General features: G+C 50.5%; 105 protein-coding genes, 1 tRNA gene and 1 other RNA gene (1 of these 107 running past the window's edge). 67 read left to right on the top strand and 40 right to left on the bottom strand.

Going from position 1 to position 115,343, the window contains the following annotated elements:
• A protein-coding gene (locus D9597_RS14560) for an MFS transporter (protein WP_130216177.1) crosses the window boundary here: on the top strand, positions 1-80 show its final stretch. It extends 1,186 nt beyond the left edge of the window; 80 of the gene's 1,266 nt are visible here — the last part of the coding sequence; its start codon lies beyond the left edge, outside the window; it ends in the stop codon at positions 78-80.
• Between the two features lie 110 nt (positions 81-190).
• Here the strand turns inward: D9597_RS14560 and D9597_RS14555 are convergent, their stop codons facing one another.
• Positions 191-979 carry a DeoR/GlpR family DNA-binding transcription regulator gene (locus tag D9597_RS14555; RefSeq protein ID WP_000022286.1) on the bottom strand — a complete coding sequence of 263 codons (789 nt, stop codon included), beginning with the start codon at positions 977-979 and terminating at the stop codon, positions 191-193.
• Positions 980-1,018: 39 nt separating this feature from the next.
• Positions 1,019-1,915, bottom strand: a complete 897-nt coding sequence (locus D9597_RS14550; protein WP_130223066.1) for a sugar kinase — start codon at positions 1,913-1,915, stop codon at positions 1,019-1,021.
• Positions 1,916-2,087: 172 nt separating this feature from the next.
• On the opposite strand from D9597_RS14550, the gene yihU reads away from it, so the two are divergent.
• The 10 genes from yihU to fabY all read left to right on the top strand — a co-directional run bounded on the left by yihU (position 2,088) and on the right by fabY (position 11,778).
• Positions 2,088-2,966, top strand: coding sequence for a sulfolactaldehyde 3-reductase (yihU, locus tag D9597_RS14545; protein ID WP_130223064.1), 879 nt, complete (start codon positions 2,088-2,090; stop codon positions 2,964-2,966).
• A 24-nt stretch (positions 2,967-2,990) separates the two neighbouring features.
• Positions 2,991-3,878, top strand: coding sequence for an aldolase (locus D9597_RS14540; protein ID WP_130223062.1), 888 nt, complete (start codon positions 2,991-2,993; stop codon positions 3,876-3,878).
• A 32-nt stretch (positions 3,879-3,910) separates the two neighbouring features.
• Positions 3,911-4,921 carry an alcohol dehydrogenase catalytic domain-containing protein gene (locus tag D9597_RS14535; protein ID WP_000357967.1) on the top strand — a complete coding sequence of 337 codons (1,011 nt, stop codon included), beginning with the start codon at positions 3,911-3,913 and terminating at the stop codon, positions 4,919-4,921.
• 69 nt (positions 4,922-4,990) lie between these two features.
• Positions 4,991-6,424, top strand: coding sequence for an MFS transporter (locus tag D9597_RS14530; RefSeq protein WP_130223060.1), 1,434 nt, complete (start codon positions 4,991-4,993; stop codon positions 6,422-6,424).
• Between the two features lie 101 nt (positions 6,425-6,525).
• The gene (locus D9597_RS14525; protein ID WP_105283807.1) at positions 6,526-7,875 is read left to right on the top strand and encodes an MFS transporter; all 1,350 of its coding nucleotides are present in this window, start codon (positions 6,526-6,528) and stop codon (positions 7,873-7,875) included.
• A complete protein-coding gene (locus tag D9597_RS14520) occupies positions 7,865-8,752 on the top strand; it encodes an aldose 1-epimerase (RefSeq protein WP_130223058.1) in 888 nt (295 codons plus the stop codon). Before D9597_RS14525 ends, D9597_RS14520 begins: the two co-directional genes overlap by 11 nt.
• Positions 8,753-8,892: 140 nt before the next feature.
• Positions 8,893-9,492 carry a glucose-1-phosphatase gene (yihX, locus tag D9597_RS14515; protein WP_130223056.1) on the top strand — a complete coding sequence of 200 codons (600 nt, stop codon included), beginning with the start codon at positions 8,893-8,895 and terminating at the stop codon, positions 9,490-9,492.
• On the top strand, positions 9,486-10,358 hold the full coding sequence (locus tag D9597_RS14510; protein WP_000920721.1) for a virulence factor BrkB family protein: 873 nt from the start codon (positions 9,486-9,488) through the stop codon (positions 10,356-10,358). Before yihX ends, D9597_RS14510 begins: the two co-directional genes overlap by 7 nt.
• On the top strand, positions 10,355-10,792 hold the full coding sequence (gene dtd / locus D9597_RS14505; RefSeq protein ID WP_000560983.1) for a D-aminoacyl-tRNA deacylase: 438 nt from the start codon (positions 10,355-10,357) through the stop codon (positions 10,790-10,792). Before D9597_RS14510 ends, dtd begins: the two co-directional genes overlap by 4 nt.
• Positions 10,793-10,836: 44 nt before the next feature.
• Positions 10,837-11,778: a fatty acid biosynthesis protein FabY gene (fabY, locus tag D9597_RS14500; RefSeq protein WP_001297068.1), complete on the top strand. Its 942-nt coding sequence runs from the start codon at positions 10,837-10,839 to the stop codon at positions 11,776-11,778.
• A gap of 10 nt (positions 11,779-11,788) precedes the next feature.
• Here fabY and D9597_RS14495 read toward each other — a convergent pair whose 3' ends face one another.
• A complete protein-coding gene (locus D9597_RS14495; RefSeq protein WP_130216184.1) occupies positions 11,789-12,244 on the bottom strand; it encodes a helix-turn-helix domain-containing protein in 456 nt (151 codons plus the stop codon).
• Positions 12,201-12,551, bottom strand: a complete 351-nt coding sequence (locus tag D9597_RS14490) for a type II toxin-antitoxin system HigB family toxin (RefSeq protein WP_130223082.1) — start codon at positions 12,549-12,551, stop codon at positions 12,201-12,203. Before D9597_RS14490 ends, D9597_RS14495 begins: the two co-directional genes overlap by 44 nt.
• Positions 12,552-12,975: 424 nt before the next feature.
• Between D9597_RS14490 and D9597_RS14480 the strand changes: the two genes are divergently transcribed.
• The 6 genes from D9597_RS14480 to D9597_RS14445 all read left to right on the top strand — a co-directional run bounded on the left by D9597_RS14480 (position 12,976) and on the right by D9597_RS14445 (position 15,705).
• Positions 12,976-13,287 (top strand): hypothetical protein, encoded by a 312-nt coding sequence (locus D9597_RS14480; RefSeq protein ID WP_000897302.1) that lies wholly within the window; start codon positions 12,976-12,978, stop codon positions 13,285-13,287.
• Positions 13,288-13,578, top strand: a complete 291-nt coding sequence (nadS, locus tag D9597_RS14475; RefSeq protein ID WP_000356397.1) for a NadS family protein — start codon at positions 13,288-13,290, stop codon at positions 13,576-13,578. It begins immediately after the preceding gene.
• A 358-nt stretch (positions 13,579-13,936) separates the two neighbouring features.
• Entirely contained in the window at positions 13,937-14,215 is a 279-nt protein-coding gene (locus D9597_RS14465) for a hypothetical protein (protein ID WP_130223052.1), read from the top strand.
• A 427-nt stretch (positions 14,216-14,642) separates the two neighbouring features.
• Positions 14,643-14,861, top strand: a complete 219-nt coding sequence (locus D9597_RS14455; RefSeq protein WP_130223048.1) for a CopG family transcriptional regulator — start codon at positions 14,643-14,645, stop codon at positions 14,859-14,861.
• Between the two features lie 227 nt (positions 14,862-15,088).
• Positions 15,089-15,331 (top strand): CopG family transcriptional regulator, encoded by a 243-nt coding sequence (locus tag D9597_RS14450; protein ID WP_130216196.1) that lies wholly within the window; start codon positions 15,089-15,091, stop codon positions 15,329-15,331.
• On the top strand, positions 15,331-15,705 hold the full coding sequence (locus tag D9597_RS14445; protein ID WP_001129490.1) for a type II toxin-antitoxin system VapC family toxin: 375 nt from the start codon (positions 15,331-15,333) through the stop codon (positions 15,703-15,705). Before D9597_RS14450 ends, D9597_RS14445 begins: the two co-directional genes overlap by 1 nt.
• A gap of 36 nt (positions 15,706-15,741) precedes the next feature.
• Here D9597_RS14445 and fdhE read toward each other — a convergent pair whose 3' ends face one another.
• Genes fdhE through fdnG form a run of 4 tightly spaced genes read right to left on the bottom strand, consistent with a single transcriptional unit; the run spans position 15,742 to position 21,265 of the window.
• Positions 15,742-16,671 (bottom strand): formate dehydrogenase accessory protein FdhE, encoded by a 930-nt coding sequence (gene fdhE / locus D9597_RS14440; RefSeq protein ID WP_130216198.1) that lies wholly within the window; start codon positions 16,669-16,671, stop codon positions 15,742-15,744.
• Positions 16,668-17,303 (bottom strand): formate dehydrogenase cytochrome b556 subunit, encoded by a 636-nt coding sequence (fdoI, locus tag D9597_RS14435; protein ID WP_000829013.1) that lies wholly within the window; start codon positions 17,301-17,303, stop codon positions 16,668-16,670. The genes fdhE and fdoI overlap by 4 nt, the downstream gene beginning before the upstream one ends.
• Positions 17,300-18,202, bottom strand: coding sequence for a formate dehydrogenase O subunit beta (fdoH, locus tag D9597_RS14430; RefSeq protein WP_000331381.1), 903 nt, complete (start codon positions 18,200-18,202; stop codon positions 17,300-17,302). Before fdoH ends, fdoI begins: the two co-directional genes overlap by 4 nt.
• A 12-nt stretch (positions 18,203-18,214) precedes the next feature.
• On the bottom strand, positions 18,215-21,265 hold the full coding sequence (gene fdnG, locus D9597_RS14425; protein ID WP_130209998.1) for a formate dehydrogenase-N subunit alpha: 3,051 nt from the start codon (positions 21,263-21,265) through the stop codon (positions 18,215-18,217).
• Positions 21,266-21,458: 193 nt separating this feature from the next.
• Between fdnG and fdhD the strand changes: the two genes are divergently transcribed.
• The 4 genes from fdhD (at position 21,459) to D9597_RS14400 (ending at position 28,016) form a co-directional block, all read left to right on the top strand.
• Positions 21,459-22,295 (top strand): formate dehydrogenase accessory sulfurtransferase FdhD, encoded by an 837-nt coding sequence (gene fdhD, locus D9597_RS14415; RefSeq protein ID WP_130223044.1) that lies wholly within the window; start codon positions 21,459-21,461, stop codon positions 22,293-22,295.
• Positions 22,296-22,605: 310 nt separating this feature from the next.
• A complete protein-coding gene (locus tag D9597_RS14410) occupies positions 22,606-24,441 on the top strand; it encodes an ATP-binding protein (RefSeq protein ID WP_130223042.1) in 1,836 nt (611 codons plus the stop codon).
• A 1-nt stretch (position 24,442) separates the two neighbouring features.
• Complete coding sequence (locus D9597_RS14405; protein ID WP_130223040.1) at positions 24,443-26,749, top strand: hypothetical protein; 2,307 nt, start codon at positions 24,443-24,445, stop codon at positions 26,747-26,749.
• A 211-nt stretch (positions 26,750-26,960) separates the two neighbouring features.
• A complete protein-coding gene (locus D9597_RS14400; RefSeq protein ID WP_130223038.1) occupies positions 26,961-28,016 on the top strand; it encodes a YiiG family protein in 1,056 nt (351 codons plus the stop codon).
• 164 nt (positions 28,017-28,180) lie between these two features.
• On the opposite strand, the gene araD is transcribed toward D9597_RS14400, so the two are convergent.
• From araD to yiaK, 10 genes are all read right to left on the bottom strand, one after another.
• A complete protein-coding gene (araD, locus tag D9597_RS14395; RefSeq protein ID WP_130223036.1) occupies positions 28,181-28,876 on the bottom strand; it encodes an L-ribulose-5-phosphate 4-epimerase in 696 nt (231 codons plus the stop codon).
• Complete coding sequence (locus D9597_RS14390; RefSeq protein WP_130223034.1) at positions 28,870-29,730, bottom strand: L-ribulose-5-phosphate 3-epimerase; 861 nt, start codon at positions 29,728-29,730, stop codon at positions 28,870-28,872. Before D9597_RS14390 ends, araD begins: the two co-directional genes overlap by 7 nt.
• A complete protein-coding gene (gene ulaD / locus D9597_RS14385) occupies positions 29,723-30,385 on the bottom strand; it encodes a 3-keto-L-gulonate-6-phosphate decarboxylase UlaD (RefSeq protein ID WP_130223032.1) in 663 nt (220 codons plus the stop codon). Before ulaD ends, D9597_RS14390 begins: the two co-directional genes overlap by 8 nt.
• Positions 30,382-31,878, bottom strand: coding sequence for an L-xylulokinase (gene lyxK, locus D9597_RS14380; RefSeq protein ID WP_130223030.1), 1,497 nt, complete (start codon positions 31,876-31,878; stop codon positions 30,382-30,384). Before lyxK ends, ulaD begins: the two co-directional genes overlap by 4 nt.
• 3 nt (positions 31,879-31,881) lie before the next feature.
• Positions 31,882-32,868: a 2,3-diketo-L-gulonate TRAP transporter substrate-binding protein YiaO gene (yiaO, locus tag D9597_RS14375; RefSeq protein ID WP_130223028.1), complete on the bottom strand. Its 987-nt coding sequence runs from the start codon at positions 32,866-32,868 to the stop codon at positions 31,882-31,884.
• A gap of 12 nt (positions 32,869-32,880) precedes the next feature.
• Positions 32,881-34,158: a 2,3-diketo-L-gulonate TRAP transporter large permease YiaN gene (gene yiaN / locus D9597_RS14370; RefSeq protein WP_167851620.1), complete on the bottom strand. Its 1,278-nt coding sequence runs from the start codon at positions 34,156-34,158 to the stop codon at positions 32,881-32,883.
• A gap of 2 nt (positions 34,159-34,160) precedes the next feature.
• Positions 34,161-34,628 carry a 2,3-diketo-L-gulonate TRAP transporter small permease YiaM gene (gene yiaM, locus D9597_RS14365; RefSeq protein WP_130223023.1) on the bottom strand — a complete coding sequence of 156 codons (468 nt, stop codon included), beginning with the start codon at positions 34,626-34,628 and terminating at the stop codon, positions 34,161-34,163.
• A 114-nt stretch (positions 34,629-34,742) separates the two neighbouring features.
• On the bottom strand, positions 34,743-35,663 hold the full coding sequence (locus tag D9597_RS14360; protein WP_130223021.1) for a DUF4862 family protein: 921 nt from the start codon (positions 35,661-35,663) through the stop codon (positions 34,743-34,745).
• Positions 35,664-35,686: 23 nt separating this feature from the next.
• Positions 35,687-36,151 carry a YhcH/YjgK/YiaL family protein gene (locus tag D9597_RS14355; RefSeq protein ID WP_130223019.1) on the bottom strand — a complete coding sequence of 155 codons (465 nt, stop codon included), beginning with the start codon at positions 36,149-36,151 and terminating at the stop codon, positions 35,687-35,689.
• 11 nt (positions 36,152-36,162) lie between these two features.
• The gene (gene yiaK, locus D9597_RS14350) at positions 36,163-37,161 is read right to left on the bottom strand and encodes a 3-dehydro-L-gulonate 2-dehydrogenase (RefSeq protein WP_130216228.1); all 999 of its coding nucleotides are present in this window, start codon (positions 37,159-37,161) and stop codon (positions 36,163-36,165) included.
• A gap of 214 nt (positions 37,162-37,375) precedes the next feature.
• Between yiaK and yiaJ the strand changes: the two genes are divergently transcribed.
• Both yiaJ and D9597_RS14340 read left to right on the top strand, forming a co-directional pair.
• Entirely contained in the window at positions 37,376-38,209 is an 834-nt protein-coding gene (gene yiaJ, locus D9597_RS14345) for an IclR family transcriptional regulator YiaJ (RefSeq protein WP_130223017.1), read from the top strand.
• 101 nt (positions 38,210-38,310) lie between these two features.
• Entirely contained in the window at positions 38,311-38,784 is a 474-nt protein-coding gene (locus tag D9597_RS14340) for a 4Fe-4S binding protein (protein WP_130223015.1), read from the top strand.
• A gap of 141 nt (positions 38,785-38,925) precedes the next feature.
• Here the strand turns inward: D9597_RS14340 and avtA are convergent, their stop codons facing one another.
• Complete coding sequence (gene avtA, locus D9597_RS14335) at positions 38,926-40,179, bottom strand: valine--pyruvate transaminase (protein WP_130216234.1); 1,254 nt, start codon at positions 40,177-40,179, stop codon at positions 38,926-38,928.
• 174 nt (positions 40,180-40,353) lie between these two features.
• Complete coding sequence (gene malS, locus D9597_RS14330; RefSeq protein WP_130223013.1) at positions 40,354-42,384, bottom strand: alpha-amylase; 2,031 nt, start codon at positions 42,382-42,384, stop codon at positions 40,354-40,356.
• A 320-nt stretch (positions 42,385-42,704) separates the two neighbouring features.
• Here malS and D9597_RS14325 point away from each other — a divergent pair, with 320 nt between their 5' ends.
• Positions 42,705-43,529 (top strand): protein bax, encoded by an 825-nt coding sequence (locus tag D9597_RS14325; protein ID WP_130216238.1) that lies wholly within the window; start codon positions 42,705-42,707, stop codon positions 43,527-43,529.
• A gap of 128 nt (positions 43,530-43,657) precedes the next feature.
• On the opposite strand, the gene xylR is transcribed toward D9597_RS14325, so the two are convergent.
• The 4 genes from xylR to xylF form a co-directional block, all read right to left on the bottom strand.
• Positions 43,658-44,836: a D-xylose utilization transcriptional activator XylR gene (gene xylR / locus D9597_RS14320; RefSeq protein WP_130210034.1), complete on the bottom strand. Its 1,179-nt coding sequence runs from the start codon at positions 44,834-44,836 to the stop codon at positions 43,658-43,660.
• 77 nt (positions 44,837-44,913) lie between these two features.
• Positions 44,914-46,095, bottom strand: a complete 1,182-nt coding sequence (gene xylH / locus D9597_RS14315; RefSeq protein WP_130210036.1) for a xylose ABC transporter permease XylH — start codon at positions 46,093-46,095, stop codon at positions 44,914-44,916.
• A complete protein-coding gene (locus tag D9597_RS14310) occupies positions 46,073-47,614 on the bottom strand; it encodes a xylose ABC transporter ATP-binding protein (RefSeq protein WP_130216240.1) in 1,542 nt (513 codons plus the stop codon). Before D9597_RS14310 ends, xylH begins: the two co-directional genes overlap by 23 nt.
• A gap of 77 nt (positions 47,615-47,691) precedes the next feature.
• Positions 47,692-48,684 (bottom strand): D-xylose ABC transporter substrate-binding protein, encoded by a 993-nt coding sequence (xylF, locus tag D9597_RS14305; protein WP_130210040.1) that lies wholly within the window; start codon positions 48,682-48,684, stop codon positions 47,692-47,694.
• Positions 48,685-49,049: 365 nt separating this feature from the next.
• On the opposite strand from xylF, the gene xylA reads away from it, so the two are divergent.
• The 4 genes from xylA (at position 49,050) to yiaA (ending at position 52,889) form a co-directional block, all read left to right on the top strand.
• The gene (gene xylA, locus D9597_RS14300) at positions 49,050-50,372 is read left to right on the top strand and encodes a xylose isomerase (protein ID WP_064527882.1); all 1,323 of its coding nucleotides are present in this window, start codon (positions 49,050-49,052) and stop codon (positions 50,370-50,372) included.
• A 70-nt stretch (positions 50,373-50,442) separates the two neighbouring features.
• Positions 50,443-51,897, top strand: coding sequence for a xylulokinase (xylB, locus tag D9597_RS14295; protein ID WP_130223011.1), 1,455 nt, complete (start codon positions 50,443-50,445; stop codon positions 51,895-51,897).
• A gap of 167 nt (positions 51,898-52,064) precedes the next feature.
• Positions 52,065-52,406, top strand: a complete 342-nt coding sequence (gene yiaB / locus D9597_RS14290; RefSeq protein WP_130223009.1) for an inner membrane protein YiaB — start codon at positions 52,065-52,067, stop codon at positions 52,404-52,406.
• A 45-nt stretch (positions 52,407-52,451) separates the two neighbouring features.
• Positions 52,452-52,889 carry an inner membrane protein YiaA gene (yiaA, locus tag D9597_RS14285; RefSeq protein ID WP_130216246.1) on the top strand — a complete coding sequence of 146 codons (438 nt, stop codon included), beginning with the start codon at positions 52,452-52,454 and terminating at the stop codon, positions 52,887-52,889.
• 36 nt (positions 52,890-52,925) lie between these two features.
• Here the strand turns inward: yiaA and D9597_RS14280 are convergent, their stop codons facing one another.
• Positions 52,926-53,921: an acyltransferase gene (locus D9597_RS14280; protein WP_130216249.1), complete on the bottom strand. Its 996-nt coding sequence runs from the start codon at positions 53,919-53,921 to the stop codon at positions 52,926-52,928.
• Between the two features lie 173 nt (positions 53,922-54,094).
• On the opposite strand from D9597_RS14280, the gene D9597_RS14275 reads away from it, so the two are divergent.
• From D9597_RS14275 to yidD, 5 genes are all read left to right on the top strand, one after another.
• Positions 54,095-54,394, top strand: coding sequence for a YsaB family lipoprotein (locus D9597_RS14275; protein ID WP_130216250.1), 300 nt, complete (start codon positions 54,095-54,097; stop codon positions 54,392-54,394).
• Positions 54,395-54,488: 94 nt separating this feature from the next.
• On the top strand, positions 54,489-55,400 hold the full coding sequence (gene glyQ, locus D9597_RS14270) for a glycine--tRNA ligase subunit alpha (protein ID WP_001168544.1): 912 nt from the start codon (positions 54,489-54,491) through the stop codon (positions 55,398-55,400).
• Positions 55,401-55,409: 9 nt separating this feature from the next.
• On the top strand, positions 55,410-57,479 hold the full coding sequence (gene glyS / locus D9597_RS14265; protein ID WP_130216252.1) for a glycine--tRNA ligase subunit beta: 2,070 nt from the start codon (positions 55,410-55,412) through the stop codon (positions 57,477-57,479).
• Between the two features lie 320 nt (positions 57,480-57,799).
• On the top strand, positions 57,800-57,952 hold the full coding sequence (gene hokA / locus D9597_RS14260) for a type I toxin-antitoxin system toxin HokA (RefSeq protein WP_130223007.1): 153 nt from the start codon (positions 57,800-57,802) through the stop codon (positions 57,950-57,952).
• A 157-nt stretch (positions 57,953-58,109) separates the two neighbouring features.
• Positions 58,110-58,490, top strand: a complete 381-nt coding sequence (gene yidD, locus D9597_RS14255) for a membrane protein insertion efficiency factor YidD (RefSeq protein ID WP_130223005.1) — start codon at positions 58,110-58,112, stop codon at positions 58,488-58,490.
• 53 nt (positions 58,491-58,543) lie between these two features.
• On the opposite strand, the gene cspA is transcribed toward yidD, so the two are convergent.
• Entirely contained in the window at positions 58,544-58,756 is a 213-nt protein-coding gene (gene cspA / locus D9597_RS14250; RefSeq protein WP_000014594.1) for an RNA chaperone/antiterminator CspA, read from the bottom strand.
• A gap of 281 nt (positions 58,757-59,037) precedes the next feature.
• A complete protein-coding gene (locus D9597_RS14245) occupies positions 59,038-59,328 on the bottom strand; it encodes an HTH-type transcriptional regulator (protein WP_130216258.1) in 291 nt (96 codons plus the stop codon).
• A gap of 419 nt (positions 59,329-59,747) precedes the next feature.
• Between D9597_RS14245 and D9597_RS14240 the strand changes: the two genes are divergently transcribed.
• Positions 59,748-60,458: a DUF3053 domain-containing protein gene (locus D9597_RS14240; protein ID WP_130216260.1), complete on the top strand. Its 711-nt coding sequence runs from the start codon at positions 59,748-59,750 to the stop codon at positions 60,456-60,458.
• 48 nt (positions 60,459-60,506) lie between these two features.
• Here D9597_RS14240 and ghrB read toward each other — a convergent pair whose 3' ends face one another.
• Positions 60,507-61,481, bottom strand: a complete 975-nt coding sequence (ghrB, locus tag D9597_RS14235; protein WP_130223003.1) for a glyoxylate/hydroxypyruvate reductase GhrB — start codon at positions 61,479-61,481, stop codon at positions 60,507-60,509.
• A gap of 103 nt (positions 61,482-61,584) precedes the next feature.
• On the bottom strand, positions 61,585-62,244 hold the full coding sequence (locus D9597_RS14230; RefSeq protein WP_000747625.1) for an OmpA family lipoprotein: 660 nt from the start codon (positions 62,242-62,244) through the stop codon (positions 61,585-61,587).
• A 152-nt stretch (positions 62,245-62,396) separates the two neighbouring features.
• Here D9597_RS14230 and bisC point away from each other — a divergent pair, with 152 nt between their 5' ends.
• The gene (gene bisC / locus D9597_RS14225; protein ID WP_130223001.1) at positions 62,397-64,730 is read left to right on the top strand and encodes a biotin sulfoxide reductase; all 2,334 of its coding nucleotides are present in this window, start codon (positions 62,397-62,399) and stop codon (positions 64,728-64,730) included.
• On the opposite strand, the gene D9597_RS14220 is transcribed toward bisC, so the two are convergent.
• Together D9597_RS14220 and tag are read right to left on the bottom strand one after the other, a co-directional pair.
• A complete protein-coding gene (locus D9597_RS14220) occupies positions 64,699-65,139 on the bottom strand; it encodes an N-acetyltransferase (RefSeq protein WP_130222999.1) in 441 nt (146 codons plus the stop codon). The genes bisC and D9597_RS14220 overlap by 32 nt on opposite strands.
• On the bottom strand, positions 65,139-65,699 hold the full coding sequence (gene tag / locus D9597_RS14215; RefSeq protein ID WP_130216268.1) for a DNA-3-methyladenine glycosylase I: 561 nt from the start codon (positions 65,697-65,699) through the stop codon (positions 65,139-65,141). Before tag ends, D9597_RS14220 begins: the two co-directional genes overlap by 1 nt.
• A gap of 157 nt (positions 65,700-65,856) precedes the next feature.
• On the opposite strand from tag, the gene D9597_RS14210 reads away from it, so the two are divergent.
• The 13 genes from D9597_RS14210 (at position 65,857) to D9597_RS14145 (ending at position 78,699) form a co-directional block, all read left to right on the top strand.
• Positions 65,857-66,555, top strand: a complete 699-nt coding sequence (locus D9597_RS14210; RefSeq protein ID WP_130216270.1) for an autotransporter outer membrane beta-barrel domain-containing protein — start codon at positions 65,857-65,859, stop codon at positions 66,553-66,555.
• A 228-nt stretch (positions 66,556-66,783) separates the two neighbouring features.
• Complete coding sequence (locus D9597_RS14205; RefSeq protein ID WP_130216272.1) at positions 66,784-67,986, top strand: MFS transporter; 1,203 nt, start codon at positions 66,784-66,786, stop codon at positions 67,984-67,986.
• A gap of 276 nt (positions 67,987-68,262) precedes the next feature.
• Positions 68,263-69,954, top strand: coding sequence for a kdo(2)-lipid A phosphoethanolamine 7''-transferase (gene eptB / locus D9597_RS14200; RefSeq protein WP_130222997.1), 1,692 nt, complete (start codon positions 68,263-68,265; stop codon positions 69,952-69,954).
• Between the two features lie 91 nt (positions 69,955-70,045).
• Positions 70,046-70,122, top strand: a tRNA-Pro gene (locus D9597_RS14195).
• A gap of 32 nt (positions 70,123-70,154) precedes the next feature.
• A non-coding RNA gene (locus tag D9597_RS14190) (RtT sRNA) lies at positions 70,155-70,290 on the top strand.
• A gap of 708 nt (positions 70,291-70,998) precedes the next feature.
• Positions 70,999-72,606 (top strand): dipeptide ABC transporter substrate-binding protein DppA, encoded by a 1,608-nt coding sequence (gene dppA / locus D9597_RS14185; protein ID WP_016262652.1) that lies wholly within the window; start codon positions 70,999-71,001, stop codon positions 72,604-72,606.
• Between the two features lie 307 nt (positions 72,607-72,913).
• On the top strand, positions 72,914-73,933 hold the full coding sequence (gene dppB, locus D9597_RS14175; RefSeq protein WP_021550012.1) for a dipeptide ABC transporter permease DppB: 1,020 nt from the start codon (positions 72,914-72,916) through the stop codon (positions 73,931-73,933).
• Positions 73,934-73,942: 9 nt separating this feature from the next.
• Complete coding sequence (gene dppC / locus D9597_RS14170; RefSeq protein WP_000084683.1) at positions 73,943-74,845, top strand: dipeptide ABC transporter permease DppC; 903 nt, start codon at positions 73,943-73,945, stop codon at positions 74,843-74,845.
• A 10-nt stretch (positions 74,846-74,855) separates the two neighbouring features.
• On the top strand, positions 74,856-75,839 hold the full coding sequence (gene dppD, locus D9597_RS14165; RefSeq protein ID WP_130222993.1) for a dipeptide ABC transporter ATP-binding protein: 984 nt from the start codon (positions 74,856-74,858) through the stop codon (positions 75,837-75,839).
• Positions 75,836-76,849 (top strand): dipeptide ABC transporter ATP-binding subunit DppF, encoded by a 1,014-nt coding sequence (gene dppF / locus D9597_RS14160; RefSeq protein ID WP_130222991.1) that lies wholly within the window; start codon positions 75,836-75,838, stop codon positions 76,847-76,849. Before dppD ends, dppF begins: the two co-directional genes overlap by 4 nt.
• Before the next feature lie 223 nt (positions 76,850-77,072).
• Positions 77,073-77,396 (top strand): helix-turn-helix transcriptional regulator, encoded by a 324-nt coding sequence (locus D9597_RS14155; RefSeq protein WP_130222989.1) that lies wholly within the window; start codon positions 77,073-77,075, stop codon positions 77,394-77,396.
• Positions 77,381-77,692, top strand: coding sequence for a HipA N-terminal domain-containing protein (locus D9597_RS14150; protein WP_130222987.1), 312 nt, complete (start codon positions 77,381-77,383; stop codon positions 77,690-77,692). The genes D9597_RS14155 and D9597_RS14150 overlap by 16 nt, the downstream gene beginning before the upstream one ends.
• On the top strand, positions 77,692-78,699 hold the full coding sequence (locus tag D9597_RS14145) for a HipA domain-containing protein (protein ID WP_130222985.1): 1,008 nt from the start codon (positions 77,692-77,694) through the stop codon (positions 78,697-78,699). The genes D9597_RS14150 and D9597_RS14145 overlap by 1 nt, the downstream gene beginning before the upstream one ends.
• Positions 78,700-78,715: 16 nt before the next feature.
• Here the strand turns inward: D9597_RS14145 and D9597_RS14140 are convergent, their stop codons facing one another.
• Positions 78,716-79,987, bottom strand: coding sequence for an amino acid permease (locus tag D9597_RS14140; protein WP_130222983.1), 1,272 nt, complete (start codon positions 79,985-79,987; stop codon positions 78,716-78,718).
• A 475-nt stretch (positions 79,988-80,462) separates the two neighbouring features.
• On the opposite strand from D9597_RS14140, the gene D9597_RS14130 reads away from it, so the two are divergent.
• The 3 genes from D9597_RS14130 to D9597_RS14115 all read left to right on the top strand — a co-directional run bounded on the left by D9597_RS14130 (position 80,463) and on the right by D9597_RS14115 (position 81,535).
• On the top strand, positions 80,463-80,570 hold the full coding sequence (locus D9597_RS14130) for a type I toxin-antitoxin system toxin Ldr family protein (protein WP_074399497.1): 108 nt from the start codon (positions 80,463-80,465) through the stop codon (positions 80,568-80,570).
• A 374-nt stretch (positions 80,571-80,944) separates the two neighbouring features.
• The gene (locus D9597_RS14125) at positions 80,945-81,052 is read left to right on the top strand and encodes a type I toxin-antitoxin system toxin Ldr family protein (protein WP_074399497.1); all 108 of its coding nucleotides are present in this window, start codon (positions 80,945-80,947) and stop codon (positions 81,050-81,052) included.
• Positions 81,053-81,427: 375 nt separating this feature from the next.
• Positions 81,428-81,535 (top strand): type I toxin-antitoxin system toxin Ldr family protein, encoded by a 108-nt coding sequence (locus D9597_RS14115; RefSeq protein WP_074399497.1) that lies wholly within the window; start codon positions 81,428-81,430, stop codon positions 81,533-81,535.
• Between the two features lie 85 nt (positions 81,536-81,620).
• Here D9597_RS14115 and bcsG read toward each other — a convergent pair whose 3' ends face one another.
• Genes bcsG through bcsE form a run of 3 tightly spaced genes read right to left on the bottom strand, consistent with a single transcriptional unit; the run spans position 81,621 to position 85,056 of the window.
• Positions 81,621-83,300 carry a cellulose biosynthesis protein BcsG gene (gene bcsG, locus D9597_RS14110; RefSeq protein WP_130222979.1) on the bottom strand — a complete coding sequence of 560 codons (1,680 nt, stop codon included), beginning with the start codon at positions 83,298-83,300 and terminating at the stop codon, positions 81,621-81,623.
• On the bottom strand, positions 83,297-83,488 hold the full coding sequence (gene bcsF, locus D9597_RS14105; protein WP_130216286.1) for a cellulose biosynthesis protein BcsF: 192 nt from the start codon (positions 83,486-83,488) through the stop codon (positions 83,297-83,299). Before bcsF ends, bcsG begins: the two co-directional genes overlap by 4 nt.
• Positions 83,485-85,056: a cellulose biosynthesis c-di-GMP-binding protein BcsE gene (bcsE, locus tag D9597_RS14100; protein WP_130210104.1), complete on the bottom strand. Its 1,572-nt coding sequence runs from the start codon at positions 85,054-85,056 to the stop codon at positions 83,485-83,487. Before bcsE ends, bcsF begins: the two co-directional genes overlap by 4 nt.
• 273 nt (positions 85,057-85,329) lie before the next feature.
• On the opposite strand from bcsE, the gene bcsR reads away from it, so the two are divergent.
• The 12 genes from bcsR (at position 85,330) to D9597_RS14030 (ending at position 103,446) form a co-directional block, all read left to right on the top strand.
• Entirely contained in the window at positions 85,330-85,518 is a 189-nt protein-coding gene (bcsR, locus tag D9597_RS14095; RefSeq protein ID WP_064527810.1) for a cellulose biosynthesis protein BcsR, read from the top strand.
• An 11-nt stretch (positions 85,519-85,529) separates the two neighbouring features.
• Complete coding sequence (gene bcsQ / locus D9597_RS14090) at positions 85,530-86,282, top strand: cellulose biosynthesis protein BcsQ (protein WP_130222977.1); 753 nt, start codon at positions 85,530-85,532, stop codon at positions 86,280-86,282.
• The gene (bcsA, locus tag D9597_RS14085; RefSeq protein ID WP_130210108.1) at positions 86,279-88,897 is read left to right on the top strand and encodes a UDP-forming cellulose synthase catalytic subunit; all 2,619 of its coding nucleotides are present in this window, start codon (positions 86,279-86,281) and stop codon (positions 88,895-88,897) included. Before bcsQ ends, bcsA begins: the two co-directional genes overlap by 4 nt.
• A 10-nt stretch (positions 88,898-88,907) precedes the next feature.
• Positions 88,908-91,247, top strand: coding sequence for a cellulose biosynthesis cyclic di-GMP-binding regulatory protein BcsB (gene bcsB, locus D9597_RS14080; protein ID WP_130222975.1), 2,340 nt, complete (start codon positions 88,908-88,910; stop codon positions 91,245-91,247).
• A gap of 6 nt (positions 91,248-91,253) precedes the next feature.
• Positions 91,254-92,360, top strand: coding sequence for a cellulose synthase complex periplasmic endoglucanase BcsZ (gene bcsZ, locus D9597_RS14075; protein WP_130223080.1), 1,107 nt, complete (start codon positions 91,254-91,256; stop codon positions 92,358-92,360).
• Entirely contained in the window at positions 92,342-95,815 is a 3,474-nt protein-coding gene (gene bcsC / locus D9597_RS14070) for a cellulose synthase complex outer membrane protein BcsC (RefSeq protein WP_130222973.1), read from the top strand. Before bcsZ ends, bcsC begins: the two co-directional genes overlap by 19 nt.
• 82 nt (positions 95,816-95,897) lie before the next feature.
• On the top strand, positions 95,898-97,886 hold the full coding sequence (hmsP, locus tag D9597_RS14065; protein ID WP_130222971.1) for a biofilm formation regulator HmsP: 1,989 nt from the start codon (positions 95,898-95,900) through the stop codon (positions 97,884-97,886).
• A gap of 182 nt (positions 97,887-98,068) precedes the next feature.
• Positions 98,069-99,355: a C4-dicarboxylate transporter DctC gene (dctA, locus tag D9597_RS14060; protein ID WP_130216296.1), complete on the top strand. Its 1,287-nt coding sequence runs from the start codon at positions 98,069-98,071 to the stop codon at positions 99,353-99,355.
• Between the two features lie 219 nt (positions 99,356-99,574).
• On the top strand, positions 99,575-101,071 hold the full coding sequence (locus D9597_RS14055) for a pitrilysin family protein (RefSeq protein ID WP_130222969.1): 1,497 nt from the start codon (positions 99,575-99,577) through the stop codon (positions 101,069-101,071).
• Positions 101,072-101,274: 203 nt separating this feature from the next.
• Positions 101,275-101,700: a hypothetical protein gene (locus D9597_RS14050; RefSeq protein ID WP_130222967.1), complete on the top strand. Its 426-nt coding sequence runs from the start codon at positions 101,275-101,277 to the stop codon at positions 101,698-101,700.
• 595 nt (positions 101,701-102,295) lie between these two features.
• The gene (locus D9597_RS14035) at positions 102,296-102,787 is read left to right on the top strand and encodes a hypothetical protein (protein WP_130222965.1); all 492 of its coding nucleotides are present in this window, start codon (positions 102,296-102,298) and stop codon (positions 102,785-102,787) included.
• A gap of 74 nt (positions 102,788-102,861) precedes the next feature.
• The gene (locus tag D9597_RS14030; protein WP_130222963.1) at positions 102,862-103,446 is read left to right on the top strand and encodes a hypothetical protein; all 585 of its coding nucleotides are present in this window, start codon (positions 102,862-102,864) and stop codon (positions 103,444-103,446) included.
• Here D9597_RS14030 and kdgK read toward each other — a convergent pair.
• Positions 103,418-104,347, bottom strand: a complete 930-nt coding sequence (gene kdgK, locus D9597_RS14025) for a 2-dehydro-3-deoxygluconokinase (protein ID WP_130222961.1) — start codon at positions 104,345-104,347, stop codon at positions 103,418-103,420. The genes D9597_RS14030 and kdgK overlap by 29 nt on opposite strands.
• 231 nt (positions 104,348-104,578) lie before the next feature.
• Here kdgK and pdeH point away from each other — a divergent pair, with 231 nt between their 5' ends.
• A complete protein-coding gene (gene pdeH / locus D9597_RS14020) occupies positions 104,579-105,346 on the top strand; it encodes a cyclic-guanylate-specific phosphodiesterase (RefSeq protein ID WP_130222959.1) in 768 nt (255 codons plus the stop codon).
• Between the two features lie 68 nt (positions 105,347-105,414).
• Entirely contained in the window at positions 105,415-107,475 is a 2,061-nt protein-coding gene (locus tag D9597_RS14015; RefSeq protein ID WP_130222957.1) for an AsmA family protein, read from the top strand.
• 170 nt (positions 107,476-107,645) lie between these two features.
• Here D9597_RS14015 and D9597_RS14010 read toward each other — a convergent pair whose 3' ends face one another.
• From D9597_RS14010 to D9597_RS14000, 3 genes are all read right to left on the bottom strand, one after another.
• Positions 107,646-108,968, bottom strand: coding sequence for an MFS transporter (locus tag D9597_RS14010; RefSeq protein WP_130222955.1), 1,323 nt, complete (start codon positions 108,966-108,968; stop codon positions 107,646-107,648).
• 410 nt (positions 108,969-109,378) lie between these two features.
• On the bottom strand, positions 109,379-110,392 hold the full coding sequence (yhjD, locus tag D9597_RS14005) for an inner membrane protein YhjD (protein ID WP_130222953.1): 1,014 nt from the start codon (positions 110,390-110,392) through the stop codon (positions 109,379-109,381).
• 48 nt (positions 110,393-110,440) lie between these two features.
• Positions 110,441-111,340 carry a LysR family transcriptional regulator gene (locus D9597_RS14000; RefSeq protein ID WP_205712912.1) on the bottom strand — a complete coding sequence of 300 codons (900 nt, stop codon included), beginning with the start codon at positions 111,338-111,340 and terminating at the stop codon, positions 110,441-110,443.
• A gap of 515 nt (positions 111,341-111,855) precedes the next feature.
• Between D9597_RS14000 and D9597_RS13995 the strand changes: the two genes are divergently transcribed.
• Positions 111,856-112,458, top strand: coding sequence for a response regulator transcription factor (locus D9597_RS13995; protein ID WP_064527789.1), 603 nt, complete (start codon positions 111,856-111,858; stop codon positions 112,456-112,458).
• Between the two features lie 50 nt (positions 112,459-112,508).
• Here the strand turns inward: D9597_RS13995 and D9597_RS13990 are convergent, their stop codons facing one another.
• Complete coding sequence (locus D9597_RS13990; RefSeq protein ID WP_130222949.1) at positions 112,509-114,158, bottom strand: alpha,alpha-trehalase; 1,650 nt, start codon at positions 114,156-114,158, stop codon at positions 112,509-112,511.
• A 498-nt stretch (positions 114,159-114,656) separates the two neighbouring features.
• Between D9597_RS13990 and D9597_RS13985 the strand changes: the two genes are divergently transcribed.
• A partial coding sequence (locus D9597_RS13985) for a pyridoxal-dependent decarboxylase (RefSeq protein ID WP_130222947.1) occupies positions 114,657-115,343 on the top strand: 687 nt, incomplete at its 3' end.

Here is a 115,343-nt window from a genome sequence, read left to right as displayed (position 1 = left end):
TCTGTGGTGCGGTGGTTTCCGTAATGCTGGTTAAGCGAATTAGTCAACGTAAGAAAGAGATGCTGGCGGCTGAAGCTTGATTAATGGCCGGATGTGCTTAATCCGGCCAACGAAAACCGTATCAACCGTAGGCCGCATCCGGCAAAATAAAATCCGCTGAATCCCCAGCGGATTTTTCGAAGTTTCAGTTTCAGGATACTTCCTGCTCGGCAACCACCAGTTCAACATTCTCTTCACTTAACAACTGGCAGAAAGAATTGGGAGGCGGGGCATCAGTAAAAAAAGCCCTGACATTCCGCGCATTGCCAATTGAAACCGCAGCCGAAGCGGCAAACTTAGTATGATCTGCCACTAGCAATGTATTCCGCGCATGTTTAATCATCGTTCTCGCGACTAACGCTTCATTGACATCAAATTCCAGCAGGGTACCGTCATGCTCAATGGCACCAATACTGGTGATTAAATAGTCTGCGCGAAAACCTTCAATAAAATCCACGGCTCCAGGGCCGATAATCCCACCGTTATGGGCGCGTAAAGTGCCTCCCGGCACCATCACTTCAATATCCTGATTCTTATAAAGAATCTGTGCCACACGCAGGCTGTTAGTGATAATGCGTAAATCACGACGGTTGAGTAATGCCCTGGCAACGGCTTCTACGGTTGTACCGATGGTGATGAAGACAGTACAGCGTTCGGGAAGGTAATCGGCGACCGCCTCAGCGATCGCCCGTTTCTCGGCGGTGAGCGAAAGTTCCCGTTGCTCAAAAGCGGTATTCATGACGCTGGAGACGCGCCCGGCTCCTCCATGATGACGGGTGATCAACCCCTGCTCACTGAGTTTTCGGATATCCCGGCGCACGGTTTGCGTTGAAACATCCAGCAGTTGTGCCAGTTCTTCAATATTCATATAACCGCGTTCTGCGATTAGATGAACGAGTTGGTCATGGCGTGGATTACCTGTCACTTCGATGATACTCATGAATACTCCCTTGCCCCTCCTCGGTAGATGTTTACCATTTTACGCATAAAGTGACAAAAATGATTCGGTTTGCTCACGATTAGGAATGCCAGCCCGACCGCCAGGCTGGGTACATTTCATCGCGGCAACCGCACTGGCAAAACGAATAGCCTCTTTTGTTGGCATTTTTTCTGCCAACGCTACCGCGAGTGCACCGTGAAAAACATCGCCTGCTCCAGTGGTATCAACCACATTGACAGAAAATGCCTCCTGTTGACACAAATGATCATCTTCAATCCACAACGAACCTTCAGAACCCAGCGTGACATACACTTTACCTGCTGTTTGTGTCGTTGCCTGGTACAAGCTTTCTTCAGGTGACTGAAGGCCAGTCATACGTTTCAGCCCTGGCGTAGAGAACACAGCATGATCGGCAAGCGCGACAAGTGGAGAAATATCCTGCGGTGTCATATCGGCGTCTAAAAGTGTTGTCACACCCGCAAGGCGCGCTAGCGAGAATGCTTTTTCAGTACCGCTATGCCAGCGAACATCGGCCAGAATCAGATCATAACGAGAGAAATCGATCGCTTCTAACCATTCGGCATCAGTACCGAGATCGGGACTTGGATAATTAACGATAATCCGTTCGCCATGCTGATCAACGAGGATCGCTGATTGCGACGAACGGGCGTTAGGATATCGGCGGCAAAATGCGGTATTGACGCCCCAACCCTCAAGTTCTGCAAGTAAGGTATTTCCACAACTGTCATCGCCGACGCGACCGATGAAATCAACCTCCACGCCAAGTTTTGCGATTGCAACAGCGGCTGTTGCTGCCGGGCCGCCACCAATCTCAAGATAATGATTTGCCTGATATTTCCCGCCGCCCTCCGGCAGAGTGAGCAAAGAATAAATCCTGTCCTGAACTGTGATACCCACGCATGCAATTCTGGTCATATTTGTCTTGTCCTGTTTAATTTTGTCGTCTTCGGTCAATTTAAATGACACAAATGATCAAATTAGTGATGTGTGTCGTGTTTTTGAACATAAATTACAAATATGCTCAAAAACAGACGAAAACGAATTTTCAATTGTCATTATTTTGTCAATGTCAGACAGGAGAGCATTCATGGCAACCATTGCATTTCTCGGGCTGGGGCAGATGGGTAGCCCAATGGCTAACAATCTATTGCAAAAAGGGCATTCATTGCAGGTATTTGATGTCAATGCACAGGCCGTCGATGCGCTAGTTACGCAGGGGGCCACTGCGGCACAAACCCCAGCGGAAGCGGCAGCAGGCGCTGAATTTATCATCACTATGCTTCCCAATGGTGACATTGTTCGACAGGTTCTGTTGGGGGAAAAAGGCGTCTGTGAGGCTGTTTCATCTGACGCGTTAGTGATTGATATGTCGACTATTCATCCCTTACAGACCGATGCATTAATACGGGAATTACAAGAAAAAGGCATCAGTATGATGGACGCCCCCGTGGGCAGAACGTCCGTGAATGCGATTGATGGCACATTGCTGATTTTAGCGGGTGGCACTGATGAGCAGATTGCGCGTGCACGCCCGATTCTCATGTGCATGGGTAATGAGCTGGTCGAGGCTGGCGGCCCAGGAATGGGGATCCGCGTGAAGCTAATTAACAACTATATGAGCATTGCGCTTAATGCGCTGTCCTCCGAAGCCGCTGTGTTATGTGAGTCACTGGGATTAAATCTTGATGTCGCAATTAAGGTGATGAGTGGTACGGCAGCAGGGAAAGGACATTTTACGACCACCTGGCCTGGCAAAGTGCTGAAAGGCGATCTTTCTCCCGCCTTCATGGTGGACCTGGCATTGAAAGATCTGCGTATTGCAGTTGACGTCGCTCGGGAAACGGGGGCGCCGCTCAATATGGGGATTGCAGCAGAAAGTTATTACGCCGCAGCAAGTCAAGACGGCAAAGGGCGGCAGGACTGGAGCGCCCTGCTAAATCAGGTTCGCCAGCAGGCTGGTCTTTAATTTTATCTATTAACAGGAGTTTCTATGTCATCCCACTTCACCCCATTTACGCTGAAAGATATCTCCCGCCCAGGTGGTGGATTCGCTATGTTAGCTGTCGATCAGCGTGAAGCCATGCGCCTGATGTTTGCGGCAGCAGGGCAGCCAAAACCCATCGCCGACAGTGTACTCACCGATTTTAAAGTCGCCGCGACCCGAATCCTTTCTCCTTATGCTTCTGCCGTTCTGGCGGATAAACAATTTTGTCTTGAGCAAATAGTCGAGCAGGGCGCTGTTGCTAATTCTTGCGGCCTGATTGTCGCTGCCGATCTTTTTATCCCAGGTAATGGCATCCCGGTTGATAGCGTTGAAATAGATATGTCCGTCGACCCGCATAAAGCCCGTGAAATGGGGGCTAATGCAATGAAATTACTTGTACTCTGGCGTGAAGATGAACCCGCAGAGGAACGTCTGGCAATGGTTGATAAATTTGTTCGTCGCTGCCGTAGTGCCGGGCTGGTTAGCATTATTGAACCTGTGGTGCGTCCACCTCGTCGCGGTTGGGACTTTGATCGTGAAAGCGCCATTGTTGCCGCCGCCGCAGAGCTTGGTGGAACAGAGGCTGATCTTTACAAAGCCGAGATGCCATTAGGGGGCAAAGGCGATGAAAAAACCTTACTTGCCGCCTGTCAGAAACTTAACGATCAGATGAAGATGCCGTGGGTAATTCTTTCTTCTGGCGTTGATGCCGATATTTTTGGCCGTGCAGTAAGTATTGCCATGAAAGGTGGTGCGTCGGGCTTCCTGGCTGGACGAGCGGTTTGGGCGTCGGTTGTTGGTGCACAAGATCCACAAACTATGCTGCGCGATGTCTCCGTTCCACGCTTGCAACGGCTGGCTGAAATTGTCGATGAAGGTATCGCGCAACGCTAATCCCCTATGGATATCGATTCTGGAGAATAACAATGGATAAAATTACCCAGGTTTTATTTTCAGATATTGGGAAAGTCACCACTCAATATGTTGAAGTACCACACCAGGAACTTAAACCGCACGAAGTACGGATTGCGCCCGTGTTCTACGGGATATGCGGTTCGGATCTGCATGTTCTGAAGGGCGGTCATCCGTTTGCCAAACCGCCTGTCGTCCCCGGTCATGAAATTGCAGCGCGCGTTACGGAAGTTGGCAGCGACGTTAAAAATGTACAGCCGGGCGATCATGTTGTGGTCGATCCCATCATGGCTTGCATGGAATGCCGGGCCTGCAAAGCAGGACGTTTTAATCTTTGTGAACCACCGCAGGTTGCCGGTTTTCGCGCGCCGGGCTTTGCTCGCTCACAGCACATTGTTCCTGCGCGTAATTGCCATGTCGCACCAGCCTCTTTACCGCTAAAAGTGTTGGCCTTTGCCGAACCGGCGGCTTGTGCTCGTCACTGCGTTAACCGAATGCCGAAAGCTTCTCTGGAAAGCGTACTGGTGATTGGTGCCGGAACGATAGGCTTATCCATCGTGCAGGCACTGCGCATTATGGGAGCAGGGAAGATCACCGTGATTGAACCTGACGCTGCCAAACGCGCCCTGGCGTTAAAGCTGGGCGCAGCAGAAGTTTGGGCTCCAGGGGAACTGGCCGCAGATGTGCGATTTACGGGGGCGATTGATGTTGTTGCAGCGCAGGCCACGCTTAATGATGCCTGTACCCGTGTGTATGCCGGAGGCACCGTCGTGTGCATGGGCGTACCGAGTGGGCCGCGTGAAATACCGCTACCGATGATGCAACGTTTCGAGCGTGACTTGCTCAACTCTGGCATGTACATCCCTGAAGATTTCGATGCCGTTATCGAATGGCTGGCGGATGGGCGGTTTGATACCAGTGAACTGGTTACCGATTTATTTGCCATTGAGGATGCAGCGGCAGCGTTCGAACGTGCGCAGCAAAATGATTCCATAAAAGTCATGCTGCAATTTGCGCCGGAATGATTTTCTAAATCTCTGTCTGGCGCTGCGCCACGCTAGCGCCACCCTACAACAATTAAAAAGGACACTGCGATGAGTCAAATCACCAGTCCTGCAACTTATTCAATTAGTCGGCCACAGGACGTAATTGATATTGTTAATAAGAACTCTGCAATCAACACCAGCATCGGCGTTATTTTTATCGCTTTAGGCGGCATATTGATTGATGCCTACCAGGCGGCGATGGTGGGGTTTGGTAATAAATACATTGCCGCTCAATTTGGCATTTCGCCGGGCCTTGCCGCAACCGTTAATGCGTCAGTATTAATCGCCGCGTTAATTGGTGGTTTATTAGCGAACCGAGTAATAAACCGCTTTGGGCAAAAGCGGGCATTTATTATTGGCATGGGGCTGTGCACCATCGGGGCTGCTGCGGTAGCTATTGCGCCCAGTATCTGGTGGGTGCTGGTGTGCCGCGTCATCATGGGCTTTGGCTTAGGCATCGACTTCCCTTTGGCAACCAATGCCGTGGCAGAGCTTCGTGGTTCAACGTCGAAGAAAACCGGAACGTCGGTCAACCTCTGGCAAATGGCCTGGTATGTTTCGACAACCGTTGTTTATTTGGTGCTTTTGCCGCTGCTTCTGTCGGGTATCGCTGAAGAACAATTGTGGCGTTACGGAATATTCATCGGAGCTATTTTCGCAGTCATCTTCATGGTTTTGCGTTACTTCTTTATTGGTGAATCCGCAATGTGGGCCGCTCGCGTCGGGCGTTACCAGGAAGCCTGCGACATTCTGGGAAAACGTTATGGTGTTCAGGCTCGCGTTGCGGCACCGGGTACAGCAGAAGCCAGATCCTCGGAAAAAGCAGAGAATAAATACAGCGGTGGATATGGCATCTTATTTAATGATCGTTACCGCAAACGCACCATTCTTGGCTGTGTCGTGGCAACCATGCAGGCGTGGCAATATAACGCCGTAGGTGTTTATCTTCCTCTTACGTTGGCGGGAATAATAAGTGGCGGGCTTACTGGTGCGTTGACGGGGTCTGCCGTCGTGAATGCCCTTTGTGGGGTGACTGGCGGGATGATCGGCTCGTTTATTCTCCAACGACTGGGTACTCGCCGACAATCGATGTATGGATTTGCCGTTGTGACCTTAGCATTACTGTCGTTAGGTGCGCTGGCAACGACTAACCCCTGGCTGTCTTTAGGGTTATTGGGATCAATTATTTTCTTCCATTCAGCGGGGCCTGGTGGGCTGGGTATGACCATTGCCACACTCTCTTATCCTCCTGCTATTCGCCCTACAGGGGTCGGATTTGCCCGCGCGATTATGCGCACCGGTGCGATTGCCGGGCTTATTTTCTGGCCGATGCTGTGGGGTGCGTTGAAAACTGAAGCGTTTTACTGGTTGGCAATTGTGCCATTCCTGGGATTCCTGACCTGCGTATTGATTAATTGGGAACCTTTGGGGGCGAATGTGGATGCCGAAGACGCGGAAGTTCTGGCGGAATTGAACAAATAAACATAACGCGTATCGACATCAGGCCGATGCGCGTATTTATCAGACTGCCCACTTTGTAGTGGGTTATTCCCCAATTTCTCGCCGACCAGGAGAGGAAAATGATGTCTGAAACGTTACCCACACCGCGAGAAGGACTTTCCGGTAAAGCCATGAGACGTGTCGTAATGGGCAGTTTCGCGGGCGCGTTGATGGAATGGTATGACTTCTTTATTTTTGGCACGGCAGCAGGGCTGGTATTTGCTCCGCTTTTTTTCCCGAACAGCGATCCTTTTATAGGTCTTATAGCCTCCTTTGCGACCTTTGGCGTTGGTTTTTTGACTCGTCCCTTAGGTGGCATCGTCTTTGGCCATTTTGGCGATAAAATTGGGCGAAAAATAACACTTATCTGGACACTGGCTATTGTCGGTTGCTCCACATTTTTGATTGGTTTTATTCCGACGTATCAGGAAATTGGGATCTGGGCACCGCTCATATTAATGGCGCTGCGTTTAATTCAGGGCTTTGGCCTTGGTGGCGAGTATGGCGGAGCGGCATTGATGACCATTGAATCTGCGCCCGAATCCCGGCGCGGTTTTTTAGGTTCGCTCCCACAAACGGCTGCATCAGTGGGGATTATGCTGGCAACCGGTGTTTTTGCGCTTTGTAACCATTTACTGACTCAAGAACAGTTTCTCTCCTGGGGATGGCGTATTCCGTTCTGGCTTTCAGCGGTGATGTTGATCGTTGGATTATTTATCCGCCTGCATACTGAGGAGACACTGGATTTTCAAAAGCAAAAAACGACGAATAATAAAGAAAAGTCTGTTCCTCCGTTGATTGAATTATTCAAAAAACATCCGCGAAATATTTTATTAGCGCTGGGCGCGAGGCTGGCGGAGAGTGTCTCTTCCAATATTATTAACGCCTTTGGTATTGTTTATATTTCCAGCCAATTAGCATTATCGCGAGATATTCCCCTGACGGGTATGTTGATTGCCTCGGCGATCGGTATTTTCAGTTGCCCATTGGTTGGATGGTTATCAGATCGTATAGGTCAAAAATGTCTGTATTTATCAGGCGCGGGATTTTGTGTCCTGTTCGCGTTTCCTTTCTTCTTATTGCTGGATAGTAAAAGTACGCTCATCATCTGGTGCAGTATGATCCTCGGCTATAACTTAGGCCCGACGATGATGTTCGCCGTGCAGCCGACACTCTTCACCCGCATGTTCGGCACCAAAGTACGATATACCGGCCTTTCTTTTGCCTATCAATTTTCCGCGATTCTTGGCGGATTAAGCCCTCTTATCGCCTCAAGTTTGCTGGCGCTAGGGGGAGGAAAGCCGTGGTATGTCGCTCTGTTTTTATTTGCTGTCTCAGTTCTTTCTTTTGTTTGCGTCTGGCTGATTGAGCCGACCGATGAACAAGAAACCGCTTCTTACCGCTACATCAGGGAACAATCTCATGAAAACTGAACGGAAAAATGAACATCACCAGGCGCTACAGCTCGCATTTGACGCGCCCTGGCCTGGGCCAGTAGGAGAGTTAGTTACGCTGGAAAAAGGCAATATTCGCCTGCAGATTTATCCGCATGATGGTGCCAGGATAACCTCGTTACAGGCATTTGGTTCTGAAGTATTACGCCAATGGCAGCCGCAACGCAGAGCTTTTCAGTACGGCTGTTTTCCAATGGTGCCGTGGGCAGGGCGACTGGGGAATGCGACGCTGAATGCTGGTGGGCAATGTTATTCTTTACCCGCCAATAAACCACCGCATGCATTGCATGGTATGGCTTGTTACTCAACGTGGGAAATCATCGACAAAACAACAGATTCCCTGACTTTACGTATGCCCCTGGCTTCACCGTGGCCCTGGCAAGGGGAAGTGGTTCAGACTTTTTTGCTGGAGAATGATGCGCTGGTTTTGCAACTGGAAATCCATTCACATACCGATACATTCCCGGCCTCTGCAGGCTGGCATCCGTGGTTTGCGAAAAAGCTGACCCCGCAAAGCACAGAATCGTTGCAGGTGCTTTTTGATGCGGACTGGCAAGAAGAAGCGGGTAGTGATGAACTGCCAACAGGAAATCGCATCTCTCCTCAAGCCGGTCCCTGGGATGACTGTTTTGGTTTTTATGACGGGGTGGAGGTTAAGTTACTGTGGCCAGGTAAACTCGCGATGACCATGACCTCTTCTGCAAACAGTCTGGTGGTATTTGATAAACAGCCCGATGCCACCTGTGTTAATCCGCTTACCCAGGCACCTAACGCAATAAATTTAACGCCAGAATTGGTGATGCCAGAGAAGCCGCTGGTCATCGAAACTCGTTGGCAATTTACACCTGAATCTTAACCATTCATCTATTGCGAAAAAGCCAGTGAAATTACTCTGCTTTTTCGCAATCAGCATCACAAGATTACCCTTATTGCCACATAGCCAAACCCATCCTTTCCCGCTACAGTTAATTTCTTGTGGCGAGAAAGGAGGCAAAAATGCTCTATATCTTTGATTTAGGTAATGTGATTGTCGATATCGACTTTAACCGTGTGCTGGGAACCTGGAGCGATTTAACGCGTATTCCGCTGGCATCGCTTAAGAAGAGTTTTCATATGGGGGAGGCGTTTCATCAGCATGAGCGCGGGGAAATTAGCGACGAAGCGTTCGCAGAGGCGATGTGTCATGAGATGGCTCTACCGCTAAGCTACGAGCAGTTCTCCCACGGCTGGCAGGCGGTGTTTGTCGCGCTGCGCCCGGAAGTGATCGCCATCATGCATAAACTGCGTGAGCAGGGGCATCGCGTGGTGGTGCTTTCCAATACCAACCGCCTGCATACCACCTTCTGGCCGGAGGAATACCCGGAAATCCGTGATGCTGCTGACCATATCTATCTTTCGCAAGATCTGGGCATGCGCAAACCTGAAGCACGAATTTACCAGCATGTTTTGCAGGCAGAAGGTTTTTCACCAGACGATACGGTCTTTTTCGACGATAACGCCGATAATATAGAAGGAGCAAATCAGCTAGGCATTACCAGTATTCTGGTGAAAGATAAAACCACCATCCCGGACTATTTCGCGAAGGTGTTATGCTAAAAACCATCCATGAAAAAGCCAGGCATCGTACCCGTCCGCTATGGGCCTGGCTGAAACTACTCTGGCAACGTATTAATGAGGACAACATGACCACCCTGGCAGGTAATCTTGCCTATGTGTCGTTGCTCTCATTAGTGCCGCTGGTTGCCGTTGTTTTTGCGCTTTTCGCCGCTTTTCCCATGTTTTCCGACGTCAGCATTCAGTTGCGTCACTTTATTTTTGCCAACTTTCTGCCTGCCACTGGCGACGTTATCCAGCAATATATTGAACAGTTTGTTGCCAATTCCAACAAGATGACCGCCGTCGGGGCATGTGGCCTGATCGTCACGGCGTTATTGTTGATGTATTCCATTGATAGTGCATTGAATGCCATCTGGCGAAGTAAACGGGTACGGCCAAAAATTTACTCGTTTGCTGTGTACTGGATGATCCTGACGTTAGGGCCGCTGCTGGCAGGGGCCAGTCTGGCGATCAGTTCCTATTTGCTCTCCCTGCGCTGGGCGAGCGATCTCAATACTGTCATCGACAATGTGCTGCGTATTTTTCCGCTGCTGTTGTCGTGGATCTCCTTTTGGTTGCTTTACAGCATTGTTCCCACCATCCGCGTACCGAATCGCGACGCGATTGTCGGCGCGTTTGTCGCCGCACTCCTGTTCGAAGCAGGAAAGAAAGGTTTCGCGCTTTATATCACCATGTTCCCGTCATATCAGCTCATTTACGGCGTGCTGGCGGTGATCCCCATTCTCTTTGTCTGGGTGTACTGGACATGGTGTATCGTCTTGCTTGGCGCGGAAATTACTGTCACTCTCGGGGAATACCGCAAACTAAAACAAGCTGCTGAACAAGAAGAAGACGACGAACCATGATTGCATTAATTCAACGCGTAACCCGTGCCAGCGTCACCGTGGAGGGAGAAGTGACGGGCGAAATTGGCGCGGGACTTTTGGTGTTATTGGGTGTCGAAAAGGATGACGACGAACAGAAAGCAAACCGTCTGTGCGAGCGTGTGCTCGGCTACCGCATCTTCAGCGATGCCGAAGGCAAGATGAATCTCAACGTGCAACAGGCGGGCGGTAGTGTGCTGGTAGTTTCCCAGTTTACCCTCGCCGCAGATACCGAACGGGGGATGCGCCCAAGTTTCTCCAAAGGCGCATCACCGGATCGCGCAGAGGCGTTATATGACTATTTCGTCGAACGCTGCCGTCAGCAAGAGATGAACACGCAAACAGGACGCTTCGCTGCCGATATGCAGGTATCGCTGGTCAATGATGGTCCCGTGACATTCTGGTTGCAGGTATGAGTCAGCTTCCAGGTGTGTCACGGGAAACAAGAGAGAGTATCGCTATGTATCACCTTCGGGTTCCACAAACAGAAGAAGAATTAGAGCGCTACTATCAGTTCCGCTGGGAGATGTTGCGTAAGCCCCTGCATCAACCAAAAGGTTCGGAACGCGACGCGTGGGATGCGATGGCGCATCACCAGATGGTCGTCGACGAGCAGGGTAATCTGGTGGCAGTAGGGCGGCTGTATATTAATGCCGATAACGAAGCGTCCATTCGCTTTATGGCCGTTCATCCCGACGTGCAAGACAAAGGGCTGGGAACGCTGATGGCGATGACCCTGGAGTCGGTAGCGCGCCAGGAAGGCGTTAAGCGCGTGACCTGTAGCGCCCGTGAAGACGCGGTGGAGTTTTTCGCCAAGCTGGGGTTTGTTAATCAGGGGGAGATCACCACGCCAACCACCACGCCGATTCGCCATTTTTTGATGATTAAACCCGTCGCCACTCTGGATGATATTCTTCATCGCGGCGACTGGTGCGCGCAGCTGCAACAAGCGTGGTATGAACACATCCCGCTTAGTGAAAAAATGGGCGTGCGCATTCAGCAATATACCGGGCAAAAATTTATCACCACCATGCCGGAAACCGGCAATCAGAATCCGCACCATACGCTGTTTGCCGGGAGTTTATTCTCGCTGGCAACGCTTACCGGTTGGGGGCTAATCTGGTTGATGCTGCGCGAACGCCATCTCGGTGGAACGATTATTCTGGCGGATGCGCATATCCGCTACAGCAAGCCGATTAGCGGTAAACCTCATGCGGTAGCCGACCTCGGTGCCTTAAGCGGCGATCTTGACCGTCTGGCGCGCGGACGAAAAGCACGGGTACAGATGCAGGTCGAAATCTTTGGCGACGAGACGCCGGGGGCAGTGTTTGAAGGCACGTATATCGTTCTTCCCGCGAAGCCATTTGGCCCGTATGAAGAGGGCGGGAACGAAGAAGAGTAGGGTGGATATTTTACTTATCAATAAACGCTTCAGCCGGGAGATTAAAACGCTCGCTTAACGCCTTGATATGGCGAACGGTGAGCGCCCGGCGCCCATTAAGAATATTACTCACATTGGATTTAGAGCCAAGTTCTTGTGCCAAATCAGCCGCTTTAAGCCCATGTTGATCCATGAGCATCCTTAACAGACTTACGCCACAAGGGGTTGCCGCTAACCGCTGATTGAAATGCTGAAATTCTGGAGCGTTATTTTCATAGTCGCGTATCCGTGCGCAGAGTAATTCAAACAAAGGGTTTTCCAGATCGTCACGATCAACTAAAAATTCGATCAGTTTCAGCGCCTTATGGTATTCCTCTTGATCCGCTTTAGGGCCACATAAAGGGATGTCTTTCACTGCGTGGGTGAAGGTCTTAACCAGCATTTCAAAATTGGCCGAGTCTTCTGCTGGAGTGTGATGGGTTCTCATTTTTATGGCTCCGGTACCAGGTTGTGAGTCGGTCGTATTCATTGTGGGTAACAATATGTTTGATTAAACATTTTTGGAGCCTGAAATCAATATAGGCGATAAGCCGTAAATGATTGCCTGCAATATTAATAACCCACCATTTATCTCTGTATTTAAAATTATCCAGTGAGGGAATATATCTCTTCATCTCACCCGGATCGCTAAACGCTGTTTTCTCAAGAAGATTTGATAAATCAATGAGTGCATCTTCGTAAAGTGGAAAGCGTTTTATCGCCTCGTTAAAAGGCTTGTGGCTGATAACATGCAGGGTGTAATTCCATTAAGAGTTTTCAACCTGAAAACACTGTAAGGCTGGCCTGTGATATTTTCAAGTTGAAAACAATTTTTATCTGGATCCGGAGTTACCTACCTGCTCTCCAGGCCACATCCCGTAGCGCTGTACGCGCTGCCTCGCTGAAAAAATCCGTGGTGATAAACTCTGCAATTCCTTTTTCCGGTGCCATTGTAAAACTCATTCTTCTGTATGAATGTACAGTTTTATACCCCCGTTTTTGCTGGATGGATACAGGGAAATTCACAGGCGTGAAAAATCTGGAAAGCGCCTCGCAAATGTAAAGACAAACCCGGCAGAGACATGGTTTTGCTGGAGCACTATCAGTAAGCTAGTGGTTTCAAGGGTACGTCAATGACGTGCAAAAAGGATTATTACTCTAAGCCAATGGCGTATAGTTATACTCTTCATCGAAACGGAAATTTTTACTGAAGATGTTCAAAAACTGCTGAACGACGATGAATTCAGTCGTTTTCAGTTTTTCCTGGCCTTGAATCCTGACTATGGTGAGGTAATACCTGAAACTGGTGGGTTAAGAAAGGTTCGATGGGTGTCAGGAGGAAAGGGGAAACGTGCTGGTGTCAGGGTTATTTACTTTCATCAGGTTAAACATTATGAGATCAGATTACTGCTTATTTATCGTAAGGGTATTAAAGATGATCTGTCTCCCCAGGAAAAAGCAATGCTCCGGTTGTTAAATACGAGGTGGTAAATGGATAAGGCACTTTTTGAGCGGTTGACTCACAGCATGGCCCAGATGAATGAAATTATTGAAGGAACGCGACAGCCTTCGCGGACTTTTGAAGTTGATGCTATGAAAATCAAAGAAATACGCCGCGCTTCAGGGTTGTCACAATCTAAATTTGCCGATCTTATTTCTGTAAGCGTAGACACGTTGCGTAACTGGGAGCAGGGGCGGCGTTCACCGACCGGGCCTGCAAAGGCTTTGCTGCGAGCGATTGCCAATGATCCGCAACATGTGCTGCAAGCACTTAACCGTTAGAGGCATGTTTATGCCATACAGAAAGCACCAGCATTCAGAACACCTATGAAAGCGGCATAGTGCCGCCTGCTCAGGAGTTTTGCTATGACCCGTAATCGTGCTGAACGTCGCCATCATATGGCGCGATTAAAAAAAATCCGCTGTCGTTATCGCACTGCAGGCGATGGAAGCAAAAAAGCATCAGGTATTTGCTTTCGTACTCCCTGTATGTGTTCTTGTTGGATGTGTGGGCATCGACGCTATCATAATGGTCCCCGCGTATCGGAAATTCGTGCAAAAGCACGCTATGCGAATTAAGGGAAAATGATGAACTATTTTAAGGAAGCACATTTTTAGAACTCTCAACAGGAGACTAAAAATGTCCACCTTTAATACGCGTAAAGATAGGGATCGTAATGGTAAAGCGAAGCCGCATAAGCATTCAGGGATCCCAACACTGACAGGTAAATGGCGTCACCCTTCAATGGATTGTTGGGTAAACTACAGTACACCGGGCGATCATGAATGGAAGCGGCTCTATACTACGCTTCGCCGTCGTGCCGATGATCGACGCCAATGTTATCGGGTAATGCAGGGGAATGATCCGGAAGGAATCGTCTGGTTCCCGGACTGTTATCCACAAATTTACTACTACTAACAATTAAAGACCGGTTGGTGGCAGCACTGACTGGTCTGCGATGGATGATAAATTTTACCTTAAACCTGGTGCGGTAAAGACGCTGACTTTTTTCGGGTACACCATGCGAATAAGGCAACCGAAGACCCATGCAAAACAGATCAAAAAATAAATATTCTTGAATGTGATATATCATAAGAATTCATAGTTCATCCTTATTGTTTGTCTTTTTTTCTGTGGGTGCTCCAGCATCTGATTAATAATAAATTATCCCGGACGATAGCTGAACCGTGTTTCAATAATAATTTAAATAAGTGCAACTGTTGCATTATTTCTGGAAAACGTCTCGCAAAAACAAAACAATATGAAAAAATCCGCTTTCGGTAATTAACTTTCTGGCGTAATTTTCGCACATACATTAATGAGAAATATATGTAAGGTGGTGAAAATGGCGATGAATACGGTTTTTCTTCATTTATCAGAAGAGGTAATTAAAAGGCTGAATAAGCTCAGGGGCTGGCGTAAAGTTTCGCGATCTGCAATTTTACGCGAAGCGGTAGAGCAATATCTGGAGCGGCAGCAATTTCCGGTGCGTAAGGCAAAAGGCGGCAGGAAAAGGGACGAGGCAGTTGGTGTTGAAGAACTATGTAAGCAGCATAAGGAATGACAAAAAGATTTTTTCATTCTTGAATATAAAAACAAAAAGCCAGATGCTCTTATTCTGGCATTAACACAAGGCTGTTTTACCTGAACTTATAATAACTGCAACTGTTACATCATATCTGGAAAACGCCTCGCAAAAATAAAAAGTGATGCGTAAATGAGCTTTCTTTAAAGGTTTTGCAAGAGTATTTTGCTCATCATGCATTCAAAAATGATATACTGGAGGTATATATGAGCGCTATGGCAGGTATGGATATGGGCAGAATTTTACTCGATTTATCCGATGAGGTGATTAAGCGACTTGATGATCTCAAAGTGCAGCGCAATCTTCCTCGCGCAGAGCTGTTACGAGAAGCGGTAGATCAATATCTGGAAAATCAATCGAAAACGACAATATCCAGTGCTCTTGGTATCTGGCAAGGGTGTGATGAAGATGGTGTCGAATATCAGCGTAAGCTGCGCGAGGAATGGTAATGGCAAAAAGAACTGCGCTTTTTGATACCAATATCCTTATCGATTTGTTCAGCGGACGAATTGAGGCAAAACAGGCACTGGAGGCATGGCCCCTACAGAATGCGATTAGTCTGGTCACCTGGATGGAGGTGCTAGTTGGCGCTAAAAAATATGATCAAGAACATCGCACACGGATTGCAATGAGTGCGTTTAACGTTATTGGGATTTCGCAGGATATCGCGGAACGAAGCGTTGCTTTAAGGCAGGAGTATAGAATGAAACTTCCAGATGCCATTATTCTGGCAACAGCACAGATTTATGGCTTTGAACTAGTAACGCGAAATACGAGAGATTTTGCGGGAATAGCAGGTGTCGTCACACCTTATGAGCTGTAATCCGGGCGACCTGCGCCACCCGGAAAACGTCAGAGATTACTCCCCTTCACCCGGAAACAGGAACGGGTTGATGGAACTGCGGGCATAGCCTTCTTGCTCCATTCGCGCGTCCAGTACCAGAGAGGCGAGGTCATCTGCCACGGCTTCAACTTTCGGCTCTTTTTCCTGATAAAGAATCTTCAGGTAAGTGCCGCAGTCATCGCAGCTTTCGGCTTTAATCGCGGCCTGTTCGTCATCCAGCGACCAGTAATGCAGTTTGCCGCTCTGTTCACAGTTGCTGCATTTTACGCGCACCACGTGCCATTCGGTTTCACACAGGTTGCAGTGCAGGTAACGCAGCCCCTGAGAGGTGCCAATTTGCACCATGCTTGAAACCGGCATAGAGCCGCAGACCGGGCAGAACTGACGCTGTTCGCCGTATTCAGCGCGGGCTTTGCCGGGGATCAGATTGGCCATCTGCGCCCAGTAGAGCGACAGTGCAGCCCAGATAAACGGCGCTTTATCGCTGCTGACGGACGAGAAATCAGAGGCAAACAGTGCGCTGGCCATATCTTCCAGCTCCTGGGTCGATGCCTTCTCCAGATTCTCAATCACTGCCAGCGCCGGGCCGCTCATTTCAGGTTTCAGCTCAGCAATCAGCGCCATCAGCAGCTTTTGCCAGTGCTTATCACGCGGCAGAACGTGAATATCCAGCGGTGGCTTGCCCTGTGCGCTGGCTTCTTTAATGCGCGCGGTCAGATCCATCTCCAGCGGATGGTCGTACAGCACCACTTCCTGGGCGTGGGCGATAAGCGCAGCAAAGCGCAGGTAATCACCCAGCGGATTATTTTCTGCCAGCTCGCGCAGACGCTCGGCGCGGCGGTTGTATAAATTCTTGAGCCGAGGGAACAATAACGGCGGAATCATATCCGCCGTACGTTTCTCGCTCGAACCCAGCTCATCTTGCGGGATTATGCGAATACTCATTCAGCTTTCTTTTCCGTTGTCTTGCGGACCTCACGGTACCAGCGCGGGTGATGTTTCTTCGCCCAGGCGCTGGTAACCCATCCTTCCACCATGGCGGTAATCGTGCCTTTCACCCAAAGGGCGGCGTAGATATGCACCATGATAACCACAATTAACGCCACTGCGGCAAATGAATGCAGCATTAACGCGAATCGGATCACCGGGATTGAGAAAGCAGGCGCAAAATAAGGACGCCAGATAATCACGCCGCTCACCAGCAGCAGAACCAGGAAAATAATCGCCGCCCAGAAAACGCATTTCTGACCGAAGTTATAACGCCCGGTGTCACCTACTTCCTCGTTGACGACGATCTTACGAATATTCTTCGCCCAAAAGATATCATCCCGATTGATTAGGTTGTGATGCCAGTAACGGAAAAACATGATGATGAACGAGGCAAACATAACCACGCCGACAAACGGGTGCAGAATTCGCGCCAGCTGCGGTGTGCCCATGATTTGCATCAACCAGTTGAAGGACGGGAACAAAAAGCCCAGCCCGCTCACCGCCGCCAGGATGAAGCAGAAGGCGGTGATCCAGTGGTTGATACGTTCCGGCGCGGTGTAGCGCACGATGGTGTCACGTCGTTTCATTTGCGCTCCTCGTCTTTCTCTTCGTGCAGATTGTTCTCTTCCTCATCCGCACGGTTCGGACCGACACCCACGTAGTGGAAGATACTGGCCGCAAAGGTAGCCGCAAAGCCAACAGCCGCGAGCGGTTTCCAGATGCCTTTCCAGAATTTCACGGTTTGGCTGATTTCCGGGTTCTCCGGCAAGCCATGATACAGATTTGGCTTGTCAGCATGGTGCAGCACGTACATGACGTGTGTACCACCAACGCCTGCCGGATCGTACAGACCCGCATTGTCGTAACCACGGGTTTTCAGCTCAGCCACGCGCTCGCTCGCCAGCGTTTTCATCGACTCTTTCGTACCGAAGTGAATCGCACCCGTCGGGCAGGTTTTCACGCAGGCCGGTTCTTGCCCAACCACCACGCGGTCAACGCACAGCGTACATTTGTAGACGCGGTTGTCTTCCGGGTTGAGGCGCGGAATATCGAACGGGCAGCCCGCAATGCAATAACCGCAGCCAATGCACTGCTCGGACTGGAAGTCGACGATACCGTTGGCATACTGAATAATTGCCCCTTCCGCCGGGCACGCTTTCAGGCAGCCTGGATCGGAACAGTGCATACAGCCGTCTTTGCGGATCAGCCATTCCAGTTTGTCGTTCTGCTCCACTTCCGAGAAGCGCATTACCGTCCACGATTTGGCGCTTAAATCATTGGGGTTGTCGTACACCCCAATGTTATTGCCGACGGTATCGCGAATGTCGTTCCACTCTGAACACGCCACCTGACAGGCTTTACAGCCGATGCAGGTGGTGACGTCGATGAGTTTCGCCACTTCTTCCTGGAAGTCCCGCGCCTGAGGCGCGGGGGTCAGACCGTTAGTCGCGGAGCGACGAATAATGTCTTGCGATTGATAAGCCATATGTCGTCTCCGTTATACCTTTTCCACATTCACAAGGAAGGACTTAAACTCCGGCGTCTGCGTGTTCGCATCACCAACGAATGGCGTTAACGTATTGGCAATAAAGCCTTTTTTTGCAACGCCTTCATAGCCCCAGTGAATTGGAATACCGATGGTATCGATATCTTTGCCGTTCGCTTTCAGCGTGCGAATACGTTTGGTCACCACCGCTTTGGCTTTGATATAGCCACGGTTGGAGGAGACTTTCACGGTATCGCCCTGGGCAATGCCAAGTTTATTCGCCAGCGACTCACCGATTTCCACAAACTGCTCTGGCTGCAAAATCGCGTTCAACAGCGCGTGTTTGGTCCAGTAGTGGAAGTGCTCGGTCAGACGATAGGTGGTTCCGACATACGGGAACTTATCGGCTTTACCCAATGCTTCGGCGTCGTCTTTAAAGATTCGCGCAGCCGGGTTCGAGATAACGTTTGGATGCAGCGGGTTAGTTCCCAGCGGCGTTTCAAACGGCTCGTAGTGTTCCGGGAATGGACCTTCCGCCATCTTATCGAGGGCAAACAGACGCCCCATGCCTTCCTGCTGCATGATAAACGGCCCGACGCCGCTGCCCGGAGGCGCTGCGCTGTAGTCCGGAATATCCCAGCCGGTCCACTTAGTGCCGTCCCATTTCAGCAACTGACGCTTCGGATCCCACGGGTTACCCTGCGGGTCTGCGGAGGCGCGGTTATACAGGATGCGACGGTTAAGCGGCCATGCCCATGCCCAGCCCAGCGTGTTACCGAGGCCAGACGGATCGGCGTTATCACGGCGTGCCATCTGGTTGCCTTCTGGCGTCCAGCTACCGGCGAAAATCCAGCAGCCACAGGAGGTCGTACCGTCATCGCGCAGTTGGGCGAACGAGCTAAGTTGTTGGCCTTTCTTGACGATAACCGCACCGGTTGCCGGATCGGTAATATCGGCCAGCGCCTTACCGTTGCTCTCCATCGCCACTTCTTCTGAAGATGGCTCATGCGGAATGGCGTAGTTCCAGGTCATGTTCAGCACCTGGTCCGGGTTCGCACCACCCTGTTCGGCATACATCTTGCGCAAGCGCAGGAAGATACCGGAGAGGATCTCGCCGTCAGTCAGCGCAATCCCCGGGGCGTCCGCACCTTTCCAGTGCCACTGCAACCAGCGACCTGAGTTAACGATTGAACCGTTCTCTTCCGCGAAGCAGGTCGATGGCAGACGGAACACTTCGGTCTGGATCTTCGACGAGTCAACTTCGTTCAGCTCACCGTGGTTCTGCCAAAAGTTAGAGGTTTCAGTGTTCAGCGGGTCGATGGTGACGAGGAACTTCAGTTTCGACAGACAACCGATCACTTTGTTTTTGTTCGGGAATGAGGCAACCGGGTTAAAGCCCTGGCAGATATAGCCATTGACCTTGCCCTCTTTCATCATCTCGAAGTATTGCAGGACGTCGTAGCCTTTATCCCACTTCGGCAACCAGTCAAAGCCCCAGCTATTTTCCGCCGTTGCTTTATCGCCAAAGAAGGCCTTCATCATGGAGACGAAGAATTTCGGGTAGTTGCTCCAGTAGTTAACCTGGCCTTCCAGCAGCGGTTTCGGCGTGCTGGCGGCGAGGTAGGTTTGCAGATCGGTCTGCTTCTCGCTTGGCAGCGTCATGTAACCTGGCAGGCTCTGCGACAGCAGCCCCAGGTCCGTCAGCCCCTGAATGTTGGAGTGACCGCGCAGGGCGTTAACGCCGCCGCCTGCCATCCCCATGTTGCCGAGCAGCAGTTGGATCATCGCCATCGTACGAATGTTCTGCGCACCAACGGAGTGTTGCGTCCAGCCGAGGGCATACAGGAACGAGGCGGTTTTATCGTGAGCACTGGTTTCTGCGATGTATTCGCAGACTTTCAGGAACGCGTCTTTTGGCGTACCACAGATGTTTTCAACCACATCCGGCGTGTAGCGGGAAACGTGCTGTTTCAGCAAGTTCCACACGCAGCGCGGATGTTGCAGCGTGGTATCGCGTTTGGCGAAGCCGTTTTCGTCCAGTTCGTAGGTCCAGCTGGATTTATCGTACTTGCGTTTTTCCGCGTCGTAGCCGGTGAACAGGCCATCTTCAAAGCCGTAATCCTCACGCACGATAAGGCTAGCGTTGGTATAGGCTTCGGTGTATTCGCGGTTGAATTTTTCATTGTTCAGCAGGTACAGCAATACGCCTGACAGGAAAGCAATGTCAGTACCGGAACGAATAGGAGCATAGTAGTCAGCCACCGCCGCCGTACGCGTAAAGCGAGGATCGATCACAATCAGCTTCGCGCCGTTGTGAATTTTGGCTTCCATCGCCCAGCGGAACCCGACCGGGTGAGCTTCAGCGGCGTTACCGCCCATCACCACGACGAGGTTGGCGTTCTTGATGTCGACCCAGTGGTTGGTCATCGCACCGCGACCAAATGTTGGAGCAAGACTTGCTACCGTTGGTCCGTGTCAGACACGCGCCTGGTTGTCGACCGCGAGCATACCCAGCGCGCGGGAGAATTTTTGCGTTAAATAGCCGGTTTCGTTACTCGACGCGGAAGCACACAGCATCCCGGTGGAGAGCCAGCGGTTAACAGTCACGCCTTCGGCGTTTTGCGCAATGTAGTTAGCATCGCGGTCTTCTTTCATCAGTTTGGCGATGCGATCAAACGCCTCTTCCCAACTGATTTGCTGCCATTTATCAGAACCTGGCGCACGGTATTCCGGAAACTTCAGACGGCTTTCGGAGTGGATGAAATCCACCAGGCCAGCGCCTTTCGGACAAAGTGCACCGCGGTTGACCGGGTGATCCGGATCGCCTTCGATATGGAAGATAGATGCTTTGGCGTTTTTTGCTCCGTCACCGAGGCTGTACATCAACAGCCCACAGCCTACGGAACAATAGGTGCAGGTATTACGGGTTTCGCGGGTGCGCAGCAGTTTATACTGCCGGGTTTCCGCGAGTGCTACGCTGGGTGCAAAACCCAGTGCCGCTGCCGTGGTGCCTGCCATACCGCCAGCGCAGATCTTAAAGAACTGCCTTCTGCTGACCTGCATGGATTGCTCCTTGTTTCGACATTGTCACGTCCCATTTACATTCGCTTGCTGAGTGTGCAGGGAGTGGGAGTTATTTTTCTTTGCGGAAGGGGCCGCAAAGGTCCAGAATTGGCTCAATTTCCCTCCATCCAGGAAGGGTTTGTAACAGAATACCATAATCTTGGTGTGTGTGTTCTTATCTGGTTAAGAGAAAGTGAAAAAAACACAGCAAAAAGAAATCAAAAATGTGACAAATATCACAGGGGTGCGTCAAATTGAGTTATGGCGCCGTGATGATTTACAACACCCACGGTTAGACGAGGTGGCGGAAGAAGTTCCCGTTGCGTTGGTCTACAACGGCATTTCGCACGTGGTGATGATGGCGTCGCCCAAAGACCTTGAACTGTTTGCGCTCGGTTTTTCGCTTTCCGAAGGAATTATCGAAAGCCCACGCGATATCTTCGGCATGGATGTTGTTCCTTCCTGTAACGGTCTGGAAGTGCAAATTGAGCTGTCCAGCCGCCGTTTTATGGGGCTTAAAGAGCGCCGCCGCGCGCTGGCCGGGCGCACGGGCTGTGGCGTATGCGGCGTGGAGCAACTTAATGACATCGGTAAACCGGTGCAGCCGCTGCCGTTCACTCAGACATTTGATCTCAACAAACTGGATGATGCGTTACGCCAACTCACCGACTTTCAGCCAGTGGGGCAACTGACCGGTTGTACTCACGCCGCCGCCTGGATGTTGCCATCTGGCGAACTGGCGGGCGGACATGAAGACGTGGGCCGCCATGTGGCGCTGGACAAACTGTTAGGCCGCCGGTCACAAGAAGGTGAAAGCTGGCAGCAAGGTGCGGTGCTGGTTTCCAGCCGTGCCAGTTATGAAATGGTGCAAAAGTCGGCGATGTGCGGCGTAGAGATTTTGTTTGCGGTATCTGCCGCGACCACGCTTGCTGTAGAAGTGGCTGAGCGCTGTAAGTTGACGCTGGTGGGCTTTTGTAAGCCGGGGCGGGCAACGGTTTATACCCATCCGCAGCGTTTGATTCATAATTAAAGAAATACCGCAATTCTGATTCTGGATTGCGGTTTTATTTTTTTATTAAATAATCCTCAATATATTATTCAGCATTTAAATAATAATTTCATCACAAGAAATTATCTCGTTAACTCCGGTTTATATCGATATACTCCAGTCGCATTAATCCTTTAAGAATTAATCATTATTTATATAAGACATTTTGTTTTAATCATCGCGTCAATAAATAAATGTTTCCGATGCATGAATGAAAATAACAAACCTTGCACCGGTTGTAAAAACAGCAATGTATTTTCAATAGTAGGTGATGGATTATGAGTATTGAAAAATGAGTACATTACAGTTACCTGGCAGTTCATATTCTACAGAAGTTAATTTAAACGGCTTAATTGAGGTGCTCAGCAAGCATCTTTACTCCACTCCCGTGGTTGCCGTGCGCGAGCTGGTGCAGAACGGCCATGATGCGATCGTGCGCCGCAGGATTGAGCAGCCCGATGCGCCAAAGGATAACCAAATTCGTGTGGTGGCTGACGTGGCGAAGTCCACTATCACTATTACCGATACCGGTGCGGGTCTGACAGAAAGCGAAATTCACGGCTTCCTGGCGACAGTGGGCGTGGGTTATACCCGAATGTTGCGCCAGCAGGATGACAACACCGGTTTAATTGGTATGTTCGGCCTCGGTTTTTTGTCGGCCTTTGTACTGGCAAAAGAGGTCACGGTGTTGACCACATCCTGGCAAACGCCGGATCAGAGCTGGAAATACCACTCTACCGACGGGCAAAAATATACCGTTACGCCGCATCAGTCCTCGGAAACAGGAACGCAGGTGATTCTGACGCTCAAGGAAGAGTACAGCCATCTGGCGAGTAATAATTTGTTGAACCGCGTTCTTTCCCGCTACTGCATATTGCTGCACGAACCGGTCTATGTCGGCGATGCCAGCGAGCCGGTAAATAAACTTCAACCACCGTGGCGTGACGTTGCCCCCGAAGGCGTAACCATGCACCGCGCGCTGGTACAGCGTAAAAATCTCGCCTTTGCCGCCCAGTTTGAATCCTCCTTCGAACCGATTTGCACCATTCCGGTGGTGCCAGCGGGAATGAGCGACGCGGTCGGGATTTTATGGATTCAGGATGGCGCGACCTACGGCACCAGCGATAACCGCAACCTGTCGTTGTTTTTGCGCGGTATGTTGCTGGATGATGAAGCGCGTGAGTTGTTACCGCCCTGGGCCGGATTTATTGGCGGCGTGATTGAGTCATCGAAACTGACGCCGACGGCAAGCAGGGAAGATCTCCAGCGGGATGAAACCTGGGTTGCGGTACAAGAGGCGTTAAAAGAGGCGCTGATTTCTGGTTTGTCCGATCTCGCACAAAATCAGCCAGAAATCTGGCGGCGTGTATTAATGCGCCACAACGAAGCGTTGCTGGGTGCGGCCTTGTGTGATGACCGTCTGTTTGATTTGCTCAAAGATCGCTTGCAGGTGCCAACGTCAAAAGGCGCGCTGCTGGCGAAGGATTTACGCGTTAATAACAGCATTCATATTCTGTTAAGCCGCGACGGCGGTTTTGAAGAGATGTTGTTCCACATTCTGCAACGGCCTGTAGCCCGTGGCGATCGCTATGCGGTGGTGCCATTTTTACGCCGTTGGGCGCTGTTATATCACTGCCGGATTATCGAAGTCGGTACGCAAACAGGTAATGAGCAGTTGTTCAGCCTGGCAGAATTACCCGAAGAGCAGGTGGCTTATCTGGAAGAGCATCTCTGCGATGGCGAGCAATTAATTATCTCTCGCTTCGAACCAGCGGTTTTACCGCTCGTGGTCACGCCAGACCGCGAAGCAGAATTAAAACAAATTCTCGAACAGGATGACGCAGATAAACGCATCAGTACCGCAGCGTTAATGCTGGCGCGGCAATTTACCTCGCAAATCCAAAAAACGAAAACCTCAAGTCTGTATATCAATCTTAATAACCCCTGTGTCATGCAACTGGTGACGGCCTTACAACAGCATCAGCAGCCAGCGGCAGCATTACGGTTATTAAAATCACTGAAAGTGATTTTGTGCTCCAGCGGTAATAAAGAACAGCAGTGGGATTTACACCAGGCACTGGAAGATTTTACTCAGGTTATTCCTGTCTTAATTAATCAAGGAAAATAAAATGGATACATGGGAGTGGTACAACAAATATAGTCAGGAGTTGCGCGATGCCGGGCAAGAATATATTCCGCAGCTTATTGATGATTTTTCAGAAAGTGTTTTGCACCTGCAAATAGAAAAATGCGATTCGCTATTGCCGGAAATGAAAGCGCTGAATCAAGTAGCTAAAAATCCGTGGCTGGAAATATTTATCGGTCACTGGGAGATGCGTCATCGCCTGACTAACTATGAAGAAGGCGAAAAAGTGCTGCCAGACGTGGTAGCGCTGTTTGAAAAAGCGCACCGGGAAGAGGCGAAGGATTGCCCGCAATCCATTTGCGTTACCCAAGATTTATCAGCCTGCTACGAAAATATCGATGGTCCAGGCTGGGCGAATGAACGCATGGCAGTATGTGAAGAAACCATTGCGCGCATTGATCCGACCTGGAGCTGTTTTATGTGTTTATCCTGCGAGTATGCCAGTGCACTGGTGGACTCCAACAAAACAGAAGAAGCGTTGGTTTATATCGACAGGCAAATCGAGGCGGTGAAAGCAGCGGGGAGTGAATATTTAGAAGCGCTGCTGGCAACACGCGCTGATATTTTGGTTGCCCTTCAGCGCTACGATGAAGCTCGTGAACTGATTGATGAACTGGCAAAAGAGAATGATTACTGGGGCCGTGATCGCATCAATTATCACCTCAAAAAACTGTACATTATGGCGTTATGCGGGCAGGACGAAGAAGTCTGGGAAGAATTACCGCGTTGGTCAGATCTGACCCCCTATTCATGGGGCATGTGGGTAAAGATTATTACCGTACTGCTTCCTCGCCATCCACAGAGAAACCACTGGCAGCTGGCGCGCATCATCCAGACAATGCTGGATCAACGTTCGCAGGCCGGGGCGCACCGCAAAGCGGTTGATCTGGCAAAACTGCAAATCACTCTGGCGCTGGAGCGTGAATCCGTCTGGGTGGCCAAAATGGCGATGAAACAGGCCCAACGGCACATGCCGAAATTACGTTCGTTAGTGGGCGTTGATCGCGAGTTTCTCGAACTTAGTGAAAAAATCGCCGCCAAAGAGGCGGAGTTGCTTGCTCGTCCGGTTGTAGAAGTCCCTGAAAATAGCGATGAAGAAACGCAGCCAGATCCAGAAAAAGACGTAGAGATATTCCGTCGCGCTTATCTGAACACGCCAGATGATGCGGAATTGCTGGGCAAACTGGTCAATGCGTTAAACGCCTGTAATGCGATTAATGAGTCGATCGAACTTCTGCAACGCCACGTTGAAAGCCATCTTCAGGAAGATAACGGCCTTTGCTTCGATCTGCTGGATCTCTTGCTTAACCGTGGCGATCAGCAAGCGATCGAGCACCTGGCGAAGCTGTATGAACAGGCGGGTCTGCTACATATGGCACTGTGGTTCCGTGCGCGGGTGATCAACCAACAGGAAGACTGGAGTGAACTGGAGTCGATTGGGCAACAGTTGCTGGAAAACGAAAAAGGGCGTGAGTGGGTCGGCGTTTATCGCATGTGTTCCTGGGCAGCACAAAAACAGGAAGCCTGGGAGCGACAGCTGGATTATTTACAGCAATTGCAGCAACTGATGATTAGCCGTGAAGAAGATATTCGTAATCTCCAGTGGGATATCATGGCGACCGCCAGCATCTTACAACAGTGGGATTTGGTGCGTGCTATTGCTGCTGAACTGGAAATCGAACTCACAGAAGGCGAAGGTTTCATCGACGAAAAATGGGGGCTGCTAAACATTCGCTTCCGGGAAAATTACGAATACCGCTATTACTATGCTCAACGCATTGGGCCGGTAACAGCAAGGATCATTGAGCCAACTTACCGGACCGATTTCCCGCAACATGTTGATGAAATAGTGGTTTTCGATGCAGAAATGTTGAATACCCGACCTGAAGACGAAGAAGAGCAGAAGAATTTCACGCCACTTTATGGGTGTCTGAAAACCATTATCCCGACCGAGTACGGCGAGTCCTGGTTCTGCGAAGGTGTTATGCCTGGTGAAGAACAGTTTAATGCCTTCCGTGAGGCGCTTCGTGAACGAAACTGGTACTACTGGAGCAACAGTAATGACGACTATACGTTAACCGATAGTCATCAGGGAGAAGGCGCTGATCCGCTGCCCGCGTTCTATTTTGTTATCAGTGCGCCGCGTTCAGTTTCTAAAGGTGATATCGATAAGACCTTGCACGAATTGACCTCTGACTGGGAACATCCGTTGTGCTGGTGGCGTCTTGCCAAAGAAGCCGGGGCGAATGAAGAGAAGCATGCCGCTATTGCCGAACGCTACGGGATGTAGTGCGTGATTAATGGCGGGGGGAGATGACACTCCCTCTCGCCAGGGTTGTGCCGTTAATTAAAATAAATCCTGTGATTTAGAGATTAAATTACAGGACTCATTCACTTTGTGGATATTATAGATTTATTTATAAACAAAACGTGCGTAGTGATATTTCCTTTTTTCCTTTATTATATTCACTCTCTTATCTATATATTTATAAGGCAATTAAATGAAAAGGAATTTATTATCTTCCGCTATTATAGTCGCTATAATGGCTCTCGGTATCACTGGCTGTGATGATAAAAAAGCCGAAACAGAAACTCCCCAGCCCGCCAATAGTCAACCTGCCGCACCAGCCCCTGAAGCGAAACCTACTGAAGCTCCCGTTGCAAAAGCAGAAGCTAAACCTGAAACACCTGCGCAACCGGTGGTCGATGAACAAGCGATTTTCGACGAAAAAATGGATATCTATATCAAGTGCTACAACAAGTTACAGATCCCTGTACAGCGCAGTCTGGCGCGGTATGCTGACTGGCTGAAAGATTTTAAACAGGGGCCTACCGGTAAAGAGAGTACTGTTTATGGCATCTATGGCATCAGTGAATCCAGTCTCTCTGAGTGTGAAAAAGGCGTAAAAAGTGCTGTGGCGTTAACACCTGCGCTGCAACCTATTGATGGCGTGGCGGTGGGTTATATCGATGCTGCCGTGGCGTTGGGTAATACTATTAACGAAATGGATAAATATTACACTCAGGAAAATTATAAAGACGATGCGTTTGCCAAAGGGAAAACGCTGCACCAGACATTCTTAAAAAATATTGAAGCCTTTGAACCTGTAGCAGAATCTTATCATGCGGCAATTCAGGAAATTAATGATAAGCGCCAGCTTGCGGAACTGAAAAATATTGAACAAAGAGAAGGGAAAACATTCAACTACTACTCTCTGGCGGTCATGATTTCAGCGAAACAAATTAATAACCTGATATCGCAAGATAAGTTTGATGCCGAAGCGGCAATGAAGAAAGTGACCGAACTTGAAACGCTGGTAGCGCAGGCCAAAGAAGCGGATAAAGGCGGCATGAATTTCTCGTTCATTAATTCGGCAGATCAATATCAGCTCGAGGCTAAAAAATATGTTCGCCGCGTCAGAGATAAAGTCCCGTACTCTGACTGGGATAAAGAGCAACTTCAGGATGCAAACTCAAGTTGGATGGTCGAAGACTCTTTCCCGAGAGCGTTACGCGAGTACAACGAAATGGTTGATGACTATAATCGCCTGCGCTAAACATTTTTGATTTTGCTGATCAATGTAATGTCGGATACGGCAGTGGACATCAGCCTGACCGAGCCATCGCAACAGACGAGCTGCTAACCGAAGTGGCAATGTTGTGCGGATACGGGAGCATATCAATTCATAGTACCGGGGCGATGAAGCCCCGGCGTGAGAGATTATTGCCCGTAATAAGCATTGGCCCCATGCTTACGCAGGTAGTGTTTATCCAGCAGTTCGTTTTGCATGGCAGGAAGCTGCGGCGAGAGCTGGCGTGAGAACAGTCCAATATAGGCGCATTCTTCCAGTACTACGGCATTATGCACCGCATCGGCGGCGTTTTTTCCCCAGGCGAACGGGCCGTGAGAATGCACCAGCACCGCCGGAATTTGCGCTGGACTCCTGCCGCGCTCTTCAAAGGTTTCAATGATTACTTCACCGGTCTGGTATTCATACTCGCCGTTGATCTCCTCTGCGGTCATCTGGCGTGTACAGGGGATTGCACCATAAAAATAATCGGCGTGCGTGGTGCCCCAGGCGGGGAGATCCAGCCCGGCCTGCGACCAGATGGTGGCGTGGCGCGAGTGGGTATGCACAATGCCACCGATTTCGGCATAGCGACGGTAGAGTGCCAGATGCGTTGGCGTGTCGGATGAGGGCTTTTTGCTGCCTTCCACCACCTTGCCGCTGGCTATCTCAACCACCACCATATCGTCGGCGGTCATCACTTCATACTCGACGCCGGAAGGTTTGATCACCATCCATTGCCGCGTCTCGTCTACCGCGCTGACATTGCCCCAGGTGAACGTCACCAGATGGTGAGCGGGAAGCGCCAGATTCGCCGCCAGCACGTCGGCTTTCAGTTGCTCTAACATATAAATCCAGCCTCCTGCATACGCGCTTCAATCCAGCACCGTGCCTGAATAATCTCCAGCACCGGCTCGTTGGCTTTTTCGGTCCACATCTCAATCAGAAATGATCCGCGATAGTTAAGCTCATGCAGCGTTTTGAAAATGCCAACAAAATCGACACAGCCTTCGCCAAACGGCACATCACGGAACTGTCCGGGGCTTTGCTCGGTAACGGGTTGAGTGTCTTTCAGGTGGATCGCGGCGATACGGTCAATGCCCAGTTTTAGTTCAGCGGGAACATCATTGCCCCAGGCGCTAAGATTGCCGACGTCCGGGTAGACGGTGAACCACGGCGAGGCGAGCATCTCGTCCCATTTTTTCCATTTGCTGATGGAGTTCATAAACGCGGTGTCCATAATCTCCACTGCCAGCATTACTTGTGATGCCGCCGCCTGTTCGACCGCCCACGCCAGCCCTTCAGCAAAACGTTGCTGGGTGCCTTCGTCATGGTCTTCGTAATAGACGTCATAACCTGCCAGCTGGATGGTGCGAATGCCGAGATCGCGCGCCAGGCGAATCGCTTTACTCATGATTTCCCGCGCCCGTTCGCGCACTGCCTCGTCCCGGCTGCCAAAGGGAAAACGACGATGGGCAGACAGGCACATTGACGGAATGGCAACACCCGTTTCGATCATCGCAGTGACCAGCGAAGCCCTTTGCGCGGCGCTCCAGTCAAGACGTGAGAGCCGTTCGTCGGTTTCATCCACCGACATTTCGACAAAATCAAAACCGCAGCTTTTTGCCAGCACCAGCCGCTCCGGCCAGGAGAGATCTTTCGCCAGCGCTTTTTCATAAATCCCTAACGGATGATTACGCACGTTGGCCTCCCCAGATAGCGTCGATTTGTGCATGGAAATCGCCAGCTACCTGCGCTGGATTTGCTGCGCCTGCCAGTGCTCGCCCAGCTATAAACGCTTTCACGCGGATATCTTTAAACAGCGGCAGGTCAGCAGGGGTTATCCCGCCAGTAATGGAAAGCTCAAGGCCGATATCAGAAAGCGCTTTCATGCGTGCCAGATCGGCCTCGCCCCACTGTTGCCCGCTGGCCTGCGCGTCACGACCACGATGATAAATCGCCTGCCGCACGCCAATACGATGCCAGTCGCGGGCGTCGTCCAGCGTCCAGTTACCAAACAGCTCTATCTGAATTTCACCGCCGCAGTTCTGCGCCATGGCGTGGCCTTTTTCTACCGTGGCGAGCGGCGCGGCGCAGATGATGGTCATCCAGTTAGCACCTGCGGTAAATGCTTGTTGAGCGAGTGTTTCACCAGCGTCGGCGACCTTCCAGTCAGCAACGATGATTTTGTCCGGGCACTGTTCGCGCAAGGCTTTCACCGCGCCAAGCCCTTCGTTTAAACAGAGAATGGTACCCGCTTCGACGATATCGACGCTGTCTTTTAACAGCGTAACGTCGCGCTGTGCGGCCTCAAGTGATGAGTGGTCGAGGGCCAGTTGCAGAAGTGGTCTGCTCATAATGTGTGCTCCTTGATGCGGGTGTGATAACCCTGAAGTGCGGCAATGAGATGCTGATAGCGTTGGTATTTTTGTTGGTAAAGCTGATGGGCGGTCATATCCGGTAGCAGGGTGCGTACCGGGTGCTGTAAGCCTCGTTGGGCTTCGCTGAAATCGCGATAAACCCCGGTGCCGACGCGGGCAGCGAGCGCCGCGCCAAAACAACCCGTTTCCTCCACCTGCGGCAATTCGATTCGTAAGCCGCTAACGTCCGCCAGCATTTGCATCCAGACATCGGAATGCGCTGGGCCGCCAGTCACGCGCAGGGTGTGCACATCAGTAAAACGTTCGCGCATCCGGTTGAGATGGGTCATATGGCTGAACACCACGCCTTCATAAATGGCCTGCAACAGGTGCGCGCGGGTATGAATGGCCTGCATCCCGTAGAAACCGCTGGTCATCTCGAGTCCGGCGTTGCTGCCGTACAGGAACGGCAGGAAAAAGAGATCGCCACCAGCTTTCGGCAAGCTGGCAACGGCCCGATTAATCTCATCAAACGAGATTTCTCCCCACTGTGCGGTAAACCATTCGAGGTTGCCGGAAGAGGTGGGGCTGGCTTCGTGAACGATAAATTCACCGTCGTTGACGTAGCGGCCATAGACATACGGATGTGCTTCGCTGTCACGCAGACCGGATGTAATGCCGCTGGTCACCGCCCAGGTCCCCATCACCGCATTGAGGGTGAATTCGTCTTCGATCCCGGCGCAGAGTGCGGTGGAAACCACATCAAACAGGCCGCCGACAACGGGCGTACCCGCTTTCAGACCGGTCAGGGCGGCTGTCTGGGCGGTGATCTCCCCGCAGATTTCGGCAGATCCGACAACAGACGGCAGGGCGTGATTGATTTCAGCGATCCCCAGCCAGTCGGTGAGGCATGGGTCATATTCCCCAAGACTCATGTTGTAGAGATTGGACTCGGAAATATTGCTCTCTTCGCAACCTTTGACGCCGGTTAAACACCAGCGCAGGTAGTCGTGCGTCATCATCACGCAGCCAATTTGTGTGTAGCGCTCCGGTTCGTGCTCTTTTAGCCAGCGTAACAGCGACACCGGATGCCCGGTCCATAAGGTCTGTCGGGTCAACGGGTAGAGTTTTTCCGGGACGCCATCTTCCTGCCAGCGACGAACGATTTCCATCGCCCGGCGATCCGAGGACAATATGGCATTACCGAGCGGCTTGTTGTTTTTATCCAGCAAAAACAAGCCCTTTCCCTGTGCGGAGATACCGATACCAACTATTTGTTCCCCGCTAACGCCGGAATGGGTAAGCAGGGCGCGAATGACAGCCATGCAGCATTGCCACAGTTCTGCCATATCGCGCTCTGCCCAACCTGGCTGCGGGCTTAATGCGCACAGCGGCAGGCGCTGCACGCCTGCCTCCCGGCCTTCGCGGTCATACAGCCCGGCTTTCAGCCAGCTACCGCCACAATCTAACCCCAGCCAGTATTGCGTCATGGTTTATTGCACCTCATCCACGGCTTTCAGCAGATCGGCGCCCTGCGGAACATCTTTAACAAACATGTCGCGAACCTGGTTCCCCAGCGCATCGCTAAAGGCTTTGCGATCGAGATCGGTGATGACTTCTACGCCCGCGTCTTTCATGCCGTCGATGATTTTTTGCTGATTTTCGGCGACCAGTTTGCGCTGGTAATTACCCGCTTCTTGCGCGGATGAGATAAGCACTTGCTGGAACTCCGGGCTTAAGCCATCAAACTTCGCTTTGTTGATCACCACCAGAAGCGGGGAATAGGCGTGGTGCGTCAGAGAAAGGTACTTCTGCACTTCGTAAAATTTTGCTGACCAGACAACGTTGATCGGGTGTTCCTGAGCGTCGATAGTGCGCGTTTCCAGCCCGGTATACACTTCGGCAAACGGCATCGGGATTGGGTTAGCGCCAAAAACTTTGAATGCCGCGATATTCATCGGGCTATTGTTGGTGCGGATTTTCAGCCCTTTCAGGTCGGCAGGTGTTTTAACTGGCTGGCGTGAGTTGGTGACATCGCGCCAGCCGTTTTCCCAGTAAGCCAGTACTTTCAGTCCTTTATCTTCAAGGGAGACTTTCAGGTCATCACCGACTTTGCCGTCGAGCGTTTTATGCGCGTGGGCGGTATTGCGGAACAGGAACGGGACATCGAGCAGGTTGATGACGGGTGAGAGTCCCGTAAAGTTGTTAGAGCCAGACATCTCCATATCAATAGTGCCGCCACGCACGCCGCTGATCATCGCCTGCGCATTACCGAGGGTGCTATCCGGGAACAGTTTTAATTTCAGTTCGCCTTTGGTTTTTTCCTGCAGTAATTCATTAAATTTTTTTGCCGCAATATGTTGTGAATCGGTTTGTGAGGTTTCATAACCGAAACGTAATGATTGTGCCGCCAGAGAAGATGTGCTGAACGCCGCCACTCCGGCAATTAATAATGCGTAGGTTACAGAACGTAATTTCATTATGATTTCCTTTTAACTCATCCATTTAAGAGGAGCGGTAATAAGCTCCGGTATAAAAATAAATAATGCTAACAACATGAATAAAACCATGACGTAAGGCACAACGCCTTTTACCGCATCGTCAAATTTAAGTTTCGCCACGCCGCATACCACGTTAAGAACGTTACCGACTGGAGGCGTAATCAGTGATATTGAACAGTTGATAATAAACATGATGCCGAAATAGACCGGATCTATTCCCGCTTCTTTCACTAATGGCATTAATACAGGTGTAAGAATTAAGACGGTAGGCGTTAAGTCCATGACCGTACTGATCACCATAATGGCGAGCATAATGACGATGAATAATAAGCGAGGTGAATCAACCAACGGTTGTAATAGCTCCGATACCATCATGGGTAATTCGGCGATAGTAATAAGCCATGCAGATACCGCAGCAGAGGCCACCAGGAACATCACCACAGACGTGGTTTTCGCTGCGTTAATCAGTACATGATAAAGCGTGGAGAAGGTCATTTCGCGATAGACCACCACCGAGACGAACAGCGCGTAGAAAGCGGCAACTGCGCCTGCTTCGGTTGGTGTGAATAGCCCCGAACGGAAACCACCAATAATGATAATCGGTAAAAAAAGCGCCCAAATACCGGAAACTAACGATTGCCAGACTTCCCGCAGTGAAGCTTTCGGCTGACAAGGTAAATTCAGTCGTTTTGCCTGCCACCACCAGGTAACCATCAGCGTGACGCCCATCATGATGCCCGGTGCGATGCCCGCCATAAACAGTTTGCTGATGGAGAGTCCGCTGGAGACGCCGAAGATAATGAGCGGAATAGAGGGCGGAATAATAGCTGCAATAATACCGCCAGAACCGATTAGCCCAGCGGCGCGGTTTACCGGATAGTTGGCCTGACGCATCATCGGCACCAGCAGCGCCGCGACGGCTGCGGTATCGGCAACCGCAGAACCGGACAGGCTTGCCATGATCATTGCCGCTAGTACACCAACGTAGCCCAGACCGCCCGGCCTGTGGCCTACCAGCTTCATTGGCAAGTCGACAATACGTTGCGACAGGCCGCCCGCGTTCATGATCTCACCCGCCAGTACAAAGAAGGGAATGGCTAACAGGGAGAAGCTGTCTGCGCCATTTACCAACGTTTGTGCCAGAATTTGCACATCAAAGATATCCATCCAGAACATCAATGAAATGCCGCACAGCAATAATGCCCAGGCGATGGGAACACCAATCGCGATAGCCCCCAACAAACTGACAATAAATATAAGGATTGTCATCGTCAGGCTCCTTGTTGGTTTCGGCTGGGGGTATTTGTGAACTGCCGGTATAAGTGACGTAATTCCAGCATCGCGATAATCAGGCTGGTGGGGATAGCGGCGGCGTACATTAAGCCAACGGGTACACCGAGAATGGGAGATAAGTTGCTCCAGTCCTGCGCTGTTTTTTCTATAGCGCCCCAGGCCAGCCCCAGACACAGCAATAAAATGAGCGTATGGGTTAGCAGCGAAACACGTTGTTGATTAGCAGGTGAGAGTTTTTCGACTAAAAAAGTAACCTGCACATGGCTGTTGTCCATATAAGCAACGATAGCGCCAATAAAGGTTAACCAGACAAATAAAAGTCGGGATAATTCATCAATCGATAATATGCTTGTGTGGAATCCATATCGAAGAATTATATTAATAAAAATAATACAAGACAGTATTGCGATGATGATCGCAAGAATGCCTTCGAGTATCCGTTTCATAACGAGTCCTTCTTGTTATGCAATATGTTTTCATTAATTGATGTTGTTGGTATTCGTAATATTTATTGGAAAGCGACTAATCAGACATTCAATGTGCTATTTAAGTGAAACGGATTAACGAGGTTCATTCAGAGTGTGAATGCCGTTACGTAATATTTCGATTCGATGTTGAACATCAGCCGTCGCATTTATTTCCAGCAGCTTGATGCCAGCAAAATGCAATGTTGACGGTTCTGCTGCATTAAATAACTCGCGAACATGATCTGTGGTCATCAGGCTTTCTGCACAGAAAGGTGCAAACGGTGCGTGTAAATCCTGCCATTCGCCGTATGTTCCGTTTAGCGTCGTACCAGAGAACATCAACGCGCCGAGTTTCCCGGCCTGTTTTGCCATTTGGGTATGGGTCAGCGGCAACGCTGTATTGCGCCCTTCAATAGCGGAGCGCGCCCAGTTAATACAGATACTGACGTCATAATCGGCAATGACCTGCAGAACATTTTCTAAAGGCAGAAAACCTTTACGGGGTGCAGAAGACGTCATGGCATCGCAGTGTTCGAGCACCAGTTTACACGGCCAGTCCCAGCTGGCGATTTCTTTCAACGAGCGGGCAAAAGCATCCGTCGCTTGCATAACATTGGGATTCGTTGCTAACGGTGCAGCCTGGATCTCCAGTGCGAGGACTTTATTTACCTGCAATGAGTTGATTTTATTCAACAAGTGGCGATAGTACGCCACGCAGGCCTGACGCTGCTCTTCATCGCTGGAGGCGAGGCCAAAACCGTTGTTTTCGCTGCGACGACGCATAGTTTCCATCACAGCGGTGACGACAAATTTCCAGCTCTCTGGTGTATGACGGAGTAACCATTGATCGCCAAGAGGATGAAAATTTTCCAGGCAGGGTTGTTCCAGACCGAGAATATCAGGGGTATCTGATAATTGTCGCCAGAATTCCTTCTCTTCCTCTTCACTTCTTTGGTGAAAAGAAGGTGCACAGGGATACGCACCGATAATATAACCGGCATTATTCGCTTTCATTTTGTGCTCCAGTAATAATTTTTTTATAAAGCAGAGAGGGCCACTTTAACCACGATTTTCCGTATTGCCGTTGTGGCATTTTTATTACATGCCGGTCGGTGAACATCTTGCGGGAAGAAAATAGCGTAGCTGCCCGGTATCATTTCTATAAATGATTCATGTTCACTATTGTGATAAAAAATAATATCGCGCTGCTCTAATAGGGATTCGCTGACTTTATTATTTCCTGTATCAATAGCAATGCCGATTTTCTCTTCGCCCCATGCCAGGAACTGGATATCGATATAGCGACGATGCACTTCCGGGCGGTTTTCCACCGCCTCGCGCGTCGTTAAATCGATAATTTGCGCATAAATATTTTTACCGTCGATTTCGACAACGCCCGGCTCCAGGACATTGAAGTTGGTAGCGCGCAGAAAATCGAGCGCCTTTTCAATGGCGGCGGGCAAACGGCACGGGTTAGGTTGCGCGATATGTCCAAAAATCATGGCTTATCTCCTTATAACGCCTGGATTTTTTCCCACACACTGTCATCAACGGTGATGCCGTTACGGCGGTTTTCGGCCAGCAGGGTAGTAAATTCGTGGCCGGGTAAGCGAATGGCCTGATTTTCGTCAGCACGCTCGGCACTGGTAACGTAATCCATGATGCGTTGTAGCTTGGCGTCGCGGGTGGTGCCTTCGATCAGTTTGTCTACTTCAATGGCGATAAAGATTTGCGAAATGCCGTATTCGTCGCTGTTATCCTGGGTGACTTCAGCAACCGATGCGCCATCAGAAAGGAGAGTAGCGATCATATCCAGCACAATCGACATGCCCGAACCTTTCCAGTAGCCCATCGGCAAAATGCGGCGATTTTTCTCGATAACGCCAGGTTCTTTGGTCAAATTGCCCTCATCATCAAAGCCACCATCTACCGGGAGCTGACGACCTGCCAGACGGTTAACTTCTAACATGCCGTAAGAGAACATCGACATCGACATATCGACCATGGTGATCGGCGTGGAAGGAATGGCGACGATCAGCGGGTTGGTGCCGATGCGACACTCTTTTGCGCCCCACGGCGGCATTACGGCGATGGAGTTGGTCCAGCAAATGCCAATATAGCCTTTTTCCGCCGCCTGCCAGCCATAGCTGCCACCGCGCATCCAGTGGTTGGCATTACGTAACGCCACCAGGCCAATCCCATGATTTGCCGCCAGTTCAATGGCGCGATCCATCATCTTTTTCGCCGTCAGGTTACCGATCGAACGCTGGGCGTCCCACTGCTCAATTGCGCCGAGGCTGGTCACGCGTTTTGGTTGGGCGTCAGGAATGATATCGCCATTATCCAGTTGTTGAATGAAGCGTGGGAAACGGTTAACACCGTGAGAATAAACGCCGGACTCGGTGGTGCGGGCGAACATCTCTGCGCAGGCGTCAGCCGTTTCGCTGTCAACGCCGCGTGAAATTAAGACCCGATTAAAGGCTGCTTTTAACTGCTCAAATGTTACTTTCATCCCTGGCTTCCTTGTTTTTTTGATCGCTTTTTTGTCTTTAAATTTCAATATGCGAAATTTGATTTCAAATATATCGATCGCGTTTTAACAAAGCAATCCGCGCCGTGAATTTCAAAAATCATTAAAATCAAATGGTTGCAAATTATCTGCCCAGATCGTGAACTATGACACACTTTGCGCTACCATCAGGACGCGACAAAAGGGGAACCTGGACATGGGAAAAAAAGAGCACGAGTTGGCGCAGGAAAAAGAGCGCCCAGCTGGAAGTCAGAGCCTGTTTCGCGGGTTGATGCTGATTGAGATTTTGAGCAATTATCCAAACGGTTGCCCGCTGGCGCATCTTTCGGAACTGGCAGGTTTAAATAAGAGTACCGTCCATCGCTTATTGCAGGGGTTACAATCCTGTGGCTATGTGACTACCGCGCCCGCCGCAGGGAGTTACCGCCTGACCACCAAATTTATTGCCGTCGGTCAGAAGGCTCTGTCTTCGCTGAATATTATTCATATTGCTGCGCCGCATCTTGAGACGCTGAACATTGCCACCGGAGAAACCATTAACTTCTCCAGCCGCGAAGATGATCACGCTATTTTGATTTATAAACTCGAGCCCACCACCGGGATGCTACGTACCCGCGCCTATATTGGCCAGCATATGCCGCTCTACTGTTCCGCAATGGGCAAGGTCTACATGGCGTTTGGTCACCCGGACTACGTGAAGTCGTACTGGGAAAGCCATCAGAATGAAATCCAGCCGTTAACCCGCAATACCATTACCGAGTTACCTGCGATGTTCGACGAACTGGCGCACATTCGTGAAAGCGGAGTAGCAATGGACAGAGAAGAAAATGAGCTCGGTGTCTCCTGTATTGCTGTTCCGGTGTTTGATATTCATGGGCGGGTGCCGTACGCCGTGTCGATTTCGCTTTCGACATCACGGTTGAAACAGGTGGGGGAGAAAAATCTCCTGAAACCACTGCGTGAAACCGCGCAGGCTATTTCTAATGAGCTGGGATTTACTGTCAGGGACGACCAGGGCGCGATCACATAACGCTTTGGACAAGTGCCAAAACTTTAACATTTCCTTCGTTGGATCAAAGCAGTAGGGACGCGCTCTCTGGCACTCTGCTGTTTTAGTGCAAAGGAGTGATCATGAACCGGTTTATTATTGCGGATGCGACGAAATGTATCGGTTGCCGTACCTGTGAAGTGGCTTGCGCGGTGTCGCATCAGGAAAATCAGGATTGCTCTGCGTTGTCGCCGGGCGAGTTTATTTCGCGAATTCGAGTCATCAAAGACCATACCTGGACCACTGCAGTAGCCTGTCATCAGTGTGAAGATGCTCCGTGTGCGAATGTCTGCCCTGTGGAGGCGATAAGCCGCGAACATGGGCATATCTTTGTTGAACAATCACGTTGTATTGGCTGTAAAAGCTGTATGCTGGCTTGCCCGTTTGGTGCGATGGAGGTCGTTTCTTCGCGCAAAAAGGCGAGGGCGATTAAGTGCGATCTGTGCTGGCATCGGGCGACGGGACCGGCTTGTGTTGAAGCCTGCCCGACACAGGCGTTGCAATGTATGGATGTCGAGAAAGTGCAGCGGCATCGGCTACGGCAGCAGCCTGTTTGAAACGTTTTTCCGGCGTTTCTCAACGCCGGAATAGTGCGCTTTGTTTATGCCAGATGCGGCGTAAACGCCTTTTCCGGCCTACAAATTCAATTGATTGCAGAAATTATGTAGGTCTGATAAGCGCAGCGCATCAGGCAATTTTTAATGGCTTTCAGCCCAGGCGCGTTCAATCTCTTCCGCCAGAATCTTCACACCCGCCTCAATTTTCTCCGGCTCTGGTACGTAGTTCATGCGCATACATTGATGCGTATGCGGCCACGGTTTATCCAGCCCTGGGAAGAAGTTGTGGCCCGGCACCATCAGCACGCCGCGCGCTTTCAGGCGCTGATAGAGTTGCTCGGTGGTAATCGGCAAATCCTTAAACCATAACCAGAGGAATATTGCCCCTTCTGGTTTATGAATCAGGCAGCGATCTTCCGGTAAATAGCGGCGAATGATGGCGATAGTCTCCTGAACACGCTGGTAATAGAACGGCTTGATGACCGTTTCTGACAGGCGCAGCAGATCGTTACGCTTAATCATTTCACACATTATCGCCGGACCAATGCCGCCAGGCGCGAGACTGATAATGCCGTTCATATTAGTGATGGCGGTGATGATTTTTTCATTGGCGATGATAATGCCGCAGCGCGAACCTGGCAGACCTAGCTTGGAAAGGCTCATGCATAGCACGATATTCGGATTCCACAGCGGGCGCGCTTCGCTAAAGATGATGCCCGGGAACGGGACGCCATAGGCGTTATCAATCACCAGCGGGATCCCGTGCTGATTCGCCAGCGCATCCAGCTTCAGCAACTCTTCATCGGTTATCACATTACCTGTTGGGTTCGTCGGTCGCGAGACGCAAATCATCCCCGTCTCTTCGCCAATGCGCAGATGTTCGAAATCGACGTGATATTTAAACTGGCCCTCTGGCAGTAGTTCGATATTCGGACGCGTAGAGACAAACAGATCCTCTTCCAGCCCGGCATCCGCGTAGCCAATATATTCCGGTGCCAGCGGGAACAGTACTTTTTTGACCCGGCCATCGGCACGGCGTCCGGCAAACAGGTTAAATAAGTAGAAAAAGGCGCTCTGGCTACCGTTTGTTAGTGCAATATTCTGTGGTTCGATATCCCAACCCAGCTTCTCGCGTAACATACCGGCAAGCAGAGACAGCAGCTCCGTTTTCCCCTGTGGCCCATCGTAATTGCACAGCGCATCAGTGGCTTTGCCACTTTCCAGCATGTCGGTTAGCAGCGTCTGGAAATAGTCCTGCATTTCCGGGATCTGCGCCGGATTGCCGCCGCCAAGCATAATCGCGCCGGGGGTGCGTAAACCGTCGTTCAGATCTTCCATCAGCAGCGTAATGCCGGAGTGGCGGGTAAATTTGTCACCAAAAAGGGAGAATGTCATAGCGGGATATCTGTCGAACTCTGTAGCAAGGAAGGTAACAATAACGCTACATTTGCCAGGGTGCAAATCACGCTGTTGACGGTGGATTGACACTTTATGCTGTGGTTTTCGATTAGGCTGGTATTTTAGGCTGGGAGGCTTCCCGACGTACTGCCGCACGGGAAGCCGGAAAAGTTACTGTTGCCCCGCCCAGACGACCATTACTTTATCGTCGCCGTGTTCACGGACAAATCCGTACCCCTGTTTCAGCGAAAGCGCCGTTTGTTTGCCTGCGCCAATGGCTGGATGCCGTGCGCGGAACTGACTGATGCGCTGCCAGTGCGCGACGCTGGCGGCAGATTTACCACTGATATCCTGCCAGTTCATATCAGAACGTGTGCCTTGTAGGGGATCAGAACCGGTGGGGCCGAACGGACGTAAGGATTCATCACCATAAAAGATTTGCACTGCACCTGGCGCGAGTAACAATAACTCTGCTGCTTTGTCGTCCCCTTCGCGGAACAAGCGGGTATCATGCGAGGAGAGATAGCTCAACACATTGAAATCTTGCAATTTCGCGGCCATTTGCTGCCAGGTGGTATCCATCTGCGCCAGGCAATCGACCGCTTTCGCCGCCTGTTCCTGATAATCGAAATTGATCATCGCGTCGAATCCGTGGCGATAGTAGTCGCTTTGCATTACGCCATGACCCCAGGCCTCGCCGGTCATCCAGAAAGGTTTGTCATCTAATGCTTTCTCGGGGTTAGCTTTTTTCCATTCGCGAAGTGCGGCGCTGGCCTGAGTTTTCAGTTGCTGCCAGGCGGGCAACTCAACATGTTTGGCGGTATCGACCCGAAAACCATCAATACCGTAGTCGCGGACCCATTGACTTAACCAGTGGGTTAAGTAATCGCGCGGCGTATAGCCGTCAATGGCTTTGGCGTGGGTATCCGGTTTGTTTTTATAGAACACCGGCAGACCAGAAGCGGTAGTTGATTCGGTTTTGATATCCGGCAAAAAGGCTAGCGACATGGTGAGATCGTCGAATCCAGGATTGTCGTAATCGCCGATATCGGTACGGATCCAGTTTTTCCCCCACCATTTATCCCAGCCTGTTTTGTCGCTGAAATTAATGTAATCGTTAAAGCTATGCCAGGTTTGCCCGGCGGTAGGTTTCCAGTCGCTCCAGCGTTCACCCAGCGTTTTTTTCACTTCGTCACCTGAAAGGTATAACGCGCCAAACTGATACTCCTGCATATCCGCCAGCGTGGCATAGCCGGTGTGGTTCATCACCACATCAAAAATAATGCGGATACCGCGCTGGTGCGCGCTATCAACCAGCGTCCGTAGATCGGCTTCGTTACCCATATTGGCATCAAGATTCGTCCAGTCCTGTGTGTAATAACCGTGGTAGGCATAATGCGGGAAATCGCCTTTCGTACCGCCGCCGACCCAGCCGTGAATTTGCTCAAATGGGGCGCTTATCCATAAAGCATTGACGCCCAGCTGCTGGAGATAATCCAGTTTGTTGGTCAGGCCGCGTAAATCACCACCGTGGAAAGTGCCAATTTCTTCCATGCCGTCTTTATGACGTCCGTAGCTCTGGTCATTGCTGGGATCGCCGTTTTCGAAACGGTCTGTTAGCACAAAGTAAACCGTGGCGTTATGCCAGTTGAAAGGGGCAGGTGCGTCAGTTTCCGCGCGTTCCAACAGAAGTAAACCATTGCTGGTGGCGGCAGGTTGTAACGTTATTTGGCCGTTCTTCACCGTCGCGATTTGCTGGCTGTAATAATCCCGGACTACCGTACCTTCCGGGAAAGTGCCGCTGACATTAAGCGTCAGTAGTTTTCCATCCCATTTTGGGCATTCGCGGACCTGGTTTGCTACCGGTTCGGCGGTGTTCTGGACCGAAATCATCAACGTTGGTGTGCCGGAGCGGGTATCTATTTGCAGCGTATATTCACCGTTCCTGAACAATCGCCACTGAGGGGGCGTGCTGTCGCAAGGTTTGAGAGAAAGCATCTGATTGAGTTTTATCGCATCCGTAGGCTGCCAGCATTGTTGGTTAAAATTTAGCGTCAGCGGTCGCGTACCTTTGGTCAGCTGGGCATGACTAACAAATGTTCCTGCACTTTGTTCAGCAAAGGTGGGAAATCCCTGATATGTCCAGTCGGCGGCAATGGCAACACTGGGCAGGAGTATCAGAAAACAGGCGGCAAGTTTCATAACGGATGAGTCCTTGTTGCTGCGAATTTCACCAGTTTGCCAGTGATAATACTGGTAAAACTCATCCCTGATGAGGATTGCGCCAGGATGAGACGAAAGGGGGAGTATTTCACCTGAGATTTAAGTTTATTTTTTGCGATAAACCCCACATTTTCTGCGATTTAGCGCCAATCTGAACGGTTAACACGTGACATAGTTTCAGATTTGGACTATTCCTTGGGGTGCTCTTGACAGCTATTTTTGATATGATTTGAGATTCAACTCTCAAATTTGTGAAAAATATAAGGTGTTGGAATGATTAAATCCGACCAGGAGAACTGATGATTTTGACTCCCATACGACGATATGGGGCGATGATTCTTATGTTACTCACTCTGATGTTTTCGAGTGAGGTGTTAGCGAAAACGCACACGACAACAGCGAGTCAAAAGTCCCACATAACCAAAGCTAGTAATAAACAGGTAAGCAGTAAACAAGAGTATTCTCGCAATAGTGCAAAGAGCAGTTCACTTCCTGATTTGCGAAAATACCCTTCCGGAACACCAAGGAAAAAAGCGTTTCTCCGGACCGTAATGCCTTACATTACCAGCCAAAATGCTGCCATTACGGCGGAACGTAACTGGCTGATTTCAAAACAGTACCAGGGCCAATGGTCGCCTGCAGAGCGTGCGCGTCTGAAAGACATCGCCAAACGCTATAAGGTGAAGTGGTCTGGTAATACACGAAAAATCCCGTGGAATACGCTGCTTGAACGCGTAGACATTATCCCGACCAGTATGGTGGCGACGATGGCTGCGGCAGAAAGTGGTTGGGGGACGTCGAAGCTGGCGCGTAACAACAACAACCTGTTTGGCATGAAGTGTGGCAAAGGTCGTTGTAATAATGGTCCGGGTAAAGTGAAAGGCTATTCTCACTTTGATTCTGTCAAAGAGTCGGTGAGCGCCTATGTTACTAACCTGAATACGCACCCGGCTTACGCTTCGTTCCGTAAATCACGTGCACAATTGCGTAAAGCTGATCAGGAAGTCACCGCCACAGCGATGATTCACAAGCTGAAAGGTTATTCAACGAAGGGACAGAGTTATAACAACTACCTGTTCGCGATGTACCAGGATAACCAGCGGTTAATCGCTGCGCATATGTAATTGCATTCCCTCGAGCCTTATCCGACTTGTTGGTCGGATAAGGCTTTTGCTCGCATCAGGTGGTTGTGCTGCGTTACCTGATGCGACGCTGGCGCGTCTTATCATGCCTGGCGGCTTTTCCCCTCCTGCTACAGCAGGACCTCGCTGTTTACATCGCGATACTCTTTCGGCGTTGTGTCATATGCTTTTTTAAATACAGAGTAGAAATATTGCAACGATGGATAACCGCACATTTGCGATATTTCGTTGATTGATAAGGTTGTTGAAATTAGCAGGCTGCGCGCTTTCTCCAGCTTCTCGGCATGAATCATTGCGTGTATGGTTTCGCCCACCTCTTCTTTAAAACGCTTCTCAAGATTGGAGCGTGATATGCCGACAGCGTCCAGCACCTGATCCACTTTAATCCCTTTACAGGCATGATTGCGGATGTAATGCATGGCCTGAATAACAGCCGGGTCGGTCAACGAACGGTAATCCGTAGAACGCCGTTCAATGACGCGTACTGGCGGGACCAAAATCCGCTGCAACGGCATCGCTTCTTTATCTAACAACCGATGCAGAAGTTTTGCCGCCTGATAGCCCATTTGCCGTGCGCCCTGGGCAACCGAAGAAAGCGCGACGCGAGAAAGATAGCGGGTCAGCTCTTCGTTATCGATGCCAATTACGCATAATTTTTCCGGTACGGGAATATGCAGATGTTCGCAAACTTGCAGAATATGCCGCGCCCGGGCGTCAGTAACGGCAATAATCCCGGTTTGCGGTGGCAGCGTTTGCAACCAGTCGGCCAACCGGTTTTGCGCGTGCTGCCAGTTTTCTGGTGCAGTTTCCAGTCCCTGATAAACGACACCACGGTACTTTTCTTCGGCGACAAGCTGGCGAAAAGCATATTCGCGTTCGGCTGCCCATCTTTTGCCACTCGACTCCGGCAGACCATAAAAAGCAAAGCGGTTAACGCCTTTTTCTTTTAAATGCAAAAATGCGCTTTCAACCAGCGCATAGTTATCAGTGGCAATGTAATGTACGGGCGGATAGCTTTCTGCCAGGTGATACGAGCCGCCAACCCCGACAATGGGGACATCGACATCAGCCAACGCTTGCTCGATTTGTTTATCGTCAAAGTCGGCAATAACGCCATCTCCTAACCAGTCCTTGATTTTATCAATGCGGGCGCGGAAATCTTCTTCAATGAAAATATCCCATTCCGATTGTGACGCCTGTAAATATTCCCCCACACCTTCTACAACTTGACGGTCATAGGCTTTATTAGCATTGAACAGTAATGTGATTCGGTGACGTTTAGTAAACATGGTTCTTTTCCTGCTGAATCATGCAAAAACTCAAAACCGGCAACACGTTACCGGTTTTGAGAAAATTTTTATCAAAATCAGGAACGGCGTTTGGTTGCGGAGTCCATCCATACTGCCAGCAACAGAATCGCACCTTTGACGATATACTGCCAGAAGGTCGGAACATCCATCATACTCATGCCGTTATCCAGCGAAGCCATGATGAATGCCCCCATCACAGCCCCCGCAACACTCCCTACGCCGCCAGCCAGACTGGTGCCGCCAATCACGCAGGCTGCAATGGCATCCAGTTCGGCGATATTACCGGCAGAAGGCGAGCCTGCACCAAGCCGTGAACTGAGGATTAACCCCGCGATGGCCACCATCAAACCGTTGATAGCAAACACGACAAGTTTGGTGCGTTCTACGTTAATCCCGGAGAGTCGCGCCGCTTCCAGATTGCCGCCAATAGCGTAAATGCGCCGCCCGAAAGCTGTCCTTGTTGCCATAAACATGCCGCCGAGTAACAGCAACGTCAGCAGCAGGACAGGAGTAGGAACGCCACGGTAATCATTCAGTAGCCAGATTGCGCCTAATACGATGATGGCGGTCAAAGCCTGGCGACCGACCACCGCTGTAGATGCCGGAGACTGTAAACCCAAAGCTTGTCGGCGCATTCTTCCACGCCATTGCCAGCCGACAAAAGCCATTAAGCCAAGCGCGCCAATAATGAAACCGGTGCTGGCGGGTAGATAGCTCTGTCCAATTTGTGACATCGCGGCGCTGGTGGGTGAAACCGTCGTACCGTTGGTGATGCCAATGAGGATGCCGCGAAATGCCAACATGCCCGCCAGGGTGACAATAAATGAAGGCACTTTGCGGTACGCAACCCACCAACCATTCCATGCGCCGAGAAGCAGGCCCAGAACCAGCGTCACAATAATGGTGAGTGGCAGAGGCCAGCCTAACCAGACGTCGCAGATAGCGGCGACGCCGCCTAATAGCCCCATCATCGAGCCGACCGAGAGGTCGATTTCGGCAGAAATTATGACGAACACCATCCCTACCGCAAGGATGCCGGTAATCGCGGTCTGGCGCAGCAAGTTGGAGACGTTACGGGCGCTTAAATAGGCGCCGTCAGTAGTCCAGGTAAAGAACAGCATGATGGCGATGATTGCTGCAATCATCACGAAAACTTGTAAATTCAGTGACTTCAGCACAGAGAAGCCACCGGATGTCGGTACGGCTAATTTCACTTCAGACGGATTGCTTTTCGACATGATGTTCGCTCCTCAATGCGGCTTCCATCACCTGCTCCTGAGTCAGGTTATGATTTATCAGGTTGGCTTTTAGTTTTCCTTCATGCATCACCAGTACGCGATCGCTAAGACCAAGTACTTCAGGTAATTCAGAAGAGATGACAATAACGGCGATACCCTGCTGGACGAGTTGGTTAATTAATTTGTAGATCTCGTATTTCGCGCCAATATCGATACCCCTGGTAGGTTCATCAAGAATGAGAATGCGCGGGTTGAGTAACAGACAGCGTGCCAGGATCGCTTTTTGTTGATTGCCGCCGCTTAAACGTCCAATAGCAAGTTCCGGAGACGACGTTTTCACTTTGAGTCGCTGGATAGATTCCAGAATACATTTTTGCTCTGCGGCATCATCAAGCTGGCTAATACCCCCGGTAAATTTACTGAGTGCGGCGAGGGTAATATTTTTACCAACTGCCATTACCGGAACGATGCCATCACGCTTTCTATCTTCTGGCACCATTGCAATACCCTGGGCGATGGCTTGCTGGCAATTACGAATATCCACTTGTTTGCCATCAATATAGATTTTCCCTTCCCATTGTCCGGGCCAAACGCCAAAAAGGCATTGAATAGTTTCGGTGCGACCAGCGCCGACCAGTCCAGCAATCCCCAGTATTTCGCCACGTTTCAGGGAAAACGAGACATCGTTAACCCGTTTAATATGACGATTAACCGGATGCCATGCCGTCAGATGTTCTATGCGTAATATTTCATCGCCAGTGGTATGTGGTTCGTTTGGGTACAGTGCCGTTAATTCTCGCCCAACCATCATGGTGATAATATCGTCTTCGCTCATTCCGGCTGCATCACGCGTACCTATGTGCTGACCGTCGCGAATAACACAAATTGTGTCGGAAATCGCTTTGACTTCGTTGAGCTTGTGAGAAATATAGATACATGCGATGCCGTGTTGTTGCAGATCGCGAATAATATCCAGTAAAACTGTGGTTTCCAGCTCAGTTAATGAGGCGGTTGGTTCATCGAGAATTAATAAACGCACCTGTTTATTTAGTGCCTTGGCAATTTCAACGAGTTGTTGTTGCCCAAGCCCTAAATCACCAACGCGGGTATCCGGTGAAATGGATAAGCTGACTTGCGCTAACAGTTTCTGACAGCGTAGCGTCATCTGGTCATAATCCATGACCCCATTGCGGGTTATCTCATTGCCAAGAAAGATATTTTCCAGCACGGTCAACTCTTTCACCAATGCTAATTCCTGGTGAATGATGGCAATACCTTTGCGTTCGGTATCGCGGATGTGACTTGCCTGTATTACTTCACCAGCAAAAGTAATTTCGCCTTCGTAACTGCCAAAGGGATAAATTCCGCATAGCACTTTCATTAATGTTGATTTACCAGAACCGTTCTCACCGCAAAGTGAGACGATCTCACCAGCATTTAGCCGCAAACTGACGTTATCTATCGCCTTTACGCTGCCGAAAGTTTTGGTAATGCTCTTCATTTCAAGTAGATAAGACATAACGACTCCACCTAAGCCAATCAGTTCATGCGGCATGGAGAGAAATCACGTCCCCGTTGTCGACAGGGACGTAACGCTTAAAGCTCGCTCTCCTTGTGGAAACCGTCTTTAATCACCGTGTCTTTGATGTTGTTTTTATTCACATCAATAGGTGTCAGCAGGCGGGATGGAACATCTTTCAGCCCATTATTCAGCGTGGTATCTGCTTTAGGTTGTTGATCGTTACCCAGTTCAACGGCAATTTCCGCGGCAGTATTTGCCAGAAGAGTAATCGGTTTATACACCGTCATGGTTTGCGTACCCGCAGCAATACGTTTAATGCCGGCGAGATCCGCATCCTGACCGGAAATGGCGACTTTCCCTGACAAACCTTGCGCGCTTAATGCCTGAATAGCCCCGCCAGCAGTAGCATCGTTAGAAGCAACAACAGCGTCAATTTTGTTATTGTTGGCGGTCAACGCGTTTTCCATAATTTTCAGCGCGTTTTCTGGTAACCAGCCATCAACCCATTGGTCGCCTACGACTTTAATTTTCCCGGAGTCGACGTAAGGTTTTAATACTTTCATTTGCCCGGCGCGGAAAAGCTTAGCGTTGTTATCTACCGGAGAGCCGCCCATCAGGAAATAATTTCCTTGCGGGACGATATCGACCAGCGCTTTTGCTTGTAGTTCACCCACTTTTTCGTTATCGAAAGAAATATAAAAGTCGATATCAGCATCATTAATCATGCGGTCGTAAGCTAATACTTTAATGCCTTCTTGTTTTGCTTCTTTTACAACGTTACTTAATACCTGTCCGTTATACGGAATAATGACAAGAACATCGACTCCCCGGTTAATCATGTTTTCAATCTGCGACATTTGAGTTTCTTCGTTGCCATTTGCAGACTGCACAAATACTTTTGCGCCGAGAGATTCAGCTTTTTTCACGAAAATATCCCGGTCTTTCTGCCAGCGCTCAAGACGGAGATCATCAATAGCCATACCGATTTTGACTTCTTTAGCATGTGCCGCAACGTTGGTTAGCAGAAGTGAGGTGCACAGGGTGAGTAAAATGTTCTTTATTTTCATGGTTCAGAGGCCTTCTTTTGTTAGAGGGTAGCTTTAAAAAGTAACAATCACCGCGTTAAACGTGACCAATTTTTAGCAACTAAATGGGGGAAAACAATTACAGATTTTTATCTTTCGATTACGATTTTTCGTTTATTTCTTGATTTATGACCGAGATCTTATTTTTGTTGGTTAATCGAATTTGTTGCATTTTTCTCTTCGAGTAATTACCCATTTCATCATTCCATTTTATTTTGCGAGCGAGCGCACACTTGTGAATTATCTCAATAGCAGTGTGAAATAACATAATTGAGCAACTTAAAGGGAGTGCCCAATATTACGACATCATCCATCACCCGCGGCATTACCTGATTATGGAGTTCATTATGCAAGCTTATTTTGACCAGCTCGATCGCGTTCGTTATGAAGGCCCGAAATCCTCTAACCCGTTAGCATTCCGTCACTACAACCCCGACGAATTGGTGTTGGGTAAGCGTATGGAAGACCATTTGCGTTTTGCCGCTTGCTACTGGCACACCTTCTGCTGGAACGGGGCGGATATGTTTGGCGTAGGCGCGTTTAACCGTCCCTGGCAGCAACCTGGCGAGGCGCTGGCATTGGCGAAGCGTAAAGCAGATGTCGCATTTGAGTTTTTCCACAAATTACATGTGCCTTTTTATTGCTTCCACGATGTGGACGTTTCCCCGGAAGGCGCATCGTTAAAAGAGTACATCAATAACTTTGCGCAAATGGTTGATGTGCTGGCAGGTAAACAAGAAGAGAGCGGCGTGAAACTGCTGTGGGGAACCGCTAACTGCTTTACTAATCCACGTTATGGCGCGGGCGCTGCTACGAATCCCGACCCGGAAGTTTTCAGCTGGGCAGCAACACAAGTCGTTACGGCGATGGAAGCGACGCATAAACTGGGTGGTGAAAACTATGTGCTGTGGGGCGGTCGCGAAGGTTACGAAACGCTGCTGAATACCGATTTGCGTCAGGAGCGTGAACAGATTGGCCGCTTTATGCAGATGGTGGTTGAGCATAAACATAAAATCGGTTTCCAGGGTACCCTGCTTATCGAACCGAAACCGCAAGAGCCGACCAAACATCAATATGATTACGATGCCGCGACGGTCTACGGCTTCCTGAAGCAGTTTGGCCTGGAAAAAGAGATTAAACTGAATATTGAAGCAAACCATGCAACGTTGGCGGGTCACTCTTTCCACCATGAAATTGCCACCGCCATTGCGCTTGGTCTGTTCGGTTCTGTCGATGCTAACCGTGGTGACGCGCAGTTGGGCTGGGATACCGACCAGTTCCCGAACAGCGTGGAAGAAAATGCGCTGGTGATGTATGAAATTCTCAAAGCGGGCGGTTTTACCACCGGTGGTTTGAACTTCGATGCCAAAGTACGTCGTCAGAGCACCGATAAATATGACCTGTTCTACGGTCATATTGGCGCGATGGATACGATGGCACTGGCGCTGAAAATTGCAGCACGCATGATTGAAGACGGTGAGCTGGATAAACGCGTCGCGCAACGTTATTCCGGCTGGAATAGCGAACTGGGCCAGCAAATTCTGAAAGGCCAAATGTCACTGGCGGATTTAGCAAAATATGCCCAGGAACATAATCTTGCACCGGTGCATCAGAGTGGTCGCCAGGAGCAGTTAGAAAATCTGGTAAACCATTATCTGTTCGACAAATAACGGCTAACTGTGCAGTCCGTTGGCCCGGTTATCGGTAGCGATACCGGGCATTTTTTAAGGAACGATCGCTATGTATATCGGGATAGATCTTGGCACATCGGGCGTGAAAGTCATTCTGCTCAACGAACAGGGTGAGGTAATTGCTTCGCAAACGGAAAAGCTGACCGTTTCGCGCCCGCATCCCCTCTGGTCTGAACAAGACCCGGAACAGTGGTGGCAGGCAACAGATCGTGCAGTGAGAACGCTTGCGCGACAATATTCTTTGCAAGAGGTTAAGGCGTTAGGTATTGCCGGACAGATGCACGGAGCTACGTTACTTGATGCTCGGCAGCAGGTATTACGTCCAGCGATTTTGTGGAATGACGGGCGCTGTGCGCAAGAGTGCGCTTTGCTTGAAGCACGAGTCCCGGATTCGCGCGCTATAACCGGCAATCTGATGATGCCCGGATTTACCGCGCCTAAGCTGCTGTGGGTGCAACGCCATGAGCCAGATATATTCCGTCAGGTAGACAAAGTTTTATTGCCAAAAGATTATTTGCGTCTGCGTATGACCGGAGAGTTTGCCAGTGATATGTCTGATGCGGCAGGCACCATGTGGCTGGATGTCGCGAAGCGTGACTGGAGTGATGTCATGCTGCAAGCTTGCCAGCTGTCCCGTGACCAGATGCCAGCATTATACGAAGGCAGTGAAGTTACCGGGACTTTGCTACCCGAGGTGGCAAAAGCATGGGGAATGGCGGCAGTGCCTGTTGTCGCGGGCGGCGGCGATAATGCGGCTGGCGCGGTTGGTGTGGGTATGGTTGATGCCAACCAGGCAATGCTGTCGCTGGGAACTTCTGGTGTTTATTTTGCGGTGAGCGAAGGGTTCTTAAGCAAGCCGGAAAGCGCCGTACACAGCTTTTGCCATGCATTACCACAGCGTTGGCATTTAATGTCGGTGATGTTGAGTGCGGCATCGTGTCTGGATTGGGCTGCGAAATTAACCGGCCTGAGTAATGTCCCAGGCTTAATTGCAGCTGCGCAACAGGCAGATGAAAGTGCCGAGCCAATCTGGTTTTTGCCTTATCTTTCCGGCGAGCGTACCCCGCACAATAATCCACAGGCGAAGGGGGTTTTCTTTGGCCTGACCCATCAACACGGCCCTAATGAACTGGCGCGAGCAGTGCTGGAAGGCGTGGGTTATGCGCTGGCCGATGGCATGGATGTAGTGCACGCCTGCGGCATTAAACCGCAAAGTATTACCCTGATTGGTGGTGGAGCGCGTAGTGAGTACTGGCGTCAGATGCTGGCGGATATCTGCGGTCAGCAGTTGGATTACCGCACGGGTGGTGATGTAGGGCCTGCACTGGGCGCAGCAAGGTTGGCGCAGATTGCGGTGAATCCAGATAAATCGCTCAGTGAATTGTTGCCGCAACTGCCGTTAGAGCAGTCGCATATGCCGAACGCGCAGCATCATGCCGCTTATCAGCCACGACGCGAAACATTCCGTCGTCTCTATCAGCAACTTCTGCCACTAATGGCGTAAACTTATCCCCCGCCTGACCGGGCAGGGGATAATTCTCGTCTATATATATTATCAATTCATTAATATTTCATATGAATTTATTCTGAAAATCATTTGTTAATGGTGTTTTTCAGTTTTGTCTTTCGTTGGTTAATCGTAATGTGTCGCTGGTAGATACGGAGATCATTATGAAAACCTCAAAGACTGTGGCAAAACTATTATTCGTTGTCGGGGCGTTGGTTTATCTGGTTGGGCTAGGGATCTCATGCCCATTGTTAAGCGGCAAAGGCTATTTTCTCGGCGTGTTAATGACGGGAACGTTTGGCAATTATGCTTATCTTCGTGCTGAAAAACTCGGGCAACTGGATGACATGTTTATTCGCATCTGCCAGTTAGTTGCGTTAATCACTATCGGTCTGTTGTTTATCGGTGTTTTAAATGCACCTATCAATGCTTATGAAATGGTGATCTACCCCATCGCCTTTTTTGTCTGCTTGTTTGGTCAAATGCGTTTGTTTCACTCGGCATGAGCAACATAAAGCTCTTACACATTCAGGAATGAAAGGAATACTGTGATGGAAAACAAAATATCAACCTATTCTCCAGCATTTAGCATTGTGTCATGGATAGCGCTTGGCGGCGGTATTGTTACCTATTTATTAGGGCTATGGAATGCGGAAATGCAGTTAAATGAAAAAGGATATTACTTTGCTGTTCTGGTGCTAGGACTATTTTCAGCCGCATCTTATCAAAAAACTGTGCGGGACAAATATGAAGGCATCCCCACTACATCCATTTATTATATGACCTGTCTGGTTGTCTTTATCATTTCTGTCGCATTACTGATAGTTGGTCTGTGGAATGCAACATTATTACTCAGCGAAAAAGGGTTTTATGGCCTGGCCTTCTTTTTAAGTTTGTTTGGTGCAGTAGCAGTACAGAAGAATATTCGTGATGCTGGAGTGAACCCATCAAAAGAAACTGTGGTTGCTCAGGAAGAATATAGCGAATAATCCTTGTAAGCCCGGTCAATGTGACCGGGCTTTTGCTCAACTTACGAATCTGTTTCGGTCGATTCGTTGCACCAGCACAGAAAGTAATAAGCTTGTGGCCAGCGTGGCGCAGAAGATCCAGATAATATCCAGTATTGGCCAGTTTTTAAGCTCAATCCCCCGGGTACGCAGCGCATGGATAATCAATGCGTGGAACCCGTATATACCTAAAGAATGGCGTGATATCAGCCCAAGCCCGGGAACAGTGTGTGTATCCAGCGTATTTTTTACCAGAGTCAGTAACGCGATTGCGCAGATAAAAACCATCGGTCCGCAATAGAGATACCAGGTATCGGCAAAATTTCCGCGCCACTGTAATTCATATAATGTCCCGCGAGAGATAATAAATACCCCCGCAACAAACAGTACGGCGCTCACCCACGACAGTGATTTATGTTGCGTATCCACCATGCCAATGGCGCGGCCCAACATGCCATACAGGATGTAGTAAAAAGTATCGCCATTGATATATAAATTAATCGGTAGCCATTCGAAGCCGTCGATCTTCTGTGGCACAGTGTTTGGGTTAGCGATGATGCCAATCACCACCATGAGTACCAGCAACATTTTACCGCTAACATTTTTCACCTGAACCAGCGGCGAAACCAGATAAATCACCGCAATCGCGAAGAAAAACCATAAGTGATAAAACACAGGCTTTTGTAGCAGGTTTTTCAGCGCTAACTCCACATTGATAGCGGTAAAAAGCGCAATGTAGATCAACGCGATGACACTATAAAACAGCAGACATAAGCCAATACGCAAGAAATGACGGGGCTGGGCGCTACGTTCGCCAAAAAAGAGATAGCCTGAAATCATGAAAAATAGCGGCACGCTGACACGGGAGGCAGAATTTAGAACATTCGCGATATCCCAGGTTATGGGGCTGACGCTATGGGCGTTGGTTACATACCAGGTGGTGGTATGAATCATCACCACCATTAAACAGGCTATCCCTCGCAGGTTATCAATCCAATAAATTTTGGGCTGCATCTGTGTCTCTGTAACTGGTTAAAAAAGGTCTGACCGATAAATCATTCGGCTGGTGCACTGGAATAATCCGAGTTTTATCTCTACAGCTTATAGAGGCTTGAGGAAATTCGTTAGATTCAGCCACTATACCGATATTAATAATAAGACTCACCTGCAAATAAGACGGTAATTTAATGATGATGAACTATTTCTTTCCAGCAATGGCACTTATTGTGTTAGTGGGATGCTCGACACCGCCACCCGAGCAGAAAGCACAGCGGGTAAAGGTTGAGCCGCTGCGTTCATTGAATATGGAAGCGTTGTGCAAGGATCAGGCAGCAAAACGTTATAACACCGGTGAGCAAAAAATCGACGTCACCGCATTTGAACAGTTCCAGGGGAGCTACGAAATGCGTGGTTATACCTTCCGGAAAGAGCAGTTTGTCTGTTCTTTTGACGCAGATGGCCATTTTTTGCATCTTTCCATGCGTTAAGCCCTGCTTTTTCCCGTTTCGTACTGTATATCTTCCATCCAGCGGGTATACTGATCCCTTCCTTTAAATCCACACGTATCCAGCACGAAATAATATGCAAAAGTTTGATACCAGGACCTTCCAGGGCTTGATCCTGACCTTACAGGATTACTGGGCTCGCCAGGGCTGCACCATTGTTCAACCATTGGACATGGAAGTCGGCGCGGGAACCTCTCACCCAATGACCTGTCTGCGCGCGCTGGGGCCAGAACCGATGGCGGCTGCTTATGTCCAGCCTTCTCGTCGCCCGACCGATGGTCGCTACGGCGAAAACCCCAACCGTTTACAGCACTACTATCAGTTCCAGGTGGTCATTAAGCCATCGCCGGACAATATTCAGGAGCTGTACCTCGGTTCTCTGAAAGAGCTGGGCATGGACCCGACTATCCACGATATCCGTTTCGTGGAAGATAACTGGGAAAACCCGACGCTGGGTGCCTGGGGGCTGGGCTGGGAAGTGTGGCTGAACGGCATGGAAGTGACACAGTTCACTTACTTCCAGCAGGTTGGTGGTCTGGAGTGTAAACCGGTTACCGGCGAGATCACCTACGGTCTGGAACGTCTGGCAATGTACATTCAGGGCGTAGACAGCGTTTACGACCTGGTCTGGAGCGACGGCCCGCTGGGTAAAACCACCTACGGCGACGTGTTCCATCAGAACGAAGTGGAGCAGTCCACTTACAACTTCGAATACGCGGATGTGGACTTCCTGTTCACCTGCTTCGAGCAATACGAGAAAGAAGCGCAGCAGTTGCTGGCGCTGGAAAATCCGCTGCCGCTGCCAGCCTACGAGCGTATTCTGAAAGCCGCCCACAGCTTCAACCTGCTGGATGCGCGTAAAGCCATCTCCGTCACTGAGCGTCAGCGCTATATTCTGCGCATTCGCACCCTGACTAAAGCAGTGGCAGAAGCATACTACGCTTCCCGTGAAGCCCTCGGCTTCCCGATGTGCAACAAAGATAAGTAAGAGGCGGCTATGTCTGAGAAAACTTTTCTGGTGGAAATCGGCACTGAAGAGCTGCCACCAAAAGCACTGCGCAGCCTGGCTGAGTCCTTTGCTGCGAACTTTACTGCGGAGCTGGATAACGCTGGCCTCGCACACGGCACCGTTCAATGGTTTGCTGCTCCGCGTCGTCTGGCGCTGAAAGTAGCTAACCTGGCGGAAGCACAGCCGGATCGTGAAATCGAAAAACGTGGCCCGGCAATTGCCCAGGCGTTCGATGCCGAAGGTAAACCGAGCAAAGCGGCGGAAGGTTGGGCGCGTGGTTGTGGTATTACCGTTGACCAGGCTGAGCGTCTGACTACCGATAAAGGCGAATGGCTGCTGTATCGCGCCCACGTGAAGGGCGAAAGCACCGAAGCATTGCTGCCGAATATGGTTGCGACTTCGCTGGCGAAACTGCCGATCCCGAAACTGATGCGCTGGGGCGCGTCTGACGTACACTTCGTGCGTCCGGTACACACCGTGACCCTGCTGCTGGGCGACAAAGTCATTCCGGCAACCATTCTGGGGATTCAGTCCGATCGCGTGATTCGCGGTCACCGCTTTATGGGCGAACCGGAATTCACTATCGACAATGCCGATCAGTATCCGGAAATTCTGCGTGAGCGTGGGAAAGTCATCGCCGATTACGAAGAACGTAAGGCGAAGATTAAAGCCGATGCCGAAGAAGCAGCGCGTAAGATTGGCGGTAACGCTGACTTAAGCGAAAGTCTGCTGGAAGAAGTGGCTTCTCTGGTTGAATGGCCGGTTGTTCTGACCGCGAAATTCGAAGAGAAATTCCTCGCTGTGCCGTCTGAAGCCCTGGTTTATACCATGAAAGGTGACCAGAAGTACTTCCCGGTATACGCGAACGACGGCAAACTGCTGCCGAACTTTATCTTCGTTGCCAACATCGAATCGAAAGATCCGCAGCAAATTATCTCCGGTAACGAGAAAGTCGTTCGTCCACGTCTGGCAGATGCCGAGTTCTTCTTTAATACCGACCGTAAAAAACGTCTGGAAGATAATCTGCCGCGTCTGCAAACCGTGCTGTTCCAGCAACAGCTGGGTACGTTGCGCGACAAAACTGACCGCATTCAGGCGCTGGCTGGCTGGATTGCTGAGCAGATTGGCGCTGACGTTAACCACGCCACCCGTGCGGGCCTGCTGTCTAAGTGCGACCTGATGACCAACATGGTCTTTGAGTTCACCGACACCCAGGGCGTTATGGGGATGCACTACGCGCGTCACGATGGCGAAGCGGAAGATGTCGCGGTAGCGCTGAACGAGCAGTATCAGCCGCGTTTTGCCGGTGATGACCTGCCGTCTAACCCGGTAGCCTGTGCGCTGGCGATTGCTGACAAGATGGACACCCTGGCGGGTATCTTCGGTATCGGTCAGCATCCGAAAGGCGACAAAGACCCGTTTGCGCTGCGTCGTGCGGCCCTTGGCGTGCTGCGCATTATCGTCGAGAAGAACCTCAACCTTGATCTGCAAACGCTAACTGAAGAAGCGGTGCGTCTGTATGGCGATAAGCTGACTAATGCCAACGTGGTTGATGATGTTATCGACTTTATGCTCGGTCGCTTCCGCGCCTGGTATCAGGACGAAGGTTACACCGTTGACACCATCCAGGCGGTACTGGCGCGTCGTCCGACCCGTCCGGCAGATTTCGATGCCCGTATGAAGGCGGTATCGCATTTCCGTACCCTGGATGCAGCTGCTGCACTGGCGGCGGCGAACAAACGTGTATCCAACATTCTGGCGAAATCTGACGAAGTGCTGAGCGACCGCGTGAATGCCTCTACCCTGAAAGAGCCGGAAGAAATTAAACTGGCGATGCAGGTGGTTGTTCTGCGAGACAAACTGGAGCCGTACTTTGCTGAAGGTCGTTACCAGGATGCGCTGGTCGAACTGGCCGAGTTGCGTGAACCTGTCGATGCTTTCTTCGATAAAGTGATGGTCATGGTTGATGATAAAGATCTGCGTATCAACCGCCTGACCATGCTGGAAAAACTGCGCGAATTGTTCCTGCGCGTTGCGGATATTTCGCTGTTGCAGTAATAACAGCGTTATTAAATAGCCTGCCACTTGGCAGGCTTTTTTTATCGCTAATAATACAGCTACCTTTAATAATTTTCTGCTGAATAAAAATTATCTCATATATTAATTTCATGATATTTTTTTAGGATTTTATTAAAGAGAGGAAAGGAATTTATTACGCTAGAATAGCTGCGGGTGCTTGAGACTGTTTGTCTCAGGTATCACCGAAAGACAGACAGAGAAAAGCCCCACCTGACTATAAATCAAAGTGAGGCCCCTCTATGCATAGACACCATAAGGTTAGCCTCTTACTCGTTGGAAATCAACACAGGAGGCTGGGAATGCCGCAGAAATATAAATTGCTTTCTTTGATAGTGATTTGTTTTACGCTTTTATTTTTCACCTGGATGATAAGAGATTCACTGTGTGAATTGCATATTAAACAGGAGAGTTATGAGCTGGCGGCAGTTTTAGCCTGCAATTTGAAAGAGTAAGAGTCTTCGGCGGGAAGTTATTCCCGCCTTTCTTCCGGTGTTGGGTATTCTCAATGCACCCTAATTTATTTCCTTGATGAATATTATTTAAAAAATACGAATGGATTTGGCTATTAAATAGGTTTTTAATTGAGAACAGGAATGGTTCGGAGCCTTCATGAATAAACTGCTTTTGCTGTTGATTATGCTTTATCAACGACATCTTTCTCCTCGCAAAGGATATCGCTGTGCTTACAGTGTGTTGTACCAAACGCAGGGATGTTCGGGGGCAGTCAAAGAGATTATTCAACAGAAAGGTGTTATTGCAGGCTGGGGCGAGATACGTCAGCGTTTTGCAGATTGCCGACTTGCGGCACAGACAATCAGGCAGAAGCAACACCTGAACGAGGTTATACGTAAAAAGAAGAATAATGAGTGTAATGATTGTGATTGTTCCGGGTGTGATGGTGCGGTCTGTCGTGATTGCCACATCCCGATGCCGGATCTGGATTGTTCCTGGGACTGTTCTTCTCTACATATAAAACGGTTTTTCCAATAAAAAAATCCCCGCCAAATGGCAGGGATCTTAGATTCTGTGCTTTTAAGCAGAGATTACAGGCTGGTTACGTTACCAGCTGCTGGGCCTTTAGCGCCGCTTTCGATGGTGAAGGACACTTTCTGACCTTCGTCCAGAGATTTGTAACCATCGTTCTGGATAGCAGAGAAGTGTACGAACACGTCTTTAGAGCCATCGTCAGGAGTGATGAAGCCGAAGCCTTTGTCAGCGTTGAACCATTTTACGATACCAGTCATTTTACCGGACATAGTGTATTACCTTTAATAATTAAGTGTGCCTTTCGGCGATATGGCGTGCTTTACAGATTTTGAAGCGTTAAAGGAAATGTGCACTACGAGGGGTATCAACGATAACTCTTGAAGGGACTTGCCTTACTACACTGCTTTAATGGTCTGTACGTCAAACCGTTGATGTGCATTAAGCCACGCATTGGAGGTGGATGCAACAATTATTTTTCAAATTTATGATTAATCGGTCGGAAAACGGCCCTGTCATCAGGACCGTAAACATCAAAAAAGTTAATAAAACTCTATTCCATCAACTGCTTACTTAATGCCGGATTGGCCTGAATCAGACGCATTAATTTTAGTTCAGCACTGGAAGGCTTCACTCGTCTGGATTCCCATTCCTTTACCATCGCAACGGATACGCCCAAAACACGGGCGAAATCATCAATTTTTAACCCCGTTCCTTTGCGTAATTGCTCAATCTCGGTACAGGGCGTAGGTCTGTGCGTCAGGGTAATCTTCTGTGTTTCATCTTTAAAAACAATTTGTTCCAGGCTGCTCAACAGCTCAAGCATTGGATCTTTATATTCCATTGAAAACTCCTCAAATCACACTGCGGGATCGTGAATTGCATTGAAGCTCATTAAGAATAGTCGGGAAAAATTGACTCAGCGGGAAGCAGCCGGAGTGTGATTCGATTCAGCTTATCAATAACTGTGACTTATAGTTGCCTAACGATATGATTAATGCCGATATATTTCGCAGAATCCCGAATTGTAAAGATTCCGAAAATTTCACTTACCGAAGAGAAGTAAGGTTCTGGCTAAAAAACGCAATAGCAATGCCTGTTTTTAACAATGAAACAACAAATTAACCTTCCTTCATTTTCTACATCATTTTCCCAGGAAGATTATGCATAAAGGGTATCTTGCAAGCTTGTCCTGGACTATCCTTGTCACGTCAGACACGCGTGTGTCGTTGTGCGCTTTTTTTGGGTGAAAGGAGTAAGAAAATGGCGACAGGAAAGTCCTGCTCTCGCTGGTTTGCGCCTCTTGCGGCGTTATTAATGGTAGTTAGCCTGAGTGGGTGTTTTGATAAAGAAGGCGATCAGCGTAAAGCGTTTATCGACTTCCTGCAGAATACAGTGATGCGTAGCGGTGAACGTCTACCAACCCTGACTGCCGATCAGAAAAAACAATTTGGTCCTTTTGTCTCTGATTACGCGATTCTGTATGGCTATTCCCAACAGGTGAATCAGGCGATGGATTCCGGTCTGCGTCCGGTTGTAGACAGCGTTAACGCAATTCGTGTACCACAGGATTATGTCACGCAAAGTGGTCCACTGCGTGAAATGAACGGTTCGCTGGGTGTACTGGCGCAACAGCTACAAAATGCGAAGTTGCAGGCCGATGCTGCGCACTCTGCGCTGAAACAGACTGATGACCTGAAACCGGTCTTTGATCAGGCATTCACCAAAGTGGTGACGACACCGGCTGATGCGTTACAACCGTTGATTCCGGCGGCACAAACCTTTACACAACAACTGGTAATGGTTGGTGACTATATTTCCCAGCAGGGTACTCAGGTAAGCTTTGTGGCGAATGGCATTCAGTTCCCGACTTCGCAGCAGGCGAGTGAATATAACAAACTGATTGCGCCATTACCGGCACAGCATCAGGCGTTTAATCAGGCCTGGACCGCAGCAGTAACTGCAACCCAATAAAGAGTAAAAGCCCGAGAGATTTTCGGGCTTTTCTTCACGCAGTCGCGGTTATTCCGCGACTTGCGGATTCACACAGTTCTTCTCGACATTCCCTTGTAACGCATTAATCAAATTATCCACCGCACAGGCGGCCATGCCATAACGCGTCTCATGAGTAGCAGAACCAATATGTGGGACTGCGACGACATTTGCCATTGAGAGCAGCGGTGAATCTACTGACAGTGGCTCTTGTTCGAAGACATCCAGTCCGGCGGCGTGAATTTCCCCTTTCTGCAATGCCACAATCAGTGCATTTTCGTCAACCACCGGTCCACGTCCTGCATTAATGAAGATGGCGGAGGATTTCATTTTGGCGAATTGTTCAGCGCCAAACAGGTGATGCGTTTCTTCAGTTAGCGGCAGGATCAGGCAAACGAAATCCGATTCTTGTAACAGCGTATCCAGATCGCAATAACGGGCGTTAAAGCGTTCTTCGGCTTCTTTATGGTGGCGGCGAGCGTTATAGAGGATAGGCATGTTGAAGCCAAAGTGTGCCCGTTGTGCCAGTGCCATGCCGATCCGTCCCATCCCGACAATGCCAAGAGTTTTATGATGCACGTCGCTGCCGTACCAGTCCGGGCCAATGCTCGCGGTCCATTCGCCTGCTTTTACGCGTTCTGCTATCTCGACAACCCGACGCGCGGTACACAGCACCAATGCCATCAGCGTATCGGCCACCGTTTCCGTTAATACGGTTGGCGTATGCATTAGCAGGATTTTTCGGGTGGTAAGCGCATCGACATCGAAATTGTCGTAGCCTACAGAGATAGTTGATGTGGCACGCAGTTTCGGCATTTTGTCCAGCAACACGGCATCAACATTTTCATTTGAACCTAACAAGCCCTCGGCTTCGGCAAAAATTTCCGCGTTTTGCGCGACGGTCTGTGGAGTGAGGTCTGTCACCTGGTGAACGGTGAAATGTGCTTGCAGGCGTTGCAGTAAATCATCAGGTAAGGCTTTGTAGAGGATAACGGGCGGCTTCATGCTTCTCTCCATTCACTGATAAGGCGATCACCTTAGCCTGAAAAAAGAAGCAGGAAAACCTAAGAATACCAGGTGATTGGATCACCACCTGGCATGAAAGTGATTACAGCGGGCTTAAGGTAATTTCTACGCGACGGTTTTGGGCTTTGCCTTCTGCGGTGCTGTTGCTGGCGATCGGGTTAGCCGGACCAAGACCCTGGGTACGAATACGGCTGGCGTCAACGCCCTGGGTAATCAACGCGCTGGCAACGGAATCTGCACGCTGCTGCGACAGACGCATGTTCAGGTCATGACCGCCAGTGCTGTCGGTGTAACCAATCACGTTAACCGCCGTTTTCGGGTACTCTTTCAGTACCATTGCAACACCGGTCAGAGTGTTAGCACCTGCTGGTTTCAGAGTGGCGCTGCTGCTGTCGAAGGTCACATTGTTCGGCATGTTGAGGATAATGTTGTCCCCACTGCGCGTTACGCTAACGCCTGTGCCGCGCATTTTGTCGCGCAGTTTCGCTTCCTGCACATCCATGTAATAGCCAACGCCGCCGCCCAGTGCCGCGCCTGCTGCTGCGCCAATCAGTGCGCCTTTACCACGATCTTTCTTCGAAGAAGAGAGTGCGCCAATGCCCGCGCCAACGAGAGAGCCCAGACCCGCGCCAATAGCAGATTTACCCGCTTCGCGTTCGCCGGTGTAAGGGTTAGTTGTACAGCCAGATACCGCCAGAGCGCCACTCACAACGGCGGCAATAAGATAAACACGTTTCTTCATTGTTAATCCTTAATAACCTTTTTATTCTTTGCCACGGGTTTCGTGGCGGAAGATTATGCCGTGTGAACATGAAGATTATTCCTGGGAATACTCGGAAATTTGTAAGTAATATTTAACTGCTCAATACATCTAACTTTTCAGGAGCCTTCGGTTTGGCCAACTCATCCTCACGTTATTCTGTTCTTACTGCCGCCCACTGGGGACCAATGCTGGTTGAAACCGACGGTGAAACAGTTTTCAGCTCGCGTGGTGCGTTAACCACAGGAATGGAAAACTCCTTGCAGAGTGCGGTTCGCGACCAGGTTCATAGCAATGCGCGGGTGCGATTTCCGATGGTGCGTAAAGGCTTTCTTGCGTCACCAGAAAATCCACAAGGGATTCGCGGGCAGGACGAATTTGTTCGCGTGAGTTGGGATGAGGCACTGGATCTTATTCACCAACAACACAAACGCATTCGCGGAGCTTATGGTCCAGCGTCGATTTTTGCCGGTTCCTACGGCTGGCGTTCAAATGGCGTGCTGCATAAAGCGTCAACCTTGTTACAACGCTATATGGCGCTGGCAGGCGGCTATACCGGCCATCTGGGGGATTATTCGACTGGCGCAGCACAGGCGATCATGCCGTATGTTGTGGGTGGCAGCGAAGTTTATCAGCAGCAGACCAGTTGGCCGCTGGTGCTTGAACATAGCGATGTGGTGGTGCTGTGGAGTGCTAACCCTCTAAATACACTGAAAATTGCGTGGAATGCATCCGATGAGCAGGGGCTTTCTTACTTTTCCGCACTGCGTGATAGCGGGAAAAAGTTGATCTGCATTGATCCCATGCGATCGGAAACCGTTGATTTCTTCGGCGATAAAATGGAATGGGTAGCACCGCATATGGGAACAGATGTGGCGCTGATGCTAGGGATCGCCCATACGCTGGTGGAAAACTGCTGGCACGACGAAGAGTTTCTGGCACGTTGTACTATCGGCTATGGTGTCTTCGCTTCTTATTTACAGGGCGAGAGTGATGGCATAGCGAAAACTGCCGAATGGGCGGCGGAGATTTGTGGTGTTCCGGCAGATAAAATCCGCGAACTGGCGGCTATTTTCCATCAAAATACCACCATGCTGATGGCAGGATGGGGAATGCAGCGTCAGCAGTTTGGCGAGCAAAAGCACTGGATGCTCGTCACGCTGGCGGCAATGTTGGGGCAAATCGGTACACCAGGTGGCGGTTTTGGGCTTTCTTATCATTTTGCCAACGGTGGTAATCCCACGCGCCGTGCTGCGGTGCTTTCATCCATGCAGGGCAGTTTGCCGGGTGGTACGGATGCGGTAGATAAAATCCCCGTTGCCCGTATTGTCGAGGCTCTTGAAAATCCTGGTGGCGCATACCAACACAACGGCATGAATCGTCACTTTCCGGATATACGCTTTATCTGGTGGGCGGGCGGCGCCAATTTTACACATCATCAGGACACTAATCGTCTGATTCGAGCCTGGCAAAAACCGGAACTGGTGGTCATTTCAGAATGCTTCTGGACGGCGGCGGCGAAACATGCCGATATCGTCCTGCCTGCAACCACGTCTTTTGAGCGTAACGATCTCACCATGACCGGAGATTACAGCAATCAGCATCTTGTTCCGATGAAACAAGTCGTGCCGCCGCGTGACGAAGCGCGTAATGATTTCGACGTCTTTGCTGAATTAAGCGAACGTTGGGAGAAGGGTGGCTACGCGCGGTTTACGGAAGGGAAAACTGAGCTGCAATGGCTGGAAACTTTTTATAACGTCGCCCGACAACGAGGGGCAAGTCAGCAGGTTGAATTACCATCGTTTGACGCGTTTTGGGAAGCAAACCAATTCATTGAGATGCCGGAAAACCCAATCAGCGAACAGTTTATCCGGTTTGCTGATTTTCGCCGCGACCCACAGACGCATCCGTTAAAAACGGCCAGTGGTAAGATTGAAATCTTCTCGCAGCGTATCGCGGATTACGGTTACCCGGATTGTCCGGGGCATCCCATGTGGATGGAGCCGGATGAGTGGCAGGGCAATGCCGAACCGGAACAGTTGCAGGTACTTTCTGCCCATCCCGCACATCGTTTGCACAGCCAGCTAAATTACAGTTCTCTGCGTGAATTATATGCGGTGGCAAACCGTGAACCTGTCACCATTCACCCTGATGATGCACGAGCGCGAGGCATAAAAGAGGGCGACACGGTACGAGTGTGGAACTCGCGCGGGCAAATTCTTGCCGGCGCAGTCATTAGCGAAGGTATTAAACCTGGCGTGATTTGCATTCACGAAGGGGCATGGCCCGATCTGGATTTAACCGCTGGCGGCATTTGTAAAAACGGCGCTGTGAACGTGTTGACGAAAGATCTCCCCAGCTCGCGGCTGGGGAATGGATGCGCGGGTAACACGGCGTTAGCGTGGCTGGAGAAATACACTGGCCCGGAACTGCCACTTACGGCGTTTGATCCGCCTGCCAATCCATAATCCAGGTGGGAAGTTGGGTTTCTTCCTGCCAGGCGCAGTCGACAATATGGAATCCTTGCGCATGGTAGAAATTTATCGCGGGCTGGTTTTTCTGGTAAACCTCCAACAATAAATGGGGATGGCGTTGTTGCACATGTTGCATCAGCGCCTTACCAATACCGCGCCTGACGGCCTTTGGTGCGACAAACATCGCAGCTAAAAATCGTCCTTCCATCACGCTGACAAAACCGAGAAGCTTGCCATCTTCTTCCCACACCCAGTTTTGCGCGTTGGCAAGATAAGCATCACGCACTAGCGGAATGCAGTCACGCCAGTAGCTTTCTTCTATGAAAGGATGTCCCCAGGTTGTACTTTCCAGCCATAATTCAAGGATCGCAGGTAATTCCAAACGTTGCGCTTCTCGAATCATTATTTCCTCCCCGGATGGCAACAGCAGCCAACGACATGATCGTTCACCAGTCCGCATGCCTGCATAAAGGAGTAACAAATCGTCGTACCAACAAATTTGAAGCCGCGTTTTTTCAGTGCTTTGGAAAGCGCATCAGAGGCGGGTGTTGAGGTGGGGATTTCGCTCAACGTTTTGGCTTGTGTCACCTGTGGTTGATGGTTTACGAACGACCAGACAAAGTCGGCAAACGGTTCGCCGTTCTGCTCCATTTGCAGGTATGCCCGTGCGTTACCAATTATCGCCTGAATTTTCCCACGATGGCGGATAATCCCGGCATCAAGCACCAGTCTTTCAACGTCCTCTTCCTGCATAGCCGCGACTTTTACCGGATCGAACTGATGAAAACAGGCGCGATAGTTTTCACGTTTTTTGAGAACGGTAATCCAGGATAACCCTGCCTGTTGTCCTTCAAGGCAGATCATTTCGAACAGTTTATTACTGTTGGTTTCAGGCACGCCCCACTCATTATCGTGGTAGGCAATATAAAGCGGGTCCTGACTCACCCAGCCGCAACGTTCCATACTTTCCCTCGCTATGTACCAGATCGTAAATATTTCACCCTCTTGTCTTGACGCATCGGTGAAAAAGTCAATATTTAATACAGGGCTAAGATGCCCGATATCCTACATACAATGACAATAATATTGCCGAATTCGGCTCTTCCATGGAGTCGTGTTAATGATCATAAAAAAATGCGGTGGTCGCTGGCACTTAAGTCTGCTGGCGAGCGTGGTAATCAGTTCTTTTTTTCTCAACACAGCTTACGCCTGGCAGCAAGAATATATCGTTGATACGCAACCAGGACATACCACTGAGCGTTATACCTGGGATAGCGATCACCAACCGGACTACAACGATATTTTGTCGCAACGTATTCAAAGTAGCCAAAGAGCGCTGGGACTGGAAGTTAATCTGGCGGAAGAAACCCCTGCGGATGTGACCAGCAGTATGAGTATGGGCTGGAATTTTCCTTTATATGAGCAGGTTACAACGGGGCCAGTCGCCGCATTACATTACGATGGCACAACCACCTCCATGTATAACGAGTTTGGCGACAGTACTGCAACGCTGACCGATCCGTTATGGCATGCCAGCGTCAGTACGTTAGGCTGGCGTGTTGATTCCCGACTTGGCGATTTCCGTCCCTGGGCGCAAATCAGCTACAACCAGCAATTTGGTGAAAATATCTGGAAGGCTCAATCAGGCCTAAGTCGCATGACGGCGACAAATCAGAATGGTAATTGGCTTGATGTGACCGTAGGAGCCGATATGTTGCTTAACCAACATATTGCCGCCTATGCCGCGTTATCCCAGGCGGAGAATAGCGCCAATGATAGTGATTATTTATATACCATGGGCGTGAGTGCCAGATTTTAACGTATTTGTTACAACTATGGGCTACTAATAACAACCATTGCAATGATAGTGTGTGCTAACTGACCAAATAATTATTGCGGTGAATATTTGTCACGTCATTCATTCCTGAACTAAGGCATTTCATTCCGTTTTGATGGCATTTCATGCCGTTTTTTCCCCTGCATAAAATGCACTTCGTTATGTTTGTCGGCAGAGAATTTTCCTTTTTACTACCGCAGGAATACTGCCATGACACCTTCAAACTATCAGCGTACGCGCTGGCTTACCCTTATCGGTACTATTATCACCCAGTTTGCGCTGGGGTCAGTTTATACCTGGAGCCTGTTTAATGGCGCGCTCTCTGCCAAACTGGATGCGCCGGTCAGTCAGGTTGCTTTCTCCTTCGGCCTGTTGAGTCTGGGACTGGCAATTTCTTCTTCTGTTGCTGGCAAGTTACAGGAACGTTTTGGTGTCAAGCGCGTCACAATGGCTTCCGGTATTCTGCTGGGGGTAGGTTTCTTCCTTACCGCGCATTCCAACAGCCTAATGATGCTGTGGTTAAGCGCCGGTGTGCTGGTTGGTCTGGCAGATGGTGCGGGTTATCTGCTGACCCTTTCTAACTGCGTGAAGTGGTTCCCGGAGCGTAAAGGTCTGATCTCCGCATTCGCCATTGGTTCTTATGGCTTGGGAAGCCTGGGTTTCAAATTCATCGACACACAATTGCTGGAAACGGTCGGTCTGGAAAAAACCTTTGTAATTTGGGGCGCGATTGCGTTGGTGATGATTGTCTTTGGCGCGACGTTAATGAAAGATGCGCCGAAACAGGAAGTGAAAACCAGTAATGGCGTAGTAGAGAAGGACTACACCCTGGCAGAGTCTATGCGTAAACCGCAATACTGGATGCTGGCGGTGATGTTCCTCACGGCCTGCATGAGCGGTCTGTATGTGATTGGTGTGGCGAAAGATATTGCTCAGAGCCTGGCGCATCTTGATGCAATTTCCGCGGCCAACGCAGTAACGGTTATTTCTATTGCTAACCTTTCTGGTCGTCTGGTGTTGGGTATTCTGTCTGACAAAATCGCCCGTATCCGTGTTATCACCATTGGTCAGGTGATTTCGCTGGTGGGTATGGCGGCCCTGCTGTTTGCACCATTGAATGCAGTGACGTTCTTTGCAGCAATTGCCTGCGTGGCGTTTAACTTCGGTGGCACAATTACCGTTTTCCCGTCACTGGTCAGTGAGTTCTTCGGCCTCAATAACCTGGCGAAAAACTACGGCGTGATTTATCTCGGCTTCGGTATCGGTAGCATTTGTGGTTCGATTATCGCCTCGCTGTTTGGCGGCTTCTATGTGACTTTCTACGTCATTTTTGCCCTGCTGATTCTGTCATTGGCGCTTTCAACGACCATTCGCCAGCCAGAGATCAGAGTGTTGCGCGAAGTACATGGTTGAGTTTAGCGACAGGTTTTAGACTTGTCCTGAGATTAAAAGGGCCATAAAGCTGGCCCTTTAAAGCGTTCAATTACCACATAAGTCTCCTTTCATACTTGTATTTTTGTAAATTTGTGCTTCAAGTACACTCTTTCCCCACACTTTTTCCCTTTGCTGTGGTCTACTTATCAGCGTGTGCAGATTTTCCTTATCTGACGACCTTCGCACTTTTCCCTTGCCTGGCTTGAAAGGCCATAATGCAGGGTGTTATCACCTGTTTTTCCAGGGTTTGTTTGCATGAGATATATCAAAACGATAACGCAGCAAAAGCTAAGTTTTTTGCTCGCTGTCTATATCGGTCTGTTTATGAATTGCGCAGTCTATTTCCGTCGGTTTGACGGTTACGCGCATAACTTCACTTTTCTTAATGGCGTCTCGGCGGTTATCGAACTGGCAGGGACGGTTCTGGCAACCTTCTTCTTTTTACGCTTAATTTCACTCTTCGGCAGAACGACCTGGAAAGTGCTGGCTTCATTGCTGGTGCTGATTTCTGCCGGGGCCAGCTACTACATGACATTTATGAATGTCATGATTGGCTACGGGATTGTTGCTTCGGTGATGACCACCGACATTGACTTATCGAAAGAAGTGGTTGGCTGGACGCTTATCGCATGGGTTGTACTGGTGAGTATTATCCCGTTGCTATTTATCTGGATGAACCGCTCACAAGACACTTTCTGGCGTCAACTTTGTACCCCGAAAACTCGCTGGCGTAGTGCGCTTACCGTGCTTTTGGCGGGCTTGTTGGTATGGGGGCCAATCCGTCTGATGGATGTAGTGCAAAAGCGTGCAGACCGTATGGCCGGAGTGGATATGCCGAGCTACGGCGGCGTGCTGGCGAACTCTTATTTGCCTTCAAACTGGCTTTCTGCGTTGGGGTTGTATGCCTGGGCGCAAGTGGATGAATCGTCAGACAATAGGTCGCTGATGAATCCGGCAAAAAAATTCACCTATACCCCGACGCAAAATCTCGACGATACCTATGTGGTTTTCATCATTGGAGAAACTACGCGTTGGGATCATATGGGGATGCTGGGCTACGAGCGCGATACCACGCCGAAGCTGGCCAAAGAGAAAAACCTGGTGATGTACCGTGGTTATTCTTGTGATACCGCGACTAAATTATCACTACGCTGTATGTTTGTGCGTGAAGGTGGAACGGAAGATAACCCACAACGTACGCTTAAAGAGCAGAACGTATTTGCGGTTCTCAAACAGCTGGGCTTTAGCTCTGATTTGTACGCCATGCAGAGTGAGATGTGGTTCTACAGCAACACCATGGCTGACAACATTGCCTATCGCGAGCAAATTGCAGCAGAGCCGCGTAACCGTGGGAAAGCGGTGGACGATATGTTGCTGGTCAATGAGATCGAACGTTCTTTGGAGAAAAAACCAGAAGGTAAGCATCTGATTGTGCTGCACACCAAAGGGTCACACTACAACTATACTCAACGTTATCCCCGTGAGTTTGCCCAGTGGAAGCCAGAGTGCTATGCCATTGACCGCAAATGCCCACGAGCGCCGATGATTAACTCATATGATAACTCCATCACCTATGTTGATCATTTTATCGACACAGTTATCGACAAATTCCGCGATAAGAAGGCCATTATTTTCTATGCAGCGGACCACGGTGAGTCAATTAACGAGCGTGAGCACTTGCATGGCACACCACGCGAATATGCGCCACCGGAGCAGTTCCGCGTACCGATGATGGTCTGGATGTCGGATAAATATCTGGAGAATCCGGCCAACGCGCAGGCATTCGCGCAGCTGAAAAAAGAGGCGGATATCAAAGTGCCACGCCGTCATGTAGAACTGTACGACACCATTTTAGGTTGCCTTGGTTATACTTCACCGGACGGTGGTATCAACGAAAACAACAACTGGTGTCGAATCCCTCAGGCGAAGAAGGCAGAAGCTAACTAAATGCACTGCTGAGTTTCTCGCCGATCAAAAGGCATTTTGCTATTAAGGGATTGACGAGGGCGTATCTGCGCAGTAAGATGCGCCCCGCATTCGGTGATTGGCGCAGCCTGGTAGCGCACTTCGTTCGGGACGAAGGGGTCGGAGGTTCGAATCCTCTATCACCGACCAAATTCGGAAAGCCTGCTCAACGAGCAGGCTTTTTTGCATCTGTAGCCCATGAGGATAAGAACCTCCGGGGGCAGGGAGGTTCGACTCGAACGAAGCGAGAGAACGTTGCGTCAGCAACGGCCCGCAGGGCGAGCCACGAAGTGGCGAGTAATCCTCTGGCACCGACCAATTTAGAAAAACCAGCCTACGGGCTGGTTTTTTGCTTTCTGTGACCCGCTCTAAAGTAGGCCTGATAAGACGCGGTAGCGTCGCATCAGGCAACGGCACCGCACTTATTGTCGGATGCGGCGCGACCGCCTTATCGACCTACACACCACACATTTCCCTGCCAAGTTTGCGCCCCATATCTCACTATCCATTAACGGATTTGTGACAGAAACCATTGTCTTTTTTTATATTTGCTTAAATCTTTTTTTGCGTTACTTATGCCTGGCGCTGGCATTTTCCGCTGTGCGGTTTAGCGTTCATGGTATTAATCGCTCAGATATCCACCTTTTCCTCAGATTTTTTTCATTAAATGCATAAAACTTAATCACCAATTGTTGCTAAATATTAAGCTGATTGTTCTGGTTATGTTGGCGTAGCACAAATTTCTCTGCTGCAAATAGTTGTTTGAAGTTTTTTTAATCTTTGTTTGTGGATTCTCACCGTTGGTGTAAATCCCGGTGGGCTGTATTGACGTTTTCACATTCTGTTGACAGATTGTAGGTCACGAGGGGCATTTTATGGAGGATCCGCACTGTAACACTGATGTTAATTAGTACGGCATCCCCACCTCATAACGTTGACCCGACCGGGCAAAAAACAAAAAAGGTCAGGCAGCGACAACCCACTGCAAAGGGTTAAAACAACAAACATCACAATTGGAGCAGAATAATGCGTATTTCCTTGAAAAAGTCAGGGATGCTGAAGCTTGGTCTCAGCCTGGTGGCTATGACCGTCGCAGCAAGTGTTCAGGCTAAAACTCTGGTTTATTGCTCAGAAGGATCTCCGGAAGGGTTTAACCCGCAGTTGTTTACCTCCGGTACCACCTATGACGCCTCTTCCGTACCGCTTTATAACCGTCTGGTTGAATTTAAAATCGGCACCACCGAAGTGATCCCGGGCCTCGCTGAAAAGTGGGAAGTCAGCGATGACGGTAAAACCTATACCTTCCACCTGCGTAAAGGTGTGAAGTGGCACGACAACAAAGAATTCAAACCGACGCGCGAACTGAACGCCGATGACGTGGTGTTCTCGTTCGATCGTCAGAAAAACGCGCAAAACCCGTACCATAAAGTTTCTGGCGGCAGCTACGAATACTTCGAAGGCATGGGCTTGCCGGAGCTGATCAGCGAAGTGAAAAAGGTGGACGACAACACCGTTCAATTCGTGCTGACTCGCCCGGAAGCGCCGTTCCTTGCTGATCTGGCAATGGACTTCGCCTCTATTCTGTCAAAAGAATATGCAGACGCGATGATGAAAGCCGGTACGCCGGAAAAACTGGACCTCAACCCAATCGGCACCGGTCCGTTCCAGTTACAGCAGTATCAAAAAGATTCCCGTATCCGCTACAAAGCGTTTGATGGCTACTGGGGCACCAAACCGCAGATCGATACGCTGGTCTTCTCTATTACTCCTGACGCTTCCGTGCGTTATGCGAAATTGCAGAAGAATGAATGCCAGGTGATGCCGTACCCGAACCCGGCAGACATCGCTCGCATGAAGCAGGATAAATCCATCAACCTGATGGAAATGCCGGGGCTGAACGTCGGTTATCTCTCGTATAACGTGCAGAAAAAACCACTGGATGACGTGAAAGTTCGCCAGGCTCTGACCTACGCAGTGAACAAAGATGCGATCATCAAAGCGGTTTATCAGGGCGCGGGCGTAGCAGCGAAAAACCTGATCCCGCCAACCATGTGGGGCTATAACGATGACGTTCAGGACTACACCTACGATCCTGAAAAAGCGAAAGCCTTGCTGAAAGAAGCGGGTCTGGAAAAAGGTTTCTCCATCGACCTGTGGGCGATGCCCGTACAACGTCCGTATAACCCGAACGCTCGCCGCATGGCAGAGATGATTCAGGCTGACTGGGCGAAAGTCGGCGTGCAGGCCAAAATCGTCACCTACGAATGGGGTGAGTATCTCAAGCGTGCGAAAGATGGCGAGCACCAGACGGTAATGATGGGCTGGACTGGCGATAACGGGGATCCGGATAACTTCTTCGCCACCCTGTTCAGCTGCGCCGCCTCTGAACAAGGCTCCAACTACTCAAAATGGTGCTACAAACCGTTTGAAGATCTGATTCAACCGGCGCGTGCCACCGACGACCACAACAAGCGCGTTGAACTGTACAAACAAGCACAGGTGGTGATGCACGATCAGGCTCCGGCACTGATCATCGCTCACTCCACCGTGTTTGAACCGGTACGCAAAGAAGTTAAAGGCTATGTGGTTGATCCATTAGGCAAACATCACTTCGAAAACGTCTCTATCGAATAATTAAAAGCCATACAAGACTGATGGCAAAGGCAAAACTGCCTGATGCGCTCCGCTTATCAGGCCTACGAAAATTCTGCAATGTATTGAATTTGCACGATTTTGTAGGCCGGATAAGGCGTTAACGCCGCATCCGGCATAAACAAAGCGCACTTTGTCAACAATCTGTATACCCGGTGGCGCTGTGCCTCTGCGTGCAGCGCCACCCGGCAGCAATACTTCATTTCCTGTCCGGCACGGGCGGGAATTGATTTGTGAGCAATACAGACACGCAGTTCCAGGCTGCGGGTCACTACAGAGAATCCGGGTTATGTTGCAGTTTATTCTCCGACGTTTGGGACTTGTCATCCCCACGTTTATCGGTATTACCCTTCTCACATTTGCCTTTGTCCACATGATCCCGGGCGATCCGGTGATGATCATGGCGGGTGAACGTGGGATCTCCCCAGAGCGTCACGCGCAATTGCTGGCAGAACTCGGCTTAGATAAACCGATGTGGCAGCAGTATCTCCATTACATTTGGGGCGTTATGCATGGCGATTTAGGCATTTCGATGAAAAGCCGCATCCCGGTTTGGGAAGAGTTCGTGCCGCGCTTCCAGGCCACGCTGGAACTTGGTGTCTGCGCGATGATTTTTGCTACGGCAGTCGGTATTCCGGTAGGTGTGCTGGCTGCGGTTAAACGCGGTTCCATTTTCGATCACACTGCGGTTGGCCTGGCGCTGACCGGCTACTCCATGCCTATCTTCTGGTGGGGCATGATGCTGATCATGCTGGTTTCGGTGCACTGGAACCTGACGCCTGTCTCCGGTCGCGTGAGCGACATGGTGTTCCTCGATGATTCCAATCCGTTAACCGGTTTTATGCTGATCGACACCGCTATCTGGGGTGAAGACGGTAACTTTATCGATGCCGTCGCCCATATGATCTTACCGGCGATGGTGCTGGGCACAATTCCGCTGGCGGTTATCGTTCGTATGACGCGCTCCTCAATGCTGGAAGTGCTGGGCGAGGATTACATCCGCACCGCGCGCGCCAAAGGGTTGACCCGCCTTAGGGTGATTATCGTCCATGCGCTGCGTAACGCGATGCTGCCGGTGGTGACCGTTATCGGCCTTCAGGTGGGAACATTGCTGGCGGGAGCGATTCTGACTGAAACCATCTTCTCGTGGCCCGGTCTGGGTCGCTGGTTAATTGACGCGCTGCAACGCCGTGATTATCCGGTAGTGCAGGGCGGTGTATTGCTGGTGGCGACGATGATTATCCTCGTCAACCTGCTGGTCGATCTGCTGTACGGCGTGGTGAACCCGCGTATTCGTCATAAGAAGTAAGGGAACGTCATGTCACAGGTTACTGAAAATAAAGTGATTACTGCACCGGTGCCGATGACCCCGTTACAGGAGTTCTGGCACTATTTTAAACGCAACAAAGGCGCGGTTGTCGGGCTGGTTTACGTCGTCATCGTGCTGTTTATCGCGATCTTTGCCAACTGGATTGCGCCGTATAACCCGGCAGAACAGTTCCGCGATGCGCTGCTCGCCCCGCCAGCCTGGCAGGAAGGCGGCAGCATGGCGCACTTGCTCGGTACAGATGACGTCGGTCGTGACGTTATGTCGCGCCTGATGTACGGCGCGCGCTTGTCGCTACTGGTCGGCTGTCTGGTGGTGGTGTTGTCGCTGATTATGGGCGTTATTCTCGGCCTGATCGCCGGTTACTTCGGCGGCCTGGTCGATAACATCATCATGCGTGTGGTCGATATCATGCTGGCGCTGCCAAGTCTGCTGCTGGCGTTGGTGCTGGTGGCGATTTTCGGCCCGTCGATTGGTAACGCCGCGCTGGCGCTAACCTTCGTTGCACTACCGCACTATGTGCGCTTAACTCGCGCCGCCGTGCTGGTGGAGGTGAATCGCGATTACGTCACCGCGTCTCGCGTGGCAGGTGCCGGGGCGCTGCGCCAGATGTTTATCAATATTCTTCCCAACTGCCTTGCACCGCTGATTGTTCAGGCGTCTCTCGGTTTCTCTAACGCCATTCTCGATATGGCTGCTCTTGGTTTCCTCGGCATGGGGGCGCAGCCGCCAACACCGGAGTGGGGCACCATGCTCTCCGATGTGTTGCAGTTCGCGCAAAGCGCCTGGTGGGTCGTGACCTTCCCGGGTCTGGCGATCCTGCTGACGGTGCTGGCATTTAACCTGATGGGTGACGGTCTGCGTGACGCGCTCGATCCCAAACTGAAGCAGTAAGAGGTTCGAGATGGCGTTATTAAATATAGATAAATTATCGGTGCATTTCGGCGACGAAAGCGCACCGTTCCGCGCCGTAGACCGCATCAGCTACAGCGTAAAACAGGGCGAAGTGGTCGGGATTGTGGGTGAGTCTGGCTCCGGTAAGTCGGTCAGTTCACTGGCGATTATGGGGCTAATTGATTATCCGGGCCGCGTAATGGCGGAAAAGCTGGAGTTTAACGGCCAGGATTTGCAGCGTATCTCAGAAAAAGAGCGCCGCAACCTGGTGGGTGCCGAAGTGGCGATGATCTTCCAGGACCCGATGACCAGCCTTAACCCGTGCTACACCGTGGGTTTCCAGATTATGGAAGCGATTAAGGTGCATCAGGGCGGCAACAAAAGTACCCGCCGTCAGCGGGCGATTGACCTGCTGAATCTGGTCGGTATTCCCGATCCGGCATCGCGTCTGGATGTTTACCCGCATCAGCTTTCCGGCGGCATGAGCCAGCGCGTGATGATCGCCATGGCGATTGCCTGTCGGCCAAAATTGCTGATTGCCGATGAACCGACTACCGCGCTGGACGTGACCATTCAGGCGCAAATCATCGAACTACTGCTGGAATTGCAGCAGAAAGAGAACATGGCGCTGGTGTTAATTACCCATGATCTGGCGCTGGTGGCGGAAGCGGCGCATAAAATCATCGTCATGTATGCGGGTCAGGTGGTGGAAACGGGCGATGCCCGCGCCATCTTCCATGCGCCGCGTCATCCCTATACTCAGGCATTGCTACGCGCGCTGCCGGAATTTGCTCAGGACAAAGAACGTCTGGCGTCGTTACCTGGCGTCGTTCCCGGCAAGTACGACCGCCCGAACGGCTGCCTGCTTAACCCGCGCTGCCCCTATGCCACTGACAGATGCCGCGCTGAAGAACCGGCGCTGAACATGCTCGCTGACGGGCGTCAGTCCAAATGCCACTACCCACTTGATGATGCCGGGAGGCCGACACTATGAGTACGCAAGAGGCCACCTCGCAACAACCGCTGTTGCAGGCTATCGACCTGAAAAAACATTACCCGGTGAAGAAAGGCATGTTCGCGCCGGAGCGTCTGGTTAAAGCGCTGGACGGCGTTTCGTTTAACCTTGAACGTGGCAAAACGCTGGCGGTAGTTGGCGAATCTGGCTGTGGTAAATCGACCCTCGGTCGGTTGCTGACGATGATTGAAACACCTACCGGCGGTGAACTGTATTACCAGGGGCAGGATCTGCTCAAGCACGATCCGCAGGCGCAGAAGCTGCGTCGGCAGAAAATCCAGATCGTCTTCCAGAATCCCTATGGTTCGCTGAATCCGCGTAAAAAAGTCGGGCAAATTCTTGAAGAGCCGCTGCTGATTAATACCAGCTTAAGCAAAGAACAGCGTCGGGAAAAAGCCTTGTCGATGATGGCAAAAGTTGGCCTGAAAACCGAGCATTACGACCGCTATCCGCATATGTTCTCCGGCGGTCAGCGTCAGCGTATCGCCATTGCCCGTGGTCTGATGCTCGACCCGAATGTGGTGATTGCCGATGAACCGGTTTCTGCGCTGGACGTCTCGGTGCGTGCGCAGGTGCTCAACCTGATGATGGATTTGCAGCAGGAGTTGGGGCTGTCTTATGTCTTCATCTCGCATGACCTGTCGGTGGTGGAGCACATTGCTGATGAAGTGATGGTGATGTACCTGGGCCGCTGCGTGGAGAAGGGAACGAAGGACCAAATCTTTAATAACCCACGTCATCCGTACACTCAGGCGCTGCTCTCCGCTACACCACGCCTGAACCCGGACGATCGCCGCGAGCGTATCAAGCTCACCGGTGAACTGCCAAGCCCGCTGAATCCACCGCCGGGCTGCGCCTTCAACGCCCGCTGTCGTCGACGCTTCGGCCCCTGCACCCAGTTGCAGCCACAGCTAAAAGACTACGGCGGTCAACTGGTTGCCTGCTTTGCTGTTGATCAGGATGAAAATCCGCAGAAGCCAGCTGTATAACCCACCCGATGAGACCGGTTTTCATGCTGGTCTCATGTCAAATATGACCCTCTTGTGCTTTAACTATCACTTATAGATCTTTTTTGACCATTTTTGTTGCCAATGGATTATATATGAGCTAAATTATAATCATTAATAAAAAATGGTTCATTTATGATGCTTAACGAATTCCTTTAACCATAAATGATCTTTTTTTGTCTTTTATCAATTGAAAGGTTCTTTAATGATCTACACGGGGTCACAGAATCTGGCTCAAGAGTTGAAAGCGATCGGCGACCAGCTCCAGGAGTTGCAGAAGAAACTTATCCAGGGGCCGAATATTAGTCAACCACGCCCCCTCCGGACCATTGAGACTCCCCGTCATTTGGGGGAAAAACTGAACGCACGGCGCAAAGAATTGGGCATTGATTTATACACCCTTGAACTACAAACGGGGATCTCAACGTCCACGTTAAAGCGACTTTTTAAGGATCCTGAACAGGTTAAATTCGGCAGTGTGTTTGCGGTGGCGAACGTTCTTGGAGTGAAACTATGCATCGACGAGTGAAAGTGTTGCTCTATGGTCAGGTAGTGGGTGAACTCTCTCAGAACGACAGTGGTTTTTTGTTCCAGTACGCCCCAGATTACTACGGACTGGCAATCTCAATCAGTCTGCCCGTCGCACAGCGTCAGTTTCCCAGTGAGACGTTGCATCCTTATTTTGCCTCACTGGCGCCAGAAGGATGGCTGCGTCAACGCTACAGCCAGATACAGCATCGTGACGAAAACGATCCACTGGGAATGCTTATTGATAACGGCAAGAATCTGCTGGGGGCAATCCAGATTTTACCTTGGGAGGAATAATGGCGAATTGTCGCATTCTGTTAACGCCGCTGAATGAACGTGACGAACAGCGCGGATATTCGACACAGGGGTTGAAGCGCCTGAGTGGCACTGCAAAATTGAATCCTCGGCTGGGGTTTACGCGAACTCAGTTTGTGCAGGAACTTCCGCGTCAACAAAAAGGGATGAGTATTTCCGGTTACCAGCCCAAATTGCAATTAGTGCTGGATGAAGGAGAGTTCCGCGTCGTAGATCATCAGGGAAATTTTATCCTTAAGCCCTCTCCAGCCGACTTTCCCGGTTTGGCCGAAAATGAACACGCAACAATGACATTGATGTCTCGTTTGGGATTTGACGTACCTGTGCATGGCCTGCTGAGTTTTGCACCACAATCAGAGGAGGAGCTTGAATACGCGTTTGTTATCCGGCGCTATGACCGGGATGACAAGGGGCAGCCAGTGCATCAGGAGCAACTTGATGGCGCGATGCAGATTACAGATAAATATGGCAAAACGGGAAATGATAACGAGCAATACGTCAGCTATGAAACGCTGGCCCGATTTTTAATTGCCCATGTTAACGACAACATCGCATTTAAAATCGATCTCTTTCGTCGCATTGTTTACGCCTGGTTGCTGGGTAATAACGACATGCATTTACGAAACTTTGGCTTAGTGTACTCCGATGGTTTGACGCCAGCGTTAGCGCCGGTGTATGACTTTGTTTCTGTCGCTCCCTATCCGGAATATTTTCACTCAAACTATCTGGCGCTGCCGTTATTGATGCGAGAAGAAGGCGGTCGGGAACTGGCTCCTGGATTTGACAGTGGTTATGGCGAGTATATCGGGCAGGACTTTTTGCTGTTGGGTGAATCGATGGGATTAGCGCCCAGATTGCTGGAAAAAATCTTTCAGGATATACGTAAAGAAAATACCATTGTTATGGAAACGTATGAACAGTCCTTTATGACTCAGGAGCATATCCAGGCTGTACTGAAATGCTATCGACATCGTCTGGGGCTGCTGTGAGCAGCCCCCGTTACTTTTACTCAATCAGCTTCAACAGCGGCGAAAAGCACAGCAAAATGCCATAAAACAGGATAAGCCATGTTTTTAGCCCGCGTAGTTTTTTCAGTTGTGAAACTTTAGAGATCAGGAAAAACGGAATCAGGCACGACACAATGCCATATAACGGGCTTCCTAACTGAAAGAACACCAGCACCGATACACGAAACGAAACCCAAATCGTCAACGTAATGACGATAAAAGCGCAAATTGCCAGAGTCAGCATACGCGAGTTAATTTTCTGGGTATCAATAATTCGGCTTAACAGATTGAGAATAATGCCTTTAATGGCCTCGTGGAAACCGAGGTAAATGCCAAAGAATGCGGTCAGTACGGCAAAGATATTCAGCACCGTAGAGGTGATATGAATGATATGCCCGGGGATCACCTGCGCGGCTAGTGCCAGTGCCGAGATATTTTGTTCAAAGGCAGAAACGGCTTCTTCGTGGCTAATTGAGAAGGTAAACGAAAAGGCAAAAAACAGGATCACCGCGATGAGCGTGATATAGCTAATCCGGTGGGTACGCAGCGCGAGCCGAGTTGCCAGTACTTTATCTGTTTCCCGTTGACGATAGGCAATATTCATCGGGTTAAGCACCTGAATAAATACCGCAGAGAAGAAACAAAATGGAATGGTGAGCAGGACGTCGCGGAAAAATACGGAGGCTTGTGGGAAGGCGGTTATATTGGCGAAATTCCAGTGCGGGATCATCGCAAAACCGAACACGACAATAATGCCGACTTTGACCACCACCATTGGCCCGGAGATCTTAAACAGCAACCTTTCACCACCAGATGCAATCGCAACCAGTACGGCGAAAATAGCGACTTTATAAAGTAGAGATTGTGAAAGATCGGCATCAGTTAAACCGAAGGTTTTCAGGTATGAGGCGCTGTCGAAAACCACGGAGAGAGAGTAGATAAAAATCCCGTGGATAATCATCAAAAAGTAGATAACCCCGAGGAAAATTCCCCAGTTTTTGCCCAGGTAATGACTGATAATATCTGTATAGTCATTACAGGAATCACTTTCTGAAAGTGTCTTTAAATAAATGTCCTGCACTATCCAGGTTGCCGGATAAGCAATGATTGCAGCGGTAATAAATACCCAAATCCCCTTCAGGCCAATTTGTACCGGCATCAGCACGGTTCCGGCACCAATCGCCATTCCTATACATAATAAAACCCAGCCGAAGTCGTAGCGCGTAAACGGCAATTTGTGATCGTGTAATGGTTGTGTGTTGTGCTGCATAAAGTCCTGTCCAGAAAGAAGTCAGCCTCGTAAAAATGAATAACCCCAGCTTCTCTTGCGCAACTGGTAGAGAAGTTGAATACGCAGTGTGTAACGAATGAGACAACAGATTCACTGGGGAGATTGCGAGGAGGCGCAATTCTACAAAATTGCGCATTTCACTACCAGTCTGGAGTCAGCTCGGATATGAACTGCAACTATTGTAAACAAAGAAATTAAGCTGGAAGGCATCACGCAGTGAGGAAAATTGCCAGATGCTGACGGTAAAACGCAATCGTAGAATCAGCGGCAAGCCGGAAGGATTCCGGTGAGGCGCAATGTTGCGGGGGCTTTATCCCCGGCGGCATTGGTTGCTGGAAAGAGAAAACCCCCGCACGTTGCAGGTCTGCACCTGGCAACATCACGGGGGCCATTCTTGATAGTAGACAACTCAAGGATAGCCGCGAAACGTTGTCATTACAACAGAGGCGGCTATATGACGCTCGCAGAGTTGAGCATGGCCTTCTGGCACGATTTAGCGGCTCCGGTCATTGCTGGCATTCTTGCCAGCCTGATCGTGAGCTGGCTGAATAAGCGGAAGTAACGTGTCATGCGGGCGTCAGGCTGCCGTAATGGCAATTTGCGCCCGGACCAGGCCGCAGGGGTGAAACTCTGCGGCCTTTTTCGTAAGAAAAATGTAACGGTTGCAAGCGGATAATATTCTGCGGAATGCGCAGCACAGAGTGAAGAAGTGACGGATTTCGAAGCAGAAAAACAGCTGTAGAATCAGCCGCAAGCCGGAAGATTCCGGTGAGGCGCAATGTTGCGGGGGCTTTATCCCTGGTGGCATTGGTTGCTGGAGAGAGAAAACCCCCGCACGTTGCAGGTATGCACCTGACAACATCACGGGGGCCATTCTTGCATCTAGACCATTCAAGAATAGCCGCGAAACGTTGTCATTACAACAGAGGCGGCTATATGACGCTCGCAGAGTTGAGCATGGCCTTCTGGCACGATTTAGCGGCTCCGGTCATTGCTGGCATTCTTGCCAGCCTGATCGTGAGCTGGCTGAACAAACGGAAGTAACGTGTCATGCGGGCGTCAGGCTGCCGTAATGGCAATTTGCGCCCGGACCAGGCCGCAGGGGGGAAACTCTGCGGCCTTTTTCGTAAGAATAATGCAACGGTTGCAAGTGGATAATATTCTGCGGAATGCGCAGCACAGAGTGAAGAAGTGATGGATTTCGAAGCACAAAAATGGTCGTAGAATCAGCGGCAAGCCGGAAGGATTCCGGTGAGGCGCAATGTTGCGGGGGCTTTATCCCTGGTGGCATTGGTTGCTGGAGAGAGAAAACCCCCGCACGCTGCAGGTATGCACCTGACAACATCACGGGGGCCATTCTTGAAACTAGACGACTCAAGGATAGCCGCGAAACGTTGTCATTACAACAGAGGCGGCTATATGACGCTCGCAGAGTTGAGCATGGCCTTCTGGCATGATTTAGCGGCTCCGGTCATTGCTGGCATTCTTGCCAGCCTGATTGTGAGCTGGCTGAATAAGCGGAAGTAATATGTCATGCGGGCGTCAGGCTGCCGTAATGGCAATTTGCGCCCGGACCAGGCCGCAGGGGGAAACTCTGCGGCCTTTTTCGTAATTACTGCGGATAAGGCACCCAGTCGCCACCGTTCAGGCGAACATACGGTTTATTTTGATATTGAATGACCACCGCATTCGAGTTCTCGGAAACAGGCGCAGTCTGTGGTAATCCACTAGTGAGTTTTTTCCAGTCAACATTGTCTTCGGTGAAAATCTTGCCATCGAGAACGCGAACCACCAGATCAGAGATTGCCAGGAAGCTGCTTGGTTGGTCGATGACAATTGGCGCGCCCTGATGTGGTGTTTTCATGCCGAAGAATTTCACGCCAACCGGTACATTAGTGATTGCCGGGCTGGGGATATCACGCAAACCAGAAACTTGCATTCTGTCACCTTTCAACGCGCCACCGTGTTCCGGTACTACGACGACCATCACTTTACGACCCGATTTCTCCAGCTCAGTAAAGAAGGCGTCCAGTTCATCAAAGAACTTCTGCGCTCGCGCTTTGTAATCCGCTGTTTTGCTGACGCCCGGATAATGGTTGCCGTCATGCAGTGGAAGCGTGTTGTAGAACGTGGCGCTACGGCTGTTTTTATCTTTTTCGGTAACGTCCAGCCAGCGGTTAAGCACGGCAGTATCGTCATAAACTGGCGAACCATCAAAGCCCAGTAAAATAACCGGCAGATTTGTTTGATCCATCAATTCGGTTTGCATACCGCCGTTTTCGCGAACTTCTTTCAGAAAGCCGCCAAACTGGCCGTTATGTCCCATCATCAGGTGCTGGGTAAAGCCCAGTTTTGACAAGTTATCGAACAGATAGCAGTCATTATTTGCTGGTTGATACAGATTGGTGTGCGATGGCTGACCGCAACTGGCGCGCAGCAAACGAATCGCCGCCGGACCGCTGTATGAGGTTGCAGAGTTGAAATTCTTGAACTCAATATCAAAATGCGACCACAACGGATGTGACATTAATCCGGCAGCTTCAATATCAGACCATGAAAGCGAACAGATATTAATCACCAGAAGCTCAAATGGCTGCGCATCCGCTGGCAGCGCGGATGGGAAGGTCGATTTACGTTTCGCCTCGGCGTTATAGAAATTATTCAGCCAGGCATTGAGGTTTGCGGTTGTCGGTGGTGCAGTTTGCGCTGGCATATCTCCAACTACTGGCGTGCCGCCGGTTGCCGCGACTGTTGCCGCAGCGTTACCGCCCGTCGTTGTTACCGTGGTGGTCGGTTGACCGGCTGGCCACAGGGAGAAACTTGGACCAGCCAGCGTAAGTACGTTCAGCCATACCAGAATGGCGACCACAAAAACGGTGATGCGAATCCATTGCGACAAGAATAACCAGGCCACTAACAAAACAAAGACAGCACCAATCATCTGCCAGTTAATAAAGCGCGTGACCAGATCGATTAAATAATCGGGACTAAAGCCTGCCACTTGTGACCCCTGGCTCATAATACTTTCCGGGCCAGGTAGCCAGGTATCATGCCAGAAGAGGGCAAAGCCGATTGGCAGGGCGATCCAGTGGCGCAGGCGATGCAGGCTGTAGCGCGGAATCGGCATTAGCAAGAATGCGGCAAATACCAGATTGAGTAGTGGATGGAAGTTAAGGTAGCCCGCCCACAACAGGCCGAACTTAACCAGAAAATAAAAGTTCCAGCCAGAAAGGCCGCGCCAGTATTGCCAGAGGGAAGAAGGCATAGCGGTATTTTGGGTAAATTGAGTCATTTTTTGGTAGCCCTGGCTTTTTCTGCACGGCGTAACGTACCGGCCGGTTTTACATAACGAGGTTTCGCAAACAACAAACGCAGGGTGTCACGAATGCGCCGTAGGGAATGGCGCGCCAGATAGCCCAGCGGGAAAAAAACAAGCGCACAAACGACAATGATTTCAATGATATCGCTGATGGTCATCATGATGAATGCTCCACAGGATCACTCAACAGTCGCAGCGGTTCCGGTATTCGTCGCCAGTTACGCCCATCATGCTCGGCATTGATTACCGGCATGGAGGCCTGAGTTAAAGGCAGTGGCACCCCCCATTGTTCCGGGGCAAGTAAACGCATTTGCACCAGTTCAGCGCTGATTTGGTCATCTTCAAACCAGACCATGCGGTTAGAGAAAATGTCGCCAGTAGGTAACGGGAAAATGTGATTCAACGCAGTATCCAGATCGTTAATCCGACAGAAAGAGAGAAATAACACCAGCCGATTGCCACCAACGGTCATAATGTCGCCAGTTCGGTTGGGACGGCACAGCGTCAGGGCTTGCTCAACGCGGATGCCCGGTACTGGGCGTAAAGCGACCAGCACGCCTTTGCCATGCGCAGGCAACAACGTGTTATTCATCATATTGTTGACCGCCTCACAGAACACATCCCATTTTTGGAAACCGCGTAGTTTCAGCGGCTGGGTCATGGATAGCAGGGTAGTGATATCTTCCGGAACATAGCGGCTGAACTTCTGCCCTTGCACGCTTTCAATCATCGTCAGACAACGGGAGAGCGGGGCGTTCCAGGGAATAACCATGTTAGCGCCACAGGCCAGTAACAGGCGTTCATCGGTGGCACGCAGGCTGGCGGTATTTTCCCGCACGAGGATCTTCATCGCACTACCACGCTGGCGACGCAGGGTATGAATGCTGCGGGCCAGTGGTTCAATTTGCCCATTTTGTTGTAAAGAGAAAACGACGGTTGCAGCCTGTGCAGTCCGGGCTTCATTGAACAGAGTTTCGTTGTTGTCGAACAGTTGCCAGTGTTCTGATAACGGGGGGGCGCCTTCCAGCACAGCAATATTGCTAAGAATGCGTTTTTCATCGCTGCGTGGTTGGATCTCCGCTTCTTCACGCTGAACTAACGTCCAGATACCCTCTTGCTGCTGAACGATGAGTTGCTGACGGGCGCTAACCCCTTTTTCGTTGCACCAGAAGGCGATATCCAGCAGATGTTGATCGCCCTGAAAACGCAAACTGGCGAGGCCAAAAAGAGAACGGTACTCTTCCAGCAACAATGAAAATTGTTTATCGTTATTATTTCCTGGATTAATTACCAGCAGTGAACAATGGTATAATCGGCTCCACTTGTTCATTTTATCCAGCCATGAACGAAGCCGCTCAGTTGGAATGTTTTGCCATGCATTATTGGCACAAACAAGAATGAAAAGATAATTTTCGGGATCAATAGAACATTGTAAATCACGGGGCAAATAGTATAGCCCCTTTTCATGATTTAGCATTGAAAATAATTTTATTTTTTCCGGTCCGTGAGAATCATCTAATTTGAAGGTTTTTTCGGGATCGTTATCCATGCTAATGACCGCGACTTTCGCGGTTTCAGCTTGAGAAGCCATCGTTTGATTCACAAGGCTGATAGCATCTTCTTGACGATCGACGTTAAACCACCAGACGCCGCCTGCTGGCATATGCCGCAACTCATCCCACAAAGATGAGATACCGATAGAGAATACAGGGTCCACAACGTCCCTCAAGTCACCATTTTGTCTGATTATCAGTTTACTAGCGAAAGCTAAGAAATAAACCTACCATTGAAATTAAAACTTATCAGATTTAGCATGTGAATCAATTTAGCAGGCTGGAAGCCTTATGATATCAGTCTTTTCGTTTTTTACTTTCGTTAGTTGCGTACATGAAAGTTAAAAAATGAACGGATTACGTATTGCCGTCTGGCATTATACGGGCAAAATTCTGTCGATTAGAATTGACTGATGCGTGGCGGGTATATTTTATCGAGATTAAGCATAATGAATAACAACGAACAGGATACTCTGCCTGATCCCGCGATAGGCTATATCTTTCAGAATGATATTTTGGCGTTAAAGCAGGCGTTTTCACTGCCTGATATCGATTATGCCGATATTTCTCAGCGTGAGCAGTTAGCAGCGGCGTTAAAACGCTGGCCATTGTTGGCTGAGTTTGCGCAACAGAAGTAGGGGAGTAGTGAATGGCCGTACTGGGATTACAGGGGGTGCGGGGAGGGGTGGGTACAACAACCATCACCGCCGCGTTGGCCTGGGCATTGCAAATGTTGGGAGAAAATGTCCTGGTGGTTGATGCCTGCCCGGACAATTTGTTGCGCTTGTCGTTCAACGTTGATTTTACCCATCGTCAGGGCTGGGCCAGAGCCATACTGGATGGTCAGGACTGGCGAGATGCCGGGATGCGCTATACCTCGCAGCTCGATCTGCTGCCTTTTGGTCAGTTAACCATTGAAGAGCAAGAGAATCCCCAGCACTGGCAAACTCAGTTGAGTGCAATTTGCGAAGGCTTGCAGCAGCTGCAGGCCAGTGGGCGTTATCAATGGATTTTGGTCGACTTACCGCGCGACGCCTCGCAGATAACGCATCAAATCCTGAGCCTGTGCGATCACTCGCTGGCAATCGTTAAAGTGGATGCTAACTGCCATATTCGGCTGCATCAGCAAGCACTGCCTGCTGGCGCGCATATATTGATTAATGATTTCCGCATTGGCAGCCAGGTTCAGGAAGATATTTACCAGTTGTGGTTGCAAAGCCAGCGCCGGTTACTGCCAATGTTGATTCATCGCGATGAAGCGATGGCTGAATGCCTGGCGGCGAAACAGCCGTTAGGTGAATACCGCAGTGATGCGCTGGCGGCGGAGGAAGTTCTGACGCTGGCAAACTGGTGCCTGTTGAACTATTCCGGTCTGAAAAAGCCAGTCGGGAGCGCGTCATGAGTATCTTGACCCGGTGGTTGCTTATCCCGCCGGTCAACGCGCGTCTTATCGGGCGTTATCGGGATTATCGTCGTCACGGCGCATCGGCTTTCAGCGCGACGCTTGGCTGTTTTTGGCTAATCCTGGCCTGGGTGTTCATTCCGCTTGAACACCCGCGCTGGCAGCGTATTCGCGCAGAACATAAAAATCTTTACCCACATATCAACGCTTCGCGTCCGCGCCCGTTGGATCCGGTCCGCTATGTCATTCAGACTTGCTGGTTGTTGATCGGCGCTTCACGCAGAGAGACGCCAAAACCACGCTGGCGGGCATTTTCTGGCCTGCAGAATATCCGTGGGCGTTACCATCAATGGATGGACAAACTGCCAGAGCGTGTCAGCCAGAACACGCAACATCTTGATGAGAAAAAAGAACTGGGCCATCTGAGCGCCGGAGCACGGCGTTTTATTCTTGGCGTCATTGTGACTTTCTCGCTGATTCTGGCGCTAATTTGCGTCACTCAGCCTTTTAACCCGTTGTCGCAATTTATCTTCCTGATGTTGCTGTGGGGCGTGGCGCTAATGGTGCGGCGTATGCCAGGGCGCTTCTCGGCGTTGATGTTGATTGTGCTGTCGCTGACTGTCTCGTGTCGCTATATCTGGTGGCGATATACCTCGACGTTGAACTGGGATGATCCGGTCAGCCTGGTATGTGGCTTAATCCTGCTATTTGCGGAAACTTATGCGTGGATTGTGCTGGTGCTCGGCTACTTCCAGGTGGTATGGCCACTGAATCGTCAGCCAGTACCGCTGCCGAAAGACATGTCGCAATGGCCGTCGGTGGATATCTTTGTACCGACCTACAACGAAGATCTCAGCGTGGTGAAAAACACCATTTATGCTTCGCTGGGTATCGACTGGCCGAAAGACAAACTCAACATCTGGATCCTTGATGACGGCGGCAGGGAAGAGTTTCGCCAGTTTGCGCAAAACGTTGGGGTGAAATATATCGCCCGAACGACGCATGAGCATGCGAAAGCAGGCAACATCAACAATGCACTGAAATATGCCAAAGGCGAGTTCGTGTCGATTTTCGACTGCGACCACGTTCCCACACGCTCGTTCCTGCAAATGACCATGGGCTGGTTCCTGAAAGAAAAGCAGTTGGCGATGATGCAGACGCCTCACCACTTCTTCTCACCAGATCCGTTCGAACGCAACCTGGGGCGTTTTCGTAAAACGCCGAACGAAGGCACGCTGTTCTACGGTCTGGTGCAGGACGGCAATGACATGTGGGATGCCACTTTCTTCTGCGGTTCCTGTGCGGTGATTCGTCGTAAGCCGTTGGACGAGATTGGCGGCATCGCGGTCGAAACCGTGACTGAAGATGCGCATACTTCTCTGCGTTTACACCGTCGTGGCTACACTTCCGCTTATATGCGTATTCCCCAAGCGGCGGGGCTGGCGACTGAAAGCCTTTCGGCGCACATTGGGCAGCGTATCCGTTGGGCGCGCGGGATGGTGCAAATCTTCCGTCTTGATAACCCGCTTACCGGTAAAGGGCTGAAATTCGCCCAGCGGCTGTGCTACGTCAACGCTATGTTCCACTTCTTGTCGGGGATTCCACGGCTGATCTTCCTGACCGCGCCGCTGGCGTTCCTGCTGCTGCACGCCTACATCATTTACGCGCCTGCGTTGATGATCGCCCTGTTTGTGCTGCCGCATATGATTCACGCCAGCCTGACCAACTCGAAGATTCAGGGTAAATATCGCCACTCCTTTTGGAGCGAAATCTACGAGACGGTGCTCGCCTGGTATATCGCTCCGCCGACGCTGGTGGCGCTGATTAACCCGCACAAAGGCAAATTTAACGTCACCGCCAAAGGTGGTCTGGTGGAGGAAGAGTACGTCGACTGGGTGATCTCGCGACCGTACATCTTCCTCGTATTACTCAACCTGGTCGGTGTTGCTGTCGGCATCTGGCGTTACTTCTATGGCCCGCCGACCGAAATGCTCACCGTGGTCGTTAGTATGGTTTGGGTGTTCTACAACCTGATTATTCTCGGCGGCGCAGTAGCGGTATCGGTAGAAAGCAAGCAGGTACGTCGTTCACACCGTGTTGAGATGACCATGCCAGCGGCGATTGCCCGGGAAGATGGGCATCTTTTCTCCTGCACCGTTCAGGACTTCTCTGACGGCGGCCTGGGGATCAAGATCAACGGTCAGGCGCAGATTCTGGAAGGACAGAAAGTGAATCTGCTGCTCAAACGCGGTCAGCAAGAGTATGCCTTCCCGACTCAGGTTGCGCGCGTGATGGGTAACGAAGTGGGGCTGCAATTGATGCCGCTCACTACCCAGCAACATATCGATTTTGTGCAGTGTACGTTTGCCCGTGCGGATACATGGGCGCTCTGGCAGGACAGCTACCCGGAAGATAAGCCGCTGGAAAGTCTGCTGGATATTCTGAAGCTCGGCTTCCGTGGCTACCGCCACCTGGCGGAGTTTGCGCCTTCTTCGGTGAAGGGCATTTTCCGTGTGCTGACTTCTCTGGTTTCCTGGGTTGTTTCGTTCATTCCGCGTCGCCCGGAGCGGAGCGAAACGGTACAACCATCGGATCAGGCTTTGGCTCAACAATGATGATAACGCGATGAAAAGAAAACTATTCTGGATTTGTGCAGTGGCTATGGGGATGAGTGCGTTCCCCTCTTTCATGACGCAGGCGACACCGACGACGCAACCACTGATCAATGCTGAGCCAACTGTGCCTGCCCAGGCGGAGCAAAATCCGCGGGTCGGACAGGTGATGCCTGGCGTGCAGGGCGCGGACGCGCCCATCGTGGCGCAGAATGGCCCTTCGCGCGATGTGAAGCTGACCTTTGCGCAAATCGCGCCGCCGCCGGGCAGCATGGTACTGCGTGGCATTAACCCGAACGGCAGCATAGAGTTTGGTATGCGCAGTGATGAAGTGGTGACGAAGGCGATGCTTAACCTTGAATATACGCCGTCGCCATCACTGCTGCCGATACAGTCACAGTTGAAAGTCTATCTGAACGATGAGTTGATGGGCGTGCTGCCAGTGACCAAAGAGCAGTTGGGTAAAAAGACGTTGGCGCAAATGCCGATTAATCCGCTGTTTATCACCGACTTCAACCGCGTGCGGCTGGAGTTTGTTGGTCATTATCAGGATGTCTGTGAAAACCCGGCCAGCACAACGCTCTGGCTGGATGTTGGACGCAGTAGCGGACTGGATCTGACGTATCAATCACTGAATGTGAAAAATGATCTGTCGCACTTCCCGATTCCGTTTTTCGACCCGAGGGATAACCGTGCCAATACGTTGCCGATAGTTTTTGCTGGTGCGCCGGATGTTGGTCTGCAACAGGCTTCGGCGATTGTTGCGTCGTGGTTTGGCTCCCGTTCTGGCTGGCGCGGACAGAACTTCCCGGTACTCTATAATCAGCTTCCGGACCGCAATGCGATTGTCTTTGCGACCAATGACAAGCGACCGGACTTCCTGCGCGATCATCCGGCAGTAAAAGCCCCGGTGATTGAGATGATCAACCATCCGGAGAATCCTTACGTCAAACTGCTGGTGGTGTTTGGTCGTGACGACAAAGACCTGTTGCAGGCAGCGAAAGGTATCGCTCAGGGTAACATTCTGTTCCGTGGTGAAAGCGTGGTAGTGAATGAAGTGAAACCGCTGCTACCGCGTAAACCGTACGATGCGCCAAACTGGGTGCGAACCGATCGTCCGGTCACCTTTGGTGAGCTGAAAACCTATGAAGAACAGTTACAGTCCAGCGGGCTGGAGCCGGCAGCGATTAGCATCTCGCTGAACTTGCCGCCAGATCTCTACCTGATGCGCAGCACCGGTATCGATATGGATATCAACTATCGCTACACCATGCCGCCGGTGAAAGACAGCTCGCGGATGGATATCAGCCTGAACAACCAGTTCCTGCAATCTTTCAACCTGAGCAGTAAACAGGAGGCGAACCGCCTGCTGCTGCGGATCCCGGTGTTGCAAGGTTTGCTGGATGGTAAAACCGATGTCTCCATTCCGGCGCTGAAACTGGGGGCGACCAACCAGCTGCGTTTCGATTTTGAGTATATGAACCCAATGCCGGGCGGTTCGGTGGATAACTGTATTACCTTCCAGCCGGTGCAGAATCACGTCGTGATTGGCGATGACTCAACTATTGATTTCTCAAAGTATTACCACTTCATCCCGATGCCGGATCTGCGCGCGTTTGCTAATGCGGGCTTCCCGTTCAGCCGGATGGCGGATTTGTCGCAAACCATTACCGTGATGCCAAAAACACCAAACGAAGCACAGATGGAAACACTGCTTAATACCGTGGGCTTTATTGGTGCACAGACGGGCTTCCCGGCGATCAACCTGACGGTGACCGATGATGGCAGCGCCATTCAGGGCAAAGATGCCGACATCATGATCATCGGTGGTATCCCGGACAAATTAAAAGATGACAAGCAGATCGATATGCTGGTTCAGGCTACCGAAAGTTGGGTGAAAACGCCGATGCGCCAGACTCCGTTCCCCGGCATTGTGCCAGACGAAAACGACCGCGCAGCAGAAACCCAGTCCACACTGACCTCTTCTGGTGCGATGGCGGCGGTGATTGGCTTCCAGTCACCGTATAACGACCAGCGCAGCGTAATTGCGTTACTGGCGGATAGTCCACGCGGCTATGAAATGCTTAACGATGCGGTGAACGACAGCGGTAAACGCGCCACTATGTTTGGTTCCGTAGCGGTGATTCGCGAGTCCGGTGTTAACAGCCTGCGCGTTGGCGACGTCTATTACGTCGGTCATCTGCCGTGGTTTGAACGTTTATGGTACGCACTGGCGAACCATCCGATTCTGCTGGCGATACTGGCGGCAATCAGCGTGGTGCTGCTGGCCTGGGTACTGTGGCGTCTGCTGCGCATCATCAGCCGTCGTCGTCTTAATCCGGATAATGAGTAATCGATGATGAAAGTTTTGCGTAGTGGGATCGTGACGATGCTGCTGTTGGCTGCCTTCAGTGTTCAGGCAGCTTGCAACTGGCCTGCCTGGGAGCAGTTCAAAAAGGATTACATCAGTCAGGAAGGGCGCGTCATTGACCCCAGTGACGCACGCAAAATTACCACCTCTGAAGGGCAAAGCTACGGCATGTTCTTTGCCCTGGCGGCTAATGATCGTGCGACATTTGACAACCTACTTGACTGGACCCAGAACAATCTTGCTCAGGGGGCCTTAAACGAACATTTGCCTGCCTGGCTGTGGGGCAAAAAAGAGAACAGTAAGTGGGAAGTGCTGGACAGCAATTCGGCCTCTGATGGTGATATCTGGATGGCCTGGTCGTTGCTTGAGGCGGGGCGATTGTGGAAAGAGCAACGTTATACCGACATCGGCAGCGCATTGTTAAAACGCATTGCGCAAGAGGAAGTGGTGACGGTGCCGGGGCTGGGTTCGATGCTGTTACCGGGAAAAGTCGGCTTTGCCGAGAATAACACCTGGCGTTTGAACCCGAGTTATCTACCACCGACGCTGGCACAGTATTTCACCCGCTTTGGCGCGCCGTGGACTACGCTGCGCGAAACCAATCAACGTTTATTGCTGGAAACCGCCCCGAAAGGCTTTTCGCCAGACTGGGTGCGCTATGAGAAAGACAAAGGCTGGCAGCTGAAAGCTGAAAAAACGCTGATCAGCAGCTATGACGCGATTCGCGTTTACATGTGGGTCGGCATGATGCCAGAGACTGATCCGCAAAAAGCACGGCTGTTAGCGCGTTTTAAACCGATGGCGACATTTACTGAGAAGAACGGCTATCCGCCGGAGAAAGTTGATGTCGCTACGGGTAAAGCGCAGGGGCAAGGGCCGGTAGGTTTTTCTGCGGCTATGTTGCCGTTTCTTCAGGACCGTGACGCGCAGGCTGTACAGCGCCAGCGTGTGGCAGATAACTTTCCTGGCAGCGATGCCTATTACAATTATGTGCTGACCCTGTTCGGACAAGGCTGGGATCAACACCGTTTCCGCTTCTCGACAAAAGGTGAGTTATTGCCTGACTGGGGCCAGGAATGCGCAAATTCACACTAAACATCCTCACACTTTCCCTCGGTCTGGCTGTAATGCCGATGGTCGAGGCGGCGCCAACCGCCCAGCAACAGTTACTGGAGCAGGTACGAGTTGGCGAAGCGACTCACCGCGAAGACCTGGTGCAGCAGTCGCTGTATCGTCTGGAACTTATTGATCCGAATAACCCGGACGTCGTTGCTGCCCGTTTTCGCTCTCTGTTACGGCAGGGTGATGTTGATGGGGCGCAAAAACAACTCGACCGATTGTCGCAATTAGCGCCGAGTTCAAATGCTTACAAATCGTCGCGGACGACGATGTTGCTTTCCACGCCGGATGGTCGCCAGGCACTGCAACAGGCACGATTGCAGGCCACCACCGGGCATGCGGAAGAAGCCGTGGCGGGTTACAACAAACTGTTCAACGGGGCGCCGCCGGAAGGTGATATTGCCGTCGAGTACTGGAGTACTGTGGCGAAAATTCCGGCTCGCCGTGGCGAAGCGATTAATCAGCTAAAACGCATCAATGCGGATACGCTGGGCAATACGGGCCTGCAAAACAATCTGGCGCTATTGCTGTTTAGCAGCGATCGCCGTGACGAAGGTTTTGCCGTACTGGAACAGATGGCGAAATCTAACGCCGGTCGTGATGGTGCTTCTAAAATCTGGTACGGGCAGATTAAAGACATGCCTGTCAGCGATGCCAGCGTGCAGGCACTGAAAAAATATCTCTCAATATTTAGCGATGGCGACAACGTGGCTGCTGCACAATCGCAACTGGCAGAACAACAAAAACAACTGGCCGATCCTGCTTTCCGTGCTCGTGCGCAAGGTTTAGCGGCGGTGGATTCAGGCATGGCGGGTAAAGCTATCCCTGAGTTGCAACTGGCGGTGCGTGCTAACCCGAAAGACAGTGAAGCGCTGGGGGCGCTGGGCCAGGCGTATTCCCAGAAAGGCGATCGTGCCAATGCGGTGGTGAATCTGGAGAAAGCCCTCGCGCTGGACCCGCACAGCAGCAACAACGACAAATGGAACAGCCTGCTGAAAGTAAACCGCTACTGGCTGGCGATCCAACAAGGCGATGCCGCGCTTAAAGCGAACAATCCTGATCAGGCGGAACGGTTATTCCAGCAGGCGCGCAATGTAGATAATACTGACAGCTATGCGGTGCTGGGGCTGGGTGATGTGGCGATGGCGCGCAAAGATTACCCTGCAGCCGAACGTTATTATCAGCAGACGCTACGGATGGACAGCGGCAACACCAACGCCGTGCGCGGTCTGGCGAATCTTTATCGCCAGCAATCGCCGGAAAAGGCTGAAGCATTTATTGCCTCGCTCTCTGCCAGCCAGCGGCGCAGCGTTGACGATATTGAACGTAGTCTGCAAAACGACCGTTTGTCACAGCAGGCCGAAGCGCTGGAAAAACAGGGCAAATGGGCGCAGGCAGCAGCACTTCAGCGCCAGCGACTGGCGCTGGACCCCGGCAGTGTGTGGATTACTTACCGACTTTCGCAGGATCTCTGGCAGGCCGGACAACGCAGCCAGGCAGATACTTTGATGCGCAATCTGGCGCAGCAGAAGCCGAACGACCCAGAGCAGGTTTACGCCTACGGGCTGTATCTCTCCGGTCATGATCAGGACCGGGCGGCACTGGCGCATATCAACAGCCTGCCGCGCGCGCAGTGGAACAGCAATATTCATGAACTGGTGAACCGGCTGCAAAGCGATCAGGTGCTGGAAACAGCCAATCGCCTGCGTGAAAGCGGCAAAGAAGCCGAAGCGGAAGCGATGCTGCGTCAGCAACCACCTTCCACACGCATTGATCTCACCTTGGCCGACTGGGCGCAGCAACGGCGCGATTACACCGCCGCCCGCGCGGCTTATCAGAACGTTTTGACGCGCGAGCCAACTAACGCCGACGCCATCCTGGGTCTGACGGAAGTGGATATCGCTGCCGGTGACAACGCGGCGGCACGTAGCCAGCTGGCGAAACTGCCCGCCACCGATAACGCCTCTCTGAACACTCAGCGGCGCGTGGCGCTGGCGCAGGCGCAGCTTGGCGATACCGCAGCGGCGCAGCAGACATTTAACAAGCTGATCCCGCAGGCAAAATCTCAGCCACCGTCGATGGAAAGCGCGATGGTACTGCGCGATGGTGCGAAGTTTGAAGCACAGGCGGGCGATCCAAAGCAGGCGCTGGAAACCTACAAAGACGCGATGGTCGCATCCGGTGTGACCACGACGCGTCCGCAGGATAACGACACCTTTACCCGACTGACCCGCAACGACGAGAAAGATGACTGGCTGAAACGCGGCGTACGTAGCGATGCGGCGGACCTCTATCGTCAGCAGGATCTTAACGTCACCCTGGAGCACGACTACTGGGGATCGAGCGGCACTGGCGGATACTCCGATCTGAAAGCGCACACCACCATGTTGCAGGTAGATGCGCCATATGCGGACGGACGAATGTTCTTCCGCAGCGATTTCGTCAATATGAATGTCGGCAGTTTCTCCACCAACGACGACGGCACATGGGACAACAACTGGGGGACCTGTACGTTACAAGACTGTAGCGGCAATCGCAGTCAGTCGGATTCTGGCGCAAGCGTGGCGGTCGGCTGGCGAAATGACGTCTGGAGTTGGGATATCGGCACCACGCCGATGGGCTTCAACGTCGTGGACGTGGTCGGCGGCGTCAGTTACAGCGATGATATCGGGCCGCTTGGTTACACCGTTAACGCCCATCGCCGACCTATTTCCAGTTCATTACTTGCCTTCGGCGGACAGAAAGACTCTCCGAGCAATACCGGGAAAAAATGGGGCGGCGTACGTGCCGATGGTGTGGGGTTAAGTCTGAGCTATGATAAAGGCGAGGCAAACGGCGTCTGGGCATCACTTAGCGGTGACCAGTTAACCGGCAAAAATGTCGAAGATAACTGGCGCGTGCGCTGGATGACGGGCTATTACTATAAAGTCATCAACCAGAATAATCGTCGCGTCACTATCGGCCTGAACAACATGATCTGGCATTACGACAAAGACCTGAGTGGGTACTCACTTGGGCAGGGCGGCTACTACAGCCCGCAGGAGTATCTGTCGTTTGCCGTACCGGTGATGTGGCGTGAGCGCACGGAAAACTGGTCATGGGAGCTGGGCGCGTCTGGCTCATGGTCGCACTCGCGCACTAAAACCATGCCGCGTTATCCGCTGATGAACCTGATTCCGAATGACTGGAAAGACGACGCCGCTGACCAGACCAATGGTGGCGGTAGCAGCCAGGGCTTTGGCTATACGGCGCGAGCGTTACTTGAACGACGCGTCACATCCAACTGGTTTGTCGGCACGGCGATTGATATCCAACAGGCGAAAGATTATGCGCCAAGCCATTTCCTGCTCTACGTACGGTATTCTGCCGCCGGATGGCAGGGCGATATGGATTTACCGCCACAGCCGCTGATACCTTACGCCGACTGGTAAGTTTTCAGATAGCGCCTCTCTTAATGCCGCTGCGATCGGGTATACTCGGGCGGCAGTCTGGGATTTCCGGGGGAGAGATAATTTGCGCGTTAGTCGTTCGTTAACAATCAAGCAGATGGCAATGGTGGCGGCCGTTGTCCTGGTGTTTGTCTTTGTTTTTTGCACCGTTTTGCTGTTCCACTTGGTACAGCAGAATCGCTATAACACGGCTACGCAACTGGAAAGCATTGCTCGTTCTGTCCGCGAACCCTTGTCCTCAGCCATCCTCAAAGGGGATATTCCCCAGGCGGAGGCCATTCTCTCCAGCATCAAACCTGCGGGCGTGGTCAGCCGCGCAGATGTGGTGCTGCCTAACCAGTTCCAGGCGCTGCGTAAAAGTTTTATTCCCGAACGCCCGGTGCCGGTAATGGTTACCCGACTGCTCGAACTACCGGTGCAAATCTCGCTGGGCGTCTACTCGCTGGAGCGCCCGGCAAACCCACAACCGATTGCCTATCTGGTGTTACAGGCGGATTCCTTCCGCATGTATAAGTTCGTGATGAGTACGCTCTCCACGTTAGTGACCATTTACTTACTTTTGTCGCTCATCCTGACAGTGGCGATTAGCTGGTGTATTAACCGACTGATATTACATCCTTTACGCAATATTGCTCGTGAGCTGAACGCCATTCCACCGCAAGAGATTATCGGCCATCAGCTGGCGCTGCCGCGTCTGCATCAGGACGATGAAATAGGCATGCTGGTGCGCAGTTATAACCTTAACCAGCAACTGTTGCAGCGCCATTATGAAGAGCAGATCGAAAACGCGATGCGCTTCCCGGTGTCGGACTTGCCAAACAAAGCCCTGCTGATGGAGATGCTGGAACAGGTGGTGACGCGTAAACAGACGACTGCGCTGATGATTATCACCTGCGAAACCCTGCGCGACACCGCCGGTGTGCTGAAAGAGGCGCAGCGGGAAATCCTGCTGCTGACGCTGGTGGAAAAACTCAAGTCGGTGCTGTCGCCGCGCATGGTTCTCGCGCAGGTCAGTGGCTATGACTTCGCTGTTATCGCCAACGGTGTGCAGGAGCCGTGGCACGCTATTACGTTAGGTCAGCAAGTACTCACTATCATGCGCGAGCCTTTGCCGATTGATCGCATTCAACTGCGCCCACACTGTAACATCGGCGTGGCGATGTTCTATGGCGATATCACCGCCGAACAACTTTATGGTCGTGCTATTTCTGCGGCGTTTACCGCGCGTCATAAAGGGAAGAATCAGATTCAGTTCTATGATCCGCAGCAGATGGAAGCCGCTCAACAGCGGCTGACGGAAGAGAGCGATATCCTTAATGCGCTTGAAAATCATCAGTTTGCGATTTGGCTACAACCACAAGTTGAGATGACCAGCGGCAAGTTAGTCAGCGCGGAAGTGTTATTGCGTATCCAGCAACCGGATGGGAGTTGGGACCTACCGGATGGGTTAATTGATCGTATTGAGTCTTGTGGACTGATGGTTACCGTCGGTCACTGGGTGCTGGAAGAGTCATGCCGACTGCTTGCCGCCTGGCAGGAGCGCGGCATTATGCTGTCATTATCGGTGAACATCTCAGCTCTGCAACTGATGCACCCGAATATGGTGGCGGATATGCTGGAACTGCTAACGCGCTATCGTGTTCAGCCAGGAACGCTGATTCTGGAAGTGACAGAAAGCCGACGCATTGATGACCCTCACGCGGCGGTGGCAATCCTTCGTCCGCTGCGCAACGCCGGAGTACAGGTGGCGCTGGATGATTTCGGTATGGGCTATTCAGGGTTGCGTCAGTTGCAGCATATGAAATCTCTCCCGGTGGACGTTTTGAAAATCGACAAAATGTTCATTGATGGTTTGCCGGAAGATAGCAGCATGATTGCCGCGATTATCATGTTGGCGAAAAGCCTGAATCTGCAAATCATTGCTGAAGGCGTAGAGACAGAAGCACAACGTGACTGGTTGGCAAAGGCGGGCGTGGGAATTGCCCAGGGCTTCCTTTTTGCACGTCCACTTCCCATTGAAATCTTCGAAGAGAGTTACCTGGAAGAAAAGTAGCTACCCCAAACTGATTACAAAACTTTAAAAAGTGCTGGTTTGTGCGAGCCAGCTCAAACTTTTTAACATTTTTGTTTCAATTATGATCCAGGTACATTTCTGTGATGTTGTCTGGGTGTTATTTTAAGGCCGCAGGTACCCCATAACCTTACAAGACCTGTGGTTTTACTAAAGGACACCCTATGAAAACCTCTCTGTTTAAAAGCCTTTACTTTCAGGTCCTGACAGCGATAGCCATTGGTATTCTCCTTGGCCATTTCTACCCTGAAATAGGCGAGCAAATGAAACCGCTTGGCGACGGGTTCGTTAAGCTCATTAAGATGATCATCGCTCCCGTCATCTTTTGTACCGTCGTCACTGGCATTGCGGGCATGGAAAGCATGAAGGCGGTCGGTCGTACCGGCGCAGTCGCACTGCTTTACTTTGAGATAGTCAGTACCATCGCGCTGATTATTGGTCTTATTATCGTTAACGTTGTCCAGCCAGGTGCTGGAATGAACGTCGATCCGGCGAGTCTGGATGCGAAAGCGGTAGCCGTTTACGCCGCGCAGGCGAAAGACCAGGGCATTGTCGCCTTCATTATGGATGTCATCCCGGCGAGCGTCATTGGCGCGTTTGCCAGCGGTAACATCCTGCAGGTGCTGCTGTTTGCCGTACTGTTTGGTTTTGCGCTGCATCGTCTGGGCAGCAAAGGCCAGCTGATTTTTAACGTTATCGAAAGTTTCTCGCAGGTCATCTTCGGCATCATCAATATGATCATGCGCCTGGCACCGATTGGGGCGTTCGGGGCGATGGCATTTACCATCGGTAAATACGGCGTCGGAACACTGGTGCAGCTGGGGCAGCTGATTATCTGCTTCTACATCACCTGTATCCTGTTTGTGGTGCTGGTACTGGGTTCAATCGCTAAAGCGACCGGTTTCAGTATCTTCAAATTTATCCGCTACATTCGTGAAGAACTGCTGATTGTGTTGGGAACATCGTCTTCCGAATCGGCGCTGCCACGTATGCTCGACAAGATGGAAAAACTCGGCTGCCGGAAATCGGTGGTGGGGTTGGTCATCCCGACAGGCTACTCGTTTAACCTTGATGGCACATCGATATACCTGACGATGGCGGCGGTATTTATTGCCCAGGCCACTAACAGTCAGATGGATATCGTCCACCAAATCACGCTGTTAATCGTGTTGTTGCTTTCTTCTAAAGGGGCGGCAGGGGTAACGGGCAGTGGCTTTATCGTGCTGGCGGCGACGCTTTCAGCCGTAGGCCATTTGCCGGTGGCGGGTCTGGCGCTGATCCTCGGTATTGACCGCTTCATGTCGGAAGCTCGTGCGCTGACTAACCTGGTCGGTAACGGTGTAGCAACCATCGTGGTCGCTAAGTGGGTGAAAGAACTGGACCACAAAAAACTGGACGATGTGCTGAATAATCGTGCGCCGGAAGGCAAAACGCACGAATTATCCTCTTAATCTCACCACTTATGCCCGCACTCCCTTCCCCGAGTGCGGGTGTTTGCGCATAATTGCCCCCTGTGCCTGAACTTACCACCTGGGTGAGTTCAGGTTTATTTCACTTCTTCCGTGACATTTTTATATTCTTGCGGTCTAACACGAAGTGTTTTCAATGTCATTTAGACTGACCGACAACGGGCAGTTTTTTATTACCAGGATAGTTGATCAGGGGTTCACATGCAGGGCACAAAAATTCGACTTTTAGCGGGCGGTTTGCTGATGATGGCCACTGCTGGCTATGTGCAGGCAGATGCGCTCCAGCCTGATCCAGCATGGCAACAGGGGACGCTCTCCAACGGTTTACAGTGGCAAGTGCTGACCACGCCCCAGCGTCCCAGCGATCGTGTTGAAATTCGCCTGCTGGTTAATACCGGTTCGCTCGCCGAAAGTACCCAACAGAGCGGTTATAGCCATGCCATTCCCCGCATCGCGCTGACGCAAAGCGGTGGCCTTGAAGCGGCACAGGCACGTTCATTGTGGCAACAGGGGATCGACCCTAAGCGCCCGATGCCACCGGTGATCGTCTCTTACGACACCACGCTGTTTAATCTTAGTCTGCCAAATAACCGCAACGACTTGCTGAAAGAGGCGCTCTCTTATCTGGCAAATGCCAGTGGCAAACTGACTATCACACCAGAAACCATCAACCACGCGCTGCAAAGTCAGGACATGGTGGCAACCTGGCCTGCCGACACCAAAGAAGGCTGGTGGCGCTATCGCTTGAAGGGATCGACTTTATTAGGTCACGATCCTGCCGATCCGCTGAAACAACCCGTTGAAGCGGAAAAGATTAAAGATTTCTACCAGAAATGGTACACCCCGGATGCAATGACGCTGCTGGTGGTGGGGAACGTTGATGCGCGCTCGGTTGTAGACCAAATCAACAAAACGTTTGGCGAACTGAAAGGCAAACGTGAAACACCGGCTCCGGTGCCGACGCTTTCTCCTCTGCGTGCGGAAGCGGTGAGTATTATGACCGATGCGGTACGCCAGGACCGGTTATCCATCATGTGGGATACGCCGTGGCAGCCGATTCGTGAATCAGCCGCACTGCTGCGCTACTGGCGTGCGGACCTGGCTCGTGAGGCGCTGTTCTGGCACGTTCAGCAAGCATTAAGCGCCAGTAACAGTAAAGACATTGGTCTTGGATTTGACTGCCGTGTGCTGTATCTGCGTGCGCAGTGTGCCATCAACATCGAGTCACCAAACGACAAGCTGAACAGCAACCTTAATCTGGTGGCGCGTGAGCTGGCGAAAGTTCGTGACAAAGGTCTGCCGGAAGAAGAGTTCAACGCTCTGGTGGCGCAAAAGAAACTGGAACTGCAGAAATTGTTTGCCGCCTATGCGCGAGCCGATACCGATATTCTGATGGGCCAGCGGATGCGTTCGTTGCAAAACCAGGTCGTCGATATCGCACCGGAGCAATATCAGAAACTGCGCCAGGATTTCCTTAACAGCCTGACGGTGGAGATGTTAAATCAGGATCTGCGCCAGCAGTTGTCGAATGATATGGCGTTAATACTGCTGCAGCCGAAAGGCGAGCCGGAATTTAACATGAAAGCGTTGCAGGCGGCCTGGGATCAAATCATGGCCCCATCGACTGCGGCTGCCGCCACATCTGTTGCCACGGATGACGTCCATCCTGAAGTGACGGATATTCCACCCGCACAGTAATAAATAACCCGGCAGCGTTTCTTCTGCGCTGCCGGGATTAACGGTAATGAATAAGTTGCCGTGATATACCCGTAGATATTTTTCCAGGCACGGCGGTAGCGTGCAGATAACCATTCATTATTAAAATAAACTTACCGTAGAGTGGGTTTAATTATTTATTAGCTGAATAAATTATACTGGTGCCTCCTGGAAGGAGTGAGTTTATGCTTGTGTTAAAATCACAATCGATTGGATTCAGGATTTCCACAACTTATTTATCTTTAACATATACAGAGTCTGATGGCGTCAACATTAAAGTAGATGCTCTGGAGTTACTATCAGCAGAGAAAGATTATGTTCAAATTGAACTGGCCTTCACTACTGTTGCTGAAGTTAAGTGTGCTACCGTCAATTTTTATGAAGCCAACTATAACAATATTGTTATTAAGAAGGTTGATAGTGCAAATCTGGACTCAGGTATATATCAAGTAATGAATTCTGTACCGCTTGAAGAAAAAGAGAAATTATATGACCCTAAAAAAAGGTTGAAGTTAAAACATTATATTATAGTAGGTTATGATAGTTATGTTGAGATTTTAGCTACTGGTTTTAGCTGTATACGTTGCCAGGGAATAGATGGTGTTAAATAATGGCCTATCATATAGAAATATTGAAAATTGAAGAAACTGATAAAGTAGTAAAATATGAATTTTGACCTACATCTTCTGACTATTGTAGATCTGATTACGGCGAGTTCGTGATAGATAAGAGAACGGGTGAGATGACGTTAGCCAGAATGGTAAAAACGATTCGGCTAATAAATTTTATTTGCGAGCGAGTTTTAAGATTCTGACCTGTTGGCGAAAGGGCTATTTGCCAAAAAATGAGGCGTGGGCTTCTTAATAAGTAACTTTGCAGAATAAGTGAGTTTTCCCATTTTTGGGGGGCAGTCGTTGATTCTTACACAGTTTATATTATGGGTGCAGAAAAACACTGGGCATAATATTAAATGCAATACCAATACATTATCAACCAGCATAGTTATTGATTTTGAGAATGATATCTATATTGCCAGGTTTACAGTTTGGGATGATTTAAGTTGTATGTCAGAAGTTATGTACGTTGAAACGGGGGATTATAAATTAAATCAGCGAAATAAATTCCATATTTATGATTCGCTAAGAAAGATTTTTGATAATTTCATGGAAACCATACAATAACTTGCGCTAAGAAAATAAAAACATTATGTTTAAATTGATAGCAATCAAAGAAACTCCTTTGGGAGTAAAAGATGACGAAGATCTCTCGGTATCAGAAGCCATATACTCAACCTATACTGATTATACAAACGATATCCTTATGGTGTTTGATAAAGTCGTTTTATGTTTAGATAGAAAAGGAGATATTAGCGATATCTATAATGATATCGTCAATATATTTGAGCAGTTAGAACTGGGTACTAAACAGTTTTTTATGTGTTTTTTATCCAGTACGTTCACTACCCGTTGGGAATTTGAGCATAAAAGCTCAGAGACCATCAATATAACCGCTTATTGGTTTGACGTAAGATATCTTTATGGTATCAACTCGATTATTAAAACTTCCACAATTGAAATCCCAGTATCTGAATTCAAAATACAATGGGGAAATATTATTAAACCAATGGAAAAAGACATTCTTTCGTTAGGTTATGATGAAACGTTAGTAAATTTTTCTTTTTTTAACAACTTTAATTGATGAGTTATTAGTCTGGTTCATCTAAAAATGTAGGTGTTTTTTTTTGCGACATCAACGGATTTAAAGGAGTATAAATGCGCAACAAAAAACGTATACTATTCTTGCTAACAGTCATTCTTTGCTTAACAGGTCTTTATTCCTGCAACAAAAACTTTCTCTTACTTTGGGATGCCAATAATATTTATGTCAGCACAAGAAATAATATAGATAAAGACAAGGTAAAAATAGAATTCGGCATCAGCGTCAACACGATCAACCGAGAAACGGATGCCGGATTATTTGCTGACAGAGATAAGTATACAGTGCTCTTCGATGGTAGCCTGAAAAACAAGATGATAAACGAATATGGAGAAAATGATTATTTAATTACCTACGATGACCGCTGCTATTTATCATTTCGTCAATTTAAAACCAATCGTCGTCATCAACATGACTATTATTTTGACTTCTTTAACAACAATGGGAATGTCTTCGTCACGGTCGAAATTAAAGGTGAGAACCCGCTTAATTTTACTCGTGGTTTGAATGATATGCGTCAACAGTTTACTTCAAATTATCAGCATAGTTCGGTTCACCCCTGCAAGGCGATTAACGGAGAACGAATATCTACCCGTTCTCCGTCAAAAACCATTATTCCGGCATCGCCTCACGCGGGATAATCGCGCCGCGATACTGAATAACGGTACTTGCAGTTAAATGTCCGCGTTTCGCCGCGTCTTCCGCACTGCCGCCTGTCAGACGTACCGCCAGATAACCAGCGCTGAAAGAGTCACCCGCAGCAGTGGTGTCGATTACTTTCTCTTTCGGCAGTTTCACCGCCGGAACATCAACTAACCCTTCTCCAGCAATGGACACCAGGCAAGAATCCGCCCCGCGTTTCACCACCACTTCTTTCACGCCCGCTTTATGGGTGCGCGCAATGACGTCTTCCACCGGTTGTTGACCCCACAGCGCGTCTTCGTCGTCCAGCGTCAGGAAGGCGATATCCGTGTATTCCAGCATTTGCTGATACACCTGCTGCGTCTCTTCTTTGCTGGCCCACAGGCGCGGACGGTAGTTATTGTCGAAAATCACTTTTCCGCCGTTGGCGCGGCATTCGCGTAGCAGAGCAAGCAGCTTCTCGCGGCTGGTTGGGCTTAAAATCGCCAGGCTAATCCCGCTAAGGTAGAGATAATCGAAATTCGCCAGCTCTGCACAAATCGCCGCTGATTGCTCGCTCTCCAACCAGAATTTGGCGGCGGCTTCGTTACGCCAGTAGTAGAACGTACGTTCGCCAGTGTCATCGGTTTCAATGTAGTAAAGGCCCGGCAGGCGGTTTTCCATCCGTTGGGTCAGGGAAGTATCAACGTTCTCGCCGTGCCAGGCGTCCAACATCTGCTGACTAAAACTGTCCGTTCCCAGCGCCGTCACGTAATGAACGGTTAATGCCGCAGGATCGACCTGACGGGCGATATAGACGGAGGTGTTCAGGGTATCGCCGCCGAAACCGCGCTTAACGTCTGCGCCTTTCTCGGAAAGCTCAATCATGCATTCGCCAATCACGGCAATCTTTTTGGACATAGTCGTGAACCTGATCTGTAAAAAATTAGCGTTAGTTTGCGCTGTGGTGGTTTGTTGGTCAACTATATTAAAACACTGTTCCATTATTTTTTTGAGCCAGAACGTATTCCTGGACGATTTCGCCACAGGACGGGCAAATTTAGCCGCTTCGGGCGGTAAAGTTCTGACGTTGCGCGCCGATAACATTTGTCGAGTCCGGGCAGCATCACTTTTAAACACAGGACATCTTCGATGATAAGGCAGGTTATTCAGCGAATAAGCCATCCTGAAGCAAGTATCGAAAGCTTGCAGGAACGACGCTTTTGGTTGCAGTGTGAACGTGCTTACACCTGGCAACCGATTTACCAGACATCCGGTCGGTTGATGGCCGTAGAGCTATTAACGGTCGTTACTCATCCCGAGGATCCTTCGCAACGACTGCCACCGGATCGTTATTTTGCTGAAATCACCATCAGACATCGTATGGATGTGGTGAAAGAACAGATTGATTTACTGGCGCAAAAAGCCGTGTTCTTTGTTGAGCATGGCCTGCTGGCATCGGTTAATATCGATGGTCCGACACTTCTCGCCCTACGTCAGCAGCCGGAAATTTTGCGTCAGATTGACCGCCTTCCCTGGCTGCGTTTTGAACTGGTAGAACATATCCGCCTGCCAAAAGATTCAACCTTTGCCTCGATGTGCGAATTTGGTCCGCTATGGCTTGATGATTTTGGCACCGGGATGGCAAATTTCTCCGCGCTAAGTGAAGTCCGTTATGACTACATTAAAATCGCTCGCGAACTGTTTGTGATGCTGCGCCAGTCGCCGGAAGGCCGCACGCTCTTTTCGCAGCTTTTACATCTAATGAATCGCTATTGTCGCGGAGTGATCGTCGAAGGTGTGGAAACGCAGGAGGAGTGGTGCGATGTGCAGAATTCCCCCGCATTCGCCGCACAAGGCTGGTTTCTTTCGCGTCCGGCACCGATAGAAACGCTGGATACGGTGGCTCTGGTGGTGTAGCCGCCTCATTTTCCGCCTGGCTGGACTATCTTTAGGACTGGCCCAGGAAGAATATGAGGAAGCGAACTATGAGCAAGGCAGGCAAAATAACCGCCGCGATTTCAGGTGCTTTCTTGTTGTTGCTCGTCGTGGCGATCATTTTGATTGCGACTTTTGACTGGAATCGACTCAAACCGACCATCAACCAGAAAGTCTCTGCGGAGTTGAATCGCCCGTTCGCTATTCGTGGCGATCTGGGCGTGGTATGGGAGCGGAAAAAACAGGAAACCGGCTGGCGCAGCTGGGTGCCGTGGCCCCATGTACACGCGGAAGACATCATTCTCGGCAACCCGCCAGACATTCCCGAAGTCACAATGGTGCATCTGCCACGGGTAGAAGCAACGCTGGCCCCTCTGGCGCTGCTGACCAAAACGGTCTGGCTACCGTGGATCAAACTGGAAAAGCCCGACGCACGCATCATTCGCCTCTCAGAAAAGAATAACAACTGGACGTTTAATCTCGCCAGCGATGACAACAAAGACGCGAATGCAAAGCCGTCGGCGTGGTCGTTTCGGCTGGATAATATTCTGTTCGATCAAGGGCGGATCGCCATTGATGACAAAGTCAGCAAAGCGGATCTGGAAATTTTTGTCGATCCATTAGGCAAGCCGTTGCCGTTCAGTGAAGTCAGCGGATCGAAAGGTAAGAACGAGAAAGAAAAGGTGGGCGATTACGTTTTTGGCCTGAAGGCGCAGGGACGTTATAACGGCGAACCGCTCACGGGCACGGGAAAAATCGGCGGTATGCTGGCGCTGCGTGGCGAAGGGACGCCGTTTCCGGTACAGGCTGATTTTCGCTCTGGTAACACCCGTGTTGCTTTTGATGGCGTAGTGAATGACCCAATGAAAATGGGCGGCGTCGATTTACGGCTTAAATTTTCCGGCGATTCGCTGGGCGATCTCTATGAACTGACGGGCGTTCTGCTGCCTGATACCCCACCGTTTGAAACCGATGGTCGGTTGGTAGCGAAAATCGACACGGAAAAATCGTCGGTCTTTGATTATCGAGGCTTTAACGGGCGTATTGGCGATAGCGATATTCACGGTTCTCTGGTCTACACCACCGGTAAGCCACGGCCAAAACTGGAAGGTGATGTCGAGTCGCGGCAATTGCGGCTGGCAGATTTAGGGCCGTTAATTGGCGTTGATTCCGGTAAAGGAGCGGAAAAGTCGAAACGGTCTGAACAGAAGAAGGGCGAAAAAAGCGTTCAGCCTGCGGGCAAAGTGCTGCCGTATGACCGCTTCGAAACCGATAAATGGGACGTCATGGATGCCGATGTTCGCTTCAAAGGCCGTCGTATTGAGCATGGCAGCAGCCTGCCGATTAGCGATCTTTCTACCCATATCATCCTCAAAAACGCTGACCTGCGCCTGCAACCGCTGAAATTTGGCATGGCGGGCGGCAGCATTGCGGCGAATATTCATCTGGAAGGCGATAAAAAGCCGATGCAAGGGCGGGCAGATATTCAGGCTCGTCGACTGAAACTGAAAGAACTGATGCCAGATGTGGAACTGATGCAAAAAACGCTGGGGGAAATGAACGGTGATGCGGAACTACGCGGTAGCGGTAACTCAGTGGCGGCGCTTTTGGGGAACAGTAACGGTAACCTGAAACTGTTGATGAATGACGGGCTGGTGAGCCGCAACCTGATGGAGATTGTCGGGCTGAACGTCGGTAACTACATTGTCGGTGCGATCTTCGGTGATGATGAGGTGCGGGTGAACTGCGCGGCAGCAAATCTGAATATTGCCAATGGCGTGGCGCGTCCGCAGATTTTTGCTTTTGATACTGAGAACGCGTTGATTAATGTTACCGGCACGGCAAGTTTTGCTTCGGAACAGCTGGATTTGACTATTGATCCGGAGAGTAAAGGGATTCGGATTATCACACTGCGTTCGCCACTGTATGTGCGTGGGACGTTTAAAAATCCGCAGGCTGGGGTGAAAGCCGGGCCGTTGATTGCCCGAGGTGCGGTTGCGGCGGCACTGGCAACGCTGGTGACGCCAGCTGCGGCCTTGCTGGCGCTGATCTCACCTTCCGAAGGGGAGGCTAATCAGTGTCGGACGATTTTGTCGCAGATGAAGAAGTGATGATAATTGCCGGATGTCTGACATCCGGCAATTAAACAGATTTAGATTGTTGGCAAAGTGCGCTTTGTTCATGCCGGATGCGGCGTGAACGCCTTATCCGTCCTACAAATCCACGTATTGTATGGAAATTCATGCCCGATAAGCGTAGCGCATCAGGCTTTTCACTCTTATTACAACGACTGATGTCGCGTCTCATGCGTCAGCAGCAGGGCGATTAACGTCAAGCCAGCCATTGCCGCCAGATATAACCCCACCGCACCTAACCCGTAGTTAGTTTGCAACCAGGCCGCGATATATGGCGCAACGGAAGCCCCGAGAATCGACGCTACGTTGTAAGAGAACGATGCTCCGGTGTAACGCACTTCTGTCGGGAACAACTCTGGTAACAGCGCGCCCATCGGCCCGAAGGTCAGCCCCATCAGGCTTAACCCCAGCAGCAGGAAAGCAAAAACCAGAATCGGATTGCCAGAACCGAGCAGTGGATTAAAGGCGAACAGCGCGAACAGGATGATTAGCGTCGTGATGATCACCATGCTTTTACGCCGCCCAAAGGCATCGGCCAGCAATCCGGCTACTGGTACCATCACGCCAAAACCAATAACTGCCATCATCAGCATCCACAACACTTCGTTACGCGGCAGGCCAAGCCCAACTGGCGCGGCGGCGGTACTGAAGGTCATTGAGTAGACGGTCATTATGTAAAACAGCGTATAGGTTGCCAGCATGATGAAGGTACCGAGCACCGTGACGCGTACGTGTTTGGTCAGCAGAGTACCCAGCGGGATCTTCACCTGCTTTTTCGCTTTAGCGACTTTCTCAAACACCGGGGACTCATGCAGCGACACGCGAACATACAGGCCGATAATGACCAGCACCGCCGAGAAGATAAACGGCACGCGCCAGCCCCAGCTCATAAACTGCTCATCAGTCAGCAGCCAGGAAAGCAGCAGAAAAGTGCCGTTAGCAAAGAAGAAGCCAATCGGTGCGCCCAGCTGTGGGAAGGAGCCGTACAGCGCACGTTTACGCGGTGGCGCATTTTCGGTCGCCAGCAGCGCTGCGCCACCCCATTCACCGCCTAATCCCAGACCCTGACCAAATCGAGCCAGTGCCAGCAGCAGCGGGGCGAAAATACCAATCGTGGCGTAGCCCGGCAGCAGACCAATCACCACTGTTGAAATCCCCATCGTTAGCAACGAGGCGACCAGCGTCGCTTTACGCCCAACGCGATCGCCGAAATGGCCAAATACGGCAGAACCGATTGGGCGTGCGACGAAGGCGATGGCGAAGGTGGCGAGCGACTGTAGCGTCGCTGCCGCCGGATCGCCCTGCGGGAAGAAGATATGCGGGAATACAATAACGGCCGCAGTGGCGTAAATGTAGAAGTCGAAGAACTCAATGGCCGTGCCAATGAGGGAGGCGACAAGGACTTTATTACGTGAGTTTATCGGCTTGTATTCTTGCTCGTTGTCGAGTGTTGTAGCTGTTGCTTGCATAATCTTTTCTTATTTTTTGGCGAACGAATAGCCATATTACGCACAGCAAAAGTGATATTTCAATGTGTAACAAATCGCGGAAAAGGTTAAAAATCAGGCAAAAAGCGGATAATGTTTAGACGAGTGATTTTTCTTCTATGAAATGCTTCACACAATTTCATAAATGGTGGATAAAACTGGTTTCAGGTTAAATAAAAGTTACCAACTGGATTTATATGCTGGGTTTATGAGTTGGTGTGAAATTGTTGGCTCCCGAAGAGATGGCTGAAGAGGTCCAGGGGAAGAGTTTCAGGTAGTTATGTGCGCATTATAGCCGGATGCGATGCTGGTGCATCTTATCCGGCCTACGGGGAGCCAGGTCGAATAAATTCGTAGGCCGAATAAGGCGTTTACGCCGCATCCGACCTATTTTAATGCTGCGTTTTCCCCGGCATTCGCGGGTCGTCTTTGTATTCGGCGGTGGCAATCCACGCCGCGCAAAACAACGTCAGACGGGCGAAGAAGTAGAAAAATGCCATCAGCCCCAGCACGGAACCAAATGCCGCGCCAGAGGGGGATTTCATCAACGACGGCAGGGTATACGTCATCACGATTTTAATGACTTCAAAACCAATCGCCGCGATGAATGTCCCGCGAATCAGCGCCTTTCTACGCGGGCGATGACGCGGAAGACGCCAGAAGATCCAGAAGAAAAGCAGATAGTTGGCGAAGATAGAAATCGCCATGCCAATCAAGCGCCACGTCGGTTTCAGCCACTCAATACTGTTAAGGTGCAGGGCGCTAATAATCATTTGCTGCGCCGAACCGGCAACCGAGGTTATTGAAAGCGTGACAATCAGCGCAATCAATAAACCAATTAGCGAAATAAAATCACGCAGATACTTAACCCAAAACTTCTCCTGATCTTGCGGTGAACGTTCCCAAACATCACGCGATTGAGCGCGAATTGCTTCACGCAAATTTCCCATCCAGTTAATCCCGGAATAAAGCGCAACCGCCAGGCCGACAAGCCCTACGGTCGTACGCTGCTGAACGGCGGTGTTGATGGTATTTTTCAATGTGGCCGCCAGCGTCGGATCGCTGATGTTTTGCAGAATTTTGTCGAAGATATCCTGCAGCAGCATCGGATGGGAGGCCAGCACAAAGCCCCCTGCGGCAAACGACACCATCAAAATCGGGATCATCGATAAAAACGAGAAATAAGTGATTGCCGCGCCAAACTGGTTACCCAGCCGATCATTGAAGCGTTCTGTCGCGCGTATCAGGTGCGCGATGATGGGTTGACGTTGGACTTTCCCGGCAGTGGTGGTAACGGTTTCCAACGCCTGACTGACTTTGCTGCCTTTATCGCTATTATCCAGATGTTTAATTTGCTCGTGCTCCAGATCCTGGGTGGGACGTTTGATCTCGTTTTCCTGCGTCATCCGCTCTTTAGTCCTTCTGTCGTTGTCTGTCTTAAAAAGTATAGTCGGTCAGTCCAGGTGCTCTTTTATTACGCCAGCCAGCCACTGCATAAACAGATTTACACGGCGGGAAAGCTCCCGACGCTGGGGATAAACCAGAGAAATGGATAGCGGCTCGGCGCGGCAGTTGGGCAACACTTCAATAAGCCGCCCGGCGCGTAGGGCTTCGCGTACGGCGACGCGGGGGATTTGAATGATACCCAGACCCGCCAGGCCGGCGGCGAAATAGGTTTCGCTACTGTTTACCGTCAACATGCCGCCGGACTTAAACCACTGGACGCCATTACTGGTGGCAACCTCAAAACCTAATGGATGCGCGCCCAAATGCGGCGTGTAATGCACCACCGCGTGCGAAGTCAGATCGTCCACACTTTGCGGATAACCAAAACGCGTCAGATAGTGCGGGCTGGCACAGTTGACCATCGTCAGTTTGCCGAGGGGGCGGGTAATAATACCCTCGTCGGGCAACGAGCCCGTGCGCATCACGCAATCATAGCCATCACGAAGAATATCAATCGCCCGGTCACTGCTACTTAATTCCAGTTCAATCCCTGGGTACTGATGAAGAAATTCTGGCAGGCGCGGCAGCAACAGGTTTTTCGCAATTCCGAGCGGGATATCGACGCGTAATTTGCCGCTGATGCTGGTGGTATCCTGCTGAAACAGGCCGTCCAGTTCGTTGAGATTACTCAACACATCTTTCGCTCGTTGGTAATAGGTCATGCCGTCGGGGGTAAGTTTGACTCGCCGCGTAGTGCGATGCAGCAACTGGGTGCCAAGCTGATGTTCCAGTGCCTGTATCTGGCGCGAAACACTTCCCTTTGGCAAAGCAAAGAAATCCGCTGCACGGGAAAAACTTTCCAGCTCAGCGACCTTAATGAACAACTGCATTGCGTGAATTTTATCCATTTCTTTGACCGATTGTTGTTCACAGCGAAACAGTAACGCGCATAGCGCATTATTTATTGTTTTTTCTAGCATCTAATGCAAGGTTTCACAATGTAGTAATGATTAATACCGGTATTTTTTAGAAGGAAATGTCTGATTAGCTGCATGGAAAAGGAAAATTAACGCTTGAAAGACTGTCTTTTCAGCAATTTCCTGCAAAATAGTAAATGTAGTATTGGCTATTCGTGCGCAATTTAATCGTTTTGCGGTCAGGTATTTAGCCAGCTCTCGCGAAAATCACGGTTTATTTGAATGGCGGCCAGACGAAGATATAAGGATATCCTCAAAAATGTTTTAAATAATGCCCTCGACATGTAATTTCAGGCCGTCAGCTGTAACTATTTATATCGGTAACTATTTTCCACATTGCATAACTGTAGAATGGCTACCGCCAAATGGCGAATTCTTATTTTGCCTCTCGGGTAATACCCTTCCCCTACTTAAGAGTTTTAACGTATCCAGGTGGAGATTCAGTAATGCATATAATCATGTTTGACAGGCAGTCAATATTTATTCACGGAATGAAAATCAGTTTACAGCAGCGTATTCCAGGAGTGAGTATTCAGGGCGTCGATCAGGCAGATGAACTGTGGCAAAAACTGGAAAGCTCCCCTGAAGCCTTAGTCATGCTTGATGGCGATCAGGATGGTGAGTTTTGCTACTGGTTACTGCAAAAAACCGTAGTACAATTTCCTGATGTTAAAGTGTTGATAACGGCGACAGATTGCAGCAAACGATGGTTACAGGAAGTTATCCATTTTAACGTGATGGCAATTGTACCGCGTGATTCAGCCGTCGAGACGTTTGCATTGGCGGTAAATAGCGCGGCGATGGGAATGATGTTTTTGCCCGGAGACTGGCGAACTACACCGGAAAAAGACACAAAAGATCTCAAATCGCTAAGCGCCCGCCAGCGGGAAATTTTAACTATGCTGGCGGCAGGTGAATCAAATAAAGAGATCGGCAGGGCGCTAAATATCAGTACCGGAACGGTTAAAGCGCATCTGGAGTCGCTTTACCGCCGCCTGGAAGTGAAAAACCGCACTCAGGCGGCGATGATGTTAAATATCGCCTCCTGAAGAGGGTAATTTTATAGCCAGCAGGTTGTTCGTGGCTGGCTGTAAAACTATTACGGTTCGCCGTACAAACCTATCAGGCGACGTACCACACCGTTGGTCCAGCCAAATCCATCCTGCAAAGGATATTCGCCCCCGCCGCCCTCACGGGGAATGCCATCGGCAATATGGTATTTCTCGATCAGTTTGTGGTGTTCCAGGTAAAACTGGTTCACTGTCTTCAGCCAGCTACGCGCGATTTCATCACCCAGATAGTCATCGCCGTACATTTTAAATCCCTGAATCGCCATCCACTGCAATGGCGCCCAGCCGTTGGGTTTATCCCACTGTTCTCCGGTTTCATACTCGCTCGCCAGAATCCCTCCCGGCGTCAGTAAACGGCTACGTACGGCGTTTGCCAGGCGGTCTGCCTGTTCGTGATTCGCCATGCCCACGTATAACGGCACAATAGCGGCAGCGGAAAAGAGGGCTAACTGCTCGCGCCGCCAGTCGTAATCGCGGTAGATGCCGTTTTCATCATCCCAGAGATAACGGTTAACTGCATCGCGGCGGGCGTTGGCTTTCTGGCGGAACAGCGTTTCCGTCTCTTTCTCACCTTTCAGCGCCGAGATGTTGGCAATGGCGCTCTCCAGTTTAAACAGGAAAGCATTAAGGTCGATGGGGATGAATTGGGTAGTGCGAATGCTTGCCAGACGGCCCGCGTCACGTAGCCAGCGTGATGAGTAATCCCAGCCAGAAGCGGCACCTGCGCGTAAATCGCGATACACCTCGTTAGGCGGGCGACCGGAGTGTTTCGCGGTTTCCACATCTTCCAGCCAGGATTCATCGCGCGGCGTGTCGCGGTCATCCCAATAACGATTTAGCAGGGCACCGTCCGGCATCCGCACCACATGGCGATAGGCCTGATTCGGAATCAGTGATTCTGCGCCGTCCATCCAGAAGGCATATTCCATTTTTAGATGATCAAGGTAACGGCGTGCACCGCGCACACCATCTTCTTCAAATAGCTCTACCATTAACGCAAAAACCGGTGGCTGCGAGCGGCTCAAATAATAGGTGCGGTTGCCGTTGGGGATGTGGCCATAGTTTTCTATCATCCAGGCGAAGTTGTCGGCCATACATTTCAGTAAATCCTCACGCCCGCTCTCTGCCAGCCCCAGCATGGTGAAATAGGAATCCCAGTAGTAGGTTTCGCTAAAACGGCCCCCTGGGACAATGTACGATTGCGGTAGCGCCAGCAGGGAAGACCAGGGAATATGATCCTGGGGTTCGCGGGTTAACACCGGCCACAGCTGGTCGATATGCTCTTTCAGTGAGTTTTGCGGGTCCGATACATACTCGCTGGAGTAGACTTCCGGCTGCCAGAAGTGCTTTTCAACAAACTGGCGTAAGTCGAAATCGCGATGACGGCGCACTTTACGATAGCGGATTAAGATATCCAGCGGGTCCATTTTGGGGGCGCAGTCAGGGAAGGTTTTGCTGTCAGGGAAAATTTTCGCCGACTGGACATGCTCGAACAGTTCGAGATAACGATCGGCAGGGGTCAGTGCATCAGAGGCGGGTAGCCCCTCAATCATCTCGGGTTCTGGCTCTGCCTCCATCATCTCATCCAGTTTTAATTCATACGGATCCAGCTCATAGCAGAGATCGACTTCGATCATCCGTTCATCTGGATTAAGGTTTTGAATTTTCTGATTGAGCATAAGGATCCGACCTCCGAAATTCGTCTCTAATTATCGGGCTTTCCTTTAAGAGTAGTCATTCGCTACGGTCGATGGGGGATGAAGTGTGCGGAAGATCACGTTTATTAATGTGTCAAAAAATATAACTCCTTAATATACAAAGAAAATGAGTGATAAACGTTTTTTTGCAAAATTTCATTTTCGGAACATTCACGCACTCTATGATAAAAGCAAGTACATCGTTGTTGTTACAAATAAGAGTAGCGGTTATCTGTGTAAGAATGCCGAAGGAAGTAAAATCTATTTGGTAATTAAAGAAATAACAGGCATTCCTCAATTATATATTTGAAATTAATTTGGTAATTTCTGGTGTAAATATTAATAGTGCTCTTTTATTATATAAATAAATCAATTTTATGCTTAGGATTTTGTTATTTAAATTATACCCGTAACCCCTTGCGCCCATTCCAGATAAATCCTACTTTTTTATTGCCTTCAAATAAATTTAAGGAGTTCGAAATGGACCAGAAGCTGTTAACGGATTTCCGCTCAGAACTACTCGACTCGCGTTTTGGCGCGAAGGCAATTTCTACTATCGCGGAATCTAAACATTTTCCGCTGCATGAAATGCGTGATGATGTCGCATTTCAAATTATCAATGATGAATTATTTCTCGACGGTAACGCGCGTCAGAATCTGGCAACTTTTTGCCAGACCTGGGACGACGAAAATGTCCATAAATTGATGGATCTGTCGATCAACAAAAACTGGATCGACAAAGAAGAATATCCGCAATCCGCAGCCATCGACCTGCGCTGTGTAAATATGGTTGCTGACCTGTGGCACGCGCCTGCACCGAAAAACGGCCAGGCCGTTGGCACCAACACCATTGGTTCTTCCGAGGCCTGTATGCTCGGCGGGATGGCGATGAAATGGCGTTGGCGCAAGCGTATGGAAGCCGCAGGTAAGCCAACCAATAAACCTAATCTGGTCTGCGGTCCGGTGCAAATCTGCTGGCATAAATTTGCCCGCTACTGGGATGTCGAGCTGCGTGAGATCCCTATGCGTCCCGGTCAGCTATTCATGGATCCGAAACGCATGATTGAGGCCTGCGACGAAAACACGATCGGCGTGGTGCCGACTTTCGGCGTGACCTATACCGGTAACTATGAATTCCCGCAACCACTGCACGATGCACTGGATAAA

It is taken from the genome of Escherichia sp. E13S3 (assembly GCF_004212325.1).
Classification (GTDB): Bacteria; Pseudomonadota; Gammaproteobacteria; order Enterobacterales; family Enterobacteriaceae; genus Escherichia.
The sequence above is the reverse complement of the archived record's forward strand: the minus strand, read 5'-3'. Positions and strand labels throughout refer to the sequence as shown.

Bases quoted from the DNA above. Each gene is read 5' to 3' on its own strand.
- fabY (WP_001297068.1), top strand. From the start codon at position 10,837: ATGTATCACCTTCGGGTTCCACAAACAGAAGAAGAATTAGAGCGCTAC.
- D9597_RS14220 (WP_130222999.1), bottom strand. From the start codon at position 65,139: ATGATTCGAGAAGCGCAACGTTTGGAATTACCTGCGATCCTTGAATTA.
- yiaJ (WP_130223017.1), top strand. From the start codon at position 37,376: ATGGGAAAAAAAGAGCACGAGTTGGCGCAGGAAAAAGAGCGCCCAGCT.
- D9597_RS14230 (WP_000747625.1), bottom strand. From the start codon at position 62,244: ATGAAGAAACGTGTTTATCTTATTGCCGCCGTTGTGAGTGGCGCTCTG.
- yiaB (WP_130223009.1), top strand. From the start codon at position 52,065: ATGAAAACCTCAAAGACTGTGGCAAAACTATTATTCGTTGTCGGGGCG.
- D9597_RS14130 (WP_074399497.1), top strand. From the start codon at position 80,463: ATGACGCTCGCAGAGTTGAGCATGGCCTTCTGGCACGATTTAGCGGCT.
- D9597_RS14280 (WP_130216249.1), bottom strand. From the start codon at position 53,921: ATGCAGCCCAAAATTTATTGGATTGATAACCTGCGAGGGATAGCCTGT.
- D9597_RS14245 (WP_130216258.1), bottom strand. From the start codon at position 59,328: ATGGAATATAAAGATCCAATGCTTGAGCTGTTGAGCAGCCTGGAACAA.
- xylH (WP_130210036.1), bottom strand. From the start codon at position 46,095: ATGTCGAAAAGCAATCCGTCTGAAGTGAAATTAGCCGTACCGACATCC.
- D9597_RS14510 (WP_000920721.1), top strand. From the start codon at position 9,486: ATGCTAAAAACCATCCATGAAAAAGCCAGGCATCGTACCCGTCCGCTA.
- D9597_RS14015 (WP_130222957.1), top strand. From the start codon at position 105,415: ATGAGCAAGGCAGGCAAAATAACCGCCGCGATTTCAGGTGCTTTCTTG.
- pdeH (WP_130222959.1), top strand. From the start codon at position 104,579: ATGATAAGGCAGGTTATTCAGCGAATAAGCCATCCTGAAGCAAGTATC.
- dppF (WP_130222991.1), top strand. From the start codon at position 75,836: ATGAGTACGCAAGAGGCCACCTCGCAACAACCGCTGTTGCAGGCTATC.
- D9597_RS14010 (WP_130222955.1), bottom strand. From the start codon at position 108,968: ATGCAAGCAACAGCTACAACACTCGACAACGAGCAAGAATACAAGCCG.
- D9597_RS14410 (WP_130223042.1), top strand. From the start codon at position 22,606: ATGAGTACATTACAGTTACCTGGCAGTTCATATTCTACAGAAGTTAAT.
- D9597_RS14055 (WP_130222969.1), top strand. From the start codon at position 99,575: ATGCAGGGCACAAAAATTCGACTTTTAGCGGGCGGTTTGCTGATGATG.
- D9597_RS14445 (WP_001129490.1), top strand. From the start codon at position 15,331: ATGGCAAAAAGAACTGCGCTTTTTGATACCAATATCCTTATCGATTTG.
- D9597_RS14455 (WP_130223048.1), top strand. From the start codon at position 14,643: ATGGCGATGAATACGGTTTTTCTTCATTTATCAGAAGAGGTAATTAAA.
- D9597_RS14325 (WP_130216238.1), top strand. From the start codon at position 42,705: ATGATTTTGACTCCCATACGACGATATGGGGCGATGATTCTTATGTTA.
- glyS (WP_130216252.1), top strand. From the start codon at position 55,410: ATGTCTGAGAAAACTTTTCTGGTGGAAATCGGCACTGAAGAGCTGCCA.
- tag (WP_130216268.1), bottom strand. From the start codon at position 65,699: ATGGAACGTTGCGGCTGGGTGAGTCAGGACCCGCTTTATATTGCCTAC.
- yiaN (WP_167851620.1), bottom strand. From the start codon at position 34,158: ATGACAATCCTTATATTTATTGTCAGTTTGTTGGGGGCTATCGCGATT.
- D9597_RS14115 (WP_074399497.1), top strand. From the start codon at position 81,428: ATGACGCTCGCAGAGTTGAGCATGGCCTTCTGGCATGATTTAGCGGCT.
- D9597_RS14360 (WP_130223021.1), bottom strand. From the start codon at position 35,663: ATGAAAGCGAATAATGCCGGTTATATTATCGGTGCGTATCCCTGTGCA.
- D9597_RS14035 (WP_130222965.1), top strand. From the start codon at position 102,296: ATGTTTAAATTGATAGCAATCAAAGAAACTCCTTTGGGAGTAAAAGAT.
- ghrB (WP_130223003.1), bottom strand. From the start codon at position 61,481: ATGAAGCCGCCCGTTATCCTCTACAAAGCCTTACCTGATGATTTACTG.
- D9597_RS13995 (WP_064527789.1), top strand. From the start codon at position 111,856: ATGCATATAATCATGTTTGACAGGCAGTCAATATTTATTCACGGAATG.
- yihX (WP_130223056.1), top strand. From the start codon at position 8,893: ATGCTCTATATCTTTGATTTAGGTAATGTGATTGTCGATATCGACTTT.
- D9597_RS14155 (WP_130222989.1), top strand. From the start codon at position 77,073: ATGATCTACACGGGGTCACAGAATCTGGCTCAAGAGTTGAAAGCGATC.
- D9597_RS14000 (WP_205712912.1), bottom strand. From the start codon at position 111,340: ATGGATAAAATTCACGCAATGCAGTTGTTCATTAAGGTCGCTGAGCTG.
- bcsG (WP_130222979.1), bottom strand. From the start codon at position 83,300: ATGACTCAATTTACCCAAAATACCGCTATGCCTTCTTCCCTCTGGCAA.
- fdoH (WP_000331381.1), bottom strand. From the start codon at position 18,202: ATGGCTTATCAATCGCAAGACATTATTCGTCGCTCCGCGACTAACGGT.
- nadS (WP_000356397.1), top strand. From the start codon at position 13,288: ATGGATAAGGCACTTTTTGAGCGGTTGACTCACAGCATGGCCCAGATG.
- yhjD (WP_130222953.1), bottom strand. From the start codon at position 110,392: ATGACGCAGGAAAACGAGATCAAACGTCCCACCCAGGATCTGGAGCAC.
- yiaM (WP_130223023.1), bottom strand. From the start codon at position 34,628: ATGAAACGGATACTCGAAGGCATTCTTGCGATCATCATCGCAATACTG.
- yiaA (WP_130216246.1), top strand. From the start codon at position 52,452: ATGGAAAACAAAATATCAACCTATTCTCCAGCATTTAGCATTGTGTCA.
- bcsQ (WP_130222977.1), top strand. From the start codon at position 85,530: ATGGCCGTACTGGGATTACAGGGGGTGCGGGGAGGGGTGGGTACAACA.
- bcsC (WP_130222973.1), top strand. From the start codon at position 92,342: ATGCGCAAATTCACACTAAACATCCTCACACTTTCCCTCGGTCTGGCT.
- fdoI (WP_000829013.1), bottom strand. From the start codon at position 17,303: ATGAAACGACGTGACACCATCGTGCGCTACACCGCGCCGGAACGTATC.
- dtd (WP_000560983.1), top strand. From the start codon at position 10,355: ATGATTGCATTAATTCAACGCGTAACCCGTGCCAGCGTCACCGTGGAG.
- ulaD (WP_130223032.1), bottom strand. From the start codon at position 30,385: ATGAGCAGACCACTTCTGCAACTGGCCCTCGACCACTCATCACTTGAG.
- xylA (WP_064527882.1), top strand. From the start codon at position 49,050: ATGCAAGCTTATTTTGACCAGCTCGATCGCGTTCGTTATGAAGGCCCG.
- D9597_RS14240 (WP_130216260.1), top strand. From the start codon at position 59,748: ATGGCGACAGGAAAGTCCTGCTCTCGCTGGTTTGCGCCTCTTGCGGCG.
- xylR (WP_130210034.1), bottom strand. From the start codon at position 44,836: ATGTTTACTAAACGTCACCGAATCACATTACTGTTCAATGCTAATAAA.
- dppC (WP_000084683.1), top strand. From the start codon at position 73,943: ATGTCACAGGTTACTGAAAATAAAGTGATTACTGCACCGGTGCCGATG.
- yiaO (WP_130223028.1), bottom strand. From the start codon at position 32,868: ATGAAATTACGTTCTGTAACCTACGCATTATTAATTGCCGGAGTGGCG.
- D9597_RS14540 (WP_130223062.1), top strand. From the start codon at position 2,991: ATGTCATCCCACTTCACCCCATTTACGCTGAAAGATATCTCCCGCCCA.
- D9597_RS14535 (WP_000357967.1), top strand. From the start codon at position 3,911: ATGGATAAAATTACCCAGGTTTTATTTTCAGATATTGGGAAAGTCACC.
- D9597_RS13990 (WP_130222949.1), bottom strand. From the start codon at position 114,158: ATGCTCAATCAGAAAATTCAAAACCTTAATCCAGATGAACGGATGATC.
- D9597_RS14050 (WP_130222967.1), top strand. From the start codon at position 101,275: ATGCTTGTGTTAAAATCACAATCGATTGGATTCAGGATTTCCACAACT.
- dppB (WP_021550012.1), top strand. From the start codon at position 72,914: ATGTTGCAGTTTATTCTCCGACGTTTGGGACTTGTCATCCCCACGTTT.
- yidD (WP_130223005.1), top strand. From the start codon at position 58,110: ATGAATAAACTGCTTTTGCTGTTGATTATGCTTTATCAACGACATCTT.
- D9597_RS14030 (WP_130222963.1), top strand. From the start codon at position 102,862: ATGCGCAACAAAAAACGTATACTATTCTTGCTAACAGTCATTCTTTGC.
- xylF (WP_130210040.1), bottom strand. From the start codon at position 48,684: ATGAAAATAAAGAACATTTTACTCACCCTGTGCACCTCACTTCTGCTA.
- D9597_RS14205 (WP_130216272.1), top strand. From the start codon at position 66,784: ATGACACCTTCAAACTATCAGCGTACGCGCTGGCTTACCCTTATCGGT.
- D9597_RS14400 (WP_130223038.1), top strand. From the start codon at position 26,961: ATGAAAAGGAATTTATTATCTTCCGCTATTATAGTCGCTATAATGGCT.
- D9597_RS14525 (WP_105283807.1), top strand. From the start codon at position 6,526: ATGTCTGAAACGTTACCCACACCGCGAGAAGGACTTTCCGGTAAAGCC.
- D9597_RS14495 (WP_130216184.1), bottom strand. From the start codon at position 12,244: ATGAGAACCCATCACACTCCAGCAGAAGACTCGGCCAATTTTGAAATG.
- eptB (WP_130222997.1), top strand. From the start codon at position 68,263: ATGAGATATATCAAAACGATAACGCAGCAAAAGCTAAGTTTTTTGCTC.
- D9597_RS14125 (WP_074399497.1), top strand. From the start codon at position 80,945: ATGACGCTCGCAGAGTTGAGCATGGCCTTCTGGCACGATTTAGCGGCT.
- D9597_RS14355 (WP_130223019.1), bottom strand. From the start codon at position 36,151: ATGATTTTTGGACATATCGCGCAACCTAACCCGTGCCGTTTGCCCGCC.
- D9597_RS14555 (WP_000022286.1), bottom strand. From the start codon at position 979: ATGAGTATCATCGAAGTGACAGGTAATCCACGCCATGACCAACTCGTT.
- D9597_RS14210 (WP_130216270.1), top strand. From the start codon at position 65,857: ATGATCATAAAAAAATGCGGTGGTCGCTGGCACTTAAGTCTGCTGGCG.
- D9597_RS14150 (WP_130222987.1), top strand. From the start codon at position 77,381: ATGCATCGACGAGTGAAAGTGTTGCTCTATGGTCAGGTAGTGGGTGAA.
- D9597_RS14310 (WP_130216240.1), bottom strand. From the start codon at position 47,614: ATGTCTTATCTACTTGAAATGAAGAGCATTACCAAAACTTTCGGCAGC.
- yihU (WP_130223064.1), top strand. From the start codon at position 2,088: ATGGCAACCATTGCATTTCTCGGGCTGGGGCAGATGGGTAGCCCAATG.
- dctA (WP_130216296.1), top strand. From the start codon at position 98,069: ATGAAAACCTCTCTGTTTAAAAGCCTTTACTTTCAGGTCCTGACAGCG.
- malS (WP_130223013.1), bottom strand. From the start codon at position 42,384: ATGAAACTTGCCGCCTGTTTTCTGATACTCCTGCCCAGTGTTGCCATT.
- hokA (WP_130223007.1), top strand. From the start codon at position 57,800: ATGCCGCAGAAATATAAATTGCTTTCTTTGATAGTGATTTGTTTTACG.
- D9597_RS14520 (WP_130223058.1), top strand. From the start codon at position 7,865: ATGAAAACTGAACGGAAAAATGAACATCACCAGGCGCTACAGCTCGCA.
- D9597_RS14140 (WP_130222983.1), bottom strand. From the start codon at position 79,987: ATGCAGCACAACACACAACCATTACACGATCACAAATTGCCGTTTACG.
- cspA (WP_000014594.1), bottom strand. From the start codon at position 58,756: ATGTCCGGTAAAATGACTGGTATCGTAAAATGGTTCAACGCTGACAAA.
- D9597_RS14145 (WP_130222985.1), top strand. From the start codon at position 77,692: ATGGCGAATTGTCGCATTCTGTTAACGCCGCTGAATGAACGTGACGAA.
- D9597_RS14340 (WP_130223015.1), top strand. From the start codon at position 38,311: ATGAACCGGTTTATTATTGCGGATGCGACGAAATGTATCGGTTGCCGT.
- glyQ (WP_001168544.1), top strand. From the start codon at position 54,489: ATGCAAAAGTTTGATACCAGGACCTTCCAGGGCTTGATCCTGACCTTA.
- kdgK (WP_130222961.1), bottom strand. From the start codon at position 104,347: ATGTCCAAAAAGATTGCCGTGATTGGCGAATGCATGATTGAGCTTTCC.
- D9597_RS14450 (WP_130216196.1), top strand. From the start codon at position 15,089: ATGAGCGCTATGGCAGGTATGGATATGGGCAGAATTTTACTCGATTTA.
- dppA (WP_016262652.1), top strand. From the start codon at position 70,999: ATGCGTATTTCCTTGAAAAAGTCAGGGATGCTGAAGCTTGGTCTCAGC.
- dppD (WP_130222993.1), top strand. From the start codon at position 74,856: ATGGCGTTATTAAATATAGATAAATTATCGGTGCATTTCGGCGACGAA.
- D9597_RS14550 (WP_130223066.1), bottom strand. From the start codon at position 1,915: ATGACCAGAATTGCATGCGTGGGTATCACAGTTCAGGACAGGATTTAT.
- bcsA (WP_130210108.1), top strand. From the start codon at position 86,279: ATGAGTATCTTGACCCGGTGGTTGCTTATCCCGCCGGTCAACGCGCGT.
- fdhE (WP_130216198.1), bottom strand. From the start codon at position 16,671: ATGAGTATTCGCATAATCCCGCAAGATGAGCTGGGTTCGAGCGAGAAA.
- bcsZ (WP_130223080.1), top strand. From the start codon at position 91,254: ATGAAAGTTTTGCGTAGTGGGATCGTGACGATGCTGCTGTTGGCTGCC.
- avtA (WP_130216234.1), bottom strand. From the start codon at position 40,179: ATGACATTCTCCCTTTTTGGTGACAAATTTACCCGCCACTCCGGCATT.
- D9597_RS14465 (WP_130223052.1), top strand. From the start codon at position 13,937: ATGTCCACCTTTAATACGCGTAAAGATAGGGATCGTAATGGTAAAGCG.
- bcsF (WP_130216286.1), bottom strand. From the start codon at position 83,488: ATGATGACCATCAGCGATATCATTGAAATCATTGTCGTTTGTGCGCTT.
- xylB (WP_130223011.1), top strand. From the start codon at position 50,443: ATGTATATCGGGATAGATCTTGGCACATCGGGCGTGAAAGTCATTCTG.
- araD (WP_130223036.1), bottom strand. From the start codon at position 28,876: ATGTTAGAGCAACTGAAAGCCGACGTGCTGGCGGCGAATCTGGCGCTT.
- D9597_RS14275 (WP_130216250.1), top strand. From the start codon at position 54,095: ATGATGATGAACTATTTCTTTCCAGCAATGGCACTTATTGTGTTAGTG.
- bcsR (WP_064527810.1), top strand. From the start codon at position 85,330: ATGAATAACAACGAACAGGATACTCTGCCTGATCCCGCGATAGGCTAT.
- D9597_RS14405 (WP_130223040.1), top strand. From the start codon at position 24,443: ATGGATACATGGGAGTGGTACAACAAATATAGTCAGGAGTTGCGCGAT.
- bcsB (WP_130222975.1), top strand. From the start codon at position 88,908: ATGAAAAGAAAACTATTCTGGATTTGTGCAGTGGCTATGGGGATGAGT.
- yiaK (WP_130216228.1), bottom strand. From the start codon at position 37,161: ATGAAAGTAACATTTGAGCAGTTAAAAGCAGCCTTTAATCGGGTCTTA.
- D9597_RS14530 (WP_130223060.1), top strand. From the start codon at position 4,991: ATGAGTCAAATCACCAGTCCTGCAACTTATTCAATTAGTCGGCCACAG.
- lyxK (WP_130223030.1), bottom strand. From the start codon at position 31,878: ATGACGCAATACTGGCTGGGGTTAGATTGTGGCGGTAGCTGGCTGAAA.